Source organism: Alteromonas sp. McT4-15, assembly GCF_020515205.1.
Classification (GTDB): Bacteria; Pseudomonadota; Gammaproteobacteria; order Enterobacterales; family Alteromonadaceae; genus Alteromonas.
This window is the reverse complement of sequence record NZ_JAJALG010000002.1, coordinates 173015-288357: the sequence shown is the minus strand read 5'-3', so window position 1 is coordinate 288357 and position 115343 is coordinate 173015. Positions and strand designations below refer to the sequence as shown.

Below are 115343 nucleotides of genomic sequence, written 5' to 3'. Positions count from 1 at the left end.
TTTAATACAAGTCCTGACAATTGCTATGCTCAAAATCACTTCGTTATTAATAAGAACACAAATCAGAAATTAAGTTATGGCGAGTTGGCAAGTGTTGCTGCAACAATGCCAACACCTGAAAATCCAACACTGAAGTCAAAGGCTGATTTTCGCTATATCGGCTCTTACTTGCCTCGCCATGATGTATCAAAAGTCGTGCAAGGTAAGCGCATTTACGGTGTGGATACCAAAGTTGCAGGAATGCAATATGCCGCCATTGTGCATTGTCCAGTGATGGGCGGCACATTGAAGTCGGTAGACAAAACTGAAGCCATGAAAGTGCAAGGTGTTACCGCGGTGGTCGAGATTGCGCCCATGAAAGTGCCATTTGGTTCGCTTGGTGGCGTTGCAGTGGTCGCAAATAACTCATGGTCTGCACAACAAGGCGTTGAAAAATTAAAAGTAGAGTGGGATAGAGGCGTACACGGCAGTTACGACACCACCTCCTACATGAAGACGTTAGTTGAAAACGTCGAAAAGCCCGCGAATAAAATTGCTGAGCGAGGGGATGTAGAATCGGCCTTTGAAAATGCTGACCAAACCCTATCGGCGACATTTACCGAAGGGCATTTAGTCCATGCTCCGATGGAGCCGAATGCCAGTGTTGTGTCGGTAGGCGATGGTGCTTGTGAGGTATGGGCATCCACACAAAGTCCTGACGATATTCAGTCAGTACTTTCACAGTTTTTAGGTATCGATAAGAAAGCGGTAAAGGTTAATGTCATGATTAGTGGCGGTGCATTTGGGCGGAAGTTCAAGTGTGACTACGTGCAAGAGGCCGCAGCTATATCAAAGGCGGTGGGAACACCCATACAGCTAACATGGACAAGAGAAGAAGACACGCGAACCGGCTTTTACCATTCAAACAGTGCTCAACATATTAAAGCGGCGCTAGATAAGGATGGCAATGTCACAGGTTGGTTGCACCGTGCCGCTTTCCCTTCAATAAACACGTTGTTTGACCCTTCAGTGCAATTTGCGCCCGCGAATGCCATGAGCGAAATAGAGAACCACCCTTATGGTATTGCCAATTTACGCAGCGAGTCTGGTTTAGCGCCCGCGCATACCCGTATTGGCTGGTACAGAGCGGTTTATGCTATTTTTTGGGGCTTTGCTTATGGCGTATTCACTGATGAGCTGGCTGAGAAAGCTGGTATAGATACCGCGACAATGTTGCACCGTTTATACGATAATAATACTAACCCAGAACAGGCCGAACAAGTAAAGCGCTCTAAAGGTGTACTTGACTTAGTCATTGAAAAGTCAGGCTATAAAAAGTCATTGCCAGAGGGTGAGGGGATCGGTATAGCGGTGCATTATAGTTTTCAGACATACATAGCCATGGCGGTGCATGTGCGTATGAAAGGTGACGACTTTGAAGTGCTTCGTGTGGATTCTGCTGTAGACTGCGGACAAGTGCTAAACAAAGACGGCGCTGCAGCGCAACAAGAGGGCGCAGTGGCGATGGGGATCTCATTGGCTAAGTACTGTGAAGTGTCGTTTAAAGACGGTGCAGTGGTAAACAGCAACTTTCACGACTACCCCGTTATGCGTATTAGTGACATGCCTGAAGTTCATGTGCATTTTGTCGACTCAGATGCAAAGCCCACAGGACTTGGTGAGCCGGGTATGGCACCGTTTGCGCCAGCGCTAAGTAATGCCATCTATCATGCTTCAGGTACGCGTCATAGAAATCTACCAATACAGCCAATGCGCACCTAAATGGTGTGTATTGGTTTATTCGAAAATGAGCAGGTAACGTTATGAAACTGTACGGTTCTACCACATCACCATACGTGCGTCGTATACGCATTATCTTAGCGTCAACAGAACATGAATTTCTTAATTTGCAGATTTTTTCTGGGGAAGATCGTGCGCTGTTGGCATCCCGCAATCCCACGTTAAAAGTGCCGTGTTTAGAAGACAACGGGCAGATGATTTTTGACTCGCGCGTCATTTATAATTATCTGGCGGATAAACTCGACTTAGATGGGCTTACGTGGGAAGAAGAGAATCAGCTAACGCTCATTGATGCGGCAAATGATTCTTTTGTTCAAATGATGCTGCTCAAGCGTTCAGACTTCGATATCAGCCAAGACAAAATGTACTTTACGCTTCAGCGAGAACGTATTGAGGCGGTGCTTGAAAGTCTCTGTGAGCAGCTTGATGCTGGCGGATTTAGTACGTGGACCTACCCTGAAATATGTTTGTACTCAATGGTCGATTGGGTGCTTTTTCGAGAGCTCCACGATATGAAAAACTACCCCCAATTGCTCGAGTTTCATGAAAAGCACCACCACCGTATTGAAGTAACCGCTACCGATCCTCGCGGATAATAAATGCGCCTACAAGCGGGTTAATAACCTTTATCAAAGTCGAACTGATAAAGTAATGGCTCGCTTGCTAGGTAGCGAAAGGCATTTTCTAGAAAGACACTGGCGACATCCGATGGCTGAGATTCAGCTGCGGTGTGGGCAGTAATTGTTATTTTTGGATGTACCCAAAATGCATGGTCTTTTGGCAAGGGTTCTTGTTTAAAGACATCTAACACCGCGTGTTTTAAGTATCCTGCATTTAAACACTTAATCAAGGCTTCATCATTTACTGCATTTCCGCGCCCTGCGTTAATGAAAACGCTGTGTGATTTTAGCGCTTTTAATATGTCATCGGATATGAAGTTTTGAGTTTGTGGCGTATCAGGCATGAGGTTCACAAGATGATCAGCTTGGCCTGCAAATTCCACTGCTGATTCTTGCGTGTACATGGCGTGTACACCATCAACAGCAGCTCCACTTCTGCTTAACCCTATAACACGCATTCCAAAGGCGTGTGCTACAGGGATAAGTGCTTTGCCAATACTGCCAAGTCCAAGGATCCCCAAGGTTTGTCCGTGCAATGGTATGCGCGGTGAGGCCTCCCATTTAGGTGGTTGCGCCTGTTGATTTTGGCGAAACATGGATGTGTTTCTGGCGTGTTCCAACAAATAAGCAAATACATATTCGCGCATTAGTTTACCAAAAATACCTTTTAGGCCCGTAAGGATGTAGTCTGTTTTACTCGCACGCAGCAAAGGTGCATTACCTGCCCATGTCGACTGACACCATTTGATATTATGACATTGATCAATTATCTCAGCTGCTAAGTCGGGATCTGCAAGCAAGATAGTTACAGTTTCAGGTTCAATTTCCTCAGGTGAGGTAGCAATTTTTTCAATCTGAACTTTTGTATTCTTGCCCATTGCCAGGCTGTGGGATGTCGCGTTGCTTTCACTTAACTGCATTGAAATTGCAGTTGCAATATCGTGGGCTTCATCACTTAAAATGGTGACTGATAAGCATGCATCAGCGCCTGAATTCATTCGCTTTTTTCTCCCAGAGTAAACTTTTCTTTCCTAATTAGTCAGCGCTTTTCGTGCGCAAGGTTGTTCTAATAATGTGATTTAAGTTTTACATTTTTGTAAATAAATTGATGTGTAATACATCAAGTTGGTATCAATATTAACGGAATAACTATGCAGTCTACTACGCAGTCTTCAATAAACGTTGCACACGCTAAAGTGCTATCACCTAAACGTAACACTACTGTTGCCGAAACTACAGAGGCACTGGTGGCCGAACAGCTTTCTCATTTTGGTATTGACGCATCAAGTGATTACGGCAAAGCGCTTGCTAATACCGCACACCATTTGTACGGCGCACAATCAAGTGTGATGCAACTATGGGACATTACCAATAATACACTGCAAGGACTCGATAAAGAGGACAGAGTAGCTTATTTTAACGCCAAAAAGTTCCTTTCTTTCCAAATCGCGAAAATATTAGACACACTGCAAAACCCCTTTAGAGCAACCTATCAGAGTTTATCTGGTGGAAACGGTTCGCAAGGTCATTACCCGCTGTTTGATAACGTTACTGCATTGTTTTCAGCAACCCCTGTTGTGGTGCGCACGGCGACTTACGTGTATGCCTGTACCGAATGGGTAGATGACGCTTTTCAGGGTAAAGAGTTTACTCACCAAATTTATTCGCGTCTTCTCAACCCAACAAATATCTCTTTGGCAAACGCGATTGTTGATATGGAAGCAGGCCCTTATGCTGCAGAGTATTTAGCGTGGAACTTTAACTCAGGCATGGCTGCTATTGATGCGTGTTTGTCGAACGTGTTGAGTCATGGTGATGTATTGATTGTATCGCGTAATGTGTACGGTGGTGTTTATCAATTGCTGCATGATTATTTTGCGCGCAGTAATCGAATGGATATTCAAATCGCGTGGTTTGACGGTTACGACAAAGAAAGCTTTGCCGAATTTATGCAAGAAACCAAAAAGAAACATGCTGCGCGTTTGGACAACGGCGCTCGTATGCATGTGTATCTAGAGTCACCATGTAACCCACATGGCTACGTACTCGATGTGCCAGGTATTTGTGAGCTTGCGCACGCTGAAGGCTCTCTGGTTATGCTCGATTCGACGCTAGCGACGCCTGTACTGCATCAGCCTCTTCAGCATAAAAACAAAGCAGCAAGACCCGATTATGTTATGCACAGCTACACCAAAGACTTGTGTGGTAGCGGCGCGACAACTGCAGGTGTTGTTATCGGCGAAGGCCACAGAATGTTCCAGCCCAAAGGCAGTAATATGAATGGGGTAGATTGGTCTGAAACCATGTTCTGGGATGTGTACTACATCAAGGGCGCATTCTTAGATTCAGAAAAAGCCTTTGATGTGCTTAACGGTATGAAGACGCTAGAACAGCGAATGATGACAAAGGTCATCAATACCGAGGTGTTTACTTCTTTCCTTAATGCGCACGAACAAATTCGCGTTAACTGTCATGCATTGCCACAGCACAGCAACGCGGGTCTGCGTGAAAAACAGCATACACACGGTTGGCCTTGCACGCTATTCACAGTCGACATGGCACCAGCGAATTTACCTCGAGATGTGTTTACGCGTTTCTTTGATGCGTTAGAGCCCGCGTTTAGTCACCAAGTGAGTATTGGACAGAACAACACCATCATACTTTGCCCTGCCTTAACGTCGCATTCTGAATTAAGTACAGAAGAGCAAAAGAAAGCGGGTATCGAGCTTACAACCATGCGTATTGCGATGGGAACGGACAACGTTAAACAGCTTATTGCGCATTTCATGTTGGCGGCGAAACACTTTATCGAACCTCATGCCCCTGGCTTCTGTAACAAGTTTATGGCTTTGGATGACATCGACGCCTTATATCTGAGCGTTAGTGAACGCGTATGTGCCCAGCATTTTGGTAGTAAGCCAAGTATGGCATCACTGATGAAAGGGCATGACTAAATCGAAGCTCACTTAATACTCGCTGCTGTACTTATACTCAAGTAATTAAAGCGGTAGTCGATAATTACAATGAGGATGTACTCCTTCTCCCGGGCCTTTCCTTACGCGGGCTCGGGATTTTTTTTGCTCACGGTTATTAAGGCAGCGCTATGCACCAGTTTAAAATAGATGTCACATTAGATGCATCATTACCCTTTGTTTTTGCGGCATTTCATGAACCTGAATATTTATCAGAATGGTTTGCGCCAGGCGATTGCGTTGTGACACAAATCATGAGTGATTTTAAAGAAGGGGGGCGTTACCGCATTAAGCTGATGGAGCCTAGCGGTGTGGAAATGTCACTAACAGGGGAATACACGACAATTTTGGCCAATGAGCAATTGACCTTTTCGTGGGCGTGGGAAGATGACATAGAAGACTCTGTGATGACGTCGGTAGACATTCATTTTGAAAAGACTGAAGAAGGATATGTAAGGCTGGTGCTAGTGCAAAGTGGCTTTGCTAACAAAGAAGAGTGTGAGCAGCACAATTATGCCTGGATGTCGTGTCTTGAAAAACTGGCGGTGTTAGCCAATCAGAAAACAGGGTTTAACTGATTTACTCAGTCAATCAATTAAGGTGGAGCAAGGCCCCACCTTTTTTAACTAATGCACTTAACTTAATGCTTCAAGTGCATCTTTGCCTGTTTCTTCCTTATAAGTAGTGAAATCATTGTAGCCTTCTACGCTATTTCCATACCAGCTAGCAGGATCATCGAAAGCGGTTAATGGGTAATCGTTTGCAAAACGAGTAGGCAAATCTGGGTTAGTTATCCACGGTCGGCCAAAGGCCACCATATCACCGTCACCATCACTAATACGTTTTTCCGCGTCTTCTTTTGTATAGCCACAGTTACCAATTAGCATGCCATCAAAAAGCGCTCTGAACTCAGCCAATGTCATTGGTTCACCGCGTTCGTGAAAACCAAAGGCAAGTCCGTCCATAACGTGTAAATATCCTACTTTGAGCGCATTAAGTTGTTGTGCAACGTAGGTGAAGGTTTCTCTGAAGTCATCGGCGCCCATGTCGTTAAATACGCCATTTGGTGATAGACGCACACCAACCTGTTCTGCCGGCCATACACTTAGCACCGCATCCATAACTTCAGACAAAAAGCGGTATCTGTTCTCAAGTGAGCCACCATAATTGTCATCTCGTTGATTACTTCGGCTGTCGAGGAACTGATTGATTAGATAGCCATTTGCAGCATGCACTTCAATGCCGTCAAAACCTGCAGCTTTCGCATTAATAGCTGCTTTTTTGTAGTCTTCGACTGTGCGCTTAATGTCATCCAACGTCATGGCTCTTGGGACTTCGTACTCTTTTTTACCTTTGGGGGTGTGAATTTCATCGCCCTCAATTTTTATTGCAGACGCCGATAAAGGTAAATCGCCATTGTGGAAGTCACTGTGCGATGCACGCCCCGTATGCCATAACTGCAATACCATTTTTCCGCCCGCTTCGTGAACGCGGCTTACAACCGAGCGCCAACCTTCGACCATGGCATCGGTATAGATTCCTGGCGATTCAACCCAACCATTCCCTTCTTCAGAGATAGATGTTGCTTCTGAAATAATAAGGCCTGCTTCAGCACGCTGAACATAGTGATCGCCGATAATTTTGTTTGGTACACGGTCAGGTCCAGCGCGACCTCGTGTTAGTGGGGCAAGCACCATTCGATTTTTCAGTGTTTGGCCAGCCCAATCGAAAGGCTTAAAAAGTACTGAGTCTGTCATTAGTTGTCCTATATCTTTGTTAGTCAAAGTTAATGTGATTACAGAGATAGACACTAATTGGATTGATTCAAGCGCTGCTTTTAGCGTGTTTTGATATAAAAAAGGTCAGCATGCTCTAATGACGGGGCTTGAAACGAAAAACTACTTTTTAAACAGTGCACCGAGCACCGCTGGACGCGACGCGCCCGTGACCTCTGGTACATTTCCGGGGATGTTGTTTAGATACGCATGGGCAAGCCACGCAAAGGCAGCACCTTCTACGTGCTGTGGGTGTATGCCAAGAAAGAAACTATCACTGACCTGATATTGCGCAAGCTGTTGTTTAAGCATGCGCATCAGTGCATTGTTGAATGCTCCGCCACCGCATATTATCACTTCACTTTGCTCATTTGCGCCGTTTTGCTCAGGTAAATGCGCTTTTATATCATTAACAATAGTTTTAACCGTGAACGCAAGTAACGTGGCTTGAACGTCAACAGGTTGCATATTTCCACCAACACAGGGGAGTGAATGCGATGGTGCGGATTCAAAAAAATTGCCTAAGCTGTTACTCAGCCAGTCAATGTTGAAATACTCTCTGCCCGTGCTTTTAGGGGCAGGTAAAGTGAAATAGCTATCAGATAAAAGTGTATCGAGTAACGCTGTACTTACATTGCCAGAAGCTGCCCATTGCCCATCTTTGTCAAAGTTATGGTTTAAATGAAGCGAAATCCATCTGTCCATCAGCGTATTACCAGGTCCTGTGTCGAAACCACGAACTGGCTCTGACGAATACTTGGGCGGTAATAACGACACATTGGCAATTCCCCCTATATTTACCAGTGCGCGGTACTTGGTATCATGGGAAAATATGGCATTGTGATAAGCGGGTACTAGAGGCGCACCTTGGCCCCCTAAAGCAATGTCTTTGCGCCTAAAATCGGCAACTACGTCGATGTTGGTAAGCGCCGCAATCGTATTTGGGTCACCTATTTGGCAGGTGAAGCCGCGTAAGGCCTCAGTACTAAACAGGGCAGATATCACCTTACCTTGCGGTTGGTGGCGCACGGTTTGTCCGTGTGAGCCAATAGCCGTAATATCGTTTGCAGATAGATTTGTTTTATTAAGCAGCCCTAATACTGCCTGAGCGAAAGTTTCTGCCACAAGCCTATCAGCAATGGCTAAAGTGTTTAGCTCGTCTGGCCCCTCGCTACAAAGGGCATTAAGTGCAAGTAATAATTCTTGAGGGTACTCGACAGTATGAGCCGCAAGGGTTGTGCAGGTAGAGGGCGATATTTCGCAAAGGACGGCATCAACACCGTCCATGCTTGTACCTGACATCAGGCCAATATATCTAGCCATTACACGCTACTTCATAGCAAGCATAATACGCTTGTTGTTATCGAGTTGCTCTTGTCGAAGGTTGGCAATTTCCATAAAGCGCTCGCGCTCTTCTTTGGCAATAGGCAGTGCCTTGGGCAACTCTACAGTACGAGGGTTGCGGTGCACACCGTCAACCAAAAATTCATAATGCAAATGGGCACCGGTAACCATTCCTGTGCTACCTAAATAACCTATGGTTTGGCCTTGCTTCACGGTATCACCAACTTTCACTGCACGCTTCTTAAAATGGAGATACTTGGTCGTATATTTTTCACCGTGCTGAATAAACACGTGATGACCATTGTATTTGTCGTATGCGGCTTTAATTACCTTACCGTCACCAGCAGCCATGACTGGCGTGCCTACTGCGGCTACATAGTCAGCACCGCGATGTGCTTTCCAGCGTTTCTGCACAGGGTGGAAGCGCGCTTTCGTGAAGTTTGAACTCACATACCTAAAATTAACAGGGGCGCGCAAAAAGCTCTTGCGCATACTGCGACCATCAGGCGTATAGTAGGTGCCATCTTCATGCAAAATAGCGCTGAATTGCTCGCCTTGGTTGGTAAATTCCGCCGCTACAATATCACCATAGCCAACAAATTCACCATCGATGTACTGCTCCTCGAATACCACATTGAAGGTATCGCCAGAACGGATTTCCATAGCAAAATCGATATCCCAGCCAAAAATGCCAGCGAGGTTCATAATTTGATTGCTAGTAAGGCCAGCATCGACCGCTGCATTCCAGAAACTTGAATTAATTTCGCCTTGAGCGAAGTTATATCGAATATCAACGTCGCGTTTCTCTAGCTCAGCGGTTAACGTTTTGCCGTTTTCCTCAGTGCTTGGGCGAACAAAAAGGGTTTCAGTAGACGAAAGCTTATATTTAAGTTCACCAAAGCCGCCGTCACTATTGGCTTTAAATGACAGCTCATCACCAGGAAGTAAAGTAACAAGTGTTTTGGCTAGTTCTCCCGCTTGGGTAACGTTGTAAACGTCTCGTGCAGTAAATCCTGCACGCTTAAACAGCTTAGCCAACGTATCGCCACTGCGTACCTTGTAAGTTTGCCAACTAGACTCTTCTTCGCCACTAAACACATCTGTAGAAGGCGTAATATGAAGCTCTACCGGATAGCGTACACCCGCATCAAGAATATGTGCTTCTTGATGACGGCTTGCTTCAACCGATTCCGACGGCAAAAGAATAAGTCCGCCTAGAAATAGACTAGCCACTGCTAACCCAGTTCTATGCTGCTTTGGTAATTTTTTGAATAGATTTAGCGCCTTGGAGGCGTCTACTGTCTTTCTCATACTACTGCCCACCTGAGAAATGTTACGTGCACAACACTATTTCACATACGTTGCTTAAAAATGCAACTTTTCTCGTTATAAATATTATTAAATTGTTACACCCAAAGGCTCTTCGGTGAACGGATATTGACTAGTTGCGAGCAGGGGGGAAGGGCTGGAGCAAACCCTCCACCGCAGGGATGCGGTGGCGGAGCGCCCATGGATGGGTTTACCGCGTGTTTGCGGAAGCCCTTCCCCCCTGATCTGCGAAATCAATGTCAGTTCGTCAGACTCAAAGCCTTTGGGTTTAACAACATAACGCATTGTAATCCGGTTTTTGACGTCAAAACCTTTTAATGGTTCCGTTGTACGCGTAAAATGCCGGCCAAAATTGAATTTAGTCTTATCAAAGAGTGTGACTTACAAATGAAAGATTGGCAAACAGCGTTGGCTGAGATTAAACGGGGTGTTGATGAAATACTCCCCGAAGAGGATTTAATTGAAAAACTAAAATCCGGCAAAACCCTGACGATTAAGGCGGGTTTCGATCCAACAGCACCTGATCTGCATCTTGGTCACACAGTTTTGATCAATAAATTGCGCACTTTCCAGCAATTGGGCCACAAGGTCGTTTTTCTTATTGGTGATTTTACCGGCCTTATTGGCGATCCTACAGGTAAAAATGTTACGCGCAAGCCTTTAAGCAAAGAACAAGTATTAGAGAACGCTAAAACGTATCAGGAACAAGTGTTCAAAATTCTTGATGAAGATAAAACGGAAATTCGTTTTAACTCTGAGTGGATGGACGAGCTCGGTGCTGCGGGAATGATCAAGCTTGCTGCCAGCCAAACCGTTGCGCGTATGCTTGAACGTGATGACTTTAAAAAGCGCTATAACAACGGCCAGCCTATTGCTATTCACGAGTTCTTGTATCCACTTGTTCAAGGATGGGACTCAGTTGCACTTAAAGCAGACGTTGAGCTTGGTGGTACTGATCAGCGCTTTAACTTGCTAATGGGCCGTGAGTTACAAAAAGAGCAAGGTCTAACGCAGCAGTCAATTGTAATGGTACCGCTATTAGAAGGTCTTGATGGCGTACAGAAAATGTCAAAATCACTGAACAATTATATTGGTATTACTGATGCGCCAAACGATATGTTCGGTAAAGTAATGTCAATTTCTGATGATTTGATGTGGCGTTATTACGACTTATTGAGTTTCCGTCCGTTAGAAGAAATTGCTGACCTTAAAACGCGTGTTGCCAATGGCGAAAATCCACGTGATATTAAGATTATGTTGGCCAAAGAAATTATTGCACGTTTCCACGACGACGCTGCCGCTGAAGGCGCACATCAGGACTTTATTCAACGCTTCCAAAAAAATGCAATTCCAGACGATATGCCGGAAGTGGAAATTGCGCTGGGCGATGAAGGTATTGCCATTGGAAACCTGTTAAAAGAAGCAAATTTGGTAGGCTCTACTTCTGATGCAATGCGCATGATTAAGCAAGGCGCAGTAAAAATTAATGGCGATAAAGTGGAAGACACTCGCTTAGTGATTACTGAAAAAGGCGAAAATGTTTACCAAGTAGGTAAACGTAAATTCGCACGTATTACACTGGCCTAAGCTTCGCGTATACGCTCAAAAATACGGCCCATCTTAACGATGGGCTTTTTTATGTTTTGTGACTTACTTGAATCAACGAACTAGATTTCTAGCAATATCTCGAAGCCACCATAGATAAGCCGTTTTCCGTCAAATGGCATGGGGTTTTCATCGTTTTGCATTCGCGGGTCTTCCATCACCTTTTTCCATGCTTCGTCTCTAACGACTTTTGACGGCCAAAAAGCAATTGAAAATACTACCGTTTCGCCTTCTTTTGCTTGTACCGCTTTTAAAAACGAGGTTACCTCTCCGTCAGGAACATCATCTCCCCACGCCTCGATAATCTTTAATGCCCCATACTCCTTAAAAATACCACCCGCTAATGTGGCATGCTCCAGATACAACGCTTTATTATCATTAGGTACTGCGACCGCAAATCCATCTATATAAGACATGGCAAAACTCCTTGTTTTCAATGACGAGGAAGGTGAATGTGAATTGCTGTTTAATAAGATAGCTTAAAAAGTGAGCGTGCGGCTAGCGATAGTACGTTTTTAACGCTCGGCTATTTTGGCCCATTGATAAAGACCCCTTAATGCCACTCTTCGGAAGGTAGCAAAGGGAAAAGTGGGAAGCGGCGATTGATACAAAGGAAGTGACAAATCAATATCTTCATTGCCTAGCATGCGCTGGGCTAAGCGCATCCCTGCAAACGCAGCAAACGATACACCTGAGCCACAATAACCCATGGCATAACCAAGCGAGTCATTGTCCTTTGTATCAATGAATATTCTTGGCATATCATCAAGTGACACGCTCACCCAACCACTCCAAAAGTGCGTCATTGCAATCCCTTCAAGGGCCGGAAAGCTCTTAACCATTGCTCTATACAAGCGGGCCTTTTCACTGGGATGCTCGCTGTGCTTGCCCAATACTGCCCCGCGCCCGCCAAAGAGTAGCCGCCCGTCGGGTAATACGCGATAGTAATATTTCATCATACGCGTATCCATAAAGCTCATTGGTGTACTCAAACCAGTTTCCGCTTGTTGTTTTTGGGTCAGTGGCGCAGTAACAAAAATACTCGATTGTACAGGAAACTGTTTGTTATCTACTGCGTTATGAAACTGTTTGGGTGTATAGGCGTTGCTTGCAATTAAGACATTGTTTGCGCGAATGTTCCCCGATGGTGTTTTTACCAAATAAGTAGAACCATCTTTACGGATGTCGAGGGCCGGGGTGTTGTAGTAGAGTTGGGCGCCTAAGCCTTGTGCTGTTTTGGCATATTCGTCTGCAAGTTTTAAAGGGTGTAGGCATGCTCCCTCTACTTTTACACCGCCATAGGTGCTATTTATTGAAAACTGACGTTCAACGTCGTTTTGACTAAGCAATGTGCTCTTTGCACCAAATTTTGTTTCCTGGACTGATGCTGCATGGTGCAGTCGCTTTGCGTGTCTTGCAGAGTGGGCAAGTTTGAAGTAGGGACCTTGGCACAAATCAACTTGCATATTATGACGTGCAATACGTTTATGCAGCAACTCTACAGCGCCCTCGAACTCCTGCTGCATGCCCTTTGCCGTACTTTCTCCCCATTTGTCTTCAATTGCGCTTAGCGATAAACGTCCGCTACCGGATAGAATAAATCCGCCGTTGCGACCGGCACAGCCAAAGCCTACGGAGTGTGCATCAATAAGTACAACATGTTTTCCCGCTTCTGCCAGCGTGATTGCCGCTGATAAGCCTGTATAGCCTCCGCCAATAACCAGGTATTCAGTATTGATATCGCAGGCGAGTGCTTCATAGTGCACGCAATTATGGGTACTGTGCCAATAAGTAGAAGGTGCAGGCAACGAGGGCTGCACATGTTGGGAAATCAGGGGGTCGTATTGCATATTGCTTTGGGCACCAAACAACTAAAAACGCAGCAGCATTTCAGCACCTTCACATTCACAGTAGCCGTCACAAACTGGACAATCGTAACCTTCGTGAATAGAGATATAGCGCCACTTGTTAGGGTGCTTTTTAATAAGCTCGCCGCCATTTTTTGAAAAATACTTAAACGCGCTATTTCCGGGGCTGGCAAGCCAAATATGCGCTAAACCAGCTTGTGCACCTTGCGTCTTAGCGCGCTCAATCGATTTCTTTAACAAGGCGCTGCCAATGCCAGTACCTTGCATATCAGGTGATACAGTGTTGCACTTAAAATAACACACCTTATCTGCATCAAGTTGCCACAGTGAGGGAGTGCACCAGTTATCCACTTGCCATTGGCTATGTGCGAAGGTCAATCTAAAACCTACCACCTTGTGATTGTGCAATGCTACCCAGCTAGCATTGATCTCATTGTGAAAGCTTTTGTTGTAGTAGTCGTTAATGAGTTCATCGGTGAGATAGTTGTCTCCATGAACAGCGTTACCTAACTCAATAACACCGTCGAAGTGTGTATTCGCCAATGGGGCATATTCAATGTGTGTCTTGTTTTGCATATGTCTTGTTTTGGATAATCTTGCGTGTTGTAGGGTTGAATGGTAACAAAGGGGTTATTGTATATGCTCTACGCGTTTCTTATCTGAGGTTACTGCGCTTTTACCCGATTTATGAGCATGCTTCATGCCATCAAGGTGTACGTCTAGTGCTTCAACAGAAATAAGAATTTCACGCACTGACATCCAAAGTGAATAAAGCAATGACACCAAGCTTGCTGCAAATACCCAGTTACCCACTTGTTGGTAGGTGAGGTAAATAGCAAGCATTGATACTACACATAAAAAGAAGCTTCCAACCCCTGCAATTTGCATGCGTTTGATCAACTGAATACGCAAGCGAAGGTTTTTAATTTGTGCCAGTGTATTGTCGTCGCGCTCTTCTTTTGAGAAGTTTCTGATGATTGTTGCTAAAGTCAAAAAGCGATTTGTGTAAGCTAAAAGCAACAAGGAAATTGCTGGAAACAGCATAGCTGGTGTAGCGATATCTATTTTCATCACAGTTCACAAAATGAGAGAAGGTCAAAAAGTGTATCACAGCCAAAATTAATGCACACAACCATGTAGAGAGAATCTACATGCGGTCGACTGACATACCTGCTGCGCTCCAACCTAACATGTCGCCTTCAAGGTGCATAACTTCAGAGAAGTCGAGTTCTTCAAGTACTTTCATAGCAAGTTTAGCTCGACGCCCAGAGCGGCAATAAATAATAATGGGTTTGTCTTTATGGTCTTTCAAATCATTAACGTAGTCATTAATGTTTTCATGAGGCATGTTTATGGCGCCCGGAATATGTCCTTCGGCAAATTCTTGAGGTGAGCGTACGTCAATCAGTAACCAATCATTATTGGCGACACGTTCTATGAGGTAGGGAGATGCTGCAACTGATGCTTGGGACGATGCTTTTGCGGTGCATTGAAGCGACACAAAAAGTGCCACACTTGCAACAATAAGAAAGCCTGCAACCACAAATTTCATTACGTTTCCATTTTCACCTATACGCTAAGATTCAACTTTAGTATAGCGCTTATGCGTTTTCGTTTATACCTTTACACAGTACTTTTAGTTCATTAATTATACGAAGTGAGAAGCGGCTCGTAACATCTGGATTTACGACAATTAGTGGGGCAGAAAGGTGTTCGCGATGGGGTTGCCAGAATATTTCCAACTCATCCTTTGATGATTTACTTGCAGCAACCAGTACCTTGGGTTGCCTAATGAGGACATCTTTGACGGAAACTTGCGGATAATCGACAGGGCTATCAATAAAGGTTGTTTGCGCACCGCAGACTTTAAGCAATTGATTTGCCCACGCATCCGAACCAATTGACATTAGCGGTGCGGTCCACGAGTAATAAAATACCGATGTGGTCGCAGTCGATTTATACCGTATTCGTAGTTCGTCAAGCGTAGTACTGAAATGCGCGGTTAATTCCTTTGCCTTTGACTGAGTGTGTGTCAGGTTAGCAAGACGAGTTATTTCCGTGGGTATATCGTCAATAGTGGTAATTTTGCTTTTAAAAACATTGAGCCCCAGTGCAACAAGTTTGTTCATATCCTGAGGCTTATTACCGCCATCCCAAGCAAGAACTAAATTGGGCTGTAGTGCAACTATGCTCGCTATATCTGCACCTTGATAATCAGCCACGCGAGGAAGGAGTGTTGCTTCCTTTGGAAAGTCACTGTAATCACTTACTGCAACTAAATGCTTATCGAGCCCTAAACTGTATACCCACTCGGTAAGGTGGGGGGCAAGGCTCACTATTTTATAGTCTTCGGGTAACGGTGATTCAGTGGGTTTCGCTGCGTTGTCGCTATTGGCCGTGACCGTATTGTTTGTAGCATCAAAGGCTTCGCGATAAATATCGGGCGCTGCGCTAGATGTATTCACTATGCATAAAAAAAGGAACTGAACAACGAATAGCGTTAGTTGTGAAATCACAAAAGTTTCCCTAATTAATCCTTGAATGAAAGCGTATCATGCCGCCCATTACGGTATTTGAACCAATATAATAAGAGACAAAGAGGCCAGTGCGCCAAATGCAATCATGGCGTACACAACCGTATTGCGTGCTAACAGCATGTGTGAATATCTCACGTCTTGGCTACCGCCAACCCTTGGATATCGGTACTTTTTATTTGCATAAATAGCAGGGCCTCCCAGCTTGATATTAAGGGCCCCACCGAAAAGCGCTAAAAGGAGCGATGTTTTATCTCTTGCCGTGGCATTTTTTATGGCGTTAACACAACGTATGGGATTGCTAACGAGCAAGGTTGTTAGTGCTCCGCATAGTGCTGGAGGGAGCACCAAAATTGCCACTAGCTTTCTTACGGGAAGCGCAAAATATTTCATTGCATTGTCGCGATAATGCCATTGCCAAGAAGTTAGCAATAGCAATCGATAAATTAATGCGCCAATTGGCCCTGCCACTACAAAATAGAATATAACCCCACAATACAGATAGAGAAACTTAAGCCATAGAGATTCAATAGCCGCTTTTGCAATGCCGATGTCTGTTAGGCGGTCGCATTCTCTTGCCGTAATTGTGGCAACCATTTCCCGTGCCAAAGACTTTTTATTTCGCCCAACATTGGCTAGTACTTTTTTGTATTGTTGTCGTTGATAGCCGAAGTCGAGAAGTACAACCAAGATCACCGCTTCAAAAAAAATGGGATACTGGGCCATATAGACGAGTATTGCCAAGCACACAATTAACGGCGTAAGTAAAACAAGTGCAGCGAGAGCACCCGAAATATAGTGTTGAGTAGGACCAAAATCCGATGAAGGGAGCACCTTATGCCCCATTTGACGAACAAGGTAGCGCATAAAAGTCAGTGGATGGGTGCGCTCGGGCCATTGCCAGACTGCGTCAATGGCAATGGCGAGCCATAAAATAAGTAGCGACTGATAGTGAATGCCGCTAATTAAGTCGCTCATTTATTTGGCGAGTTGTTGAATCATTGCCATCACAAGCTGTGCAGAGTGTTTGGCTGCAGTGTCGAGGTATTCTTTAAAGCTTACCGATGATGTTTTACCCGCAATATCAGATAAAGAGCGAATGACTAAGAATGGGGTGTTTAGCATATGACAGGTTTGTCCAATTGCAGCACCTTCCATTTCCACCGCTTTCATGTCAGGGAAATTAGCACGAAGTTCTGCTACGGCTTCATCGCTACCAATAAAAGCATCACCAGTGCAAATTAGGCCAGTGGTAGATTGAAGATTCTCAATATCCGCCGCAGCACGGCTAGCGGCAGTCATTAGTTCCTCGTCGCAGCGATAGTCTTCAGGCATGCCTGCACATTGACCAAGTTTATACCCAAAGTGGGTAAGATCGGCATCATGATGAATAACGTGGCTAGCAATAACTAAGTCGCCAATATTCAAATTTTTATCAAAACCGCCTGCAGAGCCAGTATTAACTACAGCATCAGGAGCGTACTGCTCAATAAGAACCGCAGTCGCTATAGCTGCAGCGACCTTGCCGATGCCGCACTTGACCAACACAACATCCATTCCACTTAAGCTTCCCTCATAAAATGTAAGGTGTTTCCACTGTGTTTCTTTGAGGTTATCCAATGAGGCTTTTAGCAATGCAACTTCTTCGTCCATTGCGCCTAAAATACCAATTTTATTCATAATGCTACCGATAGGTTTTAGGAATGCGTTTTACGCGAGTGCGTTAATTGTATAAGGAATAAAACGAAACTGACAGAAAAATGCCTTTGTTACCGTTATTTGAGAGTAAGAAAATAACAAAGCAACAAAGGCTAGGGGAAGCGTTACATCGGATTTAAGCAGCAGCTGGGCGACTAGAGCGAATAGGGCGTGTCGGACGTTTGGGCGGCTCAGGGTTGTGTGTAGGTAGCTGAGCCATTTTTTGTTGTATGCGGCGATAAGGAATAAGCTTGTTCTCTAGGCATTCTCTGATGTCATCCACACTATAACCAGACTTCACTTTTATTCGTGCATGGGGAAGGCCCGCAGCATCAAGTGCCCCCGTTACAAACCAATCTTTTTGCGTTTTATACCCGTCTTTACCTTGATTGTGAACTAGGTCGATAGCAAGAACAGGGCTCATGTCGTTCTTGTCGACCAAAACAAAATCTAACTGTCTGCTAGAAGCACGACTCAATGCTTGGCTTGCAGTCTTTTTGTTCGTTGTTTGACGAACCGCAACAAGATCATTTAAACGAACGCGACAAATAATTCTGAATTCTCTGCCCATGGCTTGCTCAATTAAATTTAAAAAAGAATGTTCGACAGGTGTGAACAATTGAGGCTTTCTTCTAAAAGGGAAAGATACTCCGCCATCTGACAATTTAATGGCGCCTAGGGCGACGACAATAAGTAACATCATTAAAATAATTGCCAATTCCATCATAATCCTCGCAAATATCAGTCAAAAATGGCGTCATAAAAATGACGCTATGATTAAACCAAGGGGTTCTGTAGATGAATTAGCAAGGCAGATGCCAGTTTTATATGTGCACTAATACCTAATTAGCATGTTGGACGTGCAGAGGGTTAGTTTGATACTTAAGTTTTTGATTTTATTGTGTGTTAGTTTTTGGTGTAACAAGTATGTCGACTTGTGCACCTGTATTGTCTGGTGAAATAACAATGCGAGTATAGTTGTTTTCTGAGGTAAGAAGGGTGCGCTGATTTACTGGCGCGTGAACGGTTAACGCCGACATATTTGCTTGATAAAAAGCGACAACGTCGTTTGGCTGTTGCTTCGTGTGATATACCATTGCCGCAGGGACTTGTGTTTCAAACTGCTGGCACTGCGTAGCGTCATCGGTAATAGTAACGTCGTGAAATACTGTGGGGCAAGACACCGTATCTGGTTGTGTTAACGATACAGATGTCTTTGCTGTAGGCGCAACTTCGTTACGTTCAACTGACAGTGTATCTGCCGTTACCGATGACATAGAAAGCACGTAAAAAGCCAATGCTGAAGTGAACGCAGGGCGTGAAATAGATGATGCAGTATGGCGGTAATTCATGGCGCTTTCTCGTTTTTTACTTAGTAGAGTAGTGTTACAAAAATAGTAGAGCCGAATGCCAATCAGTTCAACTGCCTTACTAGGTAAATCGACCACAAATTCCCCCGTTTTAGGTATGCGGTTTTCAGTCAAGGTATTAGCAAGGTATTGGGTAGCTGAGCTATTTCCACACCATCTTTTTTAGGCAGCAGTGTGATAAATGTCGCTAGCTACGACGCCATTAACCTGACTCTCATTCAGATCTCGTTTAACGCCAGTATCATATAGTGAATTGTTAAAATTTTGTGGTAGGATGGTGAAAAATTGCCCAGGTGAGGCGCTGGTATGCACTTGAAGTCATTTGTTGGTGAATATGGATTGTTCCCTTTTTTTGAGCAGCTATCTACCACTCAGTGTTGGTCAGACGCAAAACTTATCATTGAGAAGCATTTAGCTGGATATCCCTCTCTAGCGCTTCAAAGTCAAAAGCGAAACGAAATACTATCACTAGCGAAGTCGTTACCGTTCTGGCAAGCACACTTGAATGACATAGAAACCTTCGAGCAAATTCCGCTGACCTATAAGTCAGATTACGTCACTGGCTTTCCCGAGCAGAATGTACTGCCTCACCGTAAAGAAGAGCATCAAACTCTTGCGTCAGGCGGTACAAGTGAAAGAATGACAGTTGTGACTGATTTTGCAAAGCGTGATCGTTTGCGCGCTCTAGAAAATGTCAATATAGCCTTAAGTCATCAAACCTTTTGGGCAAGAAAAACACTTGATATACCACCATCTGCATGCAACGTAACGTGTGGGCTAATTGATAAGGGGCCCGAGGCTATCTGGCCTTTTTTGCGCTGGGCGACACTCACAAGACAGTGGAACCATGAAGATACAATGAGTAACTTGAGGGGGAGAATAGAGCGACAGTGGCTTATGCAAAGAACTACTGTGAGCCCAATAACAGCAGGCGATTGGTCGCATATCTGTAAACAGATTGATCCCATTTTAGCGTTGTTGGCTAAAAGTCGCACTGAAATACTTCGCGGCTACCCCTTGTTCATTTATTGGATTGCGTTGCGTGCAGCAGAGTTAAATACTGTTTTACCGGCTTTGTCTACGGTTATTCCATACGGAGGACTGGCTGCTGAAAATATGGTAAACACCATCAAGCAGTCGTTGAAGGTAAACTTTGTGAACCTGTATGGCACTGGTGAAGTGGGCAGTATTGGCGCAAGCCCTGTGGACCAGCATGCCGTATCTATTTATCAAGATGATATTTATGTGGAATTGCTTGATGACAACGAACGTCTTATTGTTGAGCCAGGTATTCTAGGGCGCGTCGTCGTTACTGACTTAAACAATAAGGTAATGCCGATCATACGATACGCGATTGGTGATACAGCGCAATGGCAAAACCTAGCAAACGGTCGCCAAGCGCTGCTGGTTCAAGGGCGAGCTGTAGAAAATATTGTAACGGTGCATGGCAATATAATGACGGCTAGAATGCTACAAAATTTTGTGCTCTCTAACCCTAATGTTGTTAATTTTGTTTTGGTACAGAACACGGTAAATCAGTTCACACTAAAAATAGTCAAAAGAGGCGAGGTCAGCAACTCTAGCTTCACAGCACTGCATGAAGTTTTAGGCGGGAAAAGTGTTCAATTGAACATAATTGAAGAGCCATTCTTAACGCCCAAAAGCAGTGGGAAGTATTTAGCAAGCGAACCACTTAAAAATACGCCAGAGTTGCACGCCGAAGACGTTGTAGAGTTTGTGCCGTTAGAGTCGACAAAATGTTCTTTGGTTGAGCATTTTTCCTTACGAGATGTGCGTTCCCCGATGGGGAAAAAAGTATGCTATTTGGATAATGCAGCAACTACACCTAAACCCAATGTTGTTGTGAATGAAGTTGCACGGGTACTATCAAAAGCGACCGGAAATGTGCATAGAGGTGCTCACTTTCTCAGTGATGCAATCACCGAACAATTTGAGCAGGCACGCGCTGATATAGCCCGTTTTATCGGCGCAACCCCTGCTAACATAGTATTACTGAGAAATACAACAGAGTGTTTAAACCTTATCGCGCAACAATCATGCTTTGCAAATGTCATTACCAGTGCTGCTGAACATCACGCTAACTTCTTACCTTGGAAGCAAAAGTCGGTTATCAACTTAAATGATGCACTTCATATAGATTTCTTTGCGTTAGAAAAAGAGATGCAACGAGCACCACATAGCTTGGTAACGCTAGCGCATATCTCCAACGTAACAGGGAATTTACTGGACGTTGACAGGGTTGTGGAGTTAGCCCGGAAATACCACTGCAAAGTACTATTAGATGCAGCGCAGTCAGTACCACATATGCCTATTGATGTGAACAAACTCTCAGTGGACTTCCTCGTCTTCAGTGGACACAAAATGGGAGGGCCCAGTGGGGTTGGCGTTCTTTGGGGTCGAACAGAGGCATTAGAGCAGCTAAGTCCAGTTCAGTGGGGTGGGTCGATGGTGGAAAAAGTGAGCTCACAGCAGAATATCCTAAAGCCCATACCTTGGCGCTTTGAAGCCGGTACTCCTGCAATGGAGAATGTGGTCGGTTTGGCCGCTGCTGCTCGATTTCTAATGGACATTGGAATGGACAATGTACAGCAACATGTCGATGGCCTTACTCAGAAACTAAGGCGAGCACTTAAAGCATCTTATCCAGCACTAGTATTAGGAGACATTGATGCTCCTGGTCCTGTGTCGTTAAATCCAACGTCGATGTCGGCCCAATTTATTGCAAATATTTTAAGTGAAAGGGATGGGATTTGTGTTCGCGCTGGTTTTCATTGTGCACAACCTCTTCATGAACAGATAAATAGTCAAGGTACGCTCAGAATTAGCCCTTGGCTTATGAATACCGATGAAGATATTGATAAATGCATAGATGCGGTAAGGCGTGTGTTAGCCTCTGACGCAGAAGCGCATAAGGTCATTGCATAACGCATAAAAAAGCCCAGTAACAGATTACTGGGCTTAACATTGACGTGCTTCAGACTCACTTCAAGTCAAAGCAGATGTTTATGAATGGAATACATCAAACACCAATGTAATCCATTATCCCTTCTGCTGCTTTACGGCCTTCATCGATAGCGGTAACCACCAGGTCACTACCACGCACCATATCGCCACCGGCAAATACTTGCGGATGTGAGGTCTGGTAAGCAAATTTACCAGCAGAAGGTGCGCGTACACGACCTTTTTCGTCTAGCATAATACCAAACTCAGCAAACCATGGGGCAGGGCTAGGTTGGAAGCCAAAAGCAATTATTACGGCATCTGCTTCAAGTATGTGCTCTGAGCCTTCAACTTCAACAGGGCGTCGACGACCATTTGCATCAGGCGGTCCCATCTCAGTTTTTACCAGTTTAACGCCACAGGCTTTACCGTTTTCATCTACGGCAATGTCTAATGGTTGGAGGTTAAACTTAAACTCAACGCCCTCTTCCTTGGCGTTTACAACTTCGCGGCGAGAGCCAGGCATACTCTCTTCATCACGGCGGTACGCACAGGTAACTTGCGCAGCGCCCTGACGTATAGACGTTCGCACACAGTCCATGGTGGTATCACCACCCCCGAGCACTACTACGCGCTTGCCTTTCATATCAATGTAATCGGCCGGGTCTTTTTCAAGGCCCATCACGCGATTGGTGTTAGCAATAAGGAAAGGTAGTGCTTCGTGTACGCCCTCTACTTGCTCGTTATCAAAACCACCTTGCATAGACTTATATGTGCCCATGCCAAGGAATACTGCATCGTATTTATCGAGCAAGTCTTGGAATTGAATATCTTTGCCAATTTCGGTGTTAAGCACAAACTCAACGCCCATTTCAGTAAAAATTTGGCGGCGAAGCTTGATTACGTCTTTCTCTAATTTGAAAGACGGAATACCAAATGTAAGTAGGCCACCGATTTCTTCGTATTTGTCGTAAACAACAGGTTTTACGCCGTTACGAACCAGAATATCAGCACATGCAAGACCAGCAGGGCCAGCACCTACAATCGCCACTTTCTTGTCGGTCCAAACCACGTCCGACATATCAGGGCGCCAGCCCATTTTAAATGCTGTATCGGTGATGTATTTTTCAATACTGCCGATAGTAACTGCACCAAAGTCGTCATTCAGTGTACATGCACCTTCACACAGTCTGTCTTGTGGACAAACACGACCACAAACTTCCGGTAAGCTGTTGGTTTTATGCGAAAGTTCAGCCGCTTCTAAAATGCGCCCTTCGTTCGCCAAGCTCAACCACTGCGGAATGTAGTTGTGAACGGGACATTTCCACTCACAATATGGGTTACCGCAGTCCAAGCAGCGATCTGCTTGGCCTTCGGTTTGAGACTGGCTTAACGGTTGATAAATTTCCGCGAACTCTTGTTTACGCACCATGATCGGCTTTTTCGGCGGATCGATACGTTCAACATCGACAAATTGATATACGTTCTTTGCCATAAACTAAATCCTCCTACTGAGCCTGAATGCGTAATTCAGCACTTGAACGACTGATGTGACCAAGCAAGTTTTTCACATCGCTGGTTTTGGGTTTAATCAACTTGAAGCGTTTAAGCGTGTCAGCAAAGTTTGTCAGTAGCGACAACGAATGCTCACTGCCCGTTTCTTCATAATGTTGATTAATCAAACCACGTAAGTGTTCAGCAAGAATGGCTTTATCTTCTATCGACATAATATCAACAAGCTCAGCGTTAACACGGTTATCAAGGTCGTCGGTATCATCCATTAGATACGCGAAACCACCTGTCATACCTGCGCCAAAGTTAACGCCAACCGGGCCAAGTACTGCAACAATGCCGCCTGTCATATATTCACAACCGTTATCGCCAATACCTTCTACTACTGCGATAGCACCAGAGTTACGTACGCCAAAACGTTCGCCTGCACGGCCTGCTGCAAATAGCTTACCGCCAGTAGCACCGTATAGACATGTGTTACCCATAATGGCGCTGTCGTGCGCGTCAAAGCTAATATTGCGTGGCGGGTGAATCACTAGCTTACCGCCGGTCATACCTTTACCCACATAGTCATTTGCATCACCTTCAAGGTGCATATGCAAACCACCTGCATTCCACACACCAAAGCTTTGGCCGGCAGTGCCGGTAAGCTCTACTTTTATAGGTGTATCTTCAAAGTCGTGGTTACCGTGGTGCTTAGCAATTTCGCCTGACAACAGAGCGCCAACCGAACGGTCAGTATTGCGTATTGGGTATCTTAGCGTAGTCGATTTACCATCGATAACGGCTTGTTGCCCGTCTTTAAGCATCTGCGCATTCAACTCGCCCTTATCTACAGGCGCGTTAGTCGTTTCTGAACAGAATAACCGCGTGTGCTCACCTGCTTGCGGCTGCACTAATAACGGTGATAAATCTAAACGGTTTTGCTTCGCGGTAATGCCGTCTAATACGCTAAGTAGTTCAGTGCGACCAACAAGGTCGTCGAATTTAGCAATACCTATCGACGCCATAATTTCTCGTACTTCCTGTGCGATAAACTTAAAGTAGTTCATCACCATCTCAGGAAGACCGATAAAGTGGTCGTCACGCAGTTTCTGATCTTGCGTTGCAACACCGGTCGCACAGTTGTTCAAATGGCAAATTCGTAGGTACTTACAGCCTAACGCTACCATTGGGCCAGTACCAAAACCGAAGCTTTCTGCGCCTAAAATACCCGCTTTCACTACGTCTAAGCCCGTTTTTAAACCACCGTCGGTTTGAACGCGTACTTTGTGGCGTAAGCCGTTTTCGATTAGGGCTTGCTGAGTTTCAGATAAGCCTAGTTCAAAAGGACTACCCGCATATTTAACTGACGTTAGCGGGCTTGCACCTGTACCGCCGTCGTAACCTGAAATGGTAATCAGGTCGGCATAGGCCTTTGCAACACCAGTAGCAATAGTGCCTACACCTGGTTCAGATACCAATTTCACAGAGATAAGTGCAGTTGGGTTGACCTGTTTTAAATCGAAAATTAGCTGGGCTAAATCTTCAATCGAATAGATATCATGGTGTGGCGGTGGAGAGATAAGGGTTACGCCAGGTACAGAGAAACGCAGCTGCGCAATGTACTTGTTCACCTTATCGCCCGGTAACTGACCGCCCTCACCAGGTTTTGCACCTTGCGCTACTTTAATTTGAATAACGCTGGCATTAACTAAGTAGTGTGGTGTTACGCCAAAGCGACCTGAAGCCACCTGCTTAATCTTTGAATTTTTCTCAGTACCAAAACGAGAAGGATGTTCACCACCTTCACCAGAGTTAGACTGACCACCCAAGCGGTTCATAGCAATGGCCAGTGCTTCATGCGCTTCTGGACTTAGTGCACCAATAGACATGGCTGCCGTGTCGAAACGAGGGAACAAGTTTTCCGCAGCTTCTACTTCGCTAACATCAATTGGGTCACAGTCAGGGTTTAACGCAAGCAAATCACGAATATGCGCAGGAGCGCGTTCGTTAACAAGTTTTGCATAAACCTGATAGTCGTCATAGTTACCTGACACAACCGCTTTTTGAAGTGTACTTACTACGTCTGGGTTATAGGCGTGATACTCACCGCCGTGGACGTATTTAAGAAGACCGCCGTGGTCCACTGATTTACGTTTAAGCCAAGCAACGCGATTTAAGTTAATTAAATCTTGTTGGAAATCATCGAAGCCGGCGCCTTGAATACGTGAAGTAACGCCATTAAAGCAAAGCTGCATTACTTCGCTATTAATACCAATGGCCTCAAACAGCTTAGAGCTTCTGTAGCTGGCAACGGTACTAATGCCCATCTTTGACATAATCTTGTAAAGACCTTTGTTGATACCTTTGCGGTAGTTCAACGTGGCTTGCATTGGTGTGATATCAAGTTCGCCTTTCTCGCAAAGTTGCTCAATAGTTTCATAAGCAAGGAAAGGATAAATCGCTGTAGCACCTAAACCAATAAGCACCGCAAAGTGATGCGGATCACGTGCACTAGCGGTTTCAACAACTATGTTGGCATCGCAGCGTAGTGACTTCTCAACTAAGCGGCGCTGTACGGCACCAACGGCCATTGCCGCAGGGATAACTAAACGGTTTTGCTTGATATTTCTATCTGACAAAATAACGAACGCAGCACGTTTGTTTTTCACCAGCATCTCAACTTCATTACATACGCGTTCAATGGCTTTCTTTAAGCCTTCTTGTGGAGCATATTGAAGCTCTACGACTTCAGAGTAATAGTTGTCTGGGTTAAATTCACGTAGCTGTTTCAGGTCGGTATACATCAATATTGGCGAGTCAAACAATACGCGGTCTGCGTAGCCTGAGGTTTCGCTAAATACGTTTTGTTCACGTCCAATACAGGTTGCTAGCGACATAACGTGGTTTTCACGTAGTGGGTCGATTGGCGGGTTAGTTACCTGAGCGAATTGCTGACGGAAATAATCATACACCGTGCGCTGACGCGATGACATCACCGCCATTGGCGTGTCGTCACCCATAGAGCCTACGGCTTCTTGGCCGTCTTTTGCCAGTACTTTAACAACCTGCTGAATTTCTTCGTAGCTATATGCGTGAAGCTTGTGGTACACCGCCATGGCGTCGTCATCGAACACACGCTTACCAATAAGCGATGCATCGAGTTGTTCAATCGGCGTTAAACGACGAATGTGCTTTTCTAGCCACTCTTTATAAGGATGACGCTCTTTTAAGTCATCATCAATTTCGTTTGAGCGCCAGATTTTGCCGGTGTAAGTATCAACGGCAAGCATTTCGCCAGGACCTACGCGGCCCTTTTCAATAACGTCGGCTTGCTCGTAATCCCAAATACCCACTTCTGAGGCAAGGGTAATAAAACCATTTTTGGTAATGACGTAGCGAGCAGGGCGTAAACCATTTCTATCGAGGTTACACGCAACATGACGGCCATTAGTCAATACGATACCGGCCGGACCATCCCACGGCTCCATGTGCATAGAGTTGAACTCATAAAATGCACGTAGGTCGTCATCCATGGTTTTGTTGTTTTGATATGCGGGTGGCACAAGCAAACGCATCGCACGGAACAAATCCATACCGCCTGCCAAGAACAGCTCTAGCATATTATCAAGAGACGACGAGTCTGAGCCTTCAGTGTTTACAAAAGGTGCAGCGTCTTTCAGATCTGGGATAAGCGGTGTAGCGAATTTTGCAGCACGTGCCATTGCCCAGTCGCGGTTTCCTTTAATGGTGTTAATTTCACCATTGTGCGCAAGGAAACGGAAAGGTTGTGCTAATGGCCAACGCGGCAATGTGTTAGTAGAAAAGCGCTGGTGGAATACACATATTGCACTTTGCATGCGCTCATCGGCAAGATCGTGATAAAAGGCAGGCAGATCTTTAGGCATTACCAAGCCTTTATAGATTGTTACAAGGCCTGACAAGCAAGCAACGTAAAAATCTGGATCGGCTTCAAGGCGCTTTTCTGCTCTACGGCGGATCATGTAAAGGCGACGCTCTAGGTCGCGTTTACGCCAACCCGCAGGGGCATTCACAAATACTTGTTCGATTTGCGGTACGCCTGTGAGTGCGAGTTCGCCGAGTACTGAGCGGTCGACAGGCACTTCGCGCCAGCCCACTACTGATAGCGTTTCTCTTTCAAGTTCTTCATTTAGTATCTCACGCGCAGTTTGCGCAAGTACTGGGTCCTGACTTAAAAAAATCATGCCCACGCCGTATTTTTTGCTGAGTTTCCAGCCATTTTCTTCGGCGATTGCATGGAAGAACGCATCCGGTTTTTGCAGTAGTAAACCACAGCCATCACCGGTTTTCCCGTCTGCGGCGATACCGCCACGATGCTGCATACGGTCTAGGCCGTGAATTGCAGTTGTTACCAATTCATGACTGGCTTCCCCGTGGGTGTGGGCGATTAAGCCAAACCCGCAGTTGTCCCGGGAATCATTGGGATTATATAAACTCATCTCTTAACTCCTTCAACCTTTTGACTGGGCAAGGTATGCGTTGCGTGTAGATGCGCCTAGGTTTGCGTATCACAACATGGTTAGACGTCTTTTGTGCTCACACGCGTTATTGCGTGCGGCCTGCGCCTTTCTTGTCGTTTATTTATTATTAGAGGATTCCAGTCTTTCCGCATTTTTATGCATTATTGCGATGCGGGCCGTACAAAATACCCACATTAAAATCTAAAATCAAACGTAAAAAGTGTCACTGATATAGTGAATTAGTATAACTCGCTTAAAATCTTTATTTTTCAATGCTATATATTTAAAAAATATGGGTTGTAATGGAGTTGTTATAATTTTATTAACGTCTTGGTTAGCCCGTCTTCAAATGATAACGGGTCTCATTTAAAAAGTACTTGTGAATAATTATGCTCTGATTTTATTGTTTTATGTTGTCAATGAGCTAAAGAATGTATTTTTATGTAGTTGTAAACATCAAGTTCCACTTGAAATTGATGTTTGCTATATTGGTTAAAAAGTGAGCTAATGTAAAGTGTGGTGATCTTAATCAAGCCAATAAATATGCACTGAATAGATGTACGCGGTGCTACTGCAAACATCTACTTAAAAGGATTTTTATGCCGACTTCATCTTTCGTACCATCAAGTACCCTCGTGATGAAATCCCATTTACTCAATGGTCCAAATGTCAGTTTCTCCCCATCGCCTAATTCTTCTGGCAGTTTTGATGAAGATTTGCCTGACACCATTGTCATTCATTTTACAGCTGGAAGTAGCTTAGTCTCTTCTGTAGATGTAATGACAAATCCTGATAGCAACGTATCCGCCCACTTTGCGATTGGCAGAAATGGTGACATTGTCCAAATGCTGCCGACCAATAAGATTGCATGGCATGCGGGTAAAAGTAGTTATAAGGGCAGAACAAATATCAATCGGTATTCAATAGGCATTGAGTTAGATAATGCAGGACAGTTAACGCAAAATAGTCGAGGCGAGTTTAAAACGTGGTTCGGAAAAACATGCCCCCAAGATGATGTTGTTGAAGCTGTACATCGAAACCAAACGGCAAAAACTTACTGGCACAAGTTTACCGATGAGCAAATCGCGAGAACGTATGCTTTGTGTAAAGCGTTGTGTCAGCGTTATCACATAAAGGTGATTGTTGGCCACGAAGAAATCGCACCAGTAAGAAAGATTGACCCCGGTCCAGCGTTTCCCCTTGATGAACTGCGAGCGAGGTTGCTGAACATAAAAATAGAGCCTGCGAGAGAAACAAAAATATCAGCGCAAAGTACTTTTAACAGCGCCGAACGGGAAGTTGTGAGCAAAAAGCGAGCTAGTGTGAATGCAAGCACACTAAATGTCCGTTCGGGCCCGGGTACAGACTTCGAGAAAATAAATGGCGAGGTCAACAAAGGAGATATGCTTACCATTATCGAAAAGCAGGGAGAGTGGGCCAGAGTGTCTTACACAACTACAGGTTGGGTAAATACGCGATACATCAATGAAGTTAGTGAAAAGTTACCAAGTAAATGACGGCAATTACGTTGTTCATTCCCGAAGCGCACAAAGCCTGCTAGGATAGGGGCAAAATAAGCTTAGATTAGACGTACATGCATTCAGATTCACCAAACGATTCTTGGGCAATTCGGTTTGCTCAATTTGTTCAACGTTTTGGCACATTGAAACTCAGCATTCTCTTCGTAGTGCTGTCATTGGTGTTCACGTTGGGCGGTTCATATGTTATCCGCGTGAGTATGGGAAGCCAAGTTCAGCCCGATGATTTTATAAGCGCAGTTGTGCTCACCATGCTATCAGCGCCATGGGTGCTGTATTTTTTCAGCGAGCTTATTAAGCAGCTGGAAAATTCACGCACAAATTTGAAAGAAGTGGTAAGCCAACTTGAAAGTCTTCGCGAAGAAGACGTGTTCTTGAATCGAGAGCTTCAAAGCAATATTCGCCAACTTAACCATGAAATAGAGCAGCGCAAGCAAGCACAAGAAGAGCGCGAAGCTCTGTTCAAAGACTTGGAAAAAGAAATACAAGACAAATCTGAACAGGAAGCACAAGCTAGACGTTTATCAACACTCTTGCGGTCAATTATCGATGCGTCACCTGATCTTATCTACTATCGCAATGAAGAAGGTCGCTTTGCAGGTTGCAACCGTATTGCCGAGTTGATGACAGGCAAAACGGAACAAGAGCTTCTTGGGCTAACGCCAAAAGATGTGTATGAAGAAGAGCTCGCTCGACAAATCGTTGCTAGTGACCATGAAGTCTTAGAGACAAATGCAAGTATCACCGAAGAGTTATGGTTGCGCTTTGCCGATGGACGTCGCCGTTACTTCGAAATGAAGCGTGTGCCGTTTTTCGATAAAGAAGGTAACCGCTTAGGTTTGTTATCGTTTGGTCGAGACATGACAGAGCGCAAGCAAGCAGAAAATGCAGCAGCGAAAGCGAGTACCGACAAAACGCGTTTTATTGCAACGATTAGCCATGAGTTGCGTACGCCGCTTAACGGTATTGTTGGGCTTAGTCGTATGTTACGTGACACTGATTTAAGCGATGAGCAGTTCAGTTGGGTAAGTACAATTTATGCCAGTGCAATTACGTTAGGTAATATTTTTAACGACATTATCGACCTAGATAAACTCGACAGAGATAAGTTAGAACTTAGCCTTAAAACGGTTTCGCTTAAAGATTTTACGGAAGAGCTAAGTAGTATTATTCGCTTACTTGCTGCGGATAAACAGTTAGAACTGAAAACGACAATCAACGAGCCGTTGCCACGTTTGGTTGAAATTGACGGTACACGCTTACGCCAAATTTTGTGGAATATATTGTTCAATGCGGTCAAGTTCACACAAAAGGGACACGTAAGTTTGTCGGTGTCATCGACGAAACCTGACGGTGATAAGGCTTATGTTACCTTCATTATTGAAGATACTGGTGTGGGTATTCCAGAGAGCGAAATAGAGAAGATTTTCGCCATGTATTACCAGGTCGATCATCCAGATCATCAGTCAGCCACAGGTACTGGCATTGGACTTGCCATTTGTAAGCAAATGGTCGACTTGATGAAAGGCGAAATCCACGTTTCGAGCCAAGTGGGCAAGGGAACTCGATTTGAAATTGTACTACCCGTGCAAATTTCAAATAGCCCGATGAAAGTCGCGCAGTTAGAAGTGACCGGTCTTAATATTCTACTGGTAGAAGATATCGAGCTTAACGTTATGGTAGCGAAGGCCTTGCTTGAAAAGCTTGGTCAAAAAGTGGATGTCGCTATGACAGGGCAAGAAGCCATTGATAAAGCACGCGCCAATCAATATGACTTGATCCTACTTGATATTCAGTTGCCTGACATGACAGGTTTTGACGTTGCCAGTACGCTCATTGAGGAAGACTTGGTCATGCAAACCCCTATTGTGGCGTTAACCGCAAATGTCATTAAAAAGCGTGATGAGTATTTAGAAAACGGTATGGATGATGTCATCGCCAAGCCTATCAAAAAGTCTCGTGTGATCGAGGTGTTTAATGAACTGTTTCATGCGCCACCGGCGCCTCTTGAAGTTGACGGTGAAGTAGAACGTCCTGAGCCGAATAAAACATTAAGTAACATTTTAGATATGGACTTACTACAGATGTTGGTTGATACCATAGGCGACGAAATGGTGCGTGCTAGCGTGAAAGTATTCCAAGAGAAAATGCCAGAGTATATGGAAATACTGCAGTTGAGCTTAAGTGCTGATGAAAAATCAGAAGTATGCTCTCAGGCACATAAAATAAAAGGTGCAGCAGGCTCTGTAGGTTTGGCACGTGTGCAGCGTATAGCAAACCAAATTCAGCAAGGCGATCACCCTACATGGTGGGAGAACGTGCATGACTGGGTTGAAGAGCTTCAGATGGCGGTTCAACACGATATGAAAGCACTTCACGACTGGTTGAATGAACAACAAGTTGACGATTAAAACAGGCCTATAATTGAAATAACGAGACTACTCGTTCATTTAAAAAGGGGCTTTTGCCCCTTTTTTAGTGGGGGCGAAAAAGCAAAAGGAAGATGAGTATGATGAACCAAGTAGATATGCAGCCTGATAATGTTCAATTTTCAAATCAGCAAGTGCGTAACGATGAGTTACCACACTTAGACGCGCTAGTGCTCGAGCCTATTAGCCCGAAGTATCGAATGCTCAACCTTGTGTTTGTAACACTCCTAGCGCTTATTTTGATTGGGGTTGTGTCCGTTTTACGGTTTAACCCCTTTTTCGATTTACCTGAAGATTTAGTCTACGCCTACCCCTTTGTTGTTGGAGTTATTAGCATATTGGGACTTGTTTGGTTTATTTACCACTGGTTTGCCGACACCAAAATTATGTACGCCGTGCGAGAACAAGATATTAGCAAACAGTCTGGTTTAGTGTTCAGAGGGCTTTCTTGTCAGCCAATTTTACGAGTACAGCATGTTGAAGTAAAAAGAGGTCCATTCGATAGATGGGCGGGACTGGCGAAACTGCAAGTTTTCTCTGCAGGTGGCGAAATGCATACCTTTGAAATACCGGGCCTTCCCCTTGAGCGCGCGGAACGAATTCGCCAATATATCCTCGACCATAAAGATGTGAGTGCACGCTAATGTCAGAGCAAACCACGTCTATACCACAAGAGGCTACACCGACAAAAGTTGAAACCGGTGATGATTGGAGAAGGCTATCACCCATTGCCATTGTATACTTTACGGTGCGCAATATTATCAATACTGCACAAGGACTGGTCTATGCCATCCCTGCAATTGCAGTGAGTCTTAATATCTTCGAAAACCTCAACTCTCCGGAAGCCCATATCGGTATTGCCGCTGTCATTATACTAACCACATTAAGCGGCGTTGTAAGTTTCTTGATGTACAAGTTTAGGGTTCATAATCAGCATGTAGAAATTCATACAGGTGTGTTTCAACGCCGTTATACCAACTTGCCGCTATGGCGCATTCAGAACGTTAAAATTGAGTTGCCCTTTTATTATCGGCCTTTTGGATATGCGTTAGTAGTGTTAGACACGGCAGGTAGCGGGAAAGAGGAAGCTAAAATTGTCGCTGTGCCGCTAGATTATGCCCATGCACTTAAAAAACGCGTGTTATTTGAGAAAGCCCACCGCGATGATTCCGCCAATAATTCATCGACGGATATGAATGATACCGTGGATGAGATAGCGGGTTCACAGCAAGACGCCTCTGAAGAAATTCTTAATACTCGCTCAGTGGGTGACATTGTGATCCACGGCATCACCAACAACAGAGTGTGGATCATATTGGGAGCGGCAGCGCCGTTTTATGATGACGTTATAGGATTTGTATCTGAGTGGCTTGCTGAAAAAGGGCTGCAACTCAACCAGTTAGTAGGTGAACAAGCGATAGCGTGGTGGCAGTTTAGTTTGTATGCATTTGTCATCATTATGATGGTGATGGCTGCAATGGCTTTACTTAGTGTGGGCGGGGCACTATTTACTTTTTATGGGTATACACTCTCTCGGGCTGGCGACAGGTATATTCGAAGAAGCGGACTCCTTAATAAGCTAGAAGTCAGTATGCGTGCGTCGCGTATTCAAATGATAACTGCAAAACAGGACTGGCTAGATAAAGTCCTCAAGCGGGTAAATTTGTACTTCGAGCAAAACACAACGGCAAGCCAACAAGTGCAAGAGTTAATGTCGCCCAACAAGCTTATTGTGCCTTCTGTAACCGAGTCGGAAGCCTTAGCCTTAAGTCGTGAAGTTATGCCAGGGTGTGATCTTCATCATCAAACTTACCAAGTCATTAGCAAGCGCTTTATACTCCACTGGTTAGCGGTTGCCTGGACAATACCTTTCTTATTCGCACTTTGTGTGGGCATTATTAGTGACCATCAAGATATTATCTTGTTGTCTTTAAGTGGGTTTACTGCCGTTTGTCTACTATTGACTCTGCGCTGGTGGCGCTGGGGTATTGCGTTTGATGAAAACTACGTTTACGTCAGACGCGGCCGAATAGGGGTAGACTATTTGTGTTTTGAGCCCTACAAAGTGCAACAAGTTATGGTAAAACAAAGTGTATTTATGAAGCGAAGAGGACTCGCTACGTTAAAAGTTGTCCTTGCTTCCGGTGCGGTGACCGTTCCTTTTCTACCAGAACAGTATGTGCATGAACTTGCAGATAGTATTTTACATGAAGTGGAATCGACCAGGCGTTCGTGGATGTAGAAACGCATCAAAGCGCAGGGCTAGTTCGTTAGGCCTGCGCTTTTGTTTCATCCCGGGTGACAATACGGTCCTTACCACTGTGCTTAGCCTGATAAAGTCGCGCATCTGCAACGTCCAGTTGCGATTCAAGACAATCGAACTCTTCTGCACACACGCCAATACTACAAGTTATATTAAATTTATGGTTGGTAAACTGTGTAGTACGAACGGCATTCATAAATTGCGAAAGCGCTGCTAAATAGGATTTTGGCGGTCTTAAAGAAACAACCGTGAATTCCTCTCCGCCATAGCGCACAATAAGGTCGTCTGGGAAATATTCTTGTAATAATGCAGCGAACTCCTGTAGCAACATATCACCGGTTTTGTGGCCCAGTGTATCGTTTACTTTTTTGAAGTTGTCAGCATCTATCATCGACACAATAACCTGATTGCGCGATGCTTTGTTGGCATACAACTCTTCAGCAACTTCGTACAGGTAGCGGCGGTTGTAGACTTTTGTAAGCGGATCTAAATTTGCAGAATCTCTAATGGTTTGGATCATTTCTTGAGACTCTAAGTTTTGCATTACACGGCAATAAAACTCTTCGTGATAAAACGGCTTCGAAAGGAAATCGTTTGCTCCGCTTTTAATAAATTTGGAGGTGAGCACGCTGTCGCCAGTCGCAGATAGCCCGATGAAAACTAAGTCTTGCATGCGCTTTTCGTGACGAATAGCCTTAACAAGTTCATATCCGTCCATGTTGGGCATCCTATGATCAGAAATTACCATCTTTATATCGCGATGTTGTTCAAGTACTCCAAGTGCTTCTATACCATCAGAGGCTTCGTGGACTTGGAATTTAAATTTCTTCAATAACGAACAGATGTGATTGCGACTGGTTTTCGAGTCTTCAACCACTAACACGCGAGTTGTGAGGTTCTTACGTAAGCGATCGATAAGCTTCGATACTTGTAAATAAGAGTACCGGGATTCCTTAGTGATATAGTCTAATACGCCCTGATCAAGCAATTGGGCACGAGTAAATTCATCAAAATTACCAGTAAGTACAATGGTAGGGAGGTTGTATGACAGCGCCAACTCTACACTTTCGCCATTCGGTGCATCGGGCAAATTCAAGTCGACTATCGCTGCAAGGTAATCTGAATTGTTAGCAAGCGCAGTGCTGGCCTCAGCTAAATCTTCACAAAGATCGCAAGTAAAATGAGGGTTATCCTCAATAAGTTTATTAACGATCTTTCGGACAGTCGCGCTATCCTCAACAACAAGAACTTTGTACATGTGAACCACTCGTAACGCTTATGCAATTATCATAACCAATAAATTTAAAAAAAGCCCTTCAAATAAGAGCTTTTCATACGAATGTCTATGCAATTGCATACCTAAAAGTGTTGTTCTGTGATCAGCTTTGTTCCTGTGGAACACGAACAAACCCTTCCATTAATACACGGGCGCTGCGGCTCATAACTGCCTGATCAATTGACCACTTATCGCCATTAAAAGACGCCTTAGCACCCACTCGCAACGTGCCAGAAGGGTGTCCAAATGTCACAGAATCCCTATCTTCGCCACCAGCCGCTAAGTTCACTAAGGTTCCCGGTATAGCTGCTGCCGCTGCAATGGCAACAGCAGCGGTACCCATCATGGCGTGATGCAGTTTGCCCATAGACAATGCACGCACTAATACATCAATATCAGACCCCAGCACATCTTTGCCACTTGATGCTTTATACGCTTTAGGGGGAGCAACAAACGCTACCTTGGGAGTATGTTGACGACTAGCAGCTTCACCAATATCTTTGATTAATCCCATTTGCACTGCACCATGGGCGCGAATGGCTTCAAATTTATTAAGCGCGTCGTTATCGCCATTGATATCATCTTGAAGCTCTGTTCCCACATACCCAATATCTTCAGCGTTAATAAATATAGTAGGAATACCAGCATTTATCATTGTGGCTTGCAGCGAGCCTACACCTGGGACATCAAGCGTATCGATTAAACGTCCTGTGGGGAAAATAGCGCCTTCGCCATCTGCAGGGTCGACAAAAGCGACTTCGACTTCCGCGGCAGGGAAAGTAACACCGTCTAGTTCAAAATCACCGGTTTCCTGCACTTCGCTATTTGTGATGGGCACTTTAGCGATAATGGCTTTATTGATATTTGCTTGCCAGATATTTACTGTAGCAATGCCGTTTTCGGGTATTTTAGCCTTGTCGACAAGACCATTACTGATGGCAAATGCACCAACGGCGGCTGTCAAGTTACCGCAGTTACCGCTCCAGTCGACAAAGGGCTTATCGATAGCGACTTGACCAAACAAATAATCAACGTCGTAACCTTCACGTTCACTTTTACTCAATATAACTGTTTTACTGGTACTAGAGGTTGCACCGCCCATACCGTCGGTTTGTTTACCGTAAGGATCGGGGCTGCCAATTACGCGTAACAGCAATGCATCTCGCGCCGGACCGGGCTTCTGTGCAGCCTCTGGCAAATCAGTTAAGTTAAAAAACACACCTTTACTGGTACCGCCACGCATGTAGGTAGCCGGTACTCGAAGTTGTGGCGCATACTTTGTCATGTTTTTTCCTTTCTTCGAAAAGAGAGCGTTGAGGCTCCGTTAAAACACGCCGTGAATACTTCCCTGTAGGCTCTCGGGGCGCGTCCATGCGCCCCGAAGGTTTCAACGTAGCCTCAACGCCCTCTTAAATTAAAAACCATTTTATCTGGAGAGAAGTAAGGTTGTTCGTGAATTGAAACACGCTGTGAATACATCCATGTGAGCTCCCCAGCCGCATCCTTGCGGCTGGAGGGTTTCAAATCACAAACAGCTTCCACCTAAAAGTAATAAACTCTCTCGAGAGGGGAGAGCTACGCCTCGAAGGTTTCAACCGTGCCTCAACGCCCTCTTAAATTAAAAACCTTTTTGTTTGGATAGAAGCAAAATTGGTTGCGATTTGAAACACACTGTGAACACATCCATGTGCGCTCTCCAGCCGCACCCTTGCGGCTGGAATGTTTCAAATCACAAACAGCTTCCACCCAAAAGTAATAAACGCATCTTTGAGAGATAGTGAGTTAGTTTCAGGGCTCTCAGCTTGCACGGATGCAAGGTGGGAGCCTACAGGGACATATTTACTCCGTGCCCTATGACTAACTTATCTCCCAGCTAAGTTAACTGATGCAATATTGGCTGAACTTAAGTGGGGGAGGTGGATCAGCTTCAGGGCCTTCAACTCGCAAGGATGCGAGTTGAGAGCCTACAAGGACGTATTCACGGCGTGCCCTGAAACTGATTCACTTCCTCCCACTAAAAGGTCTTCCTAGCACAATCAGTTAGCTTCAGCTTCCAAGAAGTCCTTGGCGAAGCGTTGTAATACACCGCCTGCGCTGTAAATAGAGACTTCTTCTGCAGTATCTAAACGACAGGTTACTGGCACTTCTAGCTGCTCACCGTTTTGACGGTTTACTACTAGCGTAAGCGTTGCACCTGGTGACGGTTCGCCGCTAACGTCGTACGTTTCAGTGCCATCTAGCTCAAGGGTTTTACGTGTTGTGCCTGGTTTAAACTCAAGCGGTAGCACGCCCATTCCAATAAGGTTGGTGCGGTGAATACGCTCGAAGCCTTCTGCCACAATTACTTCAACACCGGCAAGACGTACGCCTTTAGCTGCCCAGTCGCGTGACGAGCCCTGACCGTAGTCGGCGCCAGCAACAATTATTAGCGGTTGTCTGCGGTTCATGTAGGTTTCAATCGCTTCCCACATGCGCATCACTTGGCCTTCTGGCTCAACGCGAGCAAGAGAGCCTTGTTTCACTTCACCATTTTCTAGCACCATCTCGTTGAACACTTTTGGGTTCGCAAGGGTAGCGCGTTGCGCGGTTAAGTGATCACCACGGTGGGTGGCGTACGAGTTAAAGTCTTCTTCAGGTAAGCCCATTTTATGAAGGTATTCACCCGCTGCACTGCTGGCTAAAATAGCATTTGAAGGCGACAAGTGATCGGTAGTGATGTTGTCACCTAAAATAGCCAGCGGACGCATACCTTTCATGGTGCGCTCGGCATCCATTGCGCCTTCCCAGTAGGGCGGACGGCGAATGTAGGTGCTCATTTCACGCCAGTCATAAAGCGGGTTAATGTCTTTGCCATAATCAACGCTTAAGTCGAACATAGGCTCATACACTTTTCTGAAATGCTCCGGCTTCACCGATTTGGCTACAATAGCATCAATTTCTTCGTCGCTTGGCCAAATGTCTTTAAGCGTTACCGGGTTGCCGTCTTTGTCAGTGCCTAAAACGTCTTTTTCAATATCAAAGCGAATGGTACCGGCAATAGCGTACGCTACTACTAGTGGCGGCGATGCCAAGAATGCTTGTTTAGCATACGGGTGAATACGGCCGTCGAAGTTACGATTACCCGACAGTACTGCTGTAGAGTAGAGGTCGCGGTCGATGATCTCTTGCTGAATCTTAGGGTCTAGCGCGCCGCTCATGCCGTTACAGGTAGTACAGGCAAATGCTACCACGCCAAAGCCTAAATCTTCCAATTCGCTCATTAGGTTAGCTTCTTCAAGGTAAAGCTTGACGGCTTTAGAACCAGGCGCTAATGAGCTCTTAACCCATGGCTTACGGGTTAAACCGCGCTGGTTGGCGTTGCGTGCAAGCAGGCCTGCCGCAATAACATTGCGCGGGTTTGACGTATTGGTACAGCTTGTAATAGCCGCGATAATAACCGCGCCATCAGGCATTTTGCCTTCTTCTTCATCCCATTTCGCCGCAATGCCGCGACTTTCAAGGTCGCTGGTAGGTAAGCGAGCATGAGGGTTAGAAGGGCCAGCCATATTACGGCCAACTGCAGAAAGGTCGAAAGTAAGCACGCGCTCGTATTCGGCAGTCGCTAGGTCATCTGCCCACAAACCAGTGTGCTTGGCATATTGTTCAACCAATGCAATTTGCTTTTCCTCACGCCCTGTTAAACGCAAGTAATCAATGGTTTGCTGATCAATGTAGAACATAGCGGCAGTGGCGCCGTATTCAGGAGTCATGTTGGAAATAGTGGCACGGTCGCCTAGCGTAAGATGCGATGCACCTTCGCCGTAAAATTCCAAATACGCTGAGACTACGCGCTCTTTACGTAAGAATTCGGTTAGCGCTAACACGATGTCAGTAGCGGTAATGCCTGGCTGTGGTTTGCCGGTAAGTTCAACACCTACAATGTCAGGCAAACGCATGTAAGACGCACGGCCTAGCATAACGCTTTCGGCTTCAAGGCCGCCAACGCCCACTGCGATCACGCCAAGTGCGTCAACGTGCGGCGTGTGGCTGTCGGTACCTACCAGAGTGTCAGGGAAGGCTACGCCGTCACGGGCCTGAATAACCGGTGACATACGCTCCAAGTTGATTTGGTGCATAATGCCGTTACCCGGCGGGATAACATCCACGTTTTTAAACGCGGTTTTTGTCCAGTTGATAAAATGAAAACGGTCGTCGTTACGTCTATCTTCAATAGCGCGGTTTTTCTCAAACGCGTCTTTTTCAAAACCAGCATGTTCCAACGCTAACGAGTGATCAACAATTAGCTGCGTTGGCACAACCGGATTAACCTTCGCCGGGTCGCCGCCTTTTGCTGCAATAGCGTCGCGAAGGCCAGCTAAGTCTACCAGTGCTGTTTGCCCCAAGATATCGTGACACACTACGCGAGCGGGAAACCACGGAAAGTCTAAGTCGCGCTTGCGATAAATAAGCTGTTTAAGCGAGTCGGTGAGCATCTCAGGTGCGCATTTGCGCACCAAGTTTTCAGCCAATACACGCGACGTATAAGGTAGCTTGGCATAGGCGCCTGGTTCAATAGCATCTACCGCTTCACGGGTGTCGAAAAAATCGATACCCGCGTTTGGAAGCGGTTTACGGTAATCAATATTCATAAAACCCTAACCTTAATCTTAAGCGCGTTCGCTAATAGCTGGCACCGGACGTAATTCTTCGCCTGTGTATTCTGCTGATGGACGAATAATACGGTTGTCAGCACGCTGTTCCATAACGTGTGCCGCCCAACCTGTTAGACGAGACATTACGAAAATTGGCGTGAATAGCGGTGTAGGAATGCCCATAAAGTTGTACGCAGACGCGTGGAAGAAATCAGCGTTACAGAAAAGCTTCTTCTCGCGCCACATCACTTCTTCACAGCGAACCGACACAGGGTAAAGAACATCGTCGCCCACATCAGCAGCTAGCTTTTCAGACCACTGCTTAATGATCTCGTTACGCGGATCAGACTCTGAGTAAATCGCGTGACCAAAGCCCATGATTTTCTCTTTACGCTCAAGCATGCCCATCATTTTTTCTTCAGCATCATCAGGTGAAGTAAAGCCTTCAATCATTTCCATGGCGGCTTCGTTAGCACCACCGTGAAGTGGACCACGCAGTGAGCCGATAGCACCCGTAACACAAGAATGCATATCAGATAGGGTTGATGCACAAACACGCGCCGTAAAAGTAGAGGCGTTAAATTCATGCTCTGCATACAGAATTAGCGATACATGCATTACTTGTTCGTGCAGCTCACGTGGCTTTTCGCCATGAAGCATATGTAGGAAGTGACCACCAATTGAGTCGTCATCGGTTTCAACATCTACGCGTACACCATCGTGCGAGAAGCGATACCAGTAACAAATGATGCTTGGGAAACATGCCAACATGCGGTCTGTCACGTCTTGCTGCTCATCGAAGCTGGTTTCCATTTCAAGGTTACCTAGCATTGAGCAACCTGTGCGAAGTACGTCCATTGGGTGGGCATTTTTCGGAATACGTTCTAATACTTCTTTCAGTGCTGTTGGAAGACCACGCATGCCGCGAAGCTTGGTTTTATATGCATCTAGCTCAGACTGGTTAGGTAGCTTGCCCTTTAGAATAAGGTACGCTACTTCTTCAAATTGACAGTTTTGCGCTAAGTCTTTTACGTCGTAACCGCGATACGTTAAACCTGAACCTGATTTACCTACGGTCGATAATGCTGTTTTACCTGCAACTTGGCCGCGTAAACCCGCGCCACTTAACTGTTTAGCCATCTTGTTGTCTCCGGTCTTGTGTAATTTGTAAGGTACTTTTAATTGATAATAGTGAGTAATTTGAACGCTTGAAGTTGGCGGGCACATTGGCTGCAGGGGCAAAGCACAGTTCCCTGCCACGCCGTGAACCCATCCATGGGGGCTCCGCCTCGGCATCCATGCCTCGGAGGGGCAGGGAACTGTACTTCACCCCTACATCTTCGTGCCCGCCAACTTCAAGCTGAATTTATCTGCTTACTAATTTTTGCCTTGGGCGAATAGGGCATCTAGTTTTTGCTCGTATTCGTGGTAGCCAAGATAATCGTACAATTCCATACGTGTTTGCATACTGTCGACAACGGCTTTTTGGTCACCGTTTTCAAGTATAGATTTGTACACCATTTCTGCTGCTTTATTCATGGCACGGAATGCACTTAATGGGTAAAGCACCATGTCTGCTCCCCATTCGCCAAGCTCTTCTTTGTTCCATAGTTCGGTTTTGCCAAACTCAGTAATGTTGGCAAGGATAGGTACGTCTAATGCTTCTGAGAATGCACGGTAGTGCTCTTCAGTTTGAACTGCTTCTGCAAATATACCGTCAGCACCTGCTGCTACGTAGGCTTTTGCGCGCTCAATGGCTTTGTCTAAACCTTCTTGTGCGAATGCGTCAGTGCGGGCCATGATGAAAAAGTCTGGGTCAGTTCTGGCGTCAACTGCGGCTTTAATGCGGTCCACCATTTCTTCTGTACTAACAATTTCTTTGTTTGGGCGGTGACCACAGCGTTTTTGGGCAACCTGGTCTTCCATATGAACTGCCGCCGCGCCTGCTTTTTCCATGTCGCGAATGGTTTTAGCAATGTTAAATGCGCCGCCCCAACCCGTGTCGATGTCTACCATAAGTGGAAGGTCACACGCGCTTGTTATGCGCTGTACGTCTGCAATTACATCGTTAAGTGACGTCATGCCCAAATCGGGTAGGCCGTATGACGCATTGGCTACGCCGCCACCCGAAAGGTAGATAGCTTGGTGGCCAATGGCCTTTGCCATCATGGCGGTGTAGGCATTAATGGTGCCTACAATTTGTAGAGGTTTATTGTTCTCTAAGGCGGTTCTGAATTTCTTTCCTGCACTCATGATTGTCACTCACTTATTTGAAAGTAGGGTAGAGGTGAATTGGATACAAAGAAGCCTTTAAGGTATTAGTCATGATTGAGCTTCTTCTCGATATTATTTTTTGAATAAAGAATATGGCGTCGCATTAACATTTCCGCCAGTTCTTCGTCGCGATTGGCAATGGCATTAACGATGTGTCTGTGCTCGTCAAATGCGGTACTGACTCGAGGGCCTGCCATACCTAGCTGCACGCGATACATGCGCACAAGATGATAGAGTCCGTCGATAAGCACACTAATTAGATGATCGTTTTTACTGCCGGTTACAATGCGGTAGTGAAAGTCTACGTCGCCAGCTTCTTGGTAGTAGCTATGACTGTCTTTTACCTTGTCAAAATGACTGTCGAGTAACGATTGCATATCTTCAATTTCTTCGTCAGTCATATACCTGGCGGCTAATCGCGCTGCCATGCCTTCTAACGCTTCGCGCACTTGATATAGCTGTATAAGACCTTCGGGGGATAGTGCGACCACGCGGGCCCCTACGTTGGCTTTACGCTCAACAAGGTGACAGGTAGCAAGGCGGTTAATAGCTTCACGGATGACAGCCCGACTTACTTCGTATTTTGTCGACAATTCTGTTTCACTGAGTTTGCTGCCAGCAGCAATAACACCCTCAACAATATCCTTTCTCAATTTGAAGAAGGTTTTGTCTGCATTCGTTATTGCTTGTTCGGTAATTTTGATCACGGTTTTAAATTTTCTTGCTGGAATGTCGACAATATAGCCTCTTAAAACTCAATTTTCAATATTTTAGGGTTTTATTGTCGACAAAAGTGGGGCGAGGGCAGTTTATATGATAAACAGGTACCTCGTTAAACTTGCTTAGATTAAACTTGCCTAGAACGAGCAAAAAATTAGGTCGAAAAGGTCAGCATAGTTCTACTATGCGTAGTTGTAGATACGAGTAAATAGGTGTCGTAATTTTGCCCAATTGGTCAGTATTAAAGCGCTGAGTGATATTAGAGAAGTTGATACCAATTTTTTTTGGTATCAGTTTGAAAAATATAGGTTTATTTTATTTTTGTGAGTGTTGTTAGTGAAATGTAAAATTTAACCAATTAGTCTAATTTTGAAAGAATAGTTTAGTAAAAATGTAATATTTCACTTTCCAATATAGAAACATGTCGGTATCATACCGTTCCAGTCTTCAAGCCTAAACTCTTTCACTGAGATATTGAGGGCTGGTAAAGGTAACTTCCACTTTTTAAGCGAAGTATTATTGAAAGTAAGTCTGTAATTTTTCATTGCAACTTACTTTTTTATTGCCTGAAATCAGCATTAAGCACCTTTCTGCTCCTCTTACTATCCCCTCGAGTTTGGGTTGCAAAAGTTCCATAGAAGAACTTGAAGCAATTGATAAATAGATTAAATACCTAACACTCAAGCAAAGGGGTTACACCATGAAAACCAATACTGACGTGTCTAAGACACTCGCCAGTAAGCTTTCGCCTGTCGCACTTGCAGTAGCGATGACCGTTCCAGCTCTTACGAATGTTGCCGTAGCGCAAGAAGCAGAAGTGACAGAAGAGCAAAAGTTCGAAGCCATTACCGTTACCGCTACTAAGCGTCCCCAAGTTATTTATGAAGTACCGATTGCCTTGAGTGCATTCGACGGTGACAAATTAGCTGAACAAGGCATCACTGATCTAACAGACGTAGGTAAGTTCGTACCAAACCTAAACGTAACCGGTTTCTCTGCTGGTCACACATCGTCAGTTAACCCGTTTATTCGTGGTATCGGTCTTCAAGACCACCTTATTACGACTGACCCAGGTGTAAGTGTTTATGTTGATGGCGTTTACCTAGGTCGCCAAGTTGGTCAAAACTGGAGCCTTAACAACATCGAGCGTATCGAAGTACTTCGTGGTCCACAGGGCACACTATACGGTCGTAACTCTATCGGTGGTGCAATTAACATCATCACTAAAGAACCTGATCAAGGCGACGTAACTAAGATTAACACTGAGTTTGGTACTCGTGGTCGCGTAAAAGCTGATCTTTTTGTTAACCACGGTTTGTCAGATGAGTTAGCGTTCAACATGAACCTGTCATTTAATAAGCGCGACGGCCTTGGCGAGTTCATAAATGTACCTAACGCTGAATATGATGTGGGTGAAACAGAAGATATTTCTGGTCGTGTGTCAGTTAAGTGGGAGCCTTCAAACGACTTCCGTATGGTACTAACTGCTGATGCAAACAATGGTGACGGTGGTCTTCGCCCGTATACTGTACTTATTGATGAAGTAGGCTCTGCGCGTTACTTCGGTGGTGGTAACGGTTTAGGTGTAGAACTTCGCAACTCTGACGTTATCCCAGAAGGTTATGACCGTTACGACAATGCAACAGGTACTGCTGCAGTAACGTCTGTATCAAATGAAGCTCGTGGCCTTTCACTTACTACTGAGTGGGATATCAACGAAGATTACACAGCGAAAGTGGTAGCAAGCCAACGTACTTCTAAGTACAAAGCGGGTCTTGATGATGACGGTACTGTTTTCTCTCTTGACCAGTTCCCAGAGCGCGGAGAAGCAGATCAAACTTCTGTTGAACTTCAGCTTAACGGTTATATTAACGAGTACACCGACTTTGTAGCTGGTCTTTACTACTTCAACGAAGAAGGTAGCAACCGTCAAGGTGACGACTCAAACTTCGACGGTGGTCCAAACCTTTTAGCACTCGACCAAGAAACAACATCGAAAGCCGCTTATGTTAACGTTCGTCACGACATTAACGACGAGTTAAGCATCTCTGGTGGTCTTCGTTATACCAAAGATGAGAAAGACGCGTCAGCAAACGTATTTGGCCCACTAGGTACTATTTTCGATTCAAACGATTGGGACGAAGTAACGTGGGAACTTGCCACAAACTACACGTTTGAAAATGGTTTGACAGGTTACGCAACGATTCAGTCTGGTTATCAGTCAGGTCAATACCCAGCGCGCCCTTACTGCTTAATTGGCCAGTTCTTTGGTGCAGGTGGTTTTGATGATATCGAAGGCGCTCAAGCGGCGGTTCGTGCAAACAACTGTTTTACAGCATCAGATAACATTACTGCGACTAACTACGAAGTGGGTATTAAAGGTCGTGTAAACGAATATTTCGATATGAGTATCGCGGTATTCAATACTGAGTTTGAAGACCTACCTTATCAGGTAAGCCGTGTAAGCGAAGGTGGTTTTGATACCGCTAACCTAGTTGTAGAACAAACTTCTCGTGGTATTGAAGCTGATGCTACGTTTAGCTACGGCAACTTTAGCATGATGACCAGCATTGGTTACATGGACGTAGACGTTGAAGAGCAGGCTGGTTTTAGCCCGGTTGCCCCACTTACGCCAGACCTAACACTTGCCATTGGTCCTCAGTACACCTTTGAACTTGATGGCGGCGACTCAATTCGCGTGCGTGCAGACTACTCTTATCGTTCAGAAATGTACGGTGAGCCAACGTCAGCACCAGAGCGCATGACCGAGCTTGATAGCCGTGAGCTTGTTAACTTTGATATCGCGTACACGCCAGCAAACGATGCATACACCGTAGCGCTTTACGGCCGTAACATCTTTGATGAGCGTTATGACAATGCTCGTTTGAACACAGGTGATTACATCCTTCAAATTCTAAGCAACGATGCCAGTGAGTTTGGTGTGAGATTCTCTACTGAGTTCTAAGAGATAGATAATTGAGAAAAGCCGGTTTTAAACCGGCTTTTTTTTGCTTGTTTTCTAGTACTATTTAGCATAGTTTTAAATTCCTAGAAGATTAATTCAGGGAGTGAGTATGCGCGTAATAGCAGGGTTACTATTGATAATAGGACTGGTTGGCTGCACGCATACTAACCAGTCGAACACCGCGCGACAAACGGTCGAAAGAACTGAATTTGGTAGCGTATGCCGCTTTAGTGGGAGCGGAGAGCATGGCTCATGCCCGTTGGCAGGCAGTGACATGGTAGGGGCGTCGTGCTCATGCCCATCTCCGTTTGGCCAAATGATGGGTACGGTGTCGAAAAACTAATATGGAGCAGTAACATGGGACTGTTGACGGGTTTCAAAAAATCGAGCCTTGAAAAAAAGTTTAGAAAAAGTGATTGGGTGATTATTCAGTCGATCCCTTTTACGCAATTTGAACAGCTTATCGTTGATTACGTCGACAGTGGGTGGGAAATTGAAGACGATTATGTTCGTCTACAAGAAGATACACCGAAATGGGAGTGTATACTAAGAAAAGGAACGAGCATTCTGACATGTATTTGGACAATGAAAGCGCATGGTCAGGTATACGGTCCATCCAGGGTGCTAAACGGACTGGCTGAAAAACTTAATATGAAACCTACCACTACTATTTCACAGCCTTGGTTTTAGTACCTCATAGCCGCAAGTGTTCTATCTAAACGTGTATTACAGCCATCCTTTTTGTTTGGCAATGCGCGCTGCATCTACGCGATTAGTTGCGTCTAGTTTCGAGATAGCTTCCGATAAATAATTACGTACGGTACCTTCTGAGAGAAAAAGCTGCTGTGCGATTGCCCGTGTTTTTAGGCCGTCTGAAGCAAGTTTAAGGGCTGACATTTCTTTTGGTGAAAGTGGGTTTTTGTCATCGAGGGCCATAATAGCGAGTTCTGGCGAGATGACCTTTTCCCCGCTTATTACTTTGTGTATTGCGTCGATTAGGTAGTCACTATCAGACTCTTTTAAAATAAACCCTTTTACGCCAGAACTGAGTGCTCGCTTAATGTAACCAGGTTTGGCAAAGGTCGTCATCAATACAACGCAGGTATTTATCGCCTTACTTGCCACATGATTTGCGACATCTAGCCCTGTTACTTGAGGCATTTCTATATCGCTCAGTATAACGTTTGGTGTTTCATGGTGCTCTAGGTAAGTAATTGCTTCCTGCCCATTGCTGCATTTACCCACAACATCAAACCCTTCTTCTAACGAAAGTAACATGGCAATCGCGTCACGTACCAATGACTGATCTTCAACAACGAGAATAGTGGTCATACAGCGCAATCCTTTTTAGTCGCTTACTAGTTTGTGAGGCAATATAAGCTCGCAGTGAAATGCACAGTCTGGTGAGGTGCTAAATACAACCTCGGCACCAATTGTGTTTGCGCGTTCGCGTATGCCTGTTAATCCATTGCCTTCGATAAACGAATGTTGAGCGTTTTCTCTGCCATAGTCAAAATACTTAAGGATGATCGCAGTTTCAAAGTGCTTGATTGTTAACGTCACGCTTTTACCTTTTGAGTGACGAAGTGTATTCGTTGTAAGTTCTTTAACAATGAGAGAAAGTTGCGATTCTTCCATTGATGTAAGCGTGTTTTCTAGCTGTTTTGCTACATCGAAAGTAGTTTCAAACCCATGCTCCTCTAGCAAAGCGATATTTTTGGCAATTTCGTCACTAAGCGATAAGTGCTTAATATCAGAAACTGCACAACGAATATCACTGAGCAGAGATTGCGATAACGTCGCTAGCGCCTTTACTTCCTGCTGCGCTAAGGTGATCTCGTTTTTACTAAGTAGCTTATCGGCCAATTGTGCTTTTAGTGCTATGGAGCTAAGTGCGTGGCCTGCCACGTCGTGAAGATCCCTCCCAATACGTTCTCGTTCTGCAATGGCTGATAGAGTCTTCATTGATTCTGCGTGCTTCGCCTCTTTCATTTGAAATTCAGTTTCTTTCCTTTCCATCGCACCAAAGCCAAAAAGAACCACACTATTAATCGTTGCCGCTAGCAGATACCAGCCCTGCTCCTTGAAAATATAAAGCTGAAGAAGTGCGAGTGAGAGTGCAATTAGGGAAATAAATGCAATACCTTTTTGCAACGTGTAGTAGTAGCCAATAATAAAGCCGACAAACCCGAAAATTATTGCACCGCCAGGGTTTTGAAAGCTGACAGCGTAACCAAGTAGGAGTAAAAAGGATAAAAAATAGGGCAGAACCTGAGGCGGCGAGTTTATAGCACGAATATATATCGCGACAAAAAGGCCATAGCCGCCCAGTTGCAAAAGCCACACCGAACTTGGGAGTGGCATAGAGAGAACGAGAGGCACAAAATAGAATAGTGAAAAAAATAAGCTGCTGTATGACCAACGTTTTTTGCGACCACTGGCTAAAAGTGGCATTACGCTTTCACGGTGTGCAGAGGATGCATTGTTTAACACAAGTATTTCGTCCTTATTGAAATACAACAGCAGATTTACTGGTGATCAATAATGTGCCCGATATGATTAATATAATACCCAGCACGGCATAGATGTCGAATGTTTGTTTCCAAAATACCACGGAGGCTGCTGTAATCAGCGCTATACCCATGCCGGACCAAATAGCATAGGCGATTCCGACCCCCATATTCTTAAGAACAAAGGCGAACAACATGCCGGATACTGCGTAGAAAAAGATGGCACCATAACCGAATGCCCATTTTTCCCAGCCATTTGAGGCTTTGAGCAGCATGGTCGCTGTCACTTCAGTTACAATGGCAATAGCCAGGATAAGATAAGTCATGTTTGTTTCCTTTTACGTTAAAGCTTGCGATAGCGCTGTTCTAATGCGTACAGAGAAATAATGTAGATAATGACAATAACGGTACTGATTGCTTCAACGCGGGCTTCAGGGAACAGATACCAAACGGCAACTATAGAGACGGTGCGAGTAATGGTATGAAAATAGCCTACCCAATGTTGAATGGCCCATGAAAGGGGCATCCACATTAAACCGGCTAGAATGCCCAATGAAAGTGGTACTGTGGTGTGGTCGATAGCAGCAATGGGTAAGGCAATGCCAAATACCATTAAGCTCATTATCAACCCCACAAAAAACAGACGGTCAAAGCTTGTTGTCACTTTATCTTTGGCAAAGAAACGTTCTCCCGTAATGTAAGACAGTCCCGCACCAAGGTAGAAAATCGCTCCTGTTCCGATGTAAAGAAGCCACGTCATAACAAATTCAGATACAAAAGGCGCGGTGAGCCCAAGCATTGCCCATACGATAGTGCCTGCCAACGGCATAGCTATAAATCGGTTTTGTTTAAATAACGTTCGTTCCTGTTCTAACGTTAATTTGGTTTGTGAGGATGTTTGAGTGGGGCTTGAAATGCGAATGGCTTCTATCATTGTCTTTTCCTATTATGCTAATTAAGCGTTGGAAAAAGTATGACGGGTTTGGTTTTAAGAAAGTATTCACAAAGGTCATCTAAAAGACATGACAAAAGTCACTTAATTTTGGTTGTTATGCCTCTTGCTTTTTTGCCTTGCGTTTATTCAGTACGCTATCTCCATCTTCTTTTGACAACAGCAAGCTGTCAGCAATGCTGACAAGCGCCACACATGCCATAAATAACATAGCCAGAACAAAGGTGTCTAAGTTTGGTGAAGAGGGTGTTTGATCAAGGATAAACGTCGCAACGGCAATGGCAAGTGCTGAAAGTGTGATACCAAGACCTCTGTTCATTTGCATTAAAATTGCGCCCAACGTATTGGCGTCGCGCATCTTATTAGTGGGGACATCAGCAAACGCAATCGTATTTAGCAAGGTTAGATGCATTGAACGTGTCATCCCGTTGATAAACAAGATTACACCTATAGTAGTTGATGCCGTTGTATGGGTGATACAGGCAAGGGCGATAAAACCTAACGAAATCAGTATGCCATTTGCTATCAAAACGCGCTTAAAGCCAAACGAATTCATTATCCATGTCGTGGCGGGTTTGATAGCGAGGTTTCCAGCAAACAGCCATAACAGTAAGGTCCCCGCTTCGACCGGCGTATAGCCAAGCCCTAGCTGTAGCATTAGCGGCACAAGAAATGGCGCACTTCCAAGAGCAACGCGTACCACAGACCCACCGTATACTGATAAACGGAATGTTCTATGTGCCATTGCCTCAAATGAAAACAGAGGAAATTCTGCTCGTTTTACATGTCTTATGGCAAGCAGCATGAGTATTAAGCCCACCAGAATGATGCCGATTGCAACAAACAAAGCGTCTGTCGCACTGGCGAGGTACTCAATTCCGGCCATAAAAAATGCAAAACCAATGCCTGTAAGTAAAAAACCTTTAAGATCGAAGCGACCCACATTGGCTTTCGTGTTTTTCAACAAATACATTGAGGCAATTATTGCGAGAATACCCAGTGGAATGTTCATGTAAAAAATCCACTGCCAGCTTAGGTGGGTAGCAATATAGCCACCTAAAACGGGTCCTAAAATAGGTGCACTAAGTGCAGGCCATGTAATAATAGCGACGGTCTTAACGAGCTTTTCTTTGGGTAAGTCGCGAAGTACCACCAAACGCCCGACGGGTACCATCATTGCACCACCCACGCCTTGAAGTATGCGCGCTAGCGTGAATTCAATAAGGCTTGTGCTCAGTCCGCATAATACCGAAGCGAGTGTAAATACAGCTATTGCGGCAAGAAATATTGTTCGTGCACCAAAACGATCGGCGACATAACCACTTAAGGGAATAAATAGAGTAACGGCCACTAAATATGCAGAAACGCCGATTGAAAGATGAGCTGCCGGAATATTGAAATCGGCAGCGATCACAGGAAGCGCAGTAGTAATTACTGTGGCATCTAAAATTTCCATAAAGAGCGCCCCTGCAACAAGAAGCGCAGTGGCAGACTCTTTATTGAATAATTTCAAAGGCGCGCACTACGCGAGCAACACCAGTGACATTGCGTGCAATGTCCACCGCTGACGTAGACTCGAGATTGGTTAATCTGCCCATTAAGAATACCTCTGAGTCTTGTACAACAACTTTCACTTGCAAGGCTGGCACACGCTCATCAGCAACAATTTTGGCTCTTACTTTTGAAGCCAACCAGATATCATTCGCTTGAGTGCCTGCGCCAATAGGCTCAGCCAGTCGAATTTGGTTGTGAATTTTTTTTAGGTAAGACACTTCTTGCGCGCGACGCACTGCTTCGTCTACTAGCGCTTGATTGGGCGCCTGACCAGTGAGCAAAGCCACACCGTTATATACATCAACTTGTAGATTAGTTTGCTCTTTTAAAGCTTGGCTTTTAGACCATTGGTACGCCACTGAACTGTCGGCATTTTGGTCATCTAGCTGAGTACCTACTGTACGCCTGTCGTTTGCTACTTTTGCTGCCATTGCGCCAGCGGCACCAACGGCAACCACACAGCCTTGTAGGTTAACAAGTAGGGCTGCACATAGCCCTAATGCTCCGATTTTTTTAGCGCTTATCATAATTTTTTTAATTCTTACTCATCACCGTGATCAGCAGGGAACAGGCTATCATCAATGCACTCGCACAAATTGTGGATCACCAATAAGTGAACTTCTTGAATACGCGCAGTACGATTTGACGGGACGCGAATTTCAACGTCGTGCTCGCTTAAAAAGCCCGCCATTTCACCACCGTCTTTACCGGTAAGCGCCACAATAGTCATATCACGAGAAAGAGCGGCTTCCATCGCTGCAATGACGTTGCGTGAATTACCGCTAGTTGAGATGGCAAGAAGAATATCGCCAGGCTGACCTAGTGCACGAACCTGCTTTGCAAAAATTTCATCGTAACTGTAGTCGTTAGCAATTGAGGTCAGTGTCGAGGTGTCTGTGCTAAGTGCAATCGCTGGTAGGCTAGGGCGATCTCGCTCGTATCGGTTAAGCATTTCAGAAGAAAAGTGCTGCGCATCACCTGCTGAACCACCATTACCACAGCTCAACACCTTATTACCGCGAATAAGCGCTTCAACCATCATGTTCGCTGCTTTTTCAATAGACTCAGGCAGTATTTCAGAAGCTGCAATCTTGGTTTGAATGCTCTCTGTAAAATTCGCTTTAATTTGTTCAATCATACTTCACTTTCTCTTCAATTTTACCTCAAGCATTAGCGCTGGCAGCGTTAAATGAGGTATTGGTCGCCAGTTAAAAAAACGAACATAGCAAATTAGGCTCTACAATTAGTATCCGTAACTTTACTTATTAACTGCGGCGTTTCTTTAATGTTGCGTTGAAGGCTGTCAAAAGCTGCGGAGATGGGTGGGGGAATACCGTAGAAAACCCTCCGCTGCATGGATGCAGCGGCGGAGCGCCCATGGATGGGTTCACCGCGTGTTTTCGGAGGTATTCCCCCACTTATCTCGGGCAAGCGTCGCTCAGCCGATATTTTTTAGCCACTGAAGGTTGCTTCCATCAATGGCGATAACGTCTATGCGCAAAGGGGTAGACGTTGAGTTTAGGTTATTATCTAACAAATAGAATTCAAACGCAGCCCGAATTCTGTGTAGTTTCTTGGCGGTGACAAACTCAATGGCACTGCCAAAGCGTTGTTGCTTGCGATATTTCACTTCAATGCAGACTATCGTGTTGCCGTCTTGCATAACTAAATCAAGTTCACCGCGTCTTGTTCGGTAGTTACGACAACGCAGCGACAGTCCTTGTTCCACTAAAAATTCGCACGCTTTGTCTTCGGCTGCATTCCCTTGCAGTAATGACATGAATTTCTTACTCCATCAGCATTTGTACCGCTTCATTGCGAATAATAGCTTGAGGTTGCTTTCTTACGACCTCACCTTTTGTATTCACTGATAGCGTACCTGTTAATCCTTCGTGGGTTAAGTAGTTGAGGGTGTTTAACATACCAAGTTCAGGCAATAACTGGTAAGCATCATAGCCAAACGCAAACAAACGTTTTTGCATGGTGTTTTGATTTTCCCATGCGTTGGCTACCTCACTTTCGAGCACTTTCCAATTATGCTCGGGCATTAGCCAAGGCATGTCGATAAAGTGCACATTCTGTAAATCGCGCCATTGGTTCTTACCACTGTCGTAATCCATGGAGCGCGATGTTGCATAAACGGGCACTTGCTTTCCATCATAAGGATTTAAACTGGCTTCAATAATCGGATTTAGCAATTCGGTATCTTGCGGAGAAGCGAACGCAACAATGGCATCAATATCTCTGCGGCTACGCGGCATGTTGTACACTTCATCGTTGGTCATGTATTCAATTTGATTTATCCGCGCATTACTTTGCGCCACGTCCAATGCTTGGGTAATACCTTCACGCAATGAGCCACTGTCGTTGAAAGAAACCGATGTAATGTTTGCCCGCTGCTTGTTTTCTTGTTTGTGCAGTTCACGCCAGTGCGTTTTAAATGTCTCGTCCATACGCTGATAAAGGTTGCTTTGCGCTGCAATAACGATAGGCGCTCGATAGCCTTTATTAAAAATAAACTCCGCTAATTGCTTCGCTTCATCTTCCGGTGCCAAACTGAAAAAGTTCAACGAAGTAGGTAGCGCAATAGACGATAATTCACTGCTTGCGTTGAGTTCACTTTCACTATCAATTAAGGCATTTGTCGTGGTAACGCTATCAATGTCGTCTGGGCGATTGAGGGCAAGTACGTTTACGCCGATAGGAAGCGCCGGTATCAGGCTTTCAACGGTTTCTTTTAGTAGTGGACCAATAACAAACTTGGTTTCACCGAGTTGAGCCAACAAACTAGCGGTATCTGCATTGTTTGTATCGATAAATCGAAGGCGAGGCAACTCTCTTTCATGTTGGCGCTTCTCTACATCGCTGTAGTAGGCGCTGATAATACCGTTTTTAACGACATCCCCGGTTCTGGCGAGTCTGCCGGACAAAGGCAGCAAAACGGCAATATCGTTAGCTCCCGTTTCTTGCAGTTGGGTGGCTTCAATAATTTCTTGAGGAAGGGCATTGGCTAATACATGGCCACGATACACTTGTTTAAATTGAGAGATGTTAGCATCGAGTTGGCGCGGCGTTGCGGCATATTGCTCTGTAAGCTTTCGCAGCGAGATAAAAGGCGAAAGATCGGGGTATTGCTCATTTATTGTTTTTAAATTCTCCGCTGATACTGTCGTTATCCAACGCCATATACGCGCCACTTTGTCTTCGTCTGACAAGTCCGTTTTAAGCATACTATTAGCGGCGGCTGCGTCGTTGCCTTGTTGAGAATAAAGCTGTGTTTGTAAGCGCGCTTTTTCGACGCGCGTATCTTCTGTGTCTTCAACATTGTTGAGCAAGGCAATCAGTTCATCGACAGGAGCATTCGATGTGCTTGCATAGGCTTTTGCCATCAGTAGGGAATAGTACGAGGAAAGACTGTTTGGTACACCGTCTTGTTTTACTTCAAACAAGACCTGCTGAGCAAGCACTGGCTTATCGTCATTTAAGTAAAGTTCGGCAGCTTGAAGTAGTAAAAGGTCTCTTTGGATTTTATTGCGTGTTTGAGCCCATACTTGTTTTGCTTCAAGGAGTTTGTGCTCTGGGGTGAGGATCTCTTCAACTTTCTGCACAGCGGGCTTCGGTGTGAGCTCACTCGGCGCTTTAGTTTGTTTTGGTGTGCTGCCACAGCCACCAAGCAACAACAATGACGTGATTGCAGAGAGCGTAAAATATTTTCCAGCTTTTCCAATATGAGGCACAGTCTCATTCCTTTTACATCAGTATGGGTCAAGTTTATCTTAACCAGTGTGAAAATCTACGCTTGCCAGCATAAACTGGACCAATGGCGTGTTACACTTGTCGCAACTCTTTCAAACTTGATCATGTTTAACAACTTTTATGACTGACACAGCAACGCTATATATTGTTCCCACGCCAATAGGTAACTTAAATGACATGAGTACGCGAGCAATCGAGGTGCTTCGCGAGGTAAGTTGGATAGCAGCTGAGGATACCCGTCATAGTGCTAGACTATTGCAACACTTTAACATTGACACCAAAACGCTGTCATTACACGAGCACAACGAAGATAAACGCGCTGCAATGTTGTGTGAGCGGTTAAAAGGCGGAGAAGCCGTTGCGCTTATTAGTGACGCAGGCACGCCGCTCATCAGTGATCCGGGTTTTGTACTCGTGCGCCGTTGTCGTGAGCAAGGAATACCAGTGAGTGCATTACCTGGCCCGTGCGCAGCTATTACGGCGTTAAGTGCTTCAGGACTTCCCACTGATACCTTTATTTTTGAAGGCTTTTTACCCGTTAAGAGTCAGGCTAAAGAAACCGCATTGTCGGCCTTGAAAGATAGAACATTTACAACGGTGTTTTACGAAGCACCGCGACGTATTCTTGATACGGTATGCGCCATTCAAAAAGTGTTGGGTGAAAGGCAGGTGGTGGTTGCAAAAGAGCTGACGAAAACGTTCGAGACCTACGTAAGTGGCACGCCACAAGACGTGATTGATTATTTAGAGTCTGATGCAGCACACCAAAAAGGTGAGTTTGTCGTAATGATTGCGCCTGCGCAACTTGATGAACAAGACATACCGAGTGAAGCGATGTCGTTGTTAATGACATTGTGCGAGCATATTCCGCTTAAGAAGGCGGCGGGGATAGTGGCAAGTCATTACAATTTAAAAAAGAATGCGCTATATCAGGCAGGTCTTGATGCCAAAGCGTAATCCATAATGTCGAAATAGAGTAAAAGAAAACCCGCTTTAGCGGGTTTTCTTTTTGTCGAAGTTTTTCGCAGACGTTTCTTTTTGCCTACGATAAGCGACCCTTGAAGTCTTCGTAAGAAAATTCTCTGACGAGTTCAAAGTCACCGTTTGAACGTAAAATACCAATGGCAGGGTGCTCAACACCGTTGAAGAAAGTTGTCTTTACCATGGTGTAGTGCATCATGTCTTCAAACTGAAGACGGTCTCCAGCTTTTAGCGGTTTGTTGAATGAATAGGTATCTATGACGTCACCGGCAAGGCATGAATTCCCGCCTAACTTAACGTTAAAGGCTTTTTCATCAGGCATACCTGCGCCCAAAATGGTTGGGCGATAGGGCATCTCCAACACATCTGGCATGTGAGCTGTCGCTGAAATATCCAAAATAGCGATATCACCGTCGTTATTTACAACGTCAACCACTTCACTGATTAACGGGCCTGTTTGCCACGCCACAGCAGAGCCAGGTTCTAAAATAACGTCTAAATGCGGGTAGCGATCCTTAAAGTCTTTAAGTGTGTTGATAAGATGTTCAACGTCGTAGCCTTCTCGTGTCATAAGGTGACCACCACCTAGGTTTAACCACTTAAGGTCGCCCAACCACTTAGAGAAGCGTTTCTCGATAGCTTGAAGAGTTCGCGCTGTGGCAAACGAATCGCACTCACACAAGTTGTGACAATGAAACCCTTCGATACCACTAAGGTCAACGCCTTCAAGCTCACTTGCTCTTATGCCTAAACGCGAACCCGGTGCCGCAGGGTCATAAAGTGGGGTATCTGCTTCTTGATGTTCTGGGTTAATACGCAAGCCTAGTGATACATTTGCCAATGTCTCTTTGTGTGCTTGCCATTGGGTCAAGCTATTAAACGATAGGTGGTTGACCAATGAAGCTAGCGCTTTGGCATCATTTACTTTGTAAGCGGGTGAGTATGCGTGAACTTCTTTACCCATTTCAGCGGCTAACTTTGCTTCCCACACTGAACTTGCCGTTGCGCCGTGCAGATACTGTTTAATAATGTCGAAGCACGACCACATTGAAAAGCCCTTAAGCGCAAGAATGATGCGAGCACCAGACTCGTCTTGAACTCGCTTCATTAATTCAAGGTTACGAATAAGCTTAGCTTCTTCTAGGACATAACAAGGAGAAGGAATGTCAGTGCGTTGCGTTAAATCGGTCAATGGGGTCAAACTCCATAAATTTTGCAATAGTATTGGTGTTGCGTAATATCGCGAAACAGTCAAACAAAAGGGCGCCTTGGCGCCCTTTATTGGTATTACTTAGTGAAAGGGCTGCTTTCACACTCGATCACGTGCCATGGTAGACCGTGTTCGTTTAGCATGTCCATGAATGGGTCTGGATCGAATTGTTCCATATTCCATACACCGGCTTCTTTCCAGGTGCCATTTAGCATCAGTGCAGCACCAATCATAGCGGGAACACCTGTTGTGTAAGATACCGCCTGTGCGCCCACTTCTTCATTACATTTGGCGTGATCACAGTTGTTGTAAATAAAGATAGTTTTTTCTTTACCATCTTTAATACCTGTGATGTACGTGCCAATACACGTCATACCGCTGTAGCCTTCGGCCAACGAGCCTGGATTAGGCAACACAGCTTTCAAGAACTCAAGCGGTACAATTTGCTGACCTTGGAATTCTACTGGCTCAATGCTAGTCATGCCAATGCCTTCAAGTACACGAAGGTGGTTAAGGTATGCATCGCCAAATGTCATCCAGAAACGTGCACGTTTTAGCGTAGGGAAATGTTTAACCAGCGACTCAAGCTCTTCGTGGAACATGAGGTATGAAGCACGGACACCGATGTTCTGGTAGTCCAAATCTTCACGTACGCTTAATGGATCAGTTTCTTTCCACTCACCGTTTTCCCAGAAGCGACCACGCTGCGTGATCTCGCGAATATTGATCTCTGGGTTGAAATTAGTTGCAAATGCTTGGCCGTGATCACCACCGTTACAATCAACGATATCCAAGTAATGAATTTCATCGAAATAGTGCTTTGCTGCATAGGCAGTATAAACGTTAGTTACGCCTGGATCGAAGCCACTACCAAGCAGTGCCATGATTCCCGCATCTTTAAACTTGTTTTGGTAAGCCCATTGCCACGAATACTCGAATTTAGCTTCGTCTTTTGGCTCGTAGTTAGCGGTATCTAGGTAATCAGTATTTGTTGCCAAACACGCGTCCATGATCGGAAGATCTTGATACGGTAGCGCAAGGTTAATGACAAGATCAGGTTTCACTTCATTGATAAGTGCTTCAACTTCTTTGGCGTTGTCTGCATCAAGGGCAAACACACCCTTAACACGATCTTCGCCCACTTCTTTTTGAAGCGCTTCGCATTTTGATACCGTGCGGCTTGCAAGATAAATTTCGTCGAAGTGCTGTGGCAATCGTGCACACTTTTTAACAGTTACTGACGCAACGCCGCCAGCACCAATAATTAAAACGCGAGACATATAAACTGATCCCTAATTTTGCTAATGAAATTTGGGCTGAATGCTAGCAGACCAATCTAATTTGGCAAGCAAAGTCAGCACGCGAGAGTACAAAAAATTTTAATCGTTACACGCGACAAAAGGTCACTACTTTACCTTACTACCGGGTGACAGCATCAATAGGTGGTGAAATGACCACTTTACCATCAACCTTATAGTATGGGTACAGTAACAATCGCTCTTCGTGATTTGGCGTGGCCGTTGCCACCGCAATGGCATCAAGGGTTTTGCTATCTTGGGTATTGACCGTTGCGGCATACACCAGCACGCTGTAGCTATTACTATCAGTAGTGGCATCAATGATTCGCCACTGCAATTGTTCAATTAATTGTGACTCACGCTTTCTTGTGTTGGATTCATCACTGAACACACAGCCTATTCGGCCATTGTCGTAGATTGCTGCGAAGGGATAGAAAACATCACATACGGGTAACATGTGTTCACATAACGCTAGCGCTCTAGCAACTAATTCGCTTATGGGTTTGGGCAATGTAACTGGTCGGTCGATCATAATGTCATTCCTGTAAGTTAGCCTTGCTGTACAACATTTATGATTTTGTTACGCGATTACAGCGCATATTGATCTTTACGGTACGCTTTTCGTTCATTTATAAAAAGGCTGGCCCGTTCTACTCACATTAGTTTATTAACTGCTTTCTCGACAGTTAAACACCCAATTAATTGAGATAGCGCATAAAAATTTAAAATAAGTCCAGTGATTTAGCATTGAGATAGTGGCCTAACCTACTATCTTGCGCCTTGCAAACCACCAGTGTGCAGTACAATTATGTTGGATCCTTTTGGGAAGTAACTCTCTTTCAACAGTTGTTTCAAAGCCCAAAACAACTTTCCTGAGTAAACAGGCTCTATAGTGAAGGACATAGCGGTATTGAATTCATCGCAGAAAGTACGCAATTCGCTGGGAACTTTGGCGTACCCGCCCAAATGAAAACGATGATCTATTGACCAAGCTGAACATTTATCGCTGATAAATTGAGATACCAATGACTCCAAATAATTCTCACCCTTTAGTACACCAATGCCTAACGCCTGTTGGGTATTCGAAAGTTTGTTTATGATGCCGGCTAAGGTAGCGCCGCTGGCGACGGGTGCCATTATCACATCAAAAGGTATAGTTATTTCCTCAACCATCTCACCAATACCATGTAGTGCCGACTGCTGGCTTCCACCCTCTGGAATAATCAGGGCATCGTTATATCTTTGTTGTAATTGCAATAAGTAGTCAGGGACATTACGTTTTTGATAGGTAATACGGTCGACATACTCAATATCGACATTCCAATTCATCAAATCATTAATCATCGGGGAGGGCGATGCGCTGTAATTACCTCGGACTATTGCGGTTAGCGGTATACCAAGCTGGTAGCTCGCATAGCCTAGGGCATGTAAGTGGTTGGAGAATCCACCGCCAAAGCTCACCATAGCGTTGGGTTTTGTGGTTTTAAGGGTATAGGCCAATTTGCGCCATTTATTTCCTGACATAATAGGGTGAATCATGTCATCTCGCTTAACCCATATCGTCACTTCGTTCGCTCCTGTCCAAGAAGGTGAAAACGGCATTAACGAGGAGGGGAGCGCAAGGCTAGCTTCAAGTTTAGAAAGCTTATTCAAAATTCCAAAATCGCAGTTTGATCAAAGTCGAGTGCACCGAAGTATAACCATTATGTGATGTAAACAAAATCGAACTACTAAAGGTTTCCTATGCGGTACATCGGCGCGCTTTTACCTTATCAATTAAAGTCAAAAGCTGACTTAAATATCAATAGCACATTACTTCGTGTGCTTGCTGTTATGGGTGTTTTGAGTTGCATGGCAGTGACAGACAAATCAATGGCACAAGATTCTCTACCAAAAGAAATTCAAGATAATGTCCCCAATGCTGCGCTTGTGGGAGAGGATATGTTCACTTACTACTTTTGGGATGTGTATTTAGCCTCTTTGTACGCACCCAACGGTCGCTATAACACTGAAGATGCCTTTGCCCTTCGGCTAAAGTATCAGCGAGATCTTGAAGGCAAAAAAATAGCACAACGGTCTATTGATGAGATGAAAAAGCAAAGCTCACTTTCACAAGAACAGGCTAAAGCATGGTTAAATAAAATGGAGTCCATATTTCCTGATGTTAGCGACGGAGACGTATTAACAGGAGTGGCAACGAAAAATGGGACAAGCGTATTTTATTTTAATGGTGAAAAAGTAGACAGCGTTGAAGATGCAGATTTTACCACCCGGTTTTTTAATATTTGGTTGGGTGAAAGCACATCAGAGCCCAAGTTCAGAAAAGCGCTGTTAGGGGAAAGCTAAATGAAGTTATTCAAAAAAATCGCAGTGAGTGCACTTGGTGCGGGATTGTTTTTGGGGGCGTTAACAGGTTGTTCTGTCTCAGTAGATGGGAACGACTATAAAGCCGTGAGCCCAGTGTTTGAGATAGAACAATTTTTCGACGGTGATGTTAAGGCATGGGGTATTGTACAAAATCGCTCTGGTGAAGTGGTTCAGCGTTTCACTGTTGATATTAATGGTCGCATTGACGGTGACACATTGACCCTCGATGAGACGTTTACTTATGGAGTGGGAGAAGGCCCTACATCGCGAACTTGGACCATAGTGAAGCAAGCAGACAATAGTTATATTGGGCGCGCAAGCGATATTGAGGGGCCAGCGAAAGGAACGGCGTTTGGCAATGCATTTAATTTCCATTACGAAATGGATCTACCTGTAGACGACACTACGTATTCGGTTACCTTTGATGACTGGTTTTGGGCATTCGACGATAGCACAATGATGAATCGTTCATACATTCGTAAGTTTGGTATCGTCATGGCTGAAGTCACTATTTTTATGCAAAAACAGCCTTAATGCTCGAAGCTAAATACCACGCCTAGTCCGCGGCCTTCCATGAGCGGGTCGTGGACAAACCAAAGTTTACCGTCGTGTAGTTTCACAATAGCGGAAACCAGTGACAAACCGAGTCCGTTACCTTTGCTGGTTCGACTCGATTCTGCACGATAAAAGCGGCGCTCCAAGCTTTCTATTTCTTGTTCTTTTACACCTATGCCGCAGTCATTGACTGACACCACAATGCGCCCGTTAGTGTCGCTCAACGACACCTCAACACGTCCCCCGCTAGGTGAATATTTAATGGCGTTATCAAGTACATTAGCGACAGCCTGAAACATCAAGTTTGGATCGGCATTCATCATTACAGGCTGTAACGATGAATGCAGACTTATATCTCGTTCTTCTGCTAGCGGGTGATAAAGGTCGACAACATCGTCGATAATGTCGCGAAGCTCAGTAGGGCAAAACCCCTCTTTCTTACTGGTCGTTTCTAGGCCGCTAATTCGCAATAAACTGTTAAACATGTTTAAAAGATTGTCTGCCTCTTGTGTCGTTTCTTCGCGAAGATTATCGTCCTCTATCTTTTCAAGTGTGTTGCGCAATCGGGCAAGAGGGGTGCGTAAGTCATGCGCAATACTGTCAGTCACCGATTTGATGTTATTCACTGAGTTTTCGATGGTGTCTAACATTTGGTTAAAAACAAAAGAAAGACTGCTTAAGTCATCCCAGCTGCTATCAATTTCAAGCCGCTCTTCAAGGCTCCCAGTCTTGATTATCTTGTCTGCGGTTTGTGACATGCGATTTATTCGATTGACGACGTAAACGGCAATGGCGAAGCTTAAAACGCTCAACAAGCACAAGAGACTAACAATAATCCAACTAAAGGTTTTGCCAAACCACTGGGCGCTATAAAGGTCATCGATGCCACGCCCCACATGCAATACATAATCGCCAAGTTCAACTTGCTTTAATAATGCTTGGTGAAGCGTTTTGGGCTCTTGATCACCATTATAGGTAACAATCAATTCAGTCGTGTTGTAGTTATCAAAAAGGTGTCTTGTAGTAATAGCGGGAATGCTTGTTAGGTTGCCTGCCACCACTTGGTCATTTCGACTGATAACAAGAAATGTGCGAGCAGTTTCGTATTGTGATAAACCGGACTGATAGGGCGAAGATGCGGTAAAGCTGCCATTGTTTACTACTTCGATTACGGCATCAATACCCAGCTTTTTATAAAGGGTTGTTATCGCGTCGGCCTTGGCGTTTATCGCAGCATTAGACTCTGTAATAAAAACATCGCTACTGGTTAAACGCCAGAAATAAATAATAAGAACAATGGCAATGCTTGCCAGTGTAGTAAGCAGCGCGCCTACACGAAAACTAGAGCTTCGCGTGAAGTCGCGAATCGCTATCATGCAAGGTTATCCGCGATACGATACCCTGTGCCTCGTACTGTTTCGATAAGTGGAACATTAAATGCCTTATCAACTTTTTGGCGTAACCGACTTATATGCACGTCAATCACATTAGTTTGAGGGTCGAAGTGATAGTTCCATACTTGCTCAAGTAGCATACTACGCGTGACGACTTTACCTTTGTGACGCAACAAGCATTCAAGTAACTGAAACTCTTTTGACTGCAAGTCAATTTCAGTTTCACCCCGTAGTACTTTACGATTAACCAAATCGAGAGTGAGATCGCCCACTTTAATTTGGGTTTTATCGTCGCTCTCGCGGTTCCTGCCTGCGAGCCCTTCAACACGCGCTAACAATTCTTCAAATGCAAAGGGCTTGGTAAGGTAGTCGTTGGCTCCGGTGCGAAGGCCTTTTACCTTATCTTCTACTTGGCTTTTTGCGCTAAGCAACAGCACTGGTGTTGTATTCCCAAGTTCCCTTAACTTTTCAAGCACAGTAAAACCATCTAATTCGGGAAGCATTACGTCAAGAATAACGGCGTCCAGCTCATTTGAAACCGCTTCGCGAAAGCCAGCAGCACCGTCAGACACAGTTATACACTCATGCCCCTCGCCAGATAGGCCACTTGAGATGTGTGAGGCAACTTTTGGATCATCTTCTACCAGTAGGACTCTCATTTTTACGCTTCTTTTAATTAATTAAACGCAACATGACTTCACCTAAGAGAAGTCGTATGACGATACACGACGGTACCCTATTCAGTAATTTCTACGTTAAAAAAGGCAAAATGCGATCACTTTTCACATCTGGTTATTCGCCGCGGTCAAACCGCATTTCTGCGTTATATGGTGTAAAGTGCTGAACGTCTCCTCGCTCACACTTTTCTTGTACTTCGTGCCAGTACTCTGGTGTCATTAAATCACCATGTAATGATTTTAGGATATCTTTGAATTTACGCTTACCAACAATGAAATGCTCGAATTGTTCTGGAAATACATCATTAGGTGCAACCGATAGTGTGTCAATAGCGTAAGGGTCGTCAGACTTTGGTAACGCTCTGAAATTACGTTCATTCATCAAACAAATTTCGTCATAGTCGTAAAAAATGACGCGTCCGTGGCGAGTAATGCCGAAGTTCTTATGCAACATGTCGCCAGGGAATATATTTGCCATGGCAATCTGCTTGATGCACAGGCCTAACTCGTCAAGCGCACTAGTTATTTTGTCTTCGTCGGTTTCTTGCTGAAGATACAAATTAAGCGGTGTCATTTTCCGCTCGATGTATAAATGCTTAATAATAAGTTCACTTTCAGTAAACTCGAGGCTTGATGCACAAGTTTCCTGTAACTCTTTGATAAGTTCAGGCTCAATTCTCTCAAGCGGGAACCTAAAATTTACGTATTCGTGAGTATCGGCCATGCGGCCAACACGGTCAGACATTTTTACCAGCTTGTAGCATTCTTTAACGTGCTCTCGTGTAATCTTTTTACTCTCAGCAAATTCATCCTTAATGATTTTAAACACCACCCCATAAGAAGGCAGATGGAAAACCATCATTACTAATCCGCGAATACCTGGGGCCGCCTCGAACTTGTCATCTGAACTATCCATATGTTGTAGGAAGTTGCGATAAAAAACGGTTTTGCCATGCTTGTAATGGCCCAAGGCCATGTAGAGCTCAAAATGCTTCTTGTTCGGCAATAGCTCTTGTAGGAACGCGGCAACTTCTGCGGGGTTTTGGGTATCAGCCATAAAATAACTACGAGCAAAACCAAATATAACGCTTAAATCTTTTCTGTCTGTTAATAACGCATCAACGAACATGTGTGGCTCGTTGTATCGACGCATGGCAATAACGAAAGGCAGGGTTTCATCGGGCATACAAATCCGACCAATCAGATAGGCTGCTTTTCCTCTGAAAAAAGTTGGTTTTAGTATTTCAACTGCCTGAACGCTGGCAAGTTGTTCTTTATTGAGTCGTGCACGCAAGGCTTTTTCTAAGCTTTGAAGGTCGCGTTCGTAATTTTCAAAAGGAATGTTGTAGCGGTATATTTTGAAGATAGACTCATACATTTCGCGAACCGTCGTCGTAGTATCGAAACTGTTGATCACTTTGTGTCTATCTTGCCCGGGTAAAAAACATCGACTTGGCAAAACAAACATCATGTCGTTGTCTATCTTTCTATGCTTGAAAAAGCGTCCAATCACAGAATTATAGAAGGTTTCCGCTAATTCAAATTGTGGATGTCCTTCCAACTGTGTCGCAAACACTTTCTTTAACTCTTGCCAGAAAGTGTCATCTTTTTGATGTACTTCTGTTAACTGATAAATTTCGGCAACCGCATCGGAAAGGCTTTGTTCGTATATGGTAATGCGCTCTTTAGACGCGGCCTGCGTTTCTCGCCAGTTTCCGTTTTCAAAGCGCTCCTGCGCACCACGGGTAATGCGCGTAAACCACCGATAGCTTTTGTCGAAATGTGCCAGTATTAAGTAAGCCACTTTTTTCACTAATGGCTTTTCTATGTGGGTAGACGCAGTATCCATAAGGTAAGTTCCTCTCTTTCTATGGCGATAGATTTACCATAAAAAGTCTACAAAGTGAGAGAAGTTTGAAGCAGATCGCCAATAAGTCGTTAAAAAAGGCCTTTATTTTTTGTTTTACTAAACTTTTGATTAATGTATTCTGAAGTTTGATTAGTGAACAGAACTAAAGTTTTTCAGATGGGTTTTAATATTCTTATTTGTGATGATTCAGCGCTTGCGCGTAAAATGGCAAGAAGAAATCTGCCAGAAGGTTTCGCTGAAACAATCTATGAAGTGTCGAACGGAATGGACGCCTTAGAAGTATTGGCACATCATACCATCGATTTAGTTTTACTCGATCTTACTATGCCTGTTTTAGGCGGCATAGATGTGTTGCGCGAAATCAAACGTCGACAGTTAGAAACCTTTGTCATTGTTGTATCGGGTGATATTCAACCTATGATGCAAGACAAAGTGATGGCGTTAGGTGCACTCGGCTTTATTGAAAAGCCGATAAAAACCACACTGTTGAAATCGCTCCTACAACGTTTTGGTTTTCTCTTACCGGAAACACAAAAAAGTGCGATGGCGGTGTAAAAGGTTTACCCCGCCAAAGGTCATCACAATCTAGTTAAACCAATGTCTCGTTTTATTGGCAAACCAAACCAGCGATAGCATCACTGGTACCTCTACTAATACTCCCACTACTGTTGCAAGTGCAGCGCCGCTATTAAGACCAAATAATGAAATTGCAACGGCTACAGCTAATTCGAAAAAGTTCGATGTTCCTATCATACAAGCAGGTGCAGCAACATTGTGCGGTAACTTCATTCGCTTTGCTGCAAAGTAGGCAATCGCAAAAATACCGTATGTTTGTATTAAAAGCGGTATTGCGATTAGCACGATATCCTGAGGTTGAGCCAATATGGTATTCGCTTGTAAACCAAACAAAATCACGATAGTGAGTAGCAACCCGCATACCGAAAAAGGTTTAAATCTTTCTACCAATTTTGTTACCGCTTGTGGCCCTTTTTTCTCAATTTGCTTGCGTGTTATAAACCCAGCAAGTAACGGTAAAACGACATAAAGAACAACCGACAGTAGCAGTGTGTCCCACGGAACAGTAATATCAGTAACACCAAGCAGCAGTGCAGTAATAGGGGCAAAAGCAACAACCATAATTAGGTCATTGATTGACACCTGCACTAACGTGTAATTGGCATCGCCTTTCGTAAGGTGGCTCCATACAAAAACCATTGCAGTGCATGGGGCGACGCCCAACAAAATCATGCCGGCTATGTATTCCGTTGCTGTTTGAGGATCAACCCAATCGGCAAACAGCCCTTTAAAGAAAAGCCAGCCAAGTAATGCCATAGTAAACGGTTTAATCAGCCAATTTACTACCAGAGTAAGAATAAGCCCTTTGGGCTTTTTACCTACATCTTTTAGCGATCCAAAATCAATTTGGACCATCATGGGATAAATCATTAGCCAAATAAGTACCGCTACAACCAAATTAACGTGAGCGTATTCAAGCGCTGCAACATGTTCGAAAAGAGTGGGAAAGGCATAGCCTAAAGCAACGCCCGCTATAATACATAGACCGACCCACACTGATAAATAGCGTTCAAAGAAACCCATGTGCAACTCCGTTAAATTGACTTTTGATTGACGCGCTTGCTCACTTCTTCTGCGCTTTCAACACGCTCTGAATAGCGATCAACGAGAAAGGTTTTGTTGTCGCGAGTAAGTAGCGTAAATTTAACCAGCTCTTCAACAACATCAACAATGCGGTTGTAATAGGGAGAGGGTTTCATGCGACCATCTTCTTCAAATTCCAAAAATGCTTTGGCTACTGATGATTGGTTGGGAATGGTGAGCATCCGCATCCATCTTCCCAGTATGCGCATTTGATTTACGGCGTTAAATGACTGAGAGCCGCCGCAAACTTGCATAAGGGCAAGTGTTTTTCCTTGAGTGGGACGGATACCGCCTATGCTAAGTGGAACCCAGTCAATCATACTTTTCATTATGCCTGTGATACTGCCGTGACGCTCTGGGGAGCACCATATTTGTCCTTCAGACCACATCATTAACTCACGGAGCTCTTTTACCTTGGGATGATTTTCGTCCTCGGTGTCAGGCTGAGGTAATCCCTTGGGATCAAAAACCTTAGCTTCTGCACCAAAATACGTTAGTAAACGCACCGACTCTTCAACAACAAGGCGACTATAGGAGCGCTCCCTAAGCGAACCATACAATAAGAGAATACGAGGTTTATGCTGAGAAAAAGTGCTCGCGAAATCCGTCATTTGTGGCGTGCGCATTTCTTCCATCGATAAATTGGCTGACGGTGCAGTGGTGTCTGTTGCCATTTATTGTGCTCCTAAGGTAATTAGTGCTTCTTTTAGTGCATCGGTAGGCAGTGACTGCTCTGCTAATTCGGTTAAGCTTTTTACGCGCTGCTCAATGATGTTCATCGTTTGATGAAATGCCGCAGCTTTGTCTTCTTCACTTCCCTCCAGCTTTGACGGATCTTCTAATCCCCAATGCACTTTTAATGACTTTCCAAAATAAACAGGGCAAGATTCACCTGCCGCAGAATCGCAAACAGTAACAACAAGATCCGGTGCATAATCCTCAAACTCATCCCATGACTGACTTTTCAGACCATCTGTTCGATAGCCGCGTTCAGCCAAGTATTTTAACGAAAGCGGATGAACCTCTCCTACAGGTTGACTGCCCGCACTGCGCGCTTCAAGTGCACTTGGGGCTGCATTAGTGATAGCTTCACATAAGATGCTTCTACAACGGTTGTGAGTACAAACATATAAGATCTTCATTTTTTCTCTCAAATTAGTAGGTTAAGTGCTTAGCAGTTGTCACCACACAGGTTGTTAATAGCCTCTTCAATATAACTAAGGTTGTGCGTAGCGGTTTGTTCAATAATCTCGCGTGCCCAAACGGGGAGGTTGGGGTGAAGTCGGTAGTAAACCCACTTACCTCTACGTGTATCTTGTACGAGTTCACACTTTCTTAAGTCTGCAAGATGACGAGATATTTTGGGTTGGCTGATGTTCAGAGCATCGGTAAAGTCGCAAACGCAAAGTTCTTCTTTTTGACTCAGCATAAGCAGTGTTTTTAGTCGGGTCTCTTCTGCTAAACACTTGAAAAAAGACAGCGGAGACAAGGTACAATCCGACATAAATTTCTCATATATGAATTTTCGTATGTGATAAATCGTATATGAAATTTCATATGTGTCAATTCATATCTGTATTTCATATGTGTTTAAATGCTCATGCCAACATCGCCTCAAGAGCTTTTTATGACGTGGCAAGGCGTCAGAACCTCGAGCGTGTTGACCCATTGCTGTAATAATGTACCGCAATACTCAACACGTTCTGGCATTGCTGATACCGTAAAAATCGTTAATACTGGTCATTAACCTGATTTAAAAAAATAACAAGAAGTGACGTGTCTATGAATATTCGCAGCAAACTCATCACCGCTTTTCTGGTTGCCGTTACCGTACCCATTATCGCATTGGTTATTACAACCACGGTGCAAACATTTACCCAGTCGCGTGATTATTTTATCAATAGTGCTACGCAAGAAATTCATCAGATAGACAATGCTTTTGAGCTGTTCTTCGAGGGGATGAAAGAACATGTGCGTTATATGGCCAGCGATGAGCGATTACTTGCTGCGTCACAGACTTCTATTACCAACTACATTGGTAGACGAGCTGATATGACGCCCCTGCAAAACGGTGTAATTGAGAGCAGTATTTTTAAATTTCACGGTCAATTTAGAGACAAGCACCCTAACTTACTTAATGTCTACATGGGGACTGAGACAGGTGGGTTTATTCAATACCCGCCTGAAACGATGGAAAACTATGACCCGCGTAAAAGGCCGTGGTATCAACAAGCACAAGCAGCCCCAGGAGAAGCTGTTATAACGTCGCCATATCAGGGGATTTCGGGTGGGCCAATGATTTCCATTGCCACTACAATAAAAGGAACAAGCGGTAACACCATAGGGGTTCAATCTATTGATGTCACCCTAGATACGCTAACGAAGCTCGTCAATGGCGTTAAATTAGGAGAAACTGGCTATGTCATACTTGTCGACCAAAATGGCGTAGTGCTCGCAGACCCGCGTAATAAAGCGAACAACTTCAAAAATATCAAAGAGCTTGGCGGCAGCCCACTTTACAAAGCATTAATGACTGAACGAGACAGCCATTTTACGGTAGATGGCGAAGATGGTGATCTTACCGTTACTACCTACCGCTCACCGGCGTTGAACTGGCAGTTTGTGGGCGTTATTGAAAGCGCAGATATTGAAGCGCCCGCATGGAGTATTGTTTCCACAATGATGGTGGTACTGGTGGTTATGATCATTATTTGTAGTGTTCTAGGTGTTGTAATGGCTAATCGCATCGTTGCGCCAATTCACCGTATAAGCCGAAGTTTGCGTGCGATATCTGAAGGGAGAGGCGATCTGACACAGCGCCTAGAAGTACGTGGTAAAGATGAAATTAGTGATCTTGCGAATTACTTTAATGCTTTCTTAGATTCTATTCGCGATTTGATAACCGAAATAAAGCAACAGTCTGAACATTTATACTCAGCGTCTAACAATTTCACGACGATGGCGTCGTCACTACAGCAAGCTAGTGATAAGCAAGAGCGCTCAATAGAACAAGCCGCCACAGCCTCCAATGAGATGGCCGCTGCGGCACAAGAAGTGGCACAAAGCTGCATTTCTACGCAAGAAGCTACAGAGCAAACAGATAAAGCGAGCCATAGTGGTTTATCTATAATTCGCGAGACAGTGGCACAAGTCGAAATGTTGAAAACGCTGACACAGGACTCCTCTGAAGCGACCAAAGAGCTCGCCAGTGAAAGCGATAACATTAATCAAATTCTAAATGTGATTAGAAGTATCGCTGAACAAACTAACTTGTTAGCGCTAAACGCGGCGATAGAATCAGCCCGAGCGGGTGAACAGGGGCGTGGGTTTGCCGTGGTCGCCGATGAAGTGCGCTCATTAGCTCAACGGTCTTATGGTGCTACCGAAGAAATTGATGGCATGTTAACTAAACTCATTGAGAGAACACAGTTTGTGTCAGGGAAAATGGCTACTGGTTTAGAACAGTCGGAACAAGCGACTGACCAATCCAGCCAGGCACGTGCTACGTTTGAGCAAATAGGTCGGTTGGTGCAGCAGATAATGGATCAAATCACACAGATTGCCAGTGCTGCTGAAGAGCAATATCAGGTATCAGAAGAAATTAGCCGAACAATATCAGGTATGCAAAGCTCAACCACCGATGTCAGTCATGCGTCAAAAGGGCTATCGAGTAATGCCGATAACTTATTGTCTCTTTCAAAAAGCCTTAATGAGTTGGTCGGACAATTTAAAGTGTAGAACAGTGAAGATGTTTCGATATGGTGCCCCTTGTACTACCGAGGGCACCTTCGTTTTTAGGTCAGGTCAGCCTTCGATTGGGGCTGGGTCAAATGACATCGCAACGCGTGTGTTGTTTACGCTATTATAGTAATTAACCACATCTGACATAAATGCGTGCCACGTCGGATTAGGGTGCCACACTTTCATCAAGTCAGCTTTGGCTTGCGCTTCATTTTCGCCTAACACGGCAACACGATAAAGGTAAGTAAAAGACGCTCCCCGCCAATTGAGCTTACAATGCGTGAGCACTTTGCCATCAGATTGTTTTACTCGGTCCATATAGGCAGCGTAATTTAAAAAGTTAGCTACGCTTGGCGCTTCCCAGTCTACGGGCACATTAAAATAATCAAGATCTAATGAGGTGGTATAGTGAATCTCATCAGCTCTGTCTCCCGGAATAAGGTCGATGATGTGACTGACGCCTTCTTGTTTAAGCAACGCTAAATGGGTTTTGGTAGGTAACCCTGACGAGAGCATAAAGCTATTATTGTGCTGAAGGTTAGTGAGTGAGCCAAGACTTTGTGCGTCTTCATTTTCCGTTGTTTGAGCGTGATCGTGGTTGTGTGAATGACTTAACTCTAGCGCAGAAACGTGACAGTGAAATAGTGCACTTGCAAAGCAAAGAGTAATGGTAAACGCAGGCAGTGCAGACACACTTTTATTTTTTTTTAGTTTCATTGTATATGGCCTTCAGGTGAACTGCTTTGCATCAGTATAGCGTTACTTTTTGTTATTTCGCCACAGGTTGACGAAAATTACGTACGCTTTTCACGAGTGGTTTGCAGTTCACATCAGTGCCGTCAATTCATACGCCATCGTTCACTATGCGTTTTTTTAATGTGCGTTGGCGAGGCTTGTACTTACAGCTTAGCCAAAGCGAAAATGGAACACCGATAAGACTTGGCAGCACCCAACTTGCTATTTGCAAACTCGGAATCCCTTCAAACAAGGTTCTGCCGCCAAAGGCAAAGAAGGCGGTATAAGCACCAATACCTGAACCAATAATGTGTCCAATATGTTCAACAACCCATTTACCTGCAGGCACTTCTTTTTGTAGTGTATAGCGAACAATGCCAATGGCATTGAGTAACGCTATAGGCGCAAAAATGCAGGTAAGGGTAATATTGTATTTAATGCCTTGATAAAGCGCGATAGAGGCTACTGCAAATAGAAGAATGGGTAGCCACAAGTACGCTGGCGTTCGCATTTCAGCAATATTGCTTTTTACCTCAAGCACTCGCTGGGCATGACGAACATTGTTCCAAACCAGCAAACTCAACATCAGCAGGAAAATATACTGCCCTTTTAGGTAGGCGACAAAATAGGCCACTGATTCAAAGTGCGCAGGCATTGAAGGGTAGATGGCCAATGGCATGAGCAAAACAATAGTAGAACTCACTACTCCACTGATTGAAGTAAACAGCATGGCTTGCACGTAGTAGTGCCCAAATTTTCGATGTTGTGGACCTCCTTTACGCGTCAAGCAGGGGATCCAAAACAAAAACAGTGAAAGTGCACCTGAAAAAATGTGAAAGTAAACCAGTGTACTGTGTATGGTTTGCATAATGGTGGCTCCAATAACCAAAATTGATGTCACACAGTGTGTTTAATTTGCTGTTTTCAAGTAAGTGCCAAAAGTCATTAGATAAAAAGTGACTTTTGGCCTATGTGTTTAAATGCTATTTCTGCAACAATGTGCGCAATTACCTCGATGTAGCGGTACCTAAATGGAATTATCGTCAACCTTAAAATCATGGCTGGTTAACAACGTAGAGCGGCTGTCGGCATGTTTAACCTGGTTATTTGTAAGTGTGTCGGCGCTTTACTTTCTGACCATGCAACTTACATTTTGGCATTGGCGACCTATCGCCGCACTTGCCTTATTTATTTCGATTGCCATCTGCTTTGTGTTGGTTACTCGCCATGACGAGTCTTTACCTCGTTGGCGATATTTTCTGCTGTGGGCCATGTATGCACTGTCGGTAGCGAGCCAACTGTTATTACCTTACGCTTATATCGCCATTTTTGTGGTGATTTGGTCTGCGGTGCTTCCCTACTATTTATCATGGGGCAAGTGCCTAGTGCTTTGTATTCCATTGGCATTGCCTACGGTTTTTATTCAAGAAGTCGTTTGGAAGGAAAATCAAGCATTGCTCACTGGCGCTTTGTTCTGGACGTTTAATTTGTTCGCAATGATGATGTCGAATACCGCCATTAAGGAAACTGCCGCGCGAGAAGAAGCCGATGCGCTCAATAGACAGTTGATCAGTACACAGCACTTAATGAAACAAGCGATTACACAAGATGAACGCTTGCGCATTGCGCGTAATATTCATGATGTGGTGGGACATCACCTTACTGCTTTGACCATCAATTTACAGGTAGCGTCTCGCAAAAGTAAATTAGCTGGAAATGATGAGGTAAAGGCGCAAGTTGACCAGTGCCATGCTATTGCAAAGCTATTGTTGTCAGATGTGCGAGAGGCGGTATCGGACATTAGGGAGAATGCAGCCATCGATTTCAACGGCGCTCTACAGTCACTTATTAGTGACTTGCCACGGCCACAAGTGCAGTTAGACATTCAGCCTGATTTTATACTTAGCAATGTGAAGATAGCAGATGCCTTGCTGCGCATTATTCAGGAAGGATTAACGAATGTGATACGGCATACTCAATCCCATAGATTCAACATCGCACTTAGTAAACACGACAACGTATATATACTTGTCATGCAAGATGTGCAGCTGAATGTAGAGAAGCCTATTACACAAGGCAATGGTTTAATTGGAATGAGAGAGCGCGTTAGTGCATTGGGGGGGGAGTTACAGACAGGTTTCAATGCACAAGGGTTTTATATTTGCGCTACATTGGTGGAGGCAGAATGAGCACAAGGGTTTTACTGGTCGAAGATCAGATGTTAGTTCGACAGGGTATAAAGTCACTTCTTGCTCTTGATGAAAGCGTCAATGTAGTGGGTGAATGTGAAGATGGCAGTCAGTTAATTGATACGTTGAACCGCATCAACTGTGATGTGATTTTAATGGATATTCGCATGCCAAAAATGTCGGGCATTGAAGCGCTAAACGCATTGAGCGCGAATGCTATTACTATCCCTGTGTTAATGTTGACGACATTTGATGACCACACTTTGGTGAGCGGTGCGATAAGCGCAGGCGCAAAAGGTTACTTACTGAAAGATGTGTCTCTTGAAACATTGGTTGACGGTATAAAGGCCGTAGAGCGAGGCGAGACTCTAATACAGCCTGCAGTCACTGAAAAAGTACTAAAAGGCTTGCAAGGGCTTGATGTTACTTTCGAGTCGTTTGAGACGCCTGAAACATTAACCACCAAAGAGCTTGAAATATTGCGCTTAGTCGCGGCGGGATACAGCAATAAAGAAATCGCTGATACTATCTTCAAATCTACTGGCACAGTGAAAAACCAAGTATCTGCCATTATGGCTAAATTAGGCGTTCGTGATCGAACGCGGGCGGTGTTAAAAGCGCTTGAGTTGGGATGGATTTAGCATAGTGAAGCAAAAAGGCTCGTTTGATACGAGCCTTTTTAGTGTGGCGTATTTCTTTATCGGGCTGAGGGCTATTTATCCATGTGTACTACGGAGCGAATGCTTTCACCTTTATGCATTAAATCAAACGCATCGTTGATATCGTCAAGACCCATGGTGTGAGTGATAAATTCTTGCAACCCAAAATCGCCGTTTAAGTATTGCTCTACAATACCCGGTAGTTGAGAGCGGCCTTTCACTCCGCCAAATGCGCTACCACGCCATACTCGACCTGTGACTAACTGAAAGGGACGAGTTGAGATTTCTTGACCAGCGCCTGCCACACCAATAATGACAGATTCTCCCCATCCCTTGTGACAGCATTCAAGGGCTGAGCGCATAACATTGACATTACCGATACATTCGAATGAAAAGTCCACACCACCGTCAGTCATTTCTACGATAACGTCTTGAATAGGTTTGTCGTAATTTTTCGGATTAACGACATCAGTGGCACCAAGCTGCTTAGCGAGATCAAATTTGCTTTCATTGATATCAATACCAATAATGCGACCTGCACCCGCCATACGCGCGCCGATAATAGCGGATAGACCAATACCCCCTAAGCCGAAGATGGCCACGGTATCGCCTTCTTGTACTTTCGCCGTGTTCAACACTGCACCCATGCCCGTCGTGACACCACAGCCCAGTAAACATACCTCTTCGAGAGGAGCGGCTTTATTGACCTTAGCCAATGAAATTTCTGGTAGTACCGTGTACTCAGAAAATGTAGAGCACCCCATGTAATGATAGATTGGCTCACCATCCTTAGAGAAGCGGCTAGTACCATCTGGCATTAAACCTTTGCCTTGCGTTGCGCGCACAGCCTGACAGAGATTGGTTTTACCTGATTTGCAAAACTTACATTCGCCACACTCTGCGGTGTAAAGTGGAATAACGTGATCGCCAACCTCAACACTGGTAACACCTTCACCCACCATTTCGACAATACCACCACCTTCATGCCCTAAAATAGAGGGGAAAACGCCTTCAGGATCATCACCAGATAGGGTAAAAGCGTCAGTGTGACAAACACCGGTAGCGACGATGCGAACCAACACTTCGCCTTTTTTAGGTAGTTCCACATCCACTTCTTCCATTTTAAGTGGCTCCCCAGGCGCCCACGCGACAGCGGCTTTCGCTTTAATATGAGTTTGGCCCGGTTGCAATGAATCTTTAAACGTCGTCATGAAATGACTCCTTGATTACAAATATAAGTGTTTTGATATGAAGCCAAGTATAGGAGAGCGTTTGTGATAGATAAATACAGATTTAGTAAATCACTATTGCATATTTGTAATAGTTGGGAGGGGATTCTATTATATAAGCCCTACGCGCTGTATTTACCGTTTCACTGTGAGGTAGTAAGCCTATGAAAATATTAGAGGGGGTATCAGAGTTTTGCGCCGTGGCAAATGTGGGTAACTTCACTGGTGCGGCGACGAAATTAGATACTTCAGTGGCACAAGTAAGCAGAAAAGTAGCGACGTTAGAGAGGCAGTTAGGTGTAAAACTGTTACAGCGTACTACCCGAAGCGTATCGCTAACAGAGGCCGGGACTTTGTACTTTGAGCAAGCTTATCCTGCATTGCAATCGCTAGAAAATGCTCAGCTTGCGGTAAGTGCGCTGCAGCAATCGCCTCAGGGGTTAATAAAGATGACAGCGCCGGTAGCCTTTGGTGAGGCTTACATTGCTCCACTGCTCAATACCTTTATGAAACAATATTCAGGCATAAGCGTGCACTGCACATTTACGAATGAAAAATTAGATATTGTTGAGCAAGGGTTGGACCTTGCTATTCGAATTGGCAAGCTGGAAGACTCTACTTTAGTGGCCAAAAAGTTAGCTACCCGTCACCTTTATGTGTGTGCGAGTCCATCTTATTTTGAGCAAAGTGCTAGGCCTCAGACGCTCGATGAATTAAAACAGCACGATTTGCTGGTAGGGTCTCAGGCTTACTGGCGATTTGTTATTAATGGCAATGCAACCTCTTTACCTGTGCAGGGAAGAGTGCGCTATAACAGTGGTAATGCACTTCGCAGCGCAGCGCTTGACGGCTTAGGGATTGCCCAACTACCCGGCTTCTATGTGCGCCATGATTTAGAATGTGGAAATTTAGAAGAGGTATTACCAGAGCACAAAGATAAGCAGGAAGCGATTTGGGCCGTGTTTCCTTCAAACCGCAATGTCGCGCCAAAAATACGATTACTCATTGATTTTCTTGCACAAAACATTGTAGATGATAATTGACAAAATACTGCTGAAACGGGCTTTGTACCCAAATTCGAAATGTTGGTTAGTTAATGTTTCACTTTATGCAATACAGTGTGGTGAAAACTGCGGTTGACAGATAGACGTCTATACGGCAAATTGCTTGTATGAAAAAGATTCTACGCACCACCACCACAATGATGTTGATTACCACCTTAAATAGGGCGGTCGGTGACTAGTGCAAGTAAGCAAAAGACAACGAAAGCCCGCCTAACACAGAGCGGGCTTTTTTTTACACATGTTTTAGCATGCGAAACCTTAAGGAGCAGCATATGAAAGTCTTAAAGTTTGGGGGTTCTTCTCTAGCCGATGCACCGCGATACATGCGCGTGATGGAAATTAGCACGGCAACCCACCAAACCGACGGTGCTGCGGTTGTACTCTCTGCCCCAAAAGGGGTGACGAATGCGCTTTCATTACTTTGTGAACAAGCAGCCGCTGGTGAAGATTTTAAACCGCTATTCAACAAACTCAACGACACTGTAACCAGCATTGCCAACAATCTAGACAACGCACTAGACGGGTTCGCTCATGCACAGGTTATTGATTTTATCGATAGTCACTTGTCGGTATTGCACCAGCACCTAGAAGGCATTTCTTTGCTTGGTGTGGCACCTGATAATGTGGCAGCGGGCATTCTAAGCATCGGTGAATATATTTCTGTAACCCTGTTTAGCGCGATGCTGTCAGCAAAGGGTATTGCCAATCGCATCATAGACCCTGTTAAGTACGTACTGGCTGACGGCGAGTACCTAGACAGTATTGCTGATGTAGCGCTGAGTAAAGCACGTTTTTCAGATGTGCCTGCCGATGGTAGCGAGCTATTGGTGATGCCAGGGTTTGTTGCTGCAAATGAAAAAGGTGAAAAGGTAACACTTGGGCGAAATGGTTCAGATTATTCTGCTGCTATTCTTGCGGCGTGTATTGACGCAAGTTGCTGTGAGATTTGGACAGACGTAGACGGTGTTTATAACGCCGATCCGAACCAAGTTGAAGGCGCTGTGTTACTTGATAAGCTGACGTATCAAGAAGCCATGGAATTGTCTTATTTCGGTGCAAAAGTACTTCATCCCAAAACGATTGGTCCCATTGCGCAGCACCATATCCCGTGCCTTATTCGCAATACATTAAATCCTGCTGCGCCCGGTACTCTGATCAGCAACGAGAAGAGCGAGAAGTGGACGTCAGTAAAAGGTATATCGCAGCTTGACAACGTAACCATGTTTAACGTCGCTGGCCCCGGCCTTAAAGGCATGGTTGGTATGGCAAGTCGTGTATTTGAAGTTATGTCAAACGCTAATATTTCGATTAGCCTTATCACGCAGTCGTCGTCAGAATATTCCATCAGTTTTTGTATTCAGAGCAAAGACGCTAATCGCGCTTTAACATTGCTTGAAGATGCCTTTGCCCTTGAGCTACAAAATCAACTGCTTGACCCCATTGAAGTGCGTCATGACCTTGCTATTGTTACGCTAGTGGGTGACGGCATGCGTCAAACTAAAGGGTTGGCAGCGCGTTTCTTTAACTCACTTGCACAAGCTCGAGTGAATAACGTAGCGATCGCGCAGGGCTCTTCTGAGCGCTCTATCTCGACAGTAATTGAAAGTAAGCGAGCAAAGAAAGCCGTTAAGGTTATCCACCAGAATTTTTTCTCTGACCGCCATACCATTGACGTATTCCTAGTAGGGTGTGGCAATGTAGGGACAGAACTACTAGGTCAAATTGCTAAGCAGCAGCCTGAATTGCTAAAACGCAATGTGCAATTGCGCGTTTATGGCATCGCGAATAGCCGTAAATTACTGCTTAACAGTCAAGGTATAGATTTAAGCGGCGATTGGAAAGCTGCTCTTGACTCAGCCAGCGAAGGGCTCAGTGTTGAGCGGTTACACCAGTTTGCAAACGACAATAGTTTGGTTAATCCTGTTATTGTTGATTGTACCAGCCACGATGTTATCGCTCAGCAATATGTCGACATGATGGAAAGCGGCTTTCACGTTGTTACGCCGAACAAAAAGGCCAACACAAGTGAGATGGCGTACTACCGCAAACTTCGCAAAACGGCGCAATCTACAAACCGCCAGTATTTGTATGAAACCACAGTAGGTGCTGGGTTGCCGGTAATCGATAACTTACAGAAACTCTTTAGTGCAGGTGATGTACTGCATCGTTTTGAGGGTATCTTGTCAGGTAGTTTGTCGTATGTCTTCGGTAAGCTTGAAGAAGGAATGAGCTTATCTCAAGCCACGCAAACGGCTAAAGATAATGGCTTTACTGAGCCCGATCCGCGCGATGACTTAAGCGGCATGGATGTAGCCAGAAAACTACTTATTATGGCGCGTGAAGCTGACTTAGGATTAGAGTTATCGGACATCGAGATTGAGTCTGTGTTGCCCGACGGTTTCGCTGAAGATTGTTCAATTGATGAATTCATGCAGCAGTTGCCGCAGCTTGATGCAGATTTTGCGGAAAAAGTAGCAAAAGCGAAAGCCGAAGGGAAAGTGCTGCGTTACATTGGCAGCATTGAAGATGGTAAATGCAAAGTAAGTATTCAAGCCGTTCCTGCATCTAATCCGTTGTCTCAAGTGAAAGACGGTGAAAATGCACTGGCGATTAACAGTGATTATTACAATCCAATTCCTTATGTTATTCGCGGGTATGGTGCAGGTGGCACGGTAACAGCTGCGGGTGTCTTTGCTGACATTCTTCGCACAATGCCATGGAAGCAAATGGCGCATTAAGCGCATGAAAAGTAGTAAGGTAGTAGGTAGAACGTAATGAAAGCACTTAAGGCCTATGCGCCAGCCTCAATAGGTAATGTCAGTTTAGGGTTTGACGTACTTGGCGCAGCCCTTGCGCCAGTAGACGGCACTAAACTGGGTGATGAAGTGGAGATTAAAGCGGCTGAGGTATTCTCACTTAACGTGACGGGGCCATTTGCGCACAAACTCCCCGGTGATGCTGACAGCAATATTGTGACTAAGTGCTACCACTACTTTTGCGAGCAGATGGAAAAGGCGGGTAATCCTACAAAGTCTGTGGCGTTAACGCTTTACAAAAATTTACCGATAGGCAGTGGGCTTGGTTCAAGTGCAAGTTCAATTGTGGCTGCCTTTGTTGCGTTAAATGCCTACTTCGATTATCCATTTGATAAAGACACGTTACTTACCTTGATGGGGGAGCTTGAGGGCCAAATCAGTGGTAGCGTGCACTATGACAACGTAGCACCTTGTTATTTGGGCGGTATGACGTTAATGACAGGCGCACAAAGCCCTGTCACCTTGTCGCTTCCGTTAAATGACCAGTGGTATTACGCTATTTGTTATTCAGGGATTAGTGTATCGACTGCGGCTGCCCGAGATATATTGCCAAAACACCTTGATATGGCGACTGCATTAACGTTTGGGCGACAGCTTGGTGTATTTGTACACGCGCTACATGCTGGTGATTTCGCCCTTGCGGCATCGGTGATGAAAGATGTTATTGCCGAACCGTATCGCAAGTCATTGTTACCCGGTTTTGATGATGCTCGCGCATTCAGCGAGAGTGTGGGTGCACTGGCGTTTGGTATTTCGGGATCTGGCCCAACTGTCTTCGCAGTATGTCCAAGCAAAGCGCAGGCAGAAAAGGTTGCGGCGTATTTAACCGAAAATTATATTCAAAACGAAGATGGTTTTAGCCATGTGTGCCAAATTCCCCAACAGGGCACAACAGTGTCACAGCAGTAGATGCGCATAAAAACAAAAGTTTGAAGGCGCTCTGCTAAGGCGCGTCAAACTAATTATTAAAGATTTAAAAGGCCGAGTGATTGTTGTTAAGGCCAAAACAAGAAAGGTACAGCAAGTGGAATTGGTTAATTTAAAAGATTCATCGGACACAGCGAGTTTTGCACAAGCCGTTAAGCGTGGTTTAGGAAAGCACCAAGGTCTGTATTTTCCAGAGCACATCCCCACACTTGAGAACATTGACGCCTTATTAGAGAAGCCGTTTGTAGAGCGCAGTATTGAAGTACTGAGAGCGTTAATTGGCGACGAGCTAGACAATGGTGAGTTGGAAGCGATTGTTGAAACCGCGTTTGCATTTGGTGCGCCAGTCGAGCAAGTGAACGACAATGTATATTCGTTAGAGTTATTCCACGGCCCTACGCTTGCGTTTAAAGATTTTGGTGGTCGTTTTATGGCGCAGACCCTTTCACGCATCAGTGAAGGTAAACCGATTACTATTTTAACGGCAACCTCTGGTGATACTGGCGCAGCCGTTGCTCATGCTTTCCACGGTATCGATAATATCAACGTGGTCATCTTGTTCCCGAAAGGCAAGATTAGCGCGTTACAAGAAAAGTTATTTACGACATTGGGTGGCAACATCCATACCGTCGCCATAGAGTCAGACTTTGATGCCTGTCAGGCACTGGTAAAAACCGCATTCGATGATCCGGACGTAAGGGAAGGGCTGCATTTAAACTCGGCAAACTCAATCAACATTAGCCGACTACTTGCCCAAGTATGCTATTACTTTGAAGCCTTCAGTCAGCTGCCTAAGGACAAGCGCGATCAGCTAGTGGTTTCTGTACCAAGCGGTAACTTTGGGAACTTAACCGCAGGTATGATTGCGAAAGCGCTAGGTCTTCCCATTAAGCGTTTTATTGCAGCTACTAACCTTAACGATACTGTACCGCGCTATTTGAAAACCGGTGAGTGGGCGCCGAAAACGACTGTTGCCACTATGTCAAACGCTATGGACGTGAGTCAGCCAAACAACTGGCCACGTATTGAAGCGCTAATCGAGCGCGGCTATATCGACAAGGCATGCCTGAAAGGTGAAATGGTTGATGAAGAGTATACGCAGCTAGCTATGCGCCAGCTTGCACAGCAAGGCTATACCAGTGAGCCCCATGCGGCTATTGCCTATCGTGCAGTCAGTCACGACTTAGAAGAAGGCGAAATTGGCCTATTCCTAGGGACAGCGCACCCGGCGAAGTTCAGAGAGACTGTTGAGAATGTTCTTGGCAACCCCATTAGTTTACCGAAAGCGCTGGCTGATGTTGCTGGTGAAGACAGCTTGGCAGTGGACCTTCCTGCGTCTTACGATGCACTAAAACAGCATATGATGGATTTGCTCAAGGCATGAGTACATGGGACAACGCGCTTGCTGATGAAAAACAGCAAGCGTACTTCATTGAGCTTCTTTCTCGTATTCGCAGTGAACGAGACGCGGGAAAAACCATTTACCCCCCTGAAAGCGATGTGTTTAACGCCCTTATATTAACGCCGCTTGATAACGTGAAAGTGGTTATTCTAGGGCAAGACCCATACCACGGCCCAAATCAAGCTCACGGCTTAGCCTTTTCGGTGTTGCCCGGTGTCAAAACGCCGCCTTCTTTGGTGAATATGTATAAAGAGTTGGCTACGGATATTGATGGCTTTGCTATTCCAGAGCATGGCACGCTGACTTCATGGGCGCAGCAAGGTGTGCTGTTACTTAATAGCGTACTTACTGTGGAACAAGGGCAGGCTAACAGTCATGCCAAATGGGGCTGGGAGCGTTTTACTGATAAAGTGATCAGCACCGTTAACGAACATTGTGAAAACGTGGTGTTTTTGTTGTGGGGCAGTCATGCACAAAAAAAAGGGAAACATATTAATCGTGACAAGCATCACGTCTTAAGTGGTCCACACCCGTCTCCACTATCAGCATACCGCGGCTTTTTTGGTTGTGCGCACTTTAGCCAAGCGAATACGTATCTTACGTCTAAAGGGCAAACGCCTGTCGACTGGCAAGTGTAATTGGGTGCCAGTAAGACTGGTGGCGAGTATATCTGGAACGTTGTTACATGGGTAACGTACGACGGTAACAAAACGCCAGTTTCACAACAAAGCACATAAAGCGCAATCGCGCATAAATAATCATACGCGGTTGCGAATTACCCCTTAGAAAGTGAAAAGGCCGCCTGAATGTTCAGGCGGCCTTTTTGTTATCTTTCCAGTGTTTCCAACTCGTACTCGAAACCACAATCTAGTTCGGCGAGTTCTTTTTCTAACTTGTAGCGATCTTGCAGCGCTTCGATTTCTCTCCACTTACGTTTTTTGCTTTTGGTTTTTGCTGGGCTTGCTTCGATGTCTAACATGGCAAATAGATCTGATTTATCCACTGGGATCTCCTTTTTATACCACTACAACTAATACAGAGCGTTATTATTTTTCCCTCTGTACAATTTTGTATCACAGCCGCCACTAAAATAAAATAGTTTAATTTACCTTTTATTAACAAATTGTGACGTTATGATGACACAGGCAAGGATTCGTTAGATATGTTTAAAGCGTGAACAAATTGGCTATCTAATTGATACTATTTGTGTTTTTAGTAGTCAATTTAGCGCAGCAATGTATGTTGATTTTATCTGTCGTAACATGCTCAATTTACATTGCTATAAAAAAACGGCCACCTTCTATTTATATAAAAGATGACCGCTCGGTTTGTTTTTTGCACCAAATGGGCAAGCTTAGCTTACCTCGGTTTCCTTATTTTGGTGCATTCGCTGCTCTGAATTTAGCAATCAGTTGCTGGGTTGATGCATCGAAGATTTCTTTGTCTGCTTCACCCTGAATGCCTGCAAGTACTTGGTTTCCTAGTACTTTACCTAATTCTACGCCCCATTGGTCAAAAGAGTTTAGGTTCCAGATAACACCCTGAACGAATACCTTATGCTCATACATTGCAACCAACGCGCCAAGAATTTTAGGCGTTAAGCTTTCAAACAAAATCGTGTTGCTAGGTTTATTGCCCGGCATCGTCTTGTGCGCCGCTAAACGCTTACGCTCAGCATCATCTAAGCCCTTACCGTCTAAATCGGCGTAGCATTCTTCAAAGGTCTTACCTTGCATTAATGCTTGCGTTTGACCAAAACAATTCGACGCCAGCATGGCATGGTGCGTGTCGTCTTGATTAGGTACGTTAAGCGGAAGCATGAAGTCAGCAGGAATAACGCCAGAGCCTTGGTGAATAAGCTGGTGGAAGCTGTGCTGGCCATTTGTGCCCTCACTGCCCCAAATGATTGGACCGGTGGGGTAATCAACGCTTTCGCCTTCTTGCGTTACTTCTTTTCCGTTACTTTCCATATCCAACTGTTGCACATAGGCAGGAAGGCCGCGCAAGTAGTGATAATAAGGTAAAAGTACATGAGATTGCGCATCAAAAAAGTTGCGATACCATACGCCTAGTAACGCCAGTAATACTGGCATGTTTTGCTCAAGTGGCGCTGTGGTAAAGTGCGTATCCATGTCAAACGCACCCTCAAGCAAACCTTTAAAGTTCTCAAAGCCCAACGCCAGTGAAATAGGGAGGCCAATAGCCGACCAAAGAGAGTAGCGACCACCAACCCAATCCCACATAGGGAAAATGTTATCAGCGCTAATGCCGAACTCAGTCGCCGCTTTCACATTTGACGATACCGCAACAAAATGCTTTGCAATATCCGCTTGAGTTCCGCCCGATTTCAAGAACCAATCTTTTGCCGTTAGTGTGTTTTGAAGTGTCTCTTGAGTAGAAAAAGACTTTGAAGACATTACTACAAGGGTTTCTTCAAAATCGACGCTTGAGAGTACATCGTGGATATGACAGCCATCAACGTTAGCAACAAAATGCACCTTTACTGCGTCTACAGTATGTGGCTTAAGTGCCTCTGTCATAATTTTGGGGCCCAAGAATGAACCGCCAATACCAATAGCAACAATGTGCTTAATCGGCTTACCCGTATAGCCTTTGTGTTCACCACTGTGAACTGACGCTGTAAACGCTTCTATTTTCTCAAGTGTAGCGTGTACTTCAGGCATAACATCTTTGCCATCCACCATTACCTTGCGGTCAGAGAAATTACGCAAGGCGGTATGCAGCACAGCGCGACCTTCGGTCGAGTTGATTTGCTCACCCGCAAACATTGCATCGCGAAGCCCCTCAACGTTACACGCACGTGCTAGGTCGAAAAGACCATTTAATGCTTCTGAAGAAACGCGGTTTTTGGAATAGTCCAAAAAGATGCCGCAGGCTTCAAGTTGCATGCTAGATGCGCGGTTTGGGTCGTTTTCAAACCAGTCACGCATATGCGCTTGCTTTACCAATTCTGCAAGCTCGCTTAGTTTTTTAAATTCTGGAAGTGACGTTAAAACACTCATTGTTTTACCTTTTCCTTAAGCGCTAAGTTTCTCACGAAGCATAGTTTCAAGCTTATCTTGGTCTGCTGCGAAGTTGCGAATACCTTCAGATAACTTCTCAGTTGCCATGGCATCTTGGTTCATTTCCCAACGGAACTGGCTCTCTGTTAAGCGCGCACCAGGCGTTTTGGTTGCACCATTGTCTTTAAGTTTCACTTCAAGCTCACCAGACTCGTTGGCTAGTTCTTCAAGCAAGGCTGGGCTAATTGTAAGGCGATCGCAACCTGCTAATGCCTGAATTTCACCGATATTTCTGAAACTTGCGCCCATTACGACAGTCTTGTAACCGTGCTCTTTGTAGTAGTTGTAAATTTTCGTTACTGATACTACGCCAGGATCTTCAGCAGGAGCATATGACTCAGTGCCTGTGGCCTTTTTGTACCAGTCAAGAATACGACCCACGAAAGGAGAGATAAGGTAAACGCCAGCTTCAGCACAGGCTTGTGCTTGAGCAAAGCTAAATAGTAGCGTTAGATTGCACTGAATGCCTTTCTTCTCTAGCTCTTCAGCAGCTTGAATACCTTCCCACGTAGATGCAATCTTGATAAGAATGCGTGACTTGTCGATACCTGCGTCTTCGTAAAGCTGAACTAGGCGCTCGGCTTTTTCAATGGTTGCAGCTTTATCGAATGAAAGGCGGGCATCTACTTCTGTCGAAATACGACCAGGGATAGTACCAGAGATTTCTTTACCAATAGCAACCGCAAGCTTGTCTGCCGCGTCGGTAAGCTGCTGGTCAGCGTCATTTGATTGAAGCTTTGCCCATGCAACCGCATCATCAATTAAGCTGGCATACTGAGGCAGGCTAGCCGCTTTTAACAGCAACGATGGGTTAGTAGTGGCATCTACTGGCTGGTATTTTTTTATCGCGTCGATATCGCCCGTGTCGGCAACTACAGTAGTAATATCACGTAATGAAGCTAGCTGATTGCTCATAGTTCTCTCTGTTCTTTATTTCAGTATTCTACATTTTGCTATTTAGAGCTGTGCGCTCTAACAGCGTTGGATAGCTCGCTTTTGTAGCAGGCTTTAATTGTTGGTTTCGCTAATGCGTTGTAGGGTCTAGCGGTTTGATTGGATCAAACATTCAAGGAATACACTATTTATACCAAACCCACTAAATATATGGAATGGGATTTGGCTAACATTTGGATAAAATAGCCGCTAATCGGATTTCTCTGTTAAGCCAATTTGAGTCTTTCTTATGCCATTTTACGGTTTCTTGCGTATCAAGTGGTACAATGGCGTTGTAGTTGATTGAAGGAGTTGAAATGTTAGTTGTAGTGTCCCCAGCAAAAAATCTCGATTTTGAAAGCGAAATTCCGGTAAGTACATTTACGCAACCTAGTATGCTTGAAGACACCGAGCGTCTAATGAAAGTATGCAGAACCTTGTCGCCGGCCGATTTATCATCGCTGATGAAAATAAGTGACAAACTTGCCACGCTTAACGCTAATCGATTTGCTGAGTTTTCAACGCCGTTTACCAAAGATAACGCACGACAGGCGATGTATGCGTTTAACGGCGATGTTTATACCGGACTTGATGCCTACACCTTAGATGACAAGACAGTGGATTATGCGCAAGATCATTTGCGGATACTATCGGGACTTTACGGACTTCTACGCCCGCTGGATTTAATGCAAGCTTATCGACTTGAAATGGGAACTAAGCTGGCGAATTCAGAAGGAAAAGACTTATATGCATTTTGGGGCGAGCGCATTACTGAGGTCCTTAATGATGCCCTTAGTGCACAGGGTGATAATGTCTTAATTAACCTCGCTTCAAACGAATACTTTAAAGCTGTTAAGAAAAAACAGCTTGATGGTATGGTTATTACACCGCATTTTAAAGATTACAAAAACGGCCAGTACAAAATCATTAGCTTTTTCGCCAAAAAAGCACGCGGCTTAATGGCGCGATACATTATGGAAAACCGTGTTACTGATGTTGAAGGATTAAAAGCTTTTGATGTCGATGGCTATCAATATAGCGAAGAACAAAGCTCATCGACTGAGTTGGTGTTCTTGCGAAATCAGGAAGCGTAAGCGCAACGGCAACTCACAGTATAGGAAAATGTGGCGAACTCACTAGGTTCGCCACCTACGCTCACTATATTTTAAACCCTCTGTTCCCATAACGCTTGGCAAATCGCTCGAGACTCAATCCGTTGCAGGCCACGTTTTCGATTTTTCCGTCAAATAGTTCTTTTTTCACTTTCTCATATGCTGCATTTGACTTCGCAGCAGCAATGCAAAGCTGTGTCTCACGACTACTTACGTTTTCTTCAAATGTATAAACAACAACTGGCGTACCTGACGTATCATCGCGATACTCTTTAGCAAATTCCTTTAAGGTCATGCCATTACAAGTAAACATGTCTAAATCCTGTTTCGAGAAACCAAACTCTTTTGCCTTCGCCTCTACCATCTCATCGGAACTCGCAGCTGCAATACACATGGCTGTTAAATTAGAGTTGTCCCCGCTTACCAAGTCAACGGCATGCGCATTAAACGTACCTAACAACAGTGCGATGATTACTGTGGAAATTTTCTTCATATGCTTTCCCAATAGTGTAGTTTGTATTAATTTTTTGCCGTCAGAACATACGGCTATTTTAAAATTTAGTCTGTAATGGGAATAAGGCAAATTACCAATAAAAACCAATGATAAAAGTGGATTCGTTGGCAGTACGATGAGTTTTTGCGAATTGAGTACACATGAAAGAAGATAGGAGCGACAGGTGCTTCACTGGTCGTTTTCAGTCAGCGCTAAGTAATCTGTTAACGTCTTTCCTTTTTCATCGCGAAAACGCTCTGCGGTGACGCTAAATTGAGAGATCCGATCTAACCGGAAGTTTCTAAAGGCTTGGCGAATCTCACACCATCCAGCAAGCAACCAAATAGGGCTAAAAGAGATCAACGCCAGTGGTCTAATCGTGCGCTCAGTTTTTTGCTCTTTAAGATCTAAATAGCAAAACGTGACAAACTGCTTTCGGCGAATGCACTCTCTGACTTCGGTGAAGTTAACTTCCCATGGGATCTTATAGCGACTAGGCGCTGAAAACGTACTTATTTGAGTAAGTTCGTGGATCATCCCTTCAGTGAGCGTCGCTTGTATTTTTTGATAGGCACTTTTGGCTTTTTGCGCAAAGGCATCGTCTGTCCAGTTACTTACCATCCCAATGCCTAGTGCAATTGCCTCAATTTCGTCGGCATCGAACATAATGGGGGGCAAGTGATATTTTTTGTCAATGAGATACCCCACACCCGCCTCACCTGAAATGGGAATGCCTGAGTCCACCAAGTCTTGAATATCACGGTAAATCGTGCGTTCACTTACTTCAAATAGGTCCGCGAGTTTTTGGGCGGTAGTCGCGTGATGCATTCGCCTTAAGTGATGCACAATTTCATTGAGTCGCTCTGCCTTTCGCATAACTCATATCCGTTTTGTCGTTAAACCTGATAATAAGAAAACACTACTGACACTTACTGTCAGTAGTCAATGAATATGATGAATTCGTGTTTAAAACAGCAAGGAGATAAAAATGATTGGCTATGTATTAGTAGGCACAAATAACTTGGCGCAGGCTGGCAGCTTTTACGATGCGCTATTAGGCACTATTGGCGCAGAGCGCTTTATGGAGCAAGAGAACTATTTTATCGCTTGGGCGCGTCAGCCGGGTGAAGTTTCTTTTGGGGTTACCATTCCTTTTAACAAGGAAACGGCAACCGTTGGCAATGGTAATATGGTTGCTATTGCCCTTGAAAACCCAGAACAGGTTAATGCGTTTTATGAAAAGGCGCTGGCCCTTGGTGGAACATGTGAGGGGGCACCGGGATTTCGACCAGAAAGCGCCGATAAAGGGTTTTATGCCGGATATTTTCGTGATCTTGACGGCAACAAGCTTAATGCGTTTTGTATGGTTTAGCGTAAATCGTCACCTCAACAACTGGCAGAATTGATGAATAATCTGCCATACCAATATAGCAAAAGGGTACACACTCATCGAGTGAAGTACCCTTTTATCGTTATAACTATATCACGCCTGATTTTGCTCTTTAGATTTAATAATTCTGTTGACTTTAAGGTGTTCTATATATAGAACGTTCTTTATATGGAACGGTTTATGTCAGAGCATCTTAGGACTTCCTACATTGAATCAATCGACGTTAAACACCCTAGGCAGGCATTTACAAAAGCTTAGACAAGAAAAAGGCATGTCTTTGTCTCAACTTGCTGCAGGGGCAGGCATTGCTAAGTCTAATTTATCAAGACTAGAGCAAGGAAACGGTAACCCAACACTGGACACAATTTGGCGTTTAGCCAAACAACTGGACGTACCCTTTGGCGAATTGGTGCAACCGTTGAGTGCAAGCGTGGGTGAGAAAGGCGTAGAAGTGCGCTTGATAGAACAGGGGAAAGGGACGCCCAACGTTGACGCTTATTGGATGTCTATTGCACCTAACACTGTGAGAGAGGCCGAAGCTCACGCCACAGGCACGCAAGAAACAATCGTACTGGTGAGTGGGGCATTAGAAGCAGGAAATACAGGGCGTACGCAGCACTTAAAGCCGGGTGACAGTGTAGTTTTCAATGCCGACTTACCCCATGTCTACAAAACGCAAGATACATGGGCGACGTGCCTAATAACGATTGTGTATCACAAGGAGGAAAAAGCATGAATGCGCCGACACAGAAAGGAGGATGGAAGCAAGGCGTTTTAGATGGTCTTCCGCTGCTAGGAGGTTATATACCTGTCGCTATTTCTTTTGGTGTTATTGCGGTTCAAGCAGGCTTCTCAACCCTAGAAGCCACCCTGATCTCAGTGTTCATTTACGCTGGGGCTTCACAATTTTTACTCGTCGCTATGGTGGCATCGGGCTCGCCATTGTGGCTAGCTGTTTGTATGACATTGTTGGTCAATGTGCGTCACGTTGTTTATGCGCCTAATTTAGTGCCTTACTTACCACCAAGTCGAGCATGGCCTTACTTAATGCACGGTTTAACCGACCAGATATTTGCACTCGCCCACACCCGTCTACCTACAATGAAAGACACAGAAAAAGTGGGATGGTTTAAAGGCGTTTCATTAGTAGCGTGGTTAAGTTGGATAGTGGGCACGACGGTTGGAGCAATCGCTGGCGATACACTAACACAAAAATGGCCCGTGCTAGATAGCGTGATGCCGTTTGCGCTACCGGCTTTATTTCTTGTGTTACTGGCCCCTAAATTTTCAAATAAACGATGGGGAACAGCGCTGCTTGTGACTATTACCGTGGCGCTAGTTATCGCGCAAAGTGCCTTTAAAAATGCTGCAATACCATTAGCCGCAATGGCTGGCGCACTCGCGTTCTATCTTCTTTCAACATATGCCCAAAGGAATCACACTCATGCAAACTGATATTTGGGTGGCTATTGTTGTGGCGGCGATAGGCACATATGGATTGCGCGTGGCACCACTTATCTGGACGCAGCGGCATTTCAATAAACACAAGGCCAACAATACACAAGCGCATTTGCCAATATGGTTAAGTGTTTTGGGGCCGTTAATGATAGCTGCCATGCTAGGCGCATCGTTAATACCGAAAGTGCCCTCTGAAGCAAGTTGGGTCGCAACGGTTGTTGGTACGCTAGTAACCACATTAGTCTGGCGAAAGTTTAAAACGCTAGGCCTCCCTGTTTTTTGTGGTGTACTGGCCTTTGGTTTAACGCTCGTATTGCTCGCATGACACTTGTAGCAAATCATGCCATGGTAAAATTACGCACGTGTTTGCAGTGCTTCACAGTTGTGTAAAATTTTCACCTTGTCTTACTTAATTTCTGCGTAGTACGTGTTTTAGTCTCATTCGCACTACTTTATTGAGCGGCAATTATCTCTGTAATCCACAACTGGCAAGAGATAGTGTTAGAGATTATTGTCGGCAAAGCATTTGCATCATCATATCTTCAAAATTGAACCAATCTGGTTAGTTTAAAACTTAAGGATAGATGACATGACAATAGTTAAATCTGGGAGCGCAACCTACAAGCCATTAGGAAAAAAGGGCAAGGGTAGTATTTCTACCGAAACGAAGGCTTTGTCGAACCATCCCTACGGTTTCAACACGCGATTTGAAGATGGAAAAGGAACGAATCCCGAAGAACTAATAGGCGCTGCGCATGCGAGTTGTTTCACCATGGCGTTGTCATTTGCACTATCTGATGCAGGGTATGAGGACGGTGAGCTAAATACAACGGCAAAAATTAGCTTAGAGAAAGTAGAAGGGGGATTTGAAATTACCCAATCTGCTCTGAGCCTAGAGGCCAAAGTTAAAGGTGTTACAGAAGATGAGTTTAAGAAGATAGCTCAGGAGGCAAAAGAGAATTGCCCCGTGTCTCAACTTCTTGATACCAATATTACGTTAGAGTATCAATTAAACTGAGGTGTATAGTTGATACTAAACATCAAAAGCGTGTACACAGTAAAAATAGTAAAACGTGAGCGGCTTTTGGCCGCTCAAATACTAATATTTCCTAGAAAGTGCGAGTGAATATTTACGCAATGCTTTCAATATTACTGGAAAAACTCAGTAACATTTCACGACTAGCACTTTTTACCTATTCAACTTACAGTTAACACTTATCTGTTCATACAAGGGCTGGGCATGTACACACTTTACGGTTATCCCAAGACACGTTCCGTGCGCGTCGCGTGGGCGTTGGAAGAACTCGGGCTTCCTTACGATTATCATCTGGTAAACCTGCGACAAGGTGAACATTTCAGTGATAAATTCAAAGCCATTAATGCAGCATCGAAAATTCCGGTACTTGTTACCGATGAGGGCGCAATATCTGAATCTGCTGCAATTGTCACATTCTTGGCCGAGCGCCACGGTATGCAAGAGTTTATTTCTGAAAGTGGTAGCTTTGCCCGAGCAAAGTACGAAGAAATGTTGATGTTTCTGACCAACGAACTAGAGCAACCAATTTGGAATATCGCCAAACACACCTTTGCATTGCCTGCAGAAAAACGAATTGCCGACATGCGAGAAGTGGGAGAATGGGAATTTCAACGCGCATTATCGGTGTTTTCTAGCATGTTAGGCGACAATGAGTTCGTATGTGGCAATATGTTTACCATGGCAGATATTATTGCGGGTCATATTTTATCTTGGGCTAAAGGCAGCAAACTGGCAATACCTCAGGATAATGTAGCCGAGTATACCAAGCGTATTTTAGCCCGTCCCGCCTACGAAAAAGCATGGAAAAATGAAAACTCTCATTTGCCGACGTAGCGCGAATTAACGACACCACACAACGATTATAAAAAACGACAAAGAGCCTTTTAAAGCTCACAAAAAAGGAAATACTATGAAAGCATTCAAAACCCTGCTGGTAAGTGGCGCCGTAGCGCTTGCTTTAGGGACAGTTTCAGTGACGGCGCATGAGCACAATGCGCCCAAGGCGCAAGCGACTGCCAAACAAGAACTAAAAACTGAGCACGATAAATTGTTTGCCTTATTTGCAGCAGCTGATGAGCGCGACATTGAGCTAAACCCAATTATGGCGATTTTTCGCGGTGATATGCGCTATGCTGACAAAATAGGTGACTTCTTTACTGACTCACATGCCTTGGCTGGTAGAACGGCGACACTATTGAATCTTTCTGAACTAAAGCACATTGACAGAAGTCAGCTAAGCGATGTCGATAAGCTAGCTTATGACGTTTTTAAGTATAACGAAGAACGTTCACTTCAAATGTCGAGTGACGAAATAGAAGCTTTAACTGAAGTGCGCCCGGTTAATCATTTCAGTGGTTTTCATACTTTCTACCCGACTTTTGCAAGTGGCAAAGGCGCAGCGCCATTTAAAACTGTTGAAGATTACGAGAACAACCTCGCTAGACACGAAGAGTATATCGCAATTTCAGACCGCTCAATCGATAAGTTCCGCGAGGGGATGGAAAGTGGTGTTGTTGAAACCAAATTAACGATAGACCGCGTGATAAAACAGCTTGATACGCAGCTTGCGATACCACTTAAAGAGTCGCAATTCTGGGGACCAATTAACATGTTCCCCGAAAGCTTCTCTAGTGACGAAAAAGCACGCTTAACTGCTGATTACGAAAAAGCGACACAAGCTATCTATGATGCAACTGCACGCATGCGTGATTTCCTTCGAGATGAGTACCTGTCTGTCGCGCGAGAAACCATTGGGTTAAGTGACATGAAAGGTGGTGCTAAGTTGTACCAGCTGATGGTGGAAGGTTCTACCACATTACCTATGACACCAGATGAGCTTCACAATTTGGGACTTAAAGAAGTTAAGCGTATTAAAAACGATATGCTTGAAATAAAAGACGAAGTAGGTTTTGAAGGTACGTTGAATGAATTCTTTGATTACGTGCGCACTGATCCTAAGTTCAAACCTGAAAGTCGTGAAGCATTAACACAGAGTTACTATGATATTGGCAAAGAAGTTGACAAAAAAATCGACCAGTACTTTTCTTTACTGCCTAAATCAGAGTTAGAAATTAAACCCTACGACCCTGCTATTGAGCAATTTAGTGCAGGTGGTTCTTATCAGCCTGGCACACCTGATGGTTCGCGACCGGGAACGTTTTACTTCAATGCATACGATCTACCGAGTCGATTAACAACAGGTAACGTTACGCTGTATCTTCACGAGGGCGCACCGGGTCACCATTTCCAAGTAAGTCTTGCGCAAGAAAACGAAGCATTGCCTTCATTTATGCGTTTTAGCTTCTTACCCGCTTTTGGTGAGGGATGGGCACTGTATTCGGAGACCTTAGGCTACGAAATGGGCTTCTTTGACGATCCATGGAACCGTTACGGTACGCTTCAGGATGAGCAGCTTCGCGCAATGCGTCTTGTGGTTGACACCGGTATTCATGCCAAGGGGTGGACACGTGAGCAAGCCATTGACTTTATGCTTGAAAACTCAGGTATGACGCGCACCGAAGTGGTTGCTGAAGTAGAGCGTTATATTGCCATACCTTCACAGGCTCTGTCGTATAAAGTTGGGGCTCTCAAAATTCAAGAACTCCGTGCTCGCGCTGAAAAGGCGCTTGGAAGCAAATTTGATATTCGTGAATTCCATGCTCAAGTGTTAAATACTGGTGGTATTCCACTGGCTATTTTAGAGCAAAAAATTGACCGCTGGATTGCCAGCCAGAAAGGGTAACGCAATTCACTGATACGCAAAAAGCCAGTCGATATGTTTATCACTGGCTTTTTTTATATTTGCGACCAGCCGCAGTGTTTTTGCTCTAGGGCTCTATTACATTGAATCTAGAGCGTGAAAGTATCTTTTTTTAAATTTCTAATAAGGAGAAAGGTTGTGGAATTGGGTATGTTTTCATTGAGCTTATCGGTAAGCAATATTGAAGAATCTAAAACATTCTATGAAGCTTTGGGATTTTCCGCTATGCCATCGTGTGGTTCGGTGGAAGAGAAATGGCTTATCATGAAAAATGGTCAAACAATGATTGGTCTTTTTGAAGGGATGTTTGAAGACAATATTCTAACGTTCAATCCCAGTGATGTGCGTGCTGTTCAAGACCACTTACTCGATAAGGGTATTTCTATTGATGTACCCGTAAAGGGGAACAGTGGTCCTGGTCATCTTGTGGTGAAAGACCCTGACGGCAACGCGATTATGTTTGACCAGTTTTAATGTTATGAACAGCCTGTGCTTGCACAGACCTACTGATTCTATTGATTATTAATATGTCATTCTGGTAACGTTGATTGAGCGTGTTTTTCAAAAACACATTCGTTAAGTGGTAGGTTGCATGCGTATGGTTGTATTTGAGCCTTGGTGTCCTATTGCCATGAAGGAAGCTGCAATATGAGGGAACGGTATTGAAAATGAATCAGTCGATGAAAGGGTCACTAATAGGTGTTGCCGCAATTGCGTTGTTGTCAGCGTGCCAGACTGCGCCAATGACCGCAAAAGTTGAACAACCGGAAATAGCAGGACCTCAATGGGAAAGTGCAACGTTTAGATACACGCCGGTAACACAACCCAGCTCGCTATTTTCGCTAAGCCAAGCGCAGCAACAGGAGTTTTTGTCTTACTACTATGCGCCTGAAAACCAAGACACTTCCCCTAACTTCAGACTGGCAGACTACCTTAATAAACTTGTTCAGCATTTTAATTATGTCGGTGAAACATTTACTGCGTCTGAGGCATTAAGTAAGCAATCGGGCAATTGTTTGTCGTTGGCAGTGCTCACTACTGCATTAGCTAGACTTGTGGGTCTTGACGTATTTTATCAACAAGTTCATACCCCACCGCTTTACCGCAGAATCAATGGTGTACTAACTACCTCTACCCATGTTCGCAGCATAGTGCTTGAGCCCCAACACGAAAAACAAGATGGGGTGATTTTCTTTAGAAGCCGAGCGGTAATTGACTACTTTCCGTCAGCATCAAACGACCTTGGGGAATACATCACGGAAAACGCTTTTATTTCTATGTATTACCAAAATATGGCGGCTGAAGAAGTGGGAAACAAAAATGGTAGCTTGGCCTATAGCTATCTATCTGAGGCAATGAAACTTGACGATACAAACCCAGAAACAATAAATACACTTGCAGTGTTATATCGAAAACATGGGCTATTTGAAAAAGCCAGAAGCCTCTATGAGTTTGTTATTGAAAACGATAATAAATCAATTCATACACTGACCAATTACGCGGTGTTGTTGGATAGCGTAGGCGACAAACAAGCACTCGATAATTTAGGTGAGTTGTATTTACGCGCTGATGATAGCAATCCTTACCGATGGTACGACTTAGGTAATAATGCACTAAAAAAGGGTAATTACGAGCGCGCAGAAGTATTTTTCAAACGTGCGGTAAAAGAGGGACCGTACTTAGCTGAGGGCTATCTAGGGTTGTCAAAGGCGCACTATTTTAACGGCAATATTGAACAAGCGCTGACAACCATGGAAAAAGCAGTGAGCTTATCTTATCCATCCGACAATCGCGGGCTTTACGCTGCAAAGCTAGAAGCGTTGCAGCGTAGTCACGAGTAATATTATATTGCTGCGGCGAGTTCGGCGCCTTGTCGAATAGCGCGCTTGGCATCAAGTTCAGCAGCAACATCTGCACCACCAATGATATGCACCGTAAAGCCGGCGTCTTCAAGTGGTTTTTGCAGCGGTTTGAAGGGTTCTTGCCCTGCACATACAATAACATGATCAACGCCAAGCACTTTTGGTTGGTCGTTGATCAGAACATGCAATCCTTCATCATCCACTTTTTCATAGCTCACACCATTGATCATTTGAACATTGTGGTGCTTCAATGACTGGCGGTGGATCCAGCCGGTTGTTTTTCCGAGTCCTTTACCCACTTTGGACGTTTTACGTTGTAACAGGTAAACCTCGCGTTCTGAAGGCTCAATAGCTTTTTCCTTAAGTGCACCAGGCGCGCTGTAGCTTTGGTCGATACCCCAGTGAGCAAGCCATTTTTCTTTATCCTTGGCAAGGTGTTCATGCTCTACCAAATATTCAGCAACATCAAAGCCTATACCGCCTGCGCCAATAATAGCGACTTTCTTACCGACAGTTTTATGGTCGCGAAGCACGTCTAAATAGCCCATTACTTTAGGATGATCATGCCCTTCAATCGTCAATTTTCGAGGGTTAATTCCTGTTGCGAGTATAACTTCATCAAAGTTTTCTTGTTTCAGTGTTTCTACACTTACTTCAGTGTTCAAATGGATGTTCACGCCAGTACGCGCTAGTTGATTTTGGAAGTATCGTAAAGTTTCATAGAACTCTTCTTTGCCTGGTACTTGTTTAGCGTAGTTAAACTGGCCACCAATTTCCGCTGCTTTGTCGAACAAATGAACGTCGTGCCCTCTGTCTGCGGCGTACATTGAAAAGGCAAGACCTGCAGGGCCAGCCCCTACAACAGCTAACTTCTTCTTGTTTGTCGCGGGTGCAAAGGTTAGTTCAGTTTCATAACATGCTTGTGGGTTCACCAAGCAACTAGCACGCTTTTGCTCAAACGCATGATCTAAACACGCTTGGTTGCATGCTATGCACGTGTTGATAAGCGCCGATTCATCACGCATGGCTTTGGCTACAAAATGTGCATCCGCCAAGAAAGGTCGCGCCATTGATACCATATCGGCGTGACCTTGCGCTAACACCGACTCAGCTACTTCTGGGGTATTTATGCGGTTGGTCGTAACAAGCGGTAATGAAACCTCTTTTTTCATACGCTCAGTAATCCAGGTAAATGCAGCGCGTGGTACCGAGGTAGAAATTGTCGGAACTCTTGCTTCATGCCAACCAATGCCCGTATTGATGAGTGTTGCTCCTGCTTTTTCTATTTCTTTTGCAAGATAAACCACTTCATCCCACTCGGCGCCTCCTTCGACTAGGTCTAACATTGATAGACGATAAATAATGATGAAGTTAGTGCCTACTTTTTCTCGAACACCTTTTACAATATCTATTGCAAGGCGGGCTCTGTTCTCAAGACTGCCACCCCACTCATCACTTCTATGGTTAGTTCTTTTGCAGAAAAACTGGTTAATCAGATAACCTTCTGAGCCCATAATTTCCACACCGTCGTAACCCGCGTCAAATGCCAAGCTCGCACACTTAATATAATCTTTTATCGTACTTCTTACGCCACGAGACGACAGCTCTCTAGGCTTAAACGGCGTGATAGGAGATTTCATTGGAGAGGCAGACACCGCAAGAGGATGATAACCATAACGACCGGAATGCAGAATTTGCATACAAATCTTACCGCCTTCGGCGTGCACAGCGTCGGTAATAACACGGTGCTTTTTCGCATGTCCTTTACGGGTCATTCTGCCTGCGAAAGGCGCCACCCAGCCTGATATATTTGGGCTGATACCGCCGGTCACAATTAGACCGACACCACCTTTTGCACGCTCGGCATAAAACGCAGCTAGTTTGTCAAATCCGCCTTTTTCTTCTTCAAGGCCAAGGTGCATAGAACCCATTAGCGTTCTGTTGCGAAGCGTAGTAAAGCCTAAATCCAGTGGTTCAAGTAGGTGAGGGTAAGGTGATGTCATTATTATTAGCACTCATTTGTCAGTTTTACTTGATGCTAACACTAATTAAAAAAGTTGCCAGACCCACGAGATAGTCTGGCAACCGAAAAAGGGAGCCAGGGAACGGTCTCCCTTAACTGGCTCCGTTAGTAAGGTGCAACCTTACCAATGATAATTCTCTTACTGCGCTTAATTAGAGAATAAAATTTGTCAAAACCACTCTTTATTTCTTCTTTTGAGTAATGTTGCGCAAGTGATTTCATGAACTTGACGTCTTCAGCCGTTCTAGAAAACTCGAATTCTTCTCCCGGATTGTTGGTAGGGTAAATCACCATGAAACTATATTCGCCAGTTGTCATAGTATAAAGCGTAGGAACCGCCACGCCGGCTAGCTTAGAGCCTTCAATGAAGTACTTTGTAACTAATTCCTTAAACGTATCTTCTTGTCCAACTTCAACGTCGAAAAAGAACATCATTGAATAGTCAGTAATTTCACTTTTCTCGGGGGCAAGGTTGTCAAGGTACGCTTGCCATTCATCATCAGATACTTTGTTGTCTTTAGTATCTTCCTGAGAATATGAGAGGGTACTAAACGCGTTTAGTAGTAGCGTGATGCAAAAAAAAGAAGTCAATTTTTTCATGATTTATTTTCCATGTATGAATTGTTGTTGTGTGGAAAAAGTTACTGTGAATTAATAACTTAAAACTGAAAAAAACATGAAAAAAAGTTGAATTTTGATATTTTTAGCCGTCATGCATTGAAGATGAAAGAGGGAGCTTGGCTCTTCTCGGGGTCTGTTCAGATGTCGGCTAGCAAGATGCCGCTTTAGATGCTAAAGCGGCACAAAAGCATACGGCTTACTATTTTTACACCCCTTTCTCAGACAATAAATTCTCAAGTAAGGGAAGCGGTAAGGCGCCATTTTCTAACACTCGGTCATGGAAATGCTTTAGCGAAAACTTTTCGCCCAGTCTCGCTTTCACTTGCTCACGTAATGACAATATTTTGAGTTGCCCCACCTTGTACATTGGCCCAGAACCAGGCACAACGATAGCTCTATCTACTTCAATTTCGGCTTCGTTTTGACTTAGTGCAACTTCGGTCATCAGATAAGCAACTGCTTTTTCACGGGACCATCGCTTTATATGGATACCTGTATCTATAACCATTCTTGCGCTTCTTAATAGGTCGTAGTGAAGATAGGAAAGCACTTCTTCTGGCGTTTCATAAAGACCAAGCTCATAACCAAGCTGTTCGGCGTACATTGCCCATCCTTCCATATAGGAGCCGAATGGTGTTTGTGAAATGATATAGGGCAGCCCCGCAAGCTCGCTAGTTACAGAAGTTTGGTAATGGTGCCCCGGGATCCCCTCATGAAAGGTTAATACAGGCAAACTGCTTTTAGGTAGCGCCTTCATATCACTTAAATTTACCAAAACTGAATTGTTGCTATATCGGGCTAGGGAGTCATTTTCCTCGGTAAGCAGTGGGCTTCGAATAAACTGTAAATCCGGCACGTCAGGTTGAGAAAATAACTGTGGTAATACCGCTCTCATTTTTTCGTTTTCAGCGTGCATTTCATCCAGTAATGCTTGTCGTCCTTCTGGTGAGTCAGCAAAGTAGAGATCGTCATTTGATAAGAATGAATTCATAGCTTGAGCTAACGTCATTTGCTGGAAACCGAAATCTTTAGCGAGAATATCGAGCATTTGTTCTTGGAGACGGGCAACTTCACTTTCCCCGGTTGTATACACATCATCTGGCGTTGTGTCTAACGTAGTAAAAAACTGTAGGTATGCCTCGTAGGCTTTCTCTCCTTCTGGTAAACGCCAATAACCAACGCCTTCTGGCGTTACCTCTAAAAGCGCCTCATACAACGCTATCATTTTGCTGTAGCTGGGATAAACGTAGTTGGAAATAGCATCTTTTGCTTCTTGATAGAATGCTAGTTTTTCATCGTGCTCTAGCTCGTCTAGCGTAAGCATTTTTGTATTGAGCGTCGTTAACAGCGTGTTCTCTTCAACTGCTGGAGCAACAAATTTTGAAAGTTGCCCCAACACGTTTTCGATAACTATATATGGTGGGACTATGCCTAAGCTTTCTCTCAGATGAATACCCTTAATAACGTTGTCAAAATAACGAGCGCTATCTTTAAGCCGTGCTATATAACTTTCTATATCACCCTTATTCTCAATAGGGTGATCATTGGTCATAAATTCGGGAAAACGGCTGTGTAACCCACCAAATGTATCAAGGGGATAATTGTGATACTGGTAAGGCTGAAGCGCTTGTAGGCGATCAAGTAAATGAATGACAGCGACTTGCGTTATTTTTTCTTGACCTGTCAGATCGCGATATTGTGAAACTGTCGATTTAATAGAAGCAAGATCAGGGAGTTTTTCGATAATAGTTAATTTGTCACCGTTATCGAGGGTATAGTTATGTTTATCAATCCCTAAATGGTGCAATCCAAGAGACGTTTTCATTTGAGGGCTTGAAAGCATCAGTTTTAATACTTCTCTATCCAAAAGCACCCTCATGGATAACGGTTTATCAGTATGCCATTGGTAAGTTACGAAAATACTCAACCCGACAACAGTCAACGCAAGTAGGCTAGATAACCACAGTATGACTTTTTTCATTTTTTCCTCAGTTTGAAAATGTATAGAAAGCTGGCGAAAGCTTATATAATTCAACACCCTGATAGTTGAAAAAAACTTGAAATATACTTGAATATTGACGTTGCGAGAGTCGTTTTATGAGGTGTCTAAAGCGCGTAATTTTAGAAAATCGAAAGTTTACGAAGAAGAATGTAAGGAATAGGGATTTTCAAACAGACATAGACTTTTTATACTTTTGTGTAGTTGTCTAACACTAACCCCGTTGCTACTTTAGTATTAAATAAATCAAGATGCTACGCTTCAAGGATGAATGACCTAAATCGTCAATTTAGTATTGGTGGATTAACAATTGACCCTTTAGCCAATACGCTAAAATTCAATTCTCATATTGAAAAGCTCTCACCAAAGGTTATGGAAGTGTTCTGTGCCTTGTTCCAAGGTAACGGCACTGTAGTGACCAGAGAGCAGTTGCTGGACTCTGTGTGGGCTGATAGGTTTGGTGGTGATGAATCGCTTTCTCGTGCCATCTCAGAGCTTCGAAAGTCACTTTCTCGGTTGCTGGATACCAATAAGAAGATAATAACAACCGTTCCTAAACGAGGTTATCGGCTTGAGTTATCACTATTGACAGAAATTTGTCAGGTACAACGCGCTGCTGTAGAAGCAGCTCCTGAATTACCGACCACACATTCTGTTCAAGCTCACAGTGTGAAAAAGCGTTCTCCGTTTGTTTATTTGCTCATGCTTGCAACTGTGTTGATAGCAATCGTTACAGTATTTTTCAGTGTCTTTGGTGACAATTCTCAGAAGGAATATCGAGTACTTGTCATTCCTTTTGACGTGACAGACAGTGACAACAAAGATGAACGTATCTTAGCAAACGGCCTACTTGAGTTATCTCTCACGCATTTGTCACACGTTGACAATTTCAAAGTAGCGAGTCGAACGTCGAGTGCTTATTTTAAAACCAATAAACATAGCCTTAGGGAAATTCAAAGCTTGTTGCCCGTTGATCTTATTCTTGAGGGAGCTGTAAGACGTGATGGAAACTACCATACCGTAACCTATAGACTCGTTGAAGTAGATTCGGGGTTTACACTTTTTTCCGAGAGCAAAACAGTAGAGTCATTGAACATACAGGGTGCAGTTAATGACCTTGTCATGAATACCACTGCACATTTGGGAATTGAGCATAAGCTGATTGCACCTAGTCCTCAATCTGAAGAAGCTTACCGACTTTATCTGTTAGCAATGGATATCCTTCTCCAGAATTACACTCTTGAAGCCCTTCAAAAGGCTCAGGATTATCTTATAAGGGCGAATGCTCAGTCGTCTGCTGACCCGCTAATTGTTGAGGCAATTACAAGTAATTATCTTGAGATGATGAACTTAACGTCAGGGGAAGAGCAAAAAGATGTGATAAGTTCTGCTCAGGACTTTCTGAAGAAAAGTAGAGAGCTTGGCGTTTCGAGTAGCACATTATCTTTTTTTGAAGGTATGCTGTACATGCCGCTTATTAGTGATCCAGCAAGAGGTGATATACAAAAGGCGTTAGCTCATTTTTCCGAGGCTAAAATGCTGGGTGAGAAAAGTTTTAATTTTTACTTCAACTACACGTATTTGCTGACTATTCACCATCAATACAAAGAGGCCCTTGCCATAGCGAAAGAGGGGATTGCGACCCATCCTCTCTCCTTTCGGCTTTACGGCGGGCTTGCGTTTGTTAACTTACTGCTTGGTGATGAAAAAGCAGCGCATTCACTGTTTAGCAAAATGCGTGAAATAGCGCCACAAGACCCCACAACAGCATGGATGGAGGCGCTTTCGGCCACAATGTCCGGGGAATATCAGCAAACATTAGATTGGACAAGTCAAACACGTGCAGATAGTCCGCCAATAAAAACGCTGATGCTTGATTTGAGCGTACTAATAACCGCTGACAGGAAAGACTTTTTAACGAATATATGGGCGTTATGCGAAGAAAACTTGGTGTCGCAAACGTTAACCGAAACTGATTGCTTTCATCTGTCGTTCGCTAAAGCTATCCACGAAAAAGATATTCCTGCATTGCTATCACATTTGAATAGCGTGGAAAATATCCATGTAAGCTCGCCCCATATTCGAGCAATGATTGGACAAGCGTTATATTTGTTGCCTGGCTATTTATTGAGTGATCACAAAGCGCTTTTTGAAGACCTTATTGCTGGTGAGTTAAATGGCGGGGGATTTTCAAATTTGGCGTCGCTAAACTTACTGACCGCAATTCATTTTGCACAACATGGCAATGAAATACATTCATTAGATGAGATAAATACGAAGATTGCCGCAATTTTCAATGAAAAAGAGATGCCAATTTCTTTTAACGCGGAGTATTTAGCGCTTTTGGGTGATACTGACCGTGCATTTACCTTGTTGCAGTCACTCGTTGATAGCGATGATGTGATACCCATTGGGCGGTACTACGCCTATTTTGATAGTCCTTCTTTTCTATTGCTCAATGAAGATGAACGCTTTCTTGAGTTGAAAAAGCGATATCAACGCAAGCTTGATATACTGAATCGTTCGCTAGAATGGCGACTCTAGAGAACGGTAACAGAGAAAAAATTCATATTAATTTCCTATTTTTTTCCAGATAAAAACTAGGGGCTATTTCATTCTTTTCCTCGAAGTATCGGTTTGATTGGCAACATTATTGCCAGTAATAAAAAGGAAAAGTTATGAAAAACGCGATCATTAAAACGACACTGGTAGGCGTGTTGTTAGCAGGAGCTTTCGAGGCTTTATCGGCTCCACTTTCTACATTGTATGTTGAAGACTATTATGAGTTGCTCAAAAAACGTTATTACTCTGTTAGTGTGCCGCCGACTAACCCGCTTTCTAAAACATACACACCTGAGCCTGCACCTGTTAGACCTATATTGCCAGGCCCTATATCACCTAAAAAGCCTGTTGTACCTGAAACACCGCCACCTGTACAAGAGCCGCCAAAGGTTGATTTACCTCAAGGAGGACTAACGAGTGCTTGGCCTTCAGCCTACAAAGGGACATGGGCTCTTAAAGCACAGCTTTATTCTCAAAACGCAGATGAACTCTTAATGATGCGAGTAATTGATGGCGAGCGGATTGATATCGTTTCTCAAGATGGCGTGATGCAAATTGGTTTACTGAGCAACGTAAACAAGGGTGTTTACACCATTAATACCGTTTCAATGTGTCAATGTGCTAGTAGCGATGTGGCGTATACGGTGAACTCGTATTCTGTTGCCTTTAACCAATTTGATGAAATAGAGGGTGAGTTTACAGCGTACCACTATACTGCGGAAGGAACATTAGTATCTGATGAGTCAGGTGACGTAACGGGAACACTATTCAACTTTAACCATGGCAGGTAGTTTAGAATGCAGATAAGACATTAATGTCTTATCTGCATGTGCTGATGTTAAAACCGATGTATCTACTCGTCGACAAACATCTTTTGCTGAAACTTTAGCGTCTGTTTTGTCGTCCCTTTTTTCACATCAATGTTGAAACGAAATGTCTCTTGATCGCGAAATGGCAATACGGCTAAGTAATAAATTGCATCGCCTTCCTCTACCTTTTTAAAGGTTAATTGGCGAGTATTACCGAGTAAATTTTTAGCATTACCTGACACATCGACTCGTTGTGCCTCGCCAGTTGCCTTGTCTAGCACTGAAATGTTTACCAGTGCATTAAACTTACTTCTTACGATACCGTAGCTAGAGGCAACTTCAGGTGTTAGAAAGGGCGTACCCACAACGATATAATGTACATCCCATTCGCCAAGGGTTTCTTTTTGCTCTGCAAACGTATGGGGGCTTAACAGCGCCAGCATTGCGGCAAGAACGGTGAGTATTGTCGATTTTAGGTTATTCATTGGTCTTTACCTTACCTATACAATGAAGTTTCAGAAACCTTAATAAAAAGGAAACGTTTCTTGTAGAAGTAACTGCAAAAATTGCAGCGCAATAATGGCAATGAGTACCGATAAATCAAGGCCACCTAGGGGCGGAATGATGCGGCGAATAGGGGCTAAAAACGGTTCGGTAAGTTGATGTAACACGTAGTCTACAGGAGAGCGCCCTTGCGACACCCAACTTAGAATGGCGCGCAATAATAGCACCCAGAACATTAATGACAGCGTTTCTTTAATTACCCCAATGACTGAGAGAATAGCCACGCCCAGTGGATTTAAATTACCGCCAAACATCAGTCCAAGGGTGACGATTTTAAGCGCGCACACAACAACAGCTAACACGAAGGTAGCAGTATCGAAGCGACCAATAGAAGGGATAACACGGCGCAACGGCCCTACGATAGGGTGTGTTGCCTTTACGACAAACTGGCTTAGTGGGTTATAAAAGTCTGCCTGCACCACTTGTAACCAAAGGCGCAAGATCACTACCATCAAATAAAGACTAAATAAGGTATCAATCAAAAATACCGTTGCGTTCATGTTTTTCTTTTCCTACAAACGTTATAGCTGTTTGGCCATTTCTTCAGCACGTGCTACAGCAGCACGCATCGACTTACTTACAATATCTTTAAGGCCTTCATTAATGAAGGTGTTTACGGCTTCAGCTGTAGTACCACCCTTAGACGTAACTTGGGCGCGAAGTTCGCTTAATTCAAGGTCTGGGTTGTTACAAACCATTTCGGCTGCACCTAACATAGCTTGTTGAACCATTAAACGTGACTGCGCTTTATCAAAGCCCATATTCATCGCTTCTTCTTGCATGTTTTGCAGGAACAAGAAGAAATAAGCAGGGCTGCTTCCGGCAGCGGCGATAACGCCATTTATGCCATCTTCTTTTTCTACCCATACAGTTTCACCGACACTATTCATCACATCGTCAACGTATTGTCTGTCCGACTCAGACACTGTGTCGTCAGCGTACATACCCGACATCCCTTTACCTAATAGGCTAGGGGTGTTTGGCATTATGCGAACTACCGGGTGTTGGCCACCTAACATCTCTTGCAAGCGGGCGACGGGCAATCCTGCCGCTATACTTAAGAATAATTTACCTGAAAGGTCATTATTTTCCTGTAACGCCGCACACATATCGCCCATTATTTGCGGCTTAACTGCAAGCACAATGGCATCAGCAAATTGGCATGCTTCATCATTGGACTGGGTGGTGTGAATGCCAAATTCGGCTTTTAAACCCTCTAATTTAGGTGTTGACGGGTTTGCTGCAAGAATATTTTCCTTTGCATAACCTGACTTAATTAGACCACTGATAATGCTGCGGCTCATGTTACCCGCGCCAATAAATGCTAATTTCTTCTGTTGCATGTAAATCCTCTGTGTTGATTTGCGTTTGCTAATGAGTGGTGTTTGCTCACTGGCGCGAGCGAGACTTATCCTTGAGGGTAATCTCGCTTGCCAAAAATAGCAGTTCCAATACGTACCATTGTAGACCCGTGCTGTATTGCTTGTGTCATATCACTACTCATTCCTACGGACAGGGTATCAAAATTGCTCAGTGATGTATGGTAAAGGTCGAATATTTCCTTCAACTTAGCGAGAGTTTGCTGTTGTTGTATCTCACTTGGATTAGCTTTGGGTATAGCCATCAAGCCACGAAGCTGAAGGCGTTCTTGACTAGTAACAAAGCGAATCAATCCGTCGAGTTCATCAACTGAAACACCGGACTTGCTCTGCTCATCGTCAATATTGACCTGAATACACACGTTAAGTGGTGGCAAGTGACTTGGACGCTGTTCATTTAAACGGCGGGCAATTTTCTCTCTGTCAACCGATTGCACCCAATGAAAATGCTCAGCGACGATTTTGGTTTTGTTCGACTGGATAGGACCAATCATATGCCACTCAATATCAGGTAGGTGAGCAAGTTCCTGTGTTTTTTCAACACCTTCTTGAACGTAGTTCTCACCAAACATACGTTGTCCCGCTTCATACGCTTCCATAATATCTGATACGGGTTTAGTTTTGCTAACCGCTAGTAATTTAATGGAATTTGGTGGACGATGTGCACTGGTAGCGGCTTTGTCTATTCCTTTTCGTGCGGAATTTAGTCTTTCTGCTATTGTTTGCATTATTCACCTTGTTTTGGAGAAGTGGTTGTGGATATTACCGAACTTTTGGCTTTCAGTGTTAAGAATAACGCCTCAGATTTACACTTATCAGCAGGCTTACCCCCAATCATTCGTGTCGATGGAGAGATGCGTAAACTGAATGTACCCGCCCTAGATCACAAACAGGTGCATGCGCTCGTTTATGAAATTATGAACGACATGCAGCGTAAAGAATACGAAGAAAACTTAGAAACCGATTTCTCGTTTGAAGTAAACGGCTTATCGCGTTTTCGTGTTAACGCTTTTGTTCAAAACCGTGGTGCTGCTGCGGTGTTGCGTACCATCCCAAGTAAAGTGCTGACACTTGACGATTTAGGCGCGCCAGAAATTTTTAAAGAAATCATCAACCAGCCTACGGGAATTGTGCTGGTAACCGGCGCTACAGGTTCGGGTAAAAGTACCACGCTTGCCGCCATGGTTGACCATATCAATACGCATAAACGCGAACATATCTTAACCATTGAAGACCCTATCGAATTTGTGCACGACAATAAGCTGAGCTTGATTAACCAGCGTGAAGTACATCGCGACACTCATTCATTTAATAACGCACTTCGTTCAGCGTTGCGTGAAGACCCTGATGTAATCCTCGTCGGTGAGCTACGTGACCTTGAGACTATTCGCTTGGCTATTTCTGCCGCTGAAACAGGCCACTTGGTATTTGGTACACTTCACACCAACTCTGCACCCAAAACCATCGACCGTATTATCGATGTATTCCCAGCAGAGGAAAAAGCCATGGTTCGCTCTATGCTGTCTGAGTCATTGCGCGCGGTTATCTCGCAAACACTGCTGAAAAAAGTGGGTGGGGGACGCGTCGCGGCACACGAAATTATGGTGGGTATACCGGCTATACGTAACCTTATTCGTGAAGATAAAGTGCCTCAGATGTATTCTGTTATTCAAACTGGGCAAGCCCACGGTATGCAAACCATGGATCAGTGCTTACAGCGTTTGGTCGCAATGGGTGTAATTACTAAGCAAGATGCAGCCGAAAAATCTATCGATAAAAAATCGATGAGTGGTCTATAAGGAGCGCCAATGCTAGATACCTTATTACAAAAAATGGTCGACTCGAACGCGTCCGATTTATTTATCACCGCAGGTTTTCCTGTCAGTGCGAAAATCAACGGCAAGCTAACGCCAATCACCGAAGGTGTGTCGTCTGAAGAGGCCTCATTAGCATTGGTTCATGAAGCCATGAGTGAAAAACAGCGAGACGAATTTCACACGTCGAAAGAGTGTAACTTCGCTATCGTTAGAGAAGGTATTGGCCGTTTCCGCTGTTCAGCATTTTGGCAACGTGATCAGGCGGGCATGGTGGTCCGTCGCATTGTGACTCAGATCCCAAAAGCAGACGATTTAGGTCTGCCAACTGTCCTAAAAGACATCATTATGGCCAAGCGGGGCTTGGTGCTTTTCGTGGGGGGCACGGGTACAGGTAAATCAACGTCACTCGCGGCACTCATTGGTCATAGAAACGAAAACTCTCATGGTCATATATTAACGATTGAAGACCCGATTGAATTTGTACACGAGCACAAAAATTGTGTTATCACCCAGCGAGAAGTAGGCATAGATACGCAGTCGTTTGATGACGCGCTTAAAAGCTCATTGCGTCAAGCACCAGATGTCATCCTCATTGGTGAGATTCGCTCAATGGAGACTATGGAGTACGCCATGTCTTTTGCTGATACCGGACACTTGTGTGTGGCAACACTCCACGCGAATAATGCCAATCAGGCTATCGAGCGCATTATGCACCTTGCGCCAAAAGATCAGCACGACAAACTTCGTTTTGACTTAAGTCTGAATATTCGAGCAATTGTAGCGCAGCAGTTAGTGCCGACACCTGATGGAAAAGGTCGTGTGGCGGCCATTGAGATTTTGCTTAACTCGCCATTGGTACGCGACTTAATACAGCGCAATGAAATCGGTGCGCTAAAAGAAGCGATGAAGAAAGGCAAAGAGCAGGGCATGCAGAGTTTTGATATGGCGCTATACGATTTGTATAAAGCGGGCAAAATTGACATGGACCAGGCGCTTCATCATGCCGACTCGCCGAACGATTTACGCCTAATGATTAAGCTTGATACGAAAGACGGTTCAAGCTTGGGCACATTGTCTAATGTCTCAATTGACATGGATGACTAAACTTCATCAATGGATAGGTTGTCGCGTCGTTGAAAAAACTATTTTCTTCACAAAATGCGTTCGAGATTCAGGCAGTGCGAAGTGAACTCGACGCGCTGTCTATCCCTTATTTAGTAAAAAATGAGTTTGCTGGTGGCGCAATAGGTGAACTGCCTTGGCAAGAGGCACAGCCTGAATTGTGGTTAGTGGACGAGAGTTGGTATGCCAGGGCCAGTAAAGTGATTGATGCCTTGTTTAACGAAACTTCATCAACGACTCCTCATTCTCATCAAGACTGGGTGTGCACAATCTGTAGCGAGGAAAATGGCGGCGCCTTTGAGGTCTGCTGGCAATGCAATGAAGGGCGAAAGCCAGAGTAAGACATGTTACTCGTATTGGCTTTCGTTCCAACTTGCGAAAATCACGCAGGCTGACACGCTGTCTACCTTATCTTTGGTGAGCTTCTTATAGCCACCTAGTTCAAACAACATGGCTTTAGCATCCGTAGTGGTGAGCCTTTCGTCGCATTCTTCTACTGCAACTCGAAAGCGCCCGTGCAAGCGGTTGGCGAATTTACGCGCACGCTGTGTCATCTCTTGCTCTGTACCATCCATATTTAGCGGTAAACCAACGACCACGACATGCGGTTGCCATTCGTCGTAAAGTTTTTGAATTAGATCCCAATCGGGAATGCCGTCGCGAGCTTTAAGGGCCGCGAGGGGGGCGGCAGTACCTGTAATTTCTTGTCCTACGGCAACCCCAATACTTTTTGTACCAAAATCAAAGGCAAGAACGGTGCGACTACCCACCTCAGGCATGTCCTGCTCCCGGTGCCAGTTGCCATACATCGACACCAAGCTTATTAACGGTTGCTTGCCACTTTTTGTGCATGGGCGTGTGAAATAAAATTTCTTCGTCGGCTTCTATGGTTAACCACGCGTTTTCTTGCATTTCTTTTTCTAATTGCCCGGCAGTCCAGCCAGCGTAACCTAAGGCAATTAACACATCGTCAGGACCTTGGGCGTTTCCGATGGCCGTAAGAATATCTTTCGATGTTGTCACCATGATGCCAGGGGCTAGTTTCAAGCTAGAGGCCCACTCTTGTTGAGCTGAATGCAGTACAAAGCCTCTTTCTTGACTTACCGGCCCGCCAGCAAGGACAATTTGCTCTGCTTTTTCATCAGATACTGTCAATTCTTTATTAGTCTGCTCCAGCAATTGCTTAACATTCATTGTTGAGGGCTGATTGACCACAATACCCATAGCGCCATCGGCGTTATGCTCACACACATAGATGAGCGAACGAGAAAAATACGGGTCATCTAAGCTTGGCATGGCGACCAAGAAATGGTTTTGTAAGCTTTTTAATTCCGTCATGCTACTTCTCTCGCTCAATGACTTCGACAATATCCAGTTAAAGTGTAGATTATTTGTTCGCCAAGCGCTTTTCGATAGCATCAAATAGCGCGCCCATGATGTCGACATCAAACGCAGCTTCTATTTCTCTTACGCAAGTCGGACTGGTAATATTGATTTCGGTAATCTTATTGCCGATAACATCTAACCCAACGAACATTATGTTGTTTTCTTTAAGTTTCGGTGCAATGGCTTGGGCAAGTGCACGGTCTGATTCAGAAATAGGCTGTGGGCGGCCTGTGCCGCCAGCGGCTAAGTTGCCGCGTGTTTCACCTTTGGTAGGCAAGCGAGCAAGACAGTAGGGCATAACTTCACCGTCAACGATCAGAACACGTTTGTCACCCTCTTTAATTTCAGGAAGGTATTCCTGAACCATCATGTAACGGGTGCCTAATTTCGTTAGTGTTTCAATGATGACACCTAAATTATTGCCATCTGGCTTAACGCGGAATATAGATGCGCCACCCATACCATCAAGTGGTTTACAAATTATATCCTGATGCTTGGCATGAAATTCGCGCACAAGCGCTTGGTTATTGGTTACCAGTGTATTAGGGATATGTTCAGGGAAATACGAGGTGAATAGCTTTTCGTTATAATCGCGTAGCGCCTGAGGGTTGTTTACCACTAAGGCACCAGCATCTTGCGCTAATGAAAGTACTTGTGTTGCGTAAAGAAACTCACTGTCAAACGGCGGGTCTTTGCGCATCAATAGCACATCAATATCACCAAGGTGAACAGTTGCTTCATCTTCTATAGTGTAGAAGTCGGTCGCTTGGTCGGTAACGCTTACCGTTTTGGCAATACCCATTGGCTTACCATTGTCTAGGTACAAGTCCTTAAGTTCAAAGTAAACGACTTTTGCACCGCGGCGCTGTGCTTCAAGCATCATTGCAAAGCTAGTGTCTTTATGCGGTTTAATGCTCGCAATGGGGTCCATGATCACGCCGACGGTATAGTGCATAGTATTCTCACTTTGGATTAAATTGAACGGGCTTAGCTAATGGCAAAAATATTGAATTACCACATTATCCTATAAATTGGGCCATGGGTGATTTCTTCAAGCCTTCATATATAAGAGAAAATGGTAATTACTTATGTCAACTTGGGTACTAAACGTCACCATGTTGAGCTTGTAAGATACTAAGGCTCGTTATTGCTGCGGTTTCAGTGCGTAAAATACGCGGCCCTAAACTGACTGATTGGTACCCACTTTCGTTTGCCATGTGTATTTCTGATTCCGACAATCCACCCTCTGGGCCGATAAGAAGTCGATAACCTTGAGCATTATAAGGTTGTCTGGTTAAACTTTGCTGAGCACCCGGTGCTAACACGAGTCGAGTGGTGGCTGTCGAGCTTGCCAACCACTGATTGAGCGAAACAGGAGAGTGTAATGTGGGCAGCACATTACGGCCGCTTTGCTCACACGCGCCAACGATGATTTTTTGCCATTGTTGTAGCTTTTTTTCCCAGCGAGCTTCGTCAAGTTTTACAGTGCATCGTTCTGTAATAATTGGTGTAATCTCTGTTACACCTAACTCTACGCTTTTTTGTAACACCGTATCCATTCTATCCCCTTTTGACACTCCCTGACCTAGGTGTAGATGTAACGGGGATTCCTTGGCAATGGAAAGACACGCGTCGGCTTCAACAATGACTTTCTTTCGCTGAATACTAATGATAGTCGCACTGTATTCGTTACCGTCGCCATTGAAAAGCACAATAGGTCTATTGGGTTTGATGCGCAACACGGTTGCAATGTGATGACCCGCATCTTCAGTTAACGTGAATTCTTGTTCTAAAGGAATAGGAGAAGGGTAATAAACTCTTGGAATACGCATATCATTTCAGCACGATTTATATTGCGCTCTATGATACGTGTCAGACTGTATAGGTTGCAATGCTACTGACGATTTCGTGAAAAAAAATCAAGGAATCGTCAGTAGCATGCATTCTTACAGTGTCTTGATAATGTCTTACTTTACCTAAGTGGTAAATTACGCCACTGTTGGTGTTGACCGGTTTGCAGACGTTTCCAGCTTCTCGCTTGTACGAGAAGAGGGCGTTACTGCACGGTCTTGAGTTCTTGCGTATTTGGTATGTTTACCTTTATCGGTGCGCAATGAATAAAGAAACAAGCACAAAACGACCGAAAATAATATTGTGAGAAGCAACATGCGTTAATCCTTTATTTTACATAGTTTGCTAAAGCTTGAATGGTGACATAAATGTCATTGATGCGAATATTTTCGAATCAATTCCCTTTCGTCACATCGTGCTCTAGTGTAAAACGTTGTGGTTAAAAAATCATCAAAAAAATACTTTTAGATCTCTGCTACTTCCGGAAAAGAGCGAGCTTTAGTTTTTGAGAAAATCGCATTCCTCTTTAAACTTGTGCTTTAAATATACAGGTTTTGATTTGTAGTAACGTATGTCAGCTAATACGCTGTGATGTACTTTACGAAATCTGAGTGACAACTTGATGACACGCTACATAAAAAAGCGTAGTAATGCTTTTTTATTTGCTGTATTGATCTTTGGTTTAATCTTTGGAGGTGAATCGCCTAGTTTCAGTAGACTTTAGAACGAATTTTCATCACAAGATTACATACTGTATTGGTATGAAGATAAATAGCTGATACCGTTACGTTGATAAACAATAAATCACCACAAGGAATATACTATGGAAGACAAGCTCACGCTTTTTTCTGCAAGTGATGTTGAACGTTACATAAATGATTACGCAATACCGTGGGGTATTAACATTGCCATGGCAATTGCCATTTATGTGATAGGTAGAATTGTCGTTGGGTTTTTGTTGTCTGTATTTAGACGCCTAATGGCCAAGTCAAAATATGACAACATGCTGGTAGACTTTTTAGAGTCTATTTTAAGCGCTATCTTGATGTTGTTCGTGATAGTAGCTTCGCTTGACCAGCTTGGTGTAGATACGACATCACTAGTGGCTATATTAGGTGCAGCAGGTCTAGCAATAGGTTTGTCTCTTCAAGATTCACTGAAAAACTTTGCTGCAGGCGTGATGCTACTTGTCTTTAAACCGTTCAAAGCTGGCGATTTTGTTGAAGCAGCGGGAACCGCTGGCTCTATTGTAAAAATTGGTATTTTTACAACCACTATGAACACGCCAGACAACAAAGAGATTATCGTACCTAACGGTAATATCTATAGCGGCAATATTACGAATTACTCAGCCAGAGAAACGCGCCGTGTCGATATGATTGTGGGTATTGGCTATGATGCCGATCTGCTTAAAGCGAAGCGTATACTTCAGGAGTTAGTTTCTGAAGATGAGCGAATTTTGGCGGAGCCAGAGCCAAAAATTGCGGTTTCAGAACTTGCCGATAGCAGCGTTAATTTTGTAGTTCGACCGTGGGTAAACTCAGCTGATTTCTGGGGCGTAAAGTTTGATTTCACTGAGAAAGTAAAACTGCGTTTTGATGAAGAAGGTATTTCTATTCCATTCCCTCAAATGGATGTACATCTTCACAAAGCAGACAGCGAATAATCATCGCAATAAAGAAAAAAAACGCCGCAATTGCGGCGTTTTTTGTTTTTTTAATTACTTACAGCTTGGTCTACTGCGAGTAGCTTGGTAATTCGCATAGGCATTTGGCATGTTTGCCTGCAAGTTTTCAATACGGGTCTGCGGTGCAGGGTGAGTCGACATAATTTCCATTGGTCTGTTACCACCACTTGCGGCATCCATATTTTGCCATAGGTTAACCGATTGTCTCGGGTCGAAGCCTGACTTGGCCATAAGGTCTAAACCGATGACATCAGCCTCTGATTCATGTGTACGACTGTAGGGAAGTTGAACCCCCACCTGAACACCTAATCCAATGGCTGCCATAATAGGCCCAGACTGAGATACTTCATTTGCTTCAAGCACTTGGCCAACTGCCTGCGTGCCTACATTAATAAGCGTTGATTGACTCATACGCTCATTCCCGTGTTGTGCAATGACATGCCCAACTTCATGACCGATGACGGCAGCAAGCTGGTGTTGATTTTCAGCCACGTTCAACAAGCCGGTGTAAACACCAATTTTTCCACCCGGCAGGGCAAAAGCATTAACCTGCTCGTCATCAAATACGACGACTTCCCATTGTCCATCAAAAACAGAAGCCGGTACTTGTGCCGTAATTGCGTTGGCGACACATTCAACGTATGAGTTTTGCACACGCTTGCTCGAGACTTTAAGCTCTTCTTTCATGCTGGTGAACGCTTGATCACCCATTTGAGCTAGCTGACTTTCTGAATAAAGCAGAACTTGATTACGTCCTGTAGGTGAAGTTGCACAACCTGAAAGTGCCATTGTTGCTGCAACGATTGCCGTAGCGGCGAGTTTCATTTTCATAATTAATCCTTTTCAACCTACCTTTATAACGTTTTGGGAGCGCAAAATGTTCAAAATTAGTAGGGCAAATCAACATGTTCACTGTCGCTATAGTACACGTAAAATGAATGTGGTGAATAGATTGCCGTAGTGATTGACATAAAGATGACAATAAAATGCAATTTGAGCAGGTTGAAAAGGCTTTAAAAACGGTTTTTCGATGCAGTGTCGTTAAGTTTTGGTTCATTTTACATGGCGTAATGTGATGGATGAAAACTATTTACCGGAACCGCTGCTATGTCTACTAACACTAGGCCCCCCCTAAAAACTCGCTTACAGGCTACATCTTCGCTGCTTTTGATCACGTTACTTGGTTGCCTATCAGGATGCACAGTAACGGGAGAAGTTCCAAATAGTGAGCGAAACCAATTTGTCACAATGTTTTACGCTACAGTAGCCGACGTTACACCAATTCGCTTCGAGTCTTATGCTGAGGAGGCCGCTGCTGTAGGTGCTGTAGAGGGAGCGCTCTACAATTTTGGCGATGACGATATGCTATTTTCAGCCCTTTTTGGTGCTGTATTCAGTGGAATAGCAGTTTCCATTATGGAAGGTGATTTGAATGGTCTAGAAGTTGGCTTACAGGCTGTTGATGGAGACTACGTTGTGGTTACTACCGAGCAGGATGACATCGAAGTGGGAGACTGTGTTAGTGTGAGAGTTGGGGGAGAAGTACAGCTTTACCACGTTCATCCCGATTACTGTAACCAGGCATTTTAGATTTTAAATAGTCACATTGCGCGCTAAATGACAATTGTATGACGGACTTTGCGCTGGTTTGACTTTGTCATTGAATGAGCCGATTGTGAATTGATTACTACACTCTGCATTACGGGGCTCGCCGTAGCTTTTTATACGTTTTGCCAAATTAATATTTGTGTCATAAACTGGTCCTAATTTATACATAGAAGTTAAATGATTTTTCTGGTGTACTGGTGTTTTAGACAATGATACTCGTTAGTGCTGGTAATATTGCTGGCATTGACAAGGTTTTTGTTCAAATACAGTAGACGTGCGACACAAATATAAAAAG

At 44.4% G+C, this 115343-nt stretch carries 104 protein-coding genes (1 of these 104 cut by a window edge); 42 read left to right on the top strand and 62 right to left on the bottom strand.

The annotated features are described in order from the left end of the window. Positions 1-1761 carry the 3' portion of a xanthine dehydrogenase family protein molybdopterin-binding subunit gene (locus LHL20_RS03090; protein WP_226432216.1) on the top strand. Its footprint begins 465 nt before the window's first position, so 1761 of the gene's 2226 nt are visible here — the last part of the coding sequence; its start codon lies off the left edge, out of view; the stop codon is at positions 1759-1761. Between the two features lie 41 nt (positions 1762-1802). After that, positions 1803-2375, top strand: a complete 573-nt coding sequence (locus LHL20_RS03085) for a glutathione S-transferase family protein (protein WP_202262342.1) — start codon at positions 1803-1805, stop codon at positions 2373-2375. A 20-nt stretch (positions 2376-2395) separates the two neighbouring features. Here LHL20_RS03085 and LHL20_RS03080 read toward each other — a convergent pair whose 3' ends face one another. After that, positions 2396-3397 (bottom strand): D-2-hydroxyacid dehydrogenase, encoded by a 1002-nt coding sequence (locus LHL20_RS03080; protein WP_226432215.1) that lies wholly within the window; start codon positions 3395-3397, stop codon positions 2396-2398. Positions 3398-3550: 153 nt separating this feature from the next. On the opposite strand from LHL20_RS03080, the gene LHL20_RS03075 reads away from it, so the two are divergent. Next, positions 3551-5353, top strand: coding sequence for a trans-sulfuration enzyme family protein (locus LHL20_RS03075; RefSeq protein ID WP_226432214.1), 1803 nt, complete (start codon positions 3551-3553; stop codon positions 5351-5353). A 149-nt stretch (positions 5354-5502) separates the two neighbouring features. Further along, positions 5503-5949: an SRPBCC family protein gene (locus LHL20_RS03070; protein WP_226432213.1), complete on the top strand. Its 447-nt coding sequence runs from the start codon at positions 5503-5505 to the stop codon at positions 5947-5949. Between the two features lie 57 nt (positions 5950-6006). Here LHL20_RS03070 and LHL20_RS03065 read toward each other — a convergent pair whose 3' ends face one another. The 3 genes from LHL20_RS03065 to LHL20_RS03055 all read right to left on the bottom strand — a co-directional run bounded on the left by LHL20_RS03065 (position 6007) and on the right by LHL20_RS03055 (position 9801). Beyond that, complete coding sequence (locus LHL20_RS03065) at positions 6007-7128, bottom strand: alkene reductase (RefSeq protein ID WP_226432212.1); 1122 nt, start codon at positions 7126-7128, stop codon at positions 6007-6009. A gap of 141 nt (positions 7129-7269) precedes the next feature. Continuing rightward, on the bottom strand, positions 7270-8469 hold the full coding sequence (locus tag LHL20_RS03060; protein ID WP_226432211.1) for an anhydro-N-acetylmuramic acid kinase: 1200 nt from the start codon (positions 8467-8469) through the stop codon (positions 7270-7272). Positions 8470-8475: 6 nt separating this feature from the next. Then, the gene (locus LHL20_RS03055; protein WP_226432210.1) at positions 8476-9801 is read right to left on the bottom strand and encodes an OapA family protein; all 1326 of its coding nucleotides are present in this window, start codon (positions 9799-9801) and stop codon (positions 8476-8478) included. Between the two features lie 405 nt (positions 9802-10206). On the opposite strand from LHL20_RS03055, the gene tyrS reads away from it, so the two are divergent. Then, on the top strand, positions 10207-11406 hold the full coding sequence (tyrS, locus tag LHL20_RS03050) for a tyrosine--tRNA ligase (protein WP_226432209.1): 1200 nt from the start codon (positions 10207-10209) through the stop codon (positions 11404-11406). Positions 11407-11486: 80 nt separating this feature from the next. Here tyrS and LHL20_RS03045 read toward each other — a convergent pair whose 3' ends face one another. The 10 genes from LHL20_RS03045 to LHL20_RS03000 all read right to left on the bottom strand — a co-directional run bounded on the left by LHL20_RS03045 (position 11487) and on the right by LHL20_RS03000 (position 18876). Continuing rightward, a complete protein-coding gene (locus tag LHL20_RS03045) occupies positions 11487-11840 on the bottom strand; it encodes a DUF1428 domain-containing protein (RefSeq protein WP_226432208.1) in 354 nt (117 codons plus the stop codon). Positions 11841-11939: 99 nt separating this feature from the next. Next, positions 11940-13274: an NAD(P)/FAD-dependent oxidoreductase gene (locus LHL20_RS03040; protein WP_226432207.1), complete on the bottom strand. Its 1335-nt coding sequence runs from the start codon at positions 13272-13274 to the stop codon at positions 11940-11942. A gap of 21 nt (positions 13275-13295) precedes the next feature. Continuing rightward, positions 13296-13868, bottom strand: a complete 573-nt coding sequence (locus tag LHL20_RS03035; protein WP_226432206.1) for a GNAT family N-acetyltransferase — start codon at positions 13866-13868, stop codon at positions 13296-13298. Positions 13869-13922: 54 nt separating this feature from the next. Beyond that, positions 13923-14363 (bottom strand): DUF2721 domain-containing protein, encoded by a 441-nt coding sequence (locus tag LHL20_RS03030; protein ID WP_159626593.1) that lies wholly within the window; start codon positions 14361-14363, stop codon positions 13923-13925. Between the two features lie 76 nt (positions 14364-14439). Beyond that, the gene (locus LHL20_RS03025; protein ID WP_159626595.1) at positions 14440-14844 is read right to left on the bottom strand and encodes a rhodanese-like domain-containing protein; all 405 of its coding nucleotides are present in this window, start codon (positions 14842-14844) and stop codon (positions 14440-14442) included. A 49-nt stretch (positions 14845-14893) separates the two neighbouring features. Then, a complete protein-coding gene (locus tag LHL20_RS03020; protein WP_226432205.1) occupies positions 14894-15808 on the bottom strand; it encodes a helical backbone metal receptor in 915 nt (304 codons plus the stop codon). 48 nt (positions 15809-15856) lie between these two features. After that, on the bottom strand, positions 15857-16804 hold the full coding sequence (locus LHL20_RS03015) for a cobalamin biosynthesis protein CobD/CbiB (protein WP_226432204.1): 948 nt from the start codon (positions 16802-16804) through the stop codon (positions 15857-15859). After that, positions 16805-17506 carry a 5'-methylthioadenosine/adenosylhomocysteine nucleosidase gene (locus tag LHL20_RS03010; protein WP_226432203.1) on the bottom strand — a complete coding sequence of 234 codons (702 nt, stop codon included), beginning with the start codon at positions 17504-17506 and terminating at the stop codon, positions 16805-16807. A gap of 154 nt (positions 17507-17660) precedes the next feature. After that, entirely contained in the window at positions 17661-18248 is a 588-nt protein-coding gene (locus LHL20_RS03005) for a DUF2726 domain-containing protein (protein WP_159626600.1), read from the bottom strand. A gap of 172 nt (positions 18249-18420) precedes the next feature. Beyond that, the gene (locus LHL20_RS03000) at positions 18421-18876 is read right to left on the bottom strand and encodes a hypothetical protein (RefSeq protein WP_226432202.1); all 456 of its coding nucleotides are present in this window, start codon (positions 18874-18876) and stop codon (positions 18421-18423) included. 324 nt (positions 18877-19200) lie between these two features. Here LHL20_RS03000 and LHL20_RS02995 point away from each other — a divergent pair, with 324 nt between their 5' ends. Then, on the top strand, positions 19201-21840 hold the full coding sequence (locus tag LHL20_RS02995; protein ID WP_226432201.1) for an aminotransferase class V-fold PLP-dependent enzyme: 2640 nt from the start codon (positions 19201-19203) through the stop codon (positions 21838-21840). Between the two features lie 94 nt (positions 21841-21934). On the opposite strand, the gene LHL20_RS02990 is transcribed toward LHL20_RS02995, so the two are convergent. After that, positions 21935-23350, bottom strand: coding sequence for an FAD-dependent oxidoreductase (locus LHL20_RS02990; RefSeq protein WP_226432200.1), 1416 nt, complete (start codon positions 23348-23350; stop codon positions 21935-21937). A gap of 13 nt (positions 23351-23363) precedes the next feature. Continuing rightward, on the bottom strand, positions 23364-27830 hold the full coding sequence (gene gltB / locus LHL20_RS02985; protein ID WP_226432199.1) for a glutamate synthase large subunit: 4467 nt from the start codon (positions 27828-27830) through the stop codon (positions 23364-23366). Between the two features lie 620 nt (positions 27831-28450). Here gltB and LHL20_RS02980 point away from each other — a divergent pair. From LHL20_RS02980 to LHL20_RS02965, 4 genes are all read left to right on the top strand, one after another. Next, complete coding sequence (locus tag LHL20_RS02980) at positions 28451-29368, top strand: N-acetylmuramoyl-L-alanine amidase (protein ID WP_226432198.1); 918 nt, start codon at positions 28451-28453, stop codon at positions 29366-29368. Positions 29369-29445: 77 nt separating this feature from the next. Further along, positions 29446-31800, top strand: coding sequence for an aerobic respiration two-component sensor histidine kinase ArcB (gene arcB / locus LHL20_RS02975; RefSeq protein ID WP_226432197.1), 2355 nt, complete (start codon positions 29446-29448; stop codon positions 31798-31800). A 98-nt stretch (positions 31801-31898) separates the two neighbouring features. Then, complete coding sequence (locus LHL20_RS02970) at positions 31899-32462, top strand: PH domain-containing protein (protein ID WP_226432196.1); 564 nt, start codon at positions 31899-31901, stop codon at positions 32460-32462. After that, positions 32462-34060, top strand: a complete 1599-nt coding sequence (locus LHL20_RS02965) for a PH domain-containing protein (RefSeq protein WP_226432195.1) — start codon at positions 32462-32464, stop codon at positions 34058-34060. Before LHL20_RS02970 ends, LHL20_RS02965 begins: the two co-directional genes overlap by 1 nt. A 28-nt stretch (positions 34061-34088) precedes the next feature. Here the strand turns inward: LHL20_RS02965 and LHL20_RS02960 are convergent, their stop codons facing one another. From LHL20_RS02960 to LHL20_RS02935, 6 genes are all read right to left on the bottom strand, one after another. Further along, complete coding sequence (locus tag LHL20_RS02960) at positions 34089-35339, bottom strand: diguanylate cyclase (protein WP_226432194.1); 1251 nt, start codon at positions 35337-35339, stop codon at positions 34089-34091. Positions 35340-35460: 121 nt separating this feature from the next. Further along, the gene (gene prpF, locus LHL20_RS02955; protein WP_226432193.1) at positions 35461-36642 is read right to left on the bottom strand and encodes a 2-methylaconitate cis-trans isomerase PrpF; all 1182 of its coding nucleotides are present in this window, start codon (positions 36640-36642) and stop codon (positions 35461-35463) included. 751 nt (positions 36643-37393) lie between these two features. Then, the gene (gene acnD, locus LHL20_RS02950; protein WP_226432192.1) at positions 37394-39985 is read right to left on the bottom strand and encodes a Fe/S-dependent 2-methylisocitrate dehydratase AcnD; all 2592 of its coding nucleotides are present in this window, start codon (positions 39983-39985) and stop codon (positions 37394-37396) included. Positions 39986-40003: 18 nt separating this feature from the next. Further along, positions 40004-41128 carry a bifunctional 2-methylcitrate synthase/citrate synthase gene (gene prpC / locus LHL20_RS02945; RefSeq protein ID WP_071815806.1) on the bottom strand — a complete coding sequence of 375 codons (1125 nt, stop codon included), beginning with the start codon at positions 41126-41128 and terminating at the stop codon, positions 40004-40006. A gap of 237 nt (positions 41129-41365) precedes the next feature. Then, positions 41366-42241: a methylisocitrate lyase gene (gene prpB, locus LHL20_RS02940; protein WP_159626627.1), complete on the bottom strand. Its 876-nt coding sequence runs from the start codon at positions 42239-42241 to the stop codon at positions 41366-41368. Positions 42242-42306: 65 nt separating this feature from the next. After that, positions 42307-42969: a GntR family transcriptional regulator gene (locus tag LHL20_RS02935; RefSeq protein ID WP_226432191.1), complete on the bottom strand. Its 663-nt coding sequence runs from the start codon at positions 42967-42969 to the stop codon at positions 42307-42309. 713 nt (positions 42970-43682) lie between these two features. Here LHL20_RS02935 and LHL20_RS02930 point away from each other — a divergent pair. From LHL20_RS02930 to LHL20_RS02920, 3 genes are all read left to right on the top strand, one after another. Further along, positions 43683-45947 (top strand): TonB-dependent receptor, encoded by a 2265-nt coding sequence (locus LHL20_RS02930; RefSeq protein WP_226432190.1) that lies wholly within the window; start codon positions 43683-43685, stop codon positions 45945-45947. 109 nt (positions 45948-46056) lie between these two features. After that, on the top strand, positions 46057-46290 hold the full coding sequence (locus tag LHL20_RS02925) for a hypothetical protein (protein WP_226432189.1): 234 nt from the start codon (positions 46057-46059) through the stop codon (positions 46288-46290). Positions 46291-46304: 14 nt separating this feature from the next. Beyond that, positions 46305-46637 (top strand): hypothetical protein, encoded by a 333-nt coding sequence (locus LHL20_RS02920; RefSeq protein ID WP_226432188.1) that lies wholly within the window; start codon positions 46305-46307, stop codon positions 46635-46637. A gap of 36 nt (positions 46638-46673) precedes the next feature. Here the strand turns inward: LHL20_RS02920 and LHL20_RS02915 are convergent, their stop codons facing one another. The 9 genes from LHL20_RS02915 to LHL20_RS02875 all read right to left on the bottom strand — a co-directional run bounded on the left by LHL20_RS02915 (position 46674) and on the right by LHL20_RS02875 (position 54700). Continuing rightward, a complete protein-coding gene (locus LHL20_RS02915) occupies positions 46674-47279 on the bottom strand; it encodes a response regulator transcription factor (protein ID WP_226432187.1) in 606 nt (201 codons plus the stop codon). Between the two features lie 15 nt (positions 47280-47294). Next, positions 47295-48440 carry a sensor histidine kinase gene (locus LHL20_RS02910; protein WP_226432186.1) on the bottom strand — a complete coding sequence of 382 codons (1146 nt, stop codon included), beginning with the start codon at positions 48438-48440 and terminating at the stop codon, positions 47295-47297. 13 nt (positions 48441-48453) lie between these two features. After that, on the bottom strand, positions 48454-48783 hold the full coding sequence (locus LHL20_RS02905; RefSeq protein WP_226432185.1) for a DMT family transporter: 330 nt from the start codon (positions 48781-48783) through the stop codon (positions 48454-48456). Positions 48784-48800: 17 nt separating this feature from the next. Next, positions 48801-49391 (bottom strand): DUF7010 family protein, encoded by a 591-nt coding sequence (locus tag LHL20_RS02900; RefSeq protein WP_226432184.1) that lies wholly within the window; start codon positions 49389-49391, stop codon positions 48801-48803. 115 nt (positions 49392-49506) lie between these two features. Beyond that, positions 49507-50922 carry an MFS transporter gene (locus tag LHL20_RS02895; RefSeq protein WP_226432183.1) on the bottom strand — a complete coding sequence of 472 codons (1416 nt, stop codon included), beginning with the start codon at positions 50920-50922 and terminating at the stop codon, positions 49507-49509. Next, a complete protein-coding gene (locus LHL20_RS02890; RefSeq protein WP_226432182.1) occupies positions 50906-51490 on the bottom strand; it encodes a BON domain-containing protein in 585 nt (194 codons plus the stop codon). The genes LHL20_RS02895 and LHL20_RS02890 overlap by 17 nt, the downstream gene beginning before the upstream one ends. Before the next feature lie 14 nt (positions 51491-51504). After that, positions 51505-52101 (bottom strand): phosphoheptose isomerase, encoded by a 597-nt coding sequence (locus tag LHL20_RS02885; RefSeq protein ID WP_105929513.1) that lies wholly within the window; start codon positions 52099-52101, stop codon positions 51505-51507. 300 nt (positions 52102-52401) lie between these two features. Continuing rightward, the gene (locus LHL20_RS02880) at positions 52402-52743 is read right to left on the bottom strand and encodes a YraN family protein (protein WP_202262311.1); all 342 of its coding nucleotides are present in this window, start codon (positions 52741-52743) and stop codon (positions 52402-52404) included. A 7-nt stretch (positions 52744-52750) separates the two neighbouring features. Further along, positions 52751-54700, bottom strand: a complete 1950-nt coding sequence (locus LHL20_RS02875) for a penicillin-binding protein activator (protein ID WP_226432181.1) — start codon at positions 54698-54700, stop codon at positions 52751-52753. Positions 54701-54839: 139 nt separating this feature from the next. On the opposite strand from LHL20_RS02875, the gene rsmI reads away from it, so the two are divergent. Next, complete coding sequence (rsmI, locus tag LHL20_RS02870) at positions 54840-55676, top strand: 16S rRNA (cytidine(1402)-2'-O)-methyltransferase (RefSeq protein ID WP_226432180.1); 837 nt, start codon at positions 54840-54842, stop codon at positions 55674-55676. Positions 55677-55761: 85 nt separating this feature from the next. On the opposite strand, the gene nspC is transcribed toward rsmI, so the two are convergent. The 4 genes from nspC to LHL20_RS02850 all read right to left on the bottom strand — a co-directional run bounded on the left by nspC (position 55762) and on the right by LHL20_RS02850 (position 59861). After that, positions 55762-56892, bottom strand: a complete 1131-nt coding sequence (gene nspC / locus LHL20_RS02865) for a carboxynorspermidine decarboxylase (protein WP_226432179.1) — start codon at positions 56890-56892, stop codon at positions 55762-55764. Positions 56893-56987: 95 nt separating this feature from the next. Then, complete coding sequence (locus LHL20_RS02860) at positions 56988-58190, bottom strand: saccharopine dehydrogenase family protein (RefSeq protein WP_159626669.1); 1203 nt, start codon at positions 58188-58190, stop codon at positions 56988-56990. 139 nt (positions 58191-58329) lie between these two features. Next, a complete protein-coding gene (locus tag LHL20_RS02855; protein ID WP_226432178.1) occupies positions 58330-58740 on the bottom strand; it encodes a hypothetical protein in 411 nt (136 codons plus the stop codon). A 236-nt stretch (positions 58741-58976) separates the two neighbouring features. After that, positions 58977-59861: a 1-aminocyclopropane-1-carboxylate deaminase/D-cysteine desulfhydrase gene (locus LHL20_RS02850; protein WP_226432177.1), complete on the bottom strand. Its 885-nt coding sequence runs from the start codon at positions 59859-59861 to the stop codon at positions 58977-58979. Between the two features lie 90 nt (positions 59862-59951). On the opposite strand from LHL20_RS02850, the gene LHL20_RS02845 reads away from it, so the two are divergent. Both LHL20_RS02845 and LHL20_RS02840 read left to right on the top strand, forming a co-directional pair. Next, positions 59952-60554, top strand: coding sequence for a chalcone isomerase family protein (locus tag LHL20_RS02845; RefSeq protein ID WP_226432176.1), 603 nt, complete (start codon positions 59952-59954; stop codon positions 60552-60554). After that, positions 60555-61109: a DUF3833 domain-containing protein gene (locus LHL20_RS02840; RefSeq protein ID WP_226432175.1), complete on the top strand. Its 555-nt coding sequence runs from the start codon at positions 60555-60557 to the stop codon at positions 61107-61109. Here the strand turns inward: LHL20_RS02840 and LHL20_RS02835 are convergent. The 3 genes from LHL20_RS02835 to aceK form a co-directional block, all read right to left on the bottom strand. Then, positions 61106-62506 carry a HAMP domain-containing sensor histidine kinase gene (locus LHL20_RS02835; protein WP_226432174.1) on the bottom strand — a complete coding sequence of 467 codons (1401 nt, stop codon included), beginning with the start codon at positions 62504-62506 and terminating at the stop codon, positions 61106-61108. The genes LHL20_RS02840 and LHL20_RS02835 overlap by 4 nt on opposite strands. Beyond that, on the bottom strand, positions 62503-63183 hold the full coding sequence (locus LHL20_RS02830) for a response regulator transcription factor (RefSeq protein WP_159626679.1): 681 nt from the start codon (positions 63181-63183) through the stop codon (positions 62503-62505). Before LHL20_RS02830 ends, LHL20_RS02835 begins: the two co-directional genes overlap by 4 nt. A 133-nt stretch (positions 63184-63316) precedes the next feature. Beyond that, positions 63317-65050, bottom strand: a complete 1734-nt coding sequence (gene aceK / locus LHL20_RS02825) for a bifunctional isocitrate dehydrogenase kinase/phosphatase (protein ID WP_159626681.1) — start codon at positions 65048-65050, stop codon at positions 63317-63319. Between the two features lie 177 nt (positions 65051-65227). Here aceK and LHL20_RS02820 point away from each other — a divergent pair, with 177 nt between their 5' ends. Beyond that, complete coding sequence (locus LHL20_RS02820) at positions 65228-65626, top strand: response regulator (RefSeq protein WP_159626683.1); 399 nt, start codon at positions 65228-65230, stop codon at positions 65624-65626. 30 nt (positions 65627-65656) lie between these two features. Here LHL20_RS02820 and arsB read toward each other — a convergent pair whose 3' ends face one another. From arsB to LHL20_RS02800, 4 genes are read right to left on the bottom strand one after another with little or no spacing between them, the layout of a single operon-like run. Continuing rightward, complete coding sequence (gene arsB, locus LHL20_RS02815) at positions 65657-66670, bottom strand: ACR3 family arsenite efflux transporter (protein WP_226432173.1); 1014 nt, start codon at positions 66668-66670, stop codon at positions 65657-65659. A gap of 11 nt (positions 66671-66681) precedes the next feature. Then, entirely contained in the window at positions 66682-67365 is a 684-nt protein-coding gene (arsH, locus tag LHL20_RS02810) for an arsenical resistance protein ArsH (protein WP_226432241.1), read from the bottom strand. Positions 67366-67404: 39 nt separating this feature from the next. Next, positions 67405-67872, bottom strand: coding sequence for an arsenate reductase ArsC (locus tag LHL20_RS02805; protein ID WP_226432172.1), 468 nt, complete (start codon positions 67870-67872; stop codon positions 67405-67407). Positions 67873-67901: 29 nt separating this feature from the next. Next, positions 67902-68234 (bottom strand): metalloregulator ArsR/SmtB family transcription factor, encoded by a 333-nt coding sequence (locus LHL20_RS02800; protein WP_226432171.1) that lies wholly within the window; start codon positions 68232-68234, stop codon positions 67902-67904. Positions 68235-68512: 278 nt separating this feature from the next. On the opposite strand from LHL20_RS02800, the gene LHL20_RS02795 reads away from it, so the two are divergent. After that, the gene (locus LHL20_RS02795; RefSeq protein ID WP_226432170.1) at positions 68513-70468 is read left to right on the top strand and encodes a methyl-accepting chemotaxis protein; all 1956 of its coding nucleotides are present in this window, start codon (positions 68513-68515) and stop codon (positions 70466-70468) included. A gap of 66 nt (positions 70469-70534) precedes the next feature. Here the strand turns inward: LHL20_RS02795 and LHL20_RS02790 are convergent, their stop codons facing one another. Both LHL20_RS02790 and LHL20_RS02785 read right to left on the bottom strand, forming a co-directional pair. Next, complete coding sequence (locus LHL20_RS02790; protein WP_226432169.1) at positions 70535-71188, bottom strand: protein tyrosine phosphatase family protein; 654 nt, start codon at positions 71186-71188, stop codon at positions 70535-70537. Positions 71189-71315: 127 nt separating this feature from the next. Further along, positions 71316-72074: a hypothetical protein gene (locus LHL20_RS02785; RefSeq protein WP_159626694.1), complete on the bottom strand. Its 759-nt coding sequence runs from the start codon at positions 72072-72074 to the stop codon at positions 71316-71318. A 163-nt stretch (positions 72075-72237) separates the two neighbouring features. Between LHL20_RS02785 and LHL20_RS02780 the strand changes: the two genes are divergently transcribed. Together LHL20_RS02780 and LHL20_RS02775 are read left to right on the top strand one after the other, a co-directional pair. After that, on the top strand, positions 72238-73395 hold the full coding sequence (locus LHL20_RS02780) for an ATP-binding protein (protein WP_226432168.1): 1158 nt from the start codon (positions 72238-72240) through the stop codon (positions 73393-73395). Further along, positions 73392-74036 (top strand): response regulator transcription factor, encoded by a 645-nt coding sequence (locus tag LHL20_RS02775; RefSeq protein WP_226432167.1) that lies wholly within the window; start codon positions 73392-73394, stop codon positions 74034-74036. Before LHL20_RS02780 ends, LHL20_RS02775 begins: the two co-directional genes overlap by 4 nt. Before the next feature lie 71 nt (positions 74037-74107). On the opposite strand, the gene LHL20_RS02770 is transcribed toward LHL20_RS02775, so the two are convergent. Next, on the bottom strand, positions 74108-75265 hold the full coding sequence (locus LHL20_RS02770) for an S-(hydroxymethyl)glutathione dehydrogenase/class III alcohol dehydrogenase (protein ID WP_226432166.1): 1158 nt from the start codon (positions 75263-75265) through the stop codon (positions 74108-74110). Between the two features lie 182 nt (positions 75266-75447). On the opposite strand from LHL20_RS02770, the gene LHL20_RS02765 reads away from it, so the two are divergent. The 5 genes from LHL20_RS02765 (at position 75448) to ung (ending at position 82130) form a co-directional block, all read left to right on the top strand. Then, positions 75448-76326, top strand: coding sequence for a LysR substrate-binding domain-containing protein (locus tag LHL20_RS02765; RefSeq protein ID WP_159626702.1), 879 nt, complete (start codon positions 75448-75450; stop codon positions 76324-76326). Positions 76327-76619: 293 nt separating this feature from the next. After that, positions 76620-79085, top strand: a complete 2466-nt coding sequence (gene thrA, locus LHL20_RS02760; protein ID WP_226432165.1) for a bifunctional aspartate kinase/homoserine dehydrogenase I — start codon at positions 76620-76622, stop codon at positions 79083-79085. A gap of 36 nt (positions 79086-79121) precedes the next feature. Continuing rightward, positions 79122-80072 (top strand): homoserine kinase, encoded by a 951-nt coding sequence (gene thrB / locus LHL20_RS02755; protein ID WP_226432164.1) that lies wholly within the window; start codon positions 79122-79124, stop codon positions 80070-80072. A 115-nt stretch (positions 80073-80187) separates the two neighbouring features. After that, the gene (thrC, locus tag LHL20_RS02750) at positions 80188-81474 is read left to right on the top strand and encodes a threonine synthase (protein WP_226432163.1); all 1287 of its coding nucleotides are present in this window, start codon (positions 80188-80190) and stop codon (positions 81472-81474) included. Beyond that, on the top strand, positions 81471-82130 hold the full coding sequence (gene ung, locus LHL20_RS02745) for a uracil-DNA glycosylase (protein WP_226432162.1): 660 nt from the start codon (positions 81471-81473) through the stop codon (positions 82128-82130). The genes thrC and ung overlap by 4 nt, the downstream gene beginning before the upstream one ends. 188 nt (positions 82131-82318) lie before the next feature. On the opposite strand, the gene LHL20_RS02740 is transcribed toward ung, so the two are convergent. From LHL20_RS02740 to tal, 3 genes are all read right to left on the bottom strand, one after another. After that, a complete protein-coding gene (locus tag LHL20_RS02740; RefSeq protein WP_012519516.1) occupies positions 82319-82495 on the bottom strand; it encodes a DUF3545 family protein in 177 nt (58 codons plus the stop codon). A gap of 370 nt (positions 82496-82865) precedes the next feature. Next, the gene (pgi, locus tag LHL20_RS02735; RefSeq protein WP_226432161.1) at positions 82866-84515 is read right to left on the bottom strand and encodes a glucose-6-phosphate isomerase; all 1650 of its coding nucleotides are present in this window, start codon (positions 84513-84515) and stop codon (positions 82866-82868) included. A 15-nt stretch (positions 84516-84530) separates the two neighbouring features. Continuing rightward, positions 84531-85490: a transaldolase gene (gene tal / locus LHL20_RS02730; protein WP_226432160.1), complete on the bottom strand. Its 960-nt coding sequence runs from the start codon at positions 85488-85490 to the stop codon at positions 84531-84533. Between the two features lie 335 nt (positions 85491-85825). On the opposite strand from tal, the gene yaaA reads away from it, so the two are divergent. Continuing rightward, positions 85826-86602 carry a peroxide stress protein YaaA gene (gene yaaA / locus LHL20_RS02725; RefSeq protein ID WP_226432159.1) on the top strand — a complete coding sequence of 259 codons (777 nt, stop codon included), beginning with the start codon at positions 85826-85828 and terminating at the stop codon, positions 86600-86602. A 64-nt stretch (positions 86603-86666) separates the two neighbouring features. Here yaaA and LHL20_RS02720 read toward each other — a convergent pair whose 3' ends face one another. Together LHL20_RS02720 and LHL20_RS02715 are read right to left on the bottom strand one after the other, a co-directional pair. Beyond that, positions 86667-87113 carry a hypothetical protein gene (locus tag LHL20_RS02720; protein WP_226432158.1) on the bottom strand — a complete coding sequence of 149 codons (447 nt, stop codon included), beginning with the start codon at positions 87111-87113 and terminating at the stop codon, positions 86667-86669. Positions 87114-87302: 189 nt separating this feature from the next. Then, positions 87303-87989 carry a helix-turn-helix transcriptional regulator gene (locus LHL20_RS02715; protein ID WP_226432157.1) on the bottom strand — a complete coding sequence of 229 codons (687 nt, stop codon included), beginning with the start codon at positions 87987-87989 and terminating at the stop codon, positions 87303-87305. Between the two features lie 112 nt (positions 87990-88101). Here LHL20_RS02715 and LHL20_RS02710 point away from each other — a divergent pair, with 112 nt between their 5' ends. The 9 genes from LHL20_RS02710 (at position 88102) to LHL20_RS02670 (ending at position 95599) form a co-directional block, all read left to right on the top strand. Beyond that, the gene (locus tag LHL20_RS02710) at positions 88102-88485 is read left to right on the top strand and encodes a VOC family protein (protein ID WP_226432156.1); all 384 of its coding nucleotides are present in this window, start codon (positions 88102-88104) and stop codon (positions 88483-88485) included. A 226-nt stretch (positions 88486-88711) separates the two neighbouring features. Further along, positions 88712-89239 (top strand): helix-turn-helix domain-containing protein, encoded by a 528-nt coding sequence (locus LHL20_RS02705; protein ID WP_226432155.1) that lies wholly within the window; start codon positions 88712-88714, stop codon positions 89237-89239. Further along, positions 89236-89958, top strand: a complete 723-nt coding sequence (locus LHL20_RS02700) for an AzlC family ABC transporter permease (protein WP_159626726.1) — start codon at positions 89236-89238, stop codon at positions 89956-89958. Before LHL20_RS02705 ends, LHL20_RS02700 begins: the two co-directional genes overlap by 4 nt. Continuing rightward, positions 89948-90286, top strand: coding sequence for an AzlD domain-containing protein (locus tag LHL20_RS02695; protein ID WP_226432154.1), 339 nt, complete (start codon positions 89948-89950; stop codon positions 90284-90286). Before LHL20_RS02700 ends, LHL20_RS02695 begins: the two co-directional genes overlap by 11 nt. A 264-nt stretch (positions 90287-90550) precedes the next feature. Then, positions 90551-90979 carry an OsmC family protein gene (locus tag LHL20_RS02690; RefSeq protein ID WP_226432153.1) on the top strand — a complete coding sequence of 143 codons (429 nt, stop codon included), beginning with the start codon at positions 90551-90553 and terminating at the stop codon, positions 90977-90979. Positions 90980-91201: 222 nt separating this feature from the next. Further along, positions 91202-91831 (top strand): glutathione S-transferase family protein, encoded by a 630-nt coding sequence (locus LHL20_RS02685; RefSeq protein WP_226432152.1) that lies wholly within the window; start codon positions 91202-91204, stop codon positions 91829-91831. A gap of 76 nt (positions 91832-91907) precedes the next feature. Beyond that, positions 91908-93740, top strand: a complete 1833-nt coding sequence (locus LHL20_RS02680; protein ID WP_226432151.1) for a DUF885 domain-containing protein — start codon at positions 91908-91910, stop codon at positions 93738-93740. A gap of 156 nt (positions 93741-93896) precedes the next feature. Next, positions 93897-94232: a VOC family protein gene (locus tag LHL20_RS02675; protein WP_226432150.1), complete on the top strand. Its 336-nt coding sequence runs from the start codon at positions 93897-93899 to the stop codon at positions 94230-94232. Between the two features lie 206 nt (positions 94233-94438). After that, positions 94439-95599 (top strand): tetratricopeptide repeat protein, encoded by a 1161-nt coding sequence (locus LHL20_RS02670; RefSeq protein ID WP_226432149.1) that lies wholly within the window; start codon positions 94439-94441, stop codon positions 95597-95599. Positions 95600-95601: 2 nt separating this feature from the next. Here LHL20_RS02670 and LHL20_RS02665 read toward each other — a convergent pair whose 3' ends face one another. The 3 genes from LHL20_RS02665 to LHL20_RS02655 form a co-directional block, all read right to left on the bottom strand. Next, the gene (locus LHL20_RS02665) at positions 95602-97623 is read right to left on the bottom strand and encodes an NADPH-dependent 2,4-dienoyl-CoA reductase (protein WP_226432148.1); all 2022 of its coding nucleotides are present in this window, start codon (positions 97621-97623) and stop codon (positions 95602-95604) included. 125 nt (positions 97624-97748) lie between these two features. Next, entirely contained in the window at positions 97749-98243 is a 495-nt protein-coding gene (locus LHL20_RS02660; protein ID WP_159626741.1) for a hypothetical protein, read from the bottom strand. Positions 98244-98469: 226 nt separating this feature from the next. Continuing rightward, on the bottom strand, positions 98470-100245 hold the full coding sequence (locus LHL20_RS02655) for a DUF885 domain-containing protein (RefSeq protein ID WP_226432147.1): 1776 nt from the start codon (positions 100243-100245) through the stop codon (positions 98470-98472). A gap of 285 nt (positions 100246-100530) precedes the next feature. On the opposite strand from LHL20_RS02655, the gene LHL20_RS02650 reads away from it, so the two are divergent. Together LHL20_RS02650 and LHL20_RS02645 are read left to right on the top strand one after the other, a co-directional pair. Then, positions 100531-102807: a winged helix-turn-helix domain-containing protein gene (locus LHL20_RS02650; RefSeq protein WP_226432146.1), complete on the top strand. Its 2277-nt coding sequence runs from the start codon at positions 100531-100533 to the stop codon at positions 102805-102807. A 134-nt stretch (positions 102808-102941) separates the two neighbouring features. Continuing rightward, positions 102942-103616 (top strand): hypothetical protein, encoded by a 675-nt coding sequence (locus LHL20_RS02645; protein ID WP_226432145.1) that lies wholly within the window; start codon positions 102942-102944, stop codon positions 103614-103616. A gap of 62 nt (positions 103617-103678) precedes the next feature. On the opposite strand, the gene LHL20_RS02640 is transcribed toward LHL20_RS02645, so the two are convergent. The 4 genes from LHL20_RS02640 to LHL20_RS02625 form a co-directional block, all read right to left on the bottom strand. After that, entirely contained in the window at positions 103679-104119 is a 441-nt protein-coding gene (locus tag LHL20_RS02640) for a DUF4426 domain-containing protein (protein ID WP_226432144.1), read from the bottom strand. A 39-nt stretch (positions 104120-104158) separates the two neighbouring features. Further along, positions 104159-104698 carry a YggT family protein gene (locus LHL20_RS02635; RefSeq protein WP_159626751.1) on the bottom strand — a complete coding sequence of 180 codons (540 nt, stop codon included), beginning with the start codon at positions 104696-104698 and terminating at the stop codon, positions 104159-104161. A gap of 21 nt (positions 104699-104719) precedes the next feature. Continuing rightward, positions 104720-105541, bottom strand: coding sequence for a pyrroline-5-carboxylate reductase (gene proC / locus LHL20_RS02630; protein ID WP_159626753.1), 822 nt, complete (start codon positions 105539-105541; stop codon positions 104720-104722). A 65-nt stretch (positions 105542-105606) separates the two neighbouring features. Further along, positions 105607-106305, bottom strand: a complete 699-nt coding sequence (locus LHL20_RS02625; RefSeq protein WP_159626755.1) for a YggS family pyridoxal phosphate-dependent enzyme — start codon at positions 106303-106305, stop codon at positions 105607-105609. Positions 106306-106332: 27 nt separating this feature from the next. Between LHL20_RS02625 and LHL20_RS02620 the strand changes: the two genes are divergently transcribed. From LHL20_RS02620 to LHL20_RS02610, 3 genes are read left to right on the top strand one after another with little or no spacing between them, the layout of a single operon-like run. After that, positions 106333-107376 (top strand): type IV pilus twitching motility protein PilT, encoded by a 1044-nt coding sequence (locus LHL20_RS02620; RefSeq protein ID WP_159626757.1) that lies wholly within the window; start codon positions 106333-106335, stop codon positions 107374-107376. Positions 107377-107385: 9 nt separating this feature from the next. Further along, positions 107386-108498, top strand: a complete 1113-nt coding sequence (locus tag LHL20_RS02615) for a PilT/PilU family type 4a pilus ATPase (RefSeq protein ID WP_202262273.1) — start codon at positions 107386-107388, stop codon at positions 108496-108498. Positions 108499-108527: 29 nt separating this feature from the next. Beyond that, the gene (locus LHL20_RS02610) at positions 108528-108857 is read left to right on the top strand and encodes a putative signal transducing protein (RefSeq protein ID WP_226432143.1); all 330 of its coding nucleotides are present in this window, start codon (positions 108528-108530) and stop codon (positions 108855-108857) included. Between the two features lie 6 nt (positions 108858-108863). Here the strand turns inward: LHL20_RS02610 and ruvX are convergent, their stop codons facing one another. From ruvX to LHL20_RS02590, 4 genes are all read right to left on the bottom strand, one after another. Then, complete coding sequence (gene ruvX, locus LHL20_RS02605; protein ID WP_159626762.1) at positions 108864-109295, bottom strand: Holliday junction resolvase RuvX; 432 nt, start codon at positions 109293-109295, stop codon at positions 108864-108866. Beyond that, entirely contained in the window at positions 109288-109854 is a 567-nt protein-coding gene (locus LHL20_RS02600) for a YqgE/AlgH family protein (protein WP_226432142.1), read from the bottom strand. The genes ruvX and LHL20_RS02600 overlap by 8 nt, the downstream gene beginning before the upstream one ends. Before the next feature lie 49 nt (positions 109855-109903). Further along, complete coding sequence (gene gshB, locus LHL20_RS02595; protein WP_202262270.1) at positions 109904-110857, bottom strand: glutathione synthase; 954 nt, start codon at positions 110855-110857, stop codon at positions 109904-109906. Between the two features lie 148 nt (positions 110858-111005). Next, positions 111006-111734, bottom strand: a complete 729-nt coding sequence (locus tag LHL20_RS02590; protein WP_226432141.1) for a 16S rRNA (uracil(1498)-N(3))-methyltransferase — start codon at positions 111732-111734, stop codon at positions 111006-111008. Positions 111735-112576: 842 nt separating this feature from the next. On the opposite strand from LHL20_RS02590, the gene LHL20_RS02585 reads away from it, so the two are divergent. Continuing rightward, complete coding sequence (locus LHL20_RS02585) at positions 112577-113419, top strand: mechanosensitive ion channel family protein (protein WP_159626772.1); 843 nt, start codon at positions 112577-112579, stop codon at positions 113417-113419. A gap of 54 nt (positions 113420-113473) precedes the next feature. On the opposite strand, the gene LHL20_RS02580 is transcribed toward LHL20_RS02585, so the two are convergent. Beyond that, positions 113474-114271 carry a M48 family metallopeptidase gene (locus LHL20_RS02580; RefSeq protein ID WP_226432140.1) on the bottom strand — a complete coding sequence of 266 codons (798 nt, stop codon included), beginning with the start codon at positions 114269-114271 and terminating at the stop codon, positions 113474-113476. 276 nt (positions 114272-114547) lie between these two features. Between LHL20_RS02580 and LHL20_RS02575 the strand changes: the two genes are divergently transcribed. Then, complete coding sequence (locus tag LHL20_RS02575) at positions 114548-115030, top strand: hypothetical protein (protein ID WP_226432139.1); 483 nt, start codon at positions 114548-114550, stop codon at positions 115028-115030. The last annotated feature ends 313 nt before the right edge of the window (positions 115031-115343 follow it).

What these genes read in the sequence shown, in the direction of transcription:
- LHL20_RS02990 (WP_226432200.1), bottom strand. Translation starts at nt 23,350, where the DNA reads ATGGCAAAGAACGTATATCAATTTGTCGATGTTGAACGTATCGATCCG.
- LHL20_RS02770 (WP_226432166.1), bottom strand. Translation starts at nt 75,265, where the DNA reads ATGACGACGTTTAAAGATTCATTGCAACCGGGCCAAACTCATATTAAA.
- LHL20_RS03025 (WP_159626595.1), bottom strand. Translation starts at nt 14,844, where the DNA reads ATGAAATTTGTGGTTGCAGGCTTTCTTATTGTTGCAAGTGTGGCACTT.
- LHL20_RS03030 (WP_159626593.1), bottom strand. Translation starts at nt 14,363, where the DNA reads ATGAAAATAGATATCGCTACACCAGCTATGCTGTTTCCAGCAATTTCC.
- LHL20_RS02880 (WP_202262311.1), bottom strand. Translation starts at nt 52,743, where the DNA reads ATGTCATTACTGCAAGGGAATGCAGCCGAAGACAAAGCGTGCGAATTT.
- LHL20_RS02600 (WP_226432142.1), bottom strand. Translation starts at nt 109,854, where the DNA reads ATGACGGAATTAAAAAGCTTACAAAACCATTTCTTGGTCGCCATGCCA.
- LHL20_RS02775 (WP_226432167.1), top strand. Translation starts at nt 73,392, where the DNA reads ATGAGCACAAGGGTTTTACTGGTCGAAGATCAGATGTTAGTTCGACAG.
- prpB (WP_159626627.1), bottom strand. Translation starts at nt 42,241, where the DNA reads ATGAGTGCAGGAAAGAAATTCAGAACCGCCTTAGAGAACAATAAACCT.
- LHL20_RS03010 (WP_226432203.1), bottom strand. Translation starts at nt 17,506, where the DNA reads ATGAATAAAATTGGTATTTTAGGCGCAATGGACGAAGAAGTTGCATTG.
- LHL20_RS02670 (WP_226432149.1), top strand. Translation starts at nt 94,439, where the DNA reads ATGAAAGGGTCACTAATAGGTGTTGCCGCAATTGCGTTGTTGTCAGCG.
- LHL20_RS02835 (WP_226432174.1), bottom strand. Translation starts at nt 62,506, where the DNA reads ATGATAGCGATTCGCGACTTCACGCGAAGCTCTAGTTTTCGTGTAGGC.
- LHL20_RS02635 (WP_159626751.1), bottom strand. Translation starts at nt 104,698, where the DNA reads ATGAACGCAACGGTATTTTTGATTGATACCTTATTTAGTCTTTATTTG.
- LHL20_RS02660 (WP_159626741.1), bottom strand. Translation starts at nt 98,243, where the DNA reads ATGAAAAAATTGACTTCTTTTTTTTGCATCACGCTACTACTAAACGCG.
- LHL20_RS02960 (WP_226432194.1), bottom strand. Translation starts at nt 35,339, where the DNA reads ATGTACAAAGTTCTTGTTGTTGAGGATAGCGCGACTGTCCGAAAGATC.
- LHL20_RS02965 (WP_226432195.1), top strand. Translation starts at nt 32,462, where the DNA reads ATGTCAGAGCAAACCACGTCTATACCACAAGAGGCTACACCGACAAAA.
- arsH (WP_226432241.1), bottom strand. Translation starts at nt 67,365, where the DNA reads ATGGAAGAAATGCGCACGCCACAAATGACGGATTTCGCGAGCACTTTT.
- LHL20_RS02845 (WP_226432176.1), top strand. Translation starts at nt 59,952, where the DNA reads ATGCGGTACATCGGCGCGCTTTTACCTTATCAATTAAAGTCAAAAGCT.
- thrB (WP_226432164.1), top strand. Translation starts at nt 79,122, where the DNA reads ATGAAAGCACTTAAGGCCTATGCGCCAGCCTCAATAGGTAATGTCAGT.
- aceK (WP_159626681.1), bottom strand. Translation starts at nt 65,050, where the DNA reads ATGGATACTGCGTCTACCCACATAGAAAAGCCATTAGTGAAAAAAGTG.
- LHL20_RS02920 (WP_226432188.1), top strand. Translation starts at nt 46,305, where the DNA reads ATGGGACTGTTGACGGGTTTCAAAAAATCGAGCCTTGAAAAAAAGTTT.
- yaaA (WP_226432159.1), top strand. Translation starts at nt 85,826, where the DNA reads ATGTTAGTTGTAGTGTCCCCAGCAAAAAATCTCGATTTTGAAAGCGAA.
- LHL20_RS02900 (WP_226432184.1), bottom strand. Translation starts at nt 49,391, where the DNA reads ATGATAGAAGCCATTCGCATTTCAAGCCCCACTCAAACATCCTCACAA.
- LHL20_RS03005 (WP_159626600.1), bottom strand. Translation starts at nt 18,248, where the DNA reads ATGGAATTGGCAATTATTTTAATGATGTTACTTATTGTCGTCGCCCTA.
- LHL20_RS02580 (WP_226432140.1), bottom strand. Translation starts at nt 114,271, where the DNA reads ATGAAAATGAAACTCGCCGCTACGGCAATCGTTGCAGCAACAATGGCA.
- LHL20_RS02680 (WP_226432151.1), top strand. Translation starts at nt 91,908, where the DNA reads ATGAAAGCATTCAAAACCCTGCTGGTAAGTGGCGCCGTAGCGCTTGCT.
- LHL20_RS03045 (WP_226432208.1), bottom strand. Translation starts at nt 11,840, where the DNA reads ATGTCTTATATAGATGGATTTGCGGTCGCAGTACCTAATGATAATAAA.
- LHL20_RS02655 (WP_226432147.1), bottom strand. Translation starts at nt 100,245, where the DNA reads ATGAAAAAAGTCATACTGTGGTTATCTAGCCTACTTGCGTTGACTGTT.
- LHL20_RS02995 (WP_226432201.1), top strand. Translation starts at nt 19,201, where the DNA reads ATGCACTTGAAGTCATTTGTTGGTGAATATGGATTGTTCCCTTTTTTT.
- prpC (WP_071815806.1), bottom strand. Translation starts at nt 41,128, where the DNA reads ATGGCTAAACAGTTAAGTGGCGCGGGTTTACGCGGCCAAGTTGCAGGT.
- LHL20_RS02665 (WP_226432148.1), bottom strand. Translation starts at nt 97,623, where the DNA reads ATGACATCACCTTACCCTCACCTACTTGAACCACTGGATTTAGGCTTT.
- acnD (WP_226432192.1), bottom strand. Translation starts at nt 39,985, where the DNA reads ATGAATATTGATTACCGTAAACCGCTTCCAAACGCGGGTATCGATTTT.
- LHL20_RS02615 (WP_202262273.1), top strand. Translation starts at nt 107,386, where the DNA reads ATGCTAGATACCTTATTACAAAAAATGGTCGACTCGAACGCGTCCGAT.
- LHL20_RS03080 (WP_226432215.1), bottom strand. Translation starts at nt 3,397, where the DNA reads ATGAATTCAGGCGCTGATGCATGCTTATCAGTCACCATTTTAAGTGAT.
- LHL20_RS02790 (WP_226432169.1), bottom strand. Translation starts at nt 71,188, where the DNA reads ATGAAACTAAAAAAAAATAAAAGTGTGTCTGCACTGCCTGCGTTTACC.
- LHL20_RS02590 (WP_226432141.1), bottom strand. Translation starts at nt 111,734, where the DNA reads ATGCGTATTCCAAGAGTTTATTACCCTTCTCCTATTCCTTTAGAACAA.
- tal (WP_226432160.1), bottom strand. Translation starts at nt 85,490, where the DNA reads ATGAGCAATCAGCTAGCTTCATTACGTGATATTACTACTGTAGTTGCC.
- rsmI (WP_226432180.1), top strand. Translation starts at nt 54,840, where the DNA reads ATGACTGACACAGCAACGCTATATATTGTTCCCACGCCAATAGGTAAC.
- LHL20_RS02715 (WP_226432157.1), bottom strand. Translation starts at nt 87,989, where the DNA reads ATGCGAAAGGCAGAGCGACTCAATGAAATTGTGCATCACTTAAGGCGA.
- LHL20_RS02795 (WP_226432170.1), top strand. Translation starts at nt 68,513, where the DNA reads ATGAATATTCGCAGCAAACTCATCACCGCTTTTCTGGTTGCCGTTACC.
- tyrS (WP_226432209.1), top strand. Translation starts at nt 10,207, where the DNA reads ATGAAAGATTGGCAAACAGCGTTGGCTGAGATTAAACGGGGTGTTGAT.
- gltB (WP_226432199.1), bottom strand. Translation starts at nt 27,830, where the DNA reads ATGAGTTTATATAATCCCAATGATTCCCGGGACAACTGCGGGTTTGGC.
- LHL20_RS02980 (WP_226432198.1), top strand. Translation starts at nt 28,451, where the DNA reads ATGCCGACTTCATCTTTCGTACCATCAAGTACCCTCGTGATGAAATCC.
- LHL20_RS02690 (WP_226432153.1), top strand. Translation starts at nt 90,551, where the DNA reads ATGACAATAGTTAAATCTGGGAGCGCAACCTACAAGCCATTAGGAAAA.
- arsB (WP_226432173.1), bottom strand. Translation starts at nt 66,670, where the DNA reads ATGGGTTTCTTTGAACGCTATTTATCAGTGTGGGTCGGTCTATGTATT.
- LHL20_RS02860 (WP_159626669.1), bottom strand. Translation starts at nt 58,190, where the DNA reads ATGTCTCGCGTTTTAATTATTGGTGCTGGCGGCGTTGCGTCAGTAACT.
- LHL20_RS02855 (WP_226432178.1), bottom strand. Translation starts at nt 58,740, where the DNA reads ATGATCGACCGACCAGTTACATTGCCCAAACCCATAAGCGAATTAGTT.
- LHL20_RS03035 (WP_226432206.1), bottom strand. Translation starts at nt 13,868, where the DNA reads ATGCAAAACAAGACACACATTGAATATGCCCCATTGGCGAATACACAC.
- thrA (WP_226432165.1), top strand. Translation starts at nt 76,620, where the DNA reads ATGAAAGTCTTAAAGTTTGGGGGTTCTTCTCTAGCCGATGCACCGCGA.
- arcB (WP_226432197.1), top strand. Translation starts at nt 29,446, where the DNA reads ATGCATTCAGATTCACCAAACGATTCTTGGGCAATTCGGTTTGCTCAA.
- LHL20_RS02575 (WP_226432139.1), top strand. Translation starts at nt 114,548, where the DNA reads ATGTCTACTAACACTAGGCCCCCCCTAAAAACTCGCTTACAGGCTACA.
- LHL20_RS02720 (WP_226432158.1), bottom strand. Translation starts at nt 87,113, where the DNA reads ATGAAGAAAATTTCCACAGTAATCATCGCACTGTTGTTAGGTACGTTT.
- LHL20_RS02785 (WP_159626694.1), bottom strand. Translation starts at nt 72,074, where the DNA reads ATGCAAACCATACACAGTACACTGGTTTACTTTCACATTTTTTCAGGT.
- LHL20_RS03055 (WP_226432210.1), bottom strand. Translation starts at nt 9,801, where the DNA reads ATGAGAAAGACAGTAGACGCCTCCAAGGCGCTAAATCTATTCAAAAAA.
- proC (WP_159626753.1), bottom strand. Translation starts at nt 105,541, where the DNA reads ATGCAACAGAAGAAATTAGCATTTATTGGCGCGGGTAACATGAGCCGC.
- LHL20_RS02915 (WP_226432187.1), bottom strand. Translation starts at nt 47,279, where the DNA reads ATGACCACTATTCTCGTTGTTGAAGATCAGTCATTGGTACGTGACGCG.
- LHL20_RS03060 (WP_226432211.1), bottom strand. Translation starts at nt 8,469, where the DNA reads ATGGCTAGATATATTGGCCTGATGTCAGGTACAAGCATGGACGGTGTT.
- LHL20_RS02970 (WP_226432196.1), top strand. Translation starts at nt 31,899, where the DNA reads ATGATGAACCAAGTAGATATGCAGCCTGATAATGTTCAATTTTCAAAT.
- ruvX (WP_159626762.1), bottom strand. Translation starts at nt 109,295, where the DNA reads ATGCCTGAGGTGGGTAGTCGCACCGTTCTTGCCTTTGATTTTGGTACA.
- LHL20_RS02625 (WP_159626755.1), bottom strand. Translation starts at nt 106,305, where the DNA reads ATGCAAACAATAGCAGAAAGACTAAATTCCGCACGAAAAGGAATAGAC.
- LHL20_RS02925 (WP_226432189.1), top strand. Translation starts at nt 46,057, where the DNA reads ATGCGCGTAATAGCAGGGTTACTATTGATAATAGGACTGGTTGGCTGC.
- LHL20_RS02765 (WP_159626702.1), top strand. Translation starts at nt 75,448, where the DNA reads ATGAAAATATTAGAGGGGGTATCAGAGTTTTGCGCCGTGGCAAATGTG.
- LHL20_RS02800 (WP_226432171.1), bottom strand. Translation starts at nt 68,234, where the DNA reads ATGTCGGATTGTACCTTGTCTCCGCTGTCTTTTTTCAAGTGTTTAGCA.
- LHL20_RS02710 (WP_226432156.1), top strand. Translation starts at nt 88,102, where the DNA reads ATGATTGGCTATGTATTAGTAGGCACAAATAACTTGGCGCAGGCTGGC.
- LHL20_RS02780 (WP_226432168.1), top strand. Translation starts at nt 72,238, where the DNA reads ATGGAATTATCGTCAACCTTAAAATCATGGCTGGTTAACAACGTAGAG.
- LHL20_RS03015 (WP_226432204.1), bottom strand. Translation starts at nt 16,804, where the DNA reads ATGAGCGACTTAATTAGCGGCATTCACTATCAGTCGCTACTTATTTTA.
- LHL20_RS02695 (WP_226432154.1), top strand. Translation starts at nt 89,948, where the DNA reads ATGCAAACTGATATTTGGGTGGCTATTGTTGTGGCGGCGATAGGCACA.
- prpF (WP_226432193.1), bottom strand. Translation starts at nt 36,642, where the DNA reads ATGACAAAGTATGCGCCACAACTTCGAGTACCGGCTACCTACATGCGT.
- gshB (WP_202262270.1), bottom strand. Translation starts at nt 110,857, where the DNA reads ATGCACTATACCGTCGGCGTGATCATGGACCCCATTGCGAGCATTAAA.
- LHL20_RS02905 (WP_226432185.1), bottom strand. Translation starts at nt 48,783, where the DNA reads ATGACTTATCTTATCCTGGCTATTGCCATTGTAACTGAAGTGACAGCG.
- LHL20_RS02840 (WP_226432175.1), top strand. Translation starts at nt 60,555, where the DNA reads ATGAAGTTATTCAAAAAAATCGCAGTGAGTGCACTTGGTGCGGGATTG.
- LHL20_RS02650 (WP_226432146.1), top strand. Translation starts at nt 100,531, where the DNA reads ATGAATGACCTAAATCGTCAATTTAGTATTGGTGGATTAACAATTGAC.
- LHL20_RS03075 (WP_226432214.1), top strand. Translation starts at nt 3,551, where the DNA reads ATGCAGTCTACTACGCAGTCTTCAATAAACGTTGCACACGCTAAAGTG.
- LHL20_RS03065 (WP_226432212.1), bottom strand. Translation starts at nt 7,128, where the DNA reads ATGACAGACTCAGTACTTTTTAAGCCTTTCGATTGGGCTGGCCAAACA.
- LHL20_RS02700 (WP_159626726.1), top strand. Translation starts at nt 89,236, where the DNA reads ATGAATGCGCCGACACAGAAAGGAGGATGGAAGCAAGGCGTTTTAGAT.
- LHL20_RS02890 (WP_226432182.1), bottom strand. Translation starts at nt 51,490, where the DNA reads ATGATAAGCGCTAAAAAAATCGGAGCATTAGGGCTATGTGCAGCCCTA.
- pgi (WP_226432161.1), bottom strand. Translation starts at nt 84,515, where the DNA reads ATGAGTGTTTTAACGTCACTTCCAGAATTTAAAAAACTAAGCGAGCTT.
- LHL20_RS02805 (WP_226432172.1), bottom strand. Translation starts at nt 67,872, where the DNA reads ATGAAGATCTTATATGTTTGTACTCACAACCGTTGTAGAAGCATCTTA.
- LHL20_RS02640 (WP_226432144.1), bottom strand. Translation starts at nt 104,119, where the DNA reads ATGAATAACCTAAAATCGACAATACTCACCGTTCTTGCCGCAATGCTG.
- LHL20_RS03085 (WP_202262342.1), top strand. Translation starts at nt 1,803, where the DNA reads ATGAAACTGTACGGTTCTACCACATCACCATACGTGCGTCGTATACGC.
- ung (WP_226432162.1), top strand. Translation starts at nt 81,471, where the DNA reads ATGAGTACATGGGACAACGCGCTTGCTGATGAAAAACAGCAAGCGTAC.
- LHL20_RS03040 (WP_226432207.1), bottom strand. Translation starts at nt 13,274, where the DNA reads ATGCAATACGACCCCCTGATTTCCCAACATGTGCAGCCCTCGTTGCCT.
- LHL20_RS02685 (WP_226432152.1), top strand. Translation starts at nt 91,202, where the DNA reads ATGTACACACTTTACGGTTATCCCAAGACACGTTCCGTGCGCGTCGCG.
- LHL20_RS03000 (WP_226432202.1), bottom strand. Translation starts at nt 18,876, where the DNA reads ATGAATTACCGCCATACTGCATCATCTATTTCACGCCCTGCGTTCACT.
- LHL20_RS02885 (WP_105929513.1), bottom strand. Translation starts at nt 52,101, where the DNA reads ATGATTGAACAAATTAAAGCGAATTTTACAGAGAGCATTCAAACCAAG.
- LHL20_RS02645 (WP_226432145.1), top strand. Translation starts at nt 102,942, where the DNA reads ATGAAAAACGCGATCATTAAAACGACACTGGTAGGCGTGTTGTTAGCA.
- LHL20_RS02820 (WP_159626683.1), top strand. Translation starts at nt 65,228, where the DNA reads ATGGGTTTTAATATTCTTATTTGTGATGATTCAGCGCTTGCGCGTAAA.
- LHL20_RS02585 (WP_159626772.1), top strand. Translation starts at nt 112,577, where the DNA reads ATGGAAGACAAGCTCACGCTTTTTTCTGCAAGTGATGTTGAACGTTAC.
- LHL20_RS02830 (WP_159626679.1), bottom strand. Translation starts at nt 63,183, where the DNA reads ATGAGAGTCCTACTGGTAGAAGATGATCCAAAAGTTGCCTCACACATC.
- LHL20_RS03070 (WP_226432213.1), top strand. Translation starts at nt 5,503, where the DNA reads ATGCACCAGTTTAAAATAGATGTCACATTAGATGCATCATTACCCTTT.
- LHL20_RS02930 (WP_226432190.1), top strand. Translation starts at nt 43,683, where the DNA reads ATGAAAACCAATACTGACGTGTCTAAGACACTCGCCAGTAAGCTTTCG.